At 71.9% G+C, this 113235-nt stretch carries 97 protein-coding genes, 4 tRNA genes and 1 other RNA gene (1 of these 102 running past the window's edge); 39 read left to right on the plus strand and 63 right to left on the minus strand.

Annotation, left to right across the window (positions count from 1 at the left end; all coding sequences use genetic code 11):
- Positions 1-201 precede the first annotated feature (201 nt).
- A complete protein-coding gene (locus tag ACFVTH_RS00200) occupies positions 202-777 on the plus strand; it encodes a TetR/AcrR family transcriptional regulator (RefSeq protein WP_387085357.1) in 576 nt (191 codons plus the stop codon).
- A 204-nt stretch (positions 778-981) separates the two neighbouring features.
- Here the strand turns inward: ACFVTH_RS00200 and serA are convergent, their stop codons facing one another.
- The 4 genes from serA to ACFVTH_RS00220 form a co-directional block, all read right to left on the minus strand.
- Positions 982-2580 (minus strand): phosphoglycerate dehydrogenase, encoded by a 1599-nt coding sequence (serA, locus tag ACFVTH_RS00205; RefSeq protein ID WP_387085360.1) that lies wholly within the window; start codon positions 2578-2580, stop codon positions 982-984.
- A 150-nt stretch (positions 2581-2730) separates the two neighbouring features.
- A complete protein-coding gene (locus ACFVTH_RS00210; RefSeq protein ID WP_387085363.1) occupies positions 2731-3102 on the minus strand; it encodes a hypothetical protein in 372 nt (123 codons plus the stop codon).
- A complete protein-coding gene (locus tag ACFVTH_RS00215) occupies positions 3099-3623 on the minus strand; it encodes a DNA polymerase III subunit gamma/tau (protein ID WP_387085366.1) in 525 nt (174 codons plus the stop codon). Before ACFVTH_RS00215 ends, ACFVTH_RS00210 begins: the two co-directional genes overlap by 4 nt.
- Before the next feature lie 9 nt (positions 3624-3632).
- Entirely contained in the window at positions 3633-4394 is a 762-nt protein-coding gene (locus ACFVTH_RS00220; RefSeq protein WP_387085369.1) for a copper homeostasis protein CutC, read from the minus strand.
- 137 nt (positions 4395-4531) lie between these two features.
- Here ACFVTH_RS00220 and ACFVTH_RS00225 point away from each other — a divergent pair, with 137 nt between their 5' ends.
- From ACFVTH_RS00225 to ACFVTH_RS00235, 3 genes are all read left to right on the plus strand, one after another.
- The gene (locus ACFVTH_RS00225; protein WP_387085372.1) at positions 4532-7096 is read left to right on the plus strand and encodes a S8 family serine peptidase; all 2565 of its coding nucleotides are present in this window, start codon (positions 4532-4534) and stop codon (positions 7094-7096) included.
- Entirely contained in the window at positions 7096-10038 is a 2943-nt protein-coding gene (locus tag ACFVTH_RS00230; protein WP_387085375.1) for a hypothetical protein, read from the plus strand. The genes ACFVTH_RS00225 and ACFVTH_RS00230 overlap by 1 nt, the downstream gene beginning before the upstream one ends.
- A gap of 97 nt (positions 10039-10135) precedes the next feature.
- Positions 10136-13477, plus strand: coding sequence for an AAA family ATPase (locus tag ACFVTH_RS00235; RefSeq protein ID WP_387085378.1), 3342 nt, complete (start codon positions 10136-10138; stop codon positions 13475-13477).
- A 70-nt stretch (positions 13478-13547) separates the two neighbouring features.
- On the opposite strand, the gene ACFVTH_RS00240 is transcribed toward ACFVTH_RS00235, so the two are convergent.
- The 6 genes from ACFVTH_RS00240 to ACFVTH_RS00265 form a co-directional block, all read right to left on the minus strand.
- The gene (locus tag ACFVTH_RS00240) at positions 13548-15440 is read right to left on the minus strand and encodes a bifunctional metallophosphatase/5'-nucleotidase (protein WP_387085381.1); all 1893 of its coding nucleotides are present in this window, start codon (positions 15438-15440) and stop codon (positions 13548-13550) included.
- A gap of 198 nt (positions 15441-15638) precedes the next feature.
- Positions 15639-16724 carry a ketol-acid reductoisomerase gene (ilvC, locus tag ACFVTH_RS00245; protein ID WP_386940554.1) on the minus strand — a complete coding sequence of 362 codons (1086 nt, stop codon included), beginning with the start codon at positions 16722-16724 and terminating at the stop codon, positions 15639-15641.
- 5 nt (positions 16725-16729) lie between these two features.
- Complete coding sequence (gene ilvN / locus ACFVTH_RS00250; RefSeq protein ID WP_386940552.1) at positions 16730-17239, minus strand: acetolactate synthase small subunit; 510 nt, start codon at positions 17237-17239, stop codon at positions 16730-16732.
- Positions 17240-17241: 2 nt separating this feature from the next.
- Entirely contained in the window at positions 17242-19044 is a 1803-nt protein-coding gene (locus tag ACFVTH_RS00255) for an acetolactate synthase large subunit (protein ID WP_387085384.1), read from the minus strand.
- 44 nt (positions 19045-19088) lie between these two features.
- Entirely contained in the window at positions 19089-20783 is a 1695-nt protein-coding gene (gene ilvD / locus ACFVTH_RS00260) for a dihydroxy-acid dehydratase (protein WP_376947712.1), read from the minus strand.
- Between the two features lie 9 nt (positions 20784-20792).
- The gene (locus ACFVTH_RS00265) at positions 20793-23042 is read right to left on the minus strand and encodes a bifunctional alpha,alpha-trehalose-phosphate synthase (UDP-forming)/trehalose-phosphatase (RefSeq protein ID WP_387085386.1); all 2250 of its coding nucleotides are present in this window, start codon (positions 23040-23042) and stop codon (positions 20793-20795) included.
- A gap of 75 nt (positions 23043-23117) precedes the next feature.
- On the opposite strand from ACFVTH_RS00265, the gene ACFVTH_RS00270 reads away from it, so the two are divergent.
- On the plus strand, positions 23118-23522 hold the full coding sequence (locus ACFVTH_RS00270; RefSeq protein ID WP_387085389.1) for a RidA family protein: 405 nt from the start codon (positions 23118-23120) through the stop codon (positions 23520-23522).
- Positions 23523-23632: 110 nt separating this feature from the next.
- Here ACFVTH_RS00270 and ACFVTH_RS00275 read toward each other — a convergent pair whose 3' ends face one another.
- From ACFVTH_RS00275 to ACFVTH_RS00285, 3 genes are read right to left on the minus strand one after another with little or no spacing between them, the layout of a single operon-like run.
- Positions 23633-25705 carry a YhgE/Pip family protein gene (locus ACFVTH_RS00275; RefSeq protein WP_387085392.1) on the minus strand — a complete coding sequence of 691 codons (2073 nt, stop codon included), beginning with the start codon at positions 25703-25705 and terminating at the stop codon, positions 23633-23635.
- On the minus strand, positions 25702-28626 hold the full coding sequence (locus tag ACFVTH_RS00280) for an MMPL family transporter (RefSeq protein ID WP_387085395.1): 2925 nt from the start codon (positions 28624-28626) through the stop codon (positions 25702-25704). Before ACFVTH_RS00280 ends, ACFVTH_RS00275 begins: the two co-directional genes overlap by 4 nt.
- A gap of 9 nt (positions 28627-28635) precedes the next feature.
- A complete protein-coding gene (locus ACFVTH_RS00285; RefSeq protein ID WP_387085398.1) occupies positions 28636-29253 on the minus strand; it encodes a TetR/AcrR family transcriptional regulator in 618 nt (205 codons plus the stop codon).
- A gap of 98 nt (positions 29254-29351) precedes the next feature.
- Between ACFVTH_RS00285 and ACFVTH_RS00290 the strand changes: the two genes are divergently transcribed.
- The 7 genes from ACFVTH_RS00290 to ACFVTH_RS00320 all read left to right on the plus strand — a co-directional run bounded on the left by ACFVTH_RS00290 (position 29352) and on the right by ACFVTH_RS00320 (position 34674).
- Positions 29352-29540, plus strand: a complete 189-nt coding sequence (locus ACFVTH_RS00290; protein ID WP_387085401.1) for a hypothetical protein — start codon at positions 29352-29354, stop codon at positions 29538-29540.
- A 120-nt stretch (positions 29541-29660) separates the two neighbouring features.
- The gene (locus ACFVTH_RS00295) at positions 29661-30131 is read left to right on the plus strand and encodes a hypothetical protein (protein ID WP_387085404.1); all 471 of its coding nucleotides are present in this window, start codon (positions 29661-29663) and stop codon (positions 30129-30131) included.
- 129 nt (positions 30132-30260) lie between these two features.
- Positions 30261-30953: a biotin transporter BioY gene (locus tag ACFVTH_RS00300; protein ID WP_387085407.1), complete on the plus strand. Its 693-nt coding sequence runs from the start codon at positions 30261-30263 to the stop codon at positions 30951-30953.
- Positions 30950-32239, plus strand: a complete 1290-nt coding sequence (locus ACFVTH_RS00305; protein WP_387085410.1) for a hypothetical protein — start codon at positions 30950-30952, stop codon at positions 32237-32239. Before ACFVTH_RS00300 ends, ACFVTH_RS00305 begins: the two co-directional genes overlap by 4 nt.
- A complete protein-coding gene (locus ACFVTH_RS00310) occupies positions 32236-33390 on the plus strand; it encodes a thiolase family protein (RefSeq protein WP_387085412.1) in 1155 nt (384 codons plus the stop codon). Before ACFVTH_RS00305 ends, ACFVTH_RS00310 begins: the two co-directional genes overlap by 4 nt.
- Positions 33387-34070, plus strand: a complete 684-nt coding sequence (locus ACFVTH_RS00315; protein ID WP_387085415.1) for an energy-coupling factor ABC transporter ATP-binding protein — start codon at positions 33387-33389, stop codon at positions 34068-34070. Before ACFVTH_RS00310 ends, ACFVTH_RS00315 begins: the two co-directional genes overlap by 4 nt.
- Positions 34071-34080: 10 nt before the next feature.
- Positions 34081-34674, plus strand: a complete 594-nt coding sequence (locus ACFVTH_RS00320; RefSeq protein ID WP_387085418.1) for an energy-coupling factor transporter transmembrane component T family protein — start codon at positions 34081-34083, stop codon at positions 34672-34674.
- Between the two features lie 135 nt (positions 34675-34809).
- Here ACFVTH_RS00320 and ACFVTH_RS00325 read toward each other — a convergent pair.
- A tRNA-Lys gene (locus ACFVTH_RS00325) sits at positions 34810-34882 on the minus strand.
- A 119-nt stretch (positions 34883-35001) separates the two neighbouring features.
- Between ACFVTH_RS00325 and ACFVTH_RS00330 the strand changes: the two genes are divergently transcribed.
- The 3 genes from ACFVTH_RS00330 (at position 35002) to ACFVTH_RS00340 (ending at position 37428) form a co-directional block, all read left to right on the plus strand.
- Positions 35002-35793 carry an inositol monophosphatase family protein gene (locus ACFVTH_RS00330; protein WP_387085422.1) on the plus strand — a complete coding sequence of 264 codons (792 nt, stop codon included), beginning with the start codon at positions 35002-35004 and terminating at the stop codon, positions 35791-35793.
- Positions 35794-35798: 5 nt separating this feature from the next.
- A complete protein-coding gene (locus ACFVTH_RS00335) occupies positions 35799-36731 on the plus strand; it encodes an LLM class F420-dependent oxidoreductase (RefSeq protein WP_387088654.1) in 933 nt (310 codons plus the stop codon).
- 172 nt (positions 36732-36903) lie between these two features.
- Positions 36904-37428, plus strand: coding sequence for a septum formation family protein (locus ACFVTH_RS00340; RefSeq protein WP_387085425.1), 525 nt, complete (start codon positions 36904-36906; stop codon positions 37426-37428).
- A gap of 70 nt (positions 37429-37498) precedes the next feature.
- On the opposite strand, the gene ACFVTH_RS00345 is transcribed toward ACFVTH_RS00340, so the two are convergent.
- Positions 37499-38461: a DMT family transporter gene (locus ACFVTH_RS00345; protein ID WP_387085427.1), complete on the minus strand. Its 963-nt coding sequence runs from the start codon at positions 38459-38461 to the stop codon at positions 37499-37501.
- An 81-nt stretch (positions 38462-38542) separates the two neighbouring features.
- Between ACFVTH_RS00345 and ACFVTH_RS00350 the strand changes: the two genes are divergently transcribed.
- Positions 38543-39457 carry a LysR family transcriptional regulator gene (locus ACFVTH_RS00350; protein ID WP_387085430.1) on the plus strand — a complete coding sequence of 305 codons (915 nt, stop codon included), beginning with the start codon at positions 38543-38545 and terminating at the stop codon, positions 39455-39457.
- Between the two features lie 33 nt (positions 39458-39490).
- On the opposite strand, the gene mgrA is transcribed toward ACFVTH_RS00350, so the two are convergent.
- Positions 39491-40543: an L-glyceraldehyde 3-phosphate reductase gene (gene mgrA, locus ACFVTH_RS00355; protein ID WP_387085433.1), complete on the minus strand. Its 1053-nt coding sequence runs from the start codon at positions 40541-40543 to the stop codon at positions 39491-39493.
- Positions 40544-40672: 129 nt separating this feature from the next.
- Here mgrA and ACFVTH_RS00360 point away from each other — a divergent pair, with 129 nt between their 5' ends.
- Positions 40673-40807 carry a hypothetical protein gene (locus ACFVTH_RS00360; RefSeq protein WP_386940518.1) on the plus strand — a complete coding sequence of 45 codons (135 nt, stop codon included), beginning with the start codon at positions 40673-40675 and terminating at the stop codon, positions 40805-40807.
- 153 nt (positions 40808-40960) lie between these two features.
- On the opposite strand, the gene ssrA is transcribed toward ACFVTH_RS00360, so the two are convergent.
- Positions 40961-41329, minus strand: a transfer-messenger RNA (tmRNA) gene (gene ssrA / locus ACFVTH_RS00365).
- A gap of 167 nt (positions 41330-41496) precedes the next feature.
- On the opposite strand from ssrA, the gene ACFVTH_RS00370 reads away from it, so the two are divergent.
- Positions 41497-42165 carry an SIMPL domain-containing protein gene (locus ACFVTH_RS00370; RefSeq protein WP_387085436.1) on the plus strand — a complete coding sequence of 223 codons (669 nt, stop codon included), beginning with the start codon at positions 41497-41499 and terminating at the stop codon, positions 42163-42165.
- Between the two features lie 128 nt (positions 42166-42293).
- Here ACFVTH_RS00370 and ACFVTH_RS00375 read toward each other — a convergent pair whose 3' ends face one another.
- The 6 genes from ACFVTH_RS00375 to ACFVTH_RS00400 all read right to left on the minus strand — a co-directional run bounded on the left by ACFVTH_RS00375 (position 42294) and on the right by ACFVTH_RS00400 (position 48911).
- A complete protein-coding gene (locus ACFVTH_RS00375) occupies positions 42294-43031 on the minus strand; it encodes a tyrosine-protein phosphatase (RefSeq protein ID WP_387085439.1) in 738 nt (245 codons plus the stop codon).
- 58 nt (positions 43032-43089) lie between these two features.
- Positions 43090-43566, minus strand: coding sequence for an SsrA-binding protein SmpB (gene smpB / locus ACFVTH_RS00380; protein WP_386940513.1), 477 nt, complete (start codon positions 43564-43566; stop codon positions 43090-43092).
- A gap of 72 nt (positions 43567-43638) precedes the next feature.
- On the minus strand, positions 43639-44550 hold the full coding sequence (gene ftsX / locus ACFVTH_RS00385) for a permease-like cell division protein FtsX (RefSeq protein ID WP_386940511.1): 912 nt from the start codon (positions 44548-44550) through the stop codon (positions 43639-43641).
- A complete protein-coding gene (gene ftsE, locus ACFVTH_RS00390) occupies positions 44547-45644 on the minus strand; it encodes a cell division ATP-binding protein FtsE (RefSeq protein WP_387085442.1) in 1098 nt (365 codons plus the stop codon). The genes ftsX and ftsE overlap by 4 nt, the downstream gene beginning before the upstream one ends.
- A gap of 91 nt (positions 45645-45735) precedes the next feature.
- The gene (locus tag ACFVTH_RS00395; protein WP_387085445.1) at positions 45736-47232 is read right to left on the minus strand and encodes a Na+/H+ antiporter NhaC family protein; all 1497 of its coding nucleotides are present in this window, start codon (positions 47230-47232) and stop codon (positions 45736-45738) included.
- Between the two features lie 23 nt (positions 47233-47255).
- Positions 47256-48911, minus strand: coding sequence for an amidohydrolase (locus tag ACFVTH_RS00400; protein ID WP_387085448.1), 1656 nt, complete (start codon positions 48909-48911; stop codon positions 47256-47258).
- A gap of 148 nt (positions 48912-49059) precedes the next feature.
- Between ACFVTH_RS00400 and ACFVTH_RS00405 the strand changes: the two genes are divergently transcribed.
- Complete coding sequence (locus tag ACFVTH_RS00405; protein WP_387085451.1) at positions 49060-49752, plus strand: TetR/AcrR family transcriptional regulator; 693 nt, start codon at positions 49060-49062, stop codon at positions 49750-49752.
- Positions 49753-49780: 28 nt separating this feature from the next.
- Here the strand turns inward: ACFVTH_RS00405 and prfB are convergent, their stop codons facing one another.
- A complete protein-coding gene (gene prfB / locus ACFVTH_RS00410) occupies positions 49781-50887 on the minus strand; it encodes a peptide chain release factor 2 (protein WP_387085454.1) in 1107 nt (368 codons plus the stop codon).
- A gap of 52 nt (positions 50888-50939) precedes the next feature.
- Between prfB and ACFVTH_RS00415 the strand changes: the two genes are divergently transcribed.
- Entirely contained in the window at positions 50940-52229 is a 1290-nt protein-coding gene (locus ACFVTH_RS00415; protein WP_387085457.1) for an MFS transporter, read from the plus strand.
- Positions 52230-52296: 67 nt separating this feature from the next.
- On the opposite strand, the gene ACFVTH_RS00420 is transcribed toward ACFVTH_RS00415, so the two are convergent.
- The 9 genes from ACFVTH_RS00420 to ACFVTH_RS00460 form a co-directional block, all read right to left on the minus strand.
- The gene (locus tag ACFVTH_RS00420; protein WP_387085460.1) at positions 52297-52620 is read right to left on the minus strand and encodes a hypothetical protein; all 324 of its coding nucleotides are present in this window, start codon (positions 52618-52620) and stop codon (positions 52297-52299) included.
- A 59-nt stretch (positions 52621-52679) separates the two neighbouring features.
- Positions 52680-53078, minus strand: coding sequence for a PPOX class F420-dependent oxidoreductase (locus tag ACFVTH_RS00425; protein WP_387085463.1), 399 nt, complete (start codon positions 53076-53078; stop codon positions 52680-52682).
- Between the two features lie 80 nt (positions 53079-53158).
- Positions 53159-53557 carry a pilus assembly protein TadG-related protein gene (locus ACFVTH_RS00430; protein ID WP_387085466.1) on the minus strand — a complete coding sequence of 133 codons (399 nt, stop codon included), beginning with the start codon at positions 53555-53557 and terminating at the stop codon, positions 53159-53161.
- A gap of 59 nt (positions 53558-53616) precedes the next feature.
- Positions 53617-54000 carry a hypothetical protein gene (locus ACFVTH_RS00435; protein ID WP_387085469.1) on the minus strand — a complete coding sequence of 128 codons (384 nt, stop codon included), beginning with the start codon at positions 53998-54000 and terminating at the stop codon, positions 53617-53619.
- Positions 54001-54076: 76 nt separating this feature from the next.
- A complete protein-coding gene (locus ACFVTH_RS00440) occupies positions 54077-54466 on the minus strand; it encodes a TadE/TadG family type IV pilus assembly protein (protein WP_387085472.1) in 390 nt (129 codons plus the stop codon).
- Between the two features lie 23 nt (positions 54467-54489).
- Positions 54490-54666, minus strand: a complete 177-nt coding sequence (locus ACFVTH_RS00445) for a hypothetical protein (RefSeq protein WP_386940487.1) — start codon at positions 54664-54666, stop codon at positions 54490-54492.
- Positions 54667-54690: 24 nt separating this feature from the next.
- The gene (locus ACFVTH_RS00450; RefSeq protein WP_387085475.1) at positions 54691-55635 is read right to left on the minus strand and encodes a type II secretion system F family protein; all 945 of its coding nucleotides are present in this window, start codon (positions 55633-55635) and stop codon (positions 54691-54693) included.
- Complete coding sequence (locus tag ACFVTH_RS00455) at positions 55623-56483, minus strand: type II secretion system F family protein (protein ID WP_387085478.1); 861 nt, start codon at positions 56481-56483, stop codon at positions 55623-55625. Before ACFVTH_RS00455 ends, ACFVTH_RS00450 begins: the two co-directional genes overlap by 13 nt.
- A complete protein-coding gene (locus tag ACFVTH_RS00460) occupies positions 56480-57709 on the minus strand; it encodes a CpaF family protein (protein WP_387085481.1) in 1230 nt (409 codons plus the stop codon). Before ACFVTH_RS00460 ends, ACFVTH_RS00455 begins: the two co-directional genes overlap by 4 nt.
- 104 nt (positions 57710-57813) lie before the next feature.
- Here ACFVTH_RS00460 and ACFVTH_RS00465 point away from each other — a divergent pair, with 104 nt between their 5' ends.
- The 4 genes from ACFVTH_RS00465 (at position 57814) to ACFVTH_RS00480 (ending at position 60707) form a co-directional block, all read left to right on the plus strand.
- On the plus strand, positions 57814-58203 hold the full coding sequence (locus ACFVTH_RS00465; RefSeq protein WP_157424851.1) for a PadR family transcriptional regulator: 390 nt from the start codon (positions 57814-57816) through the stop codon (positions 58201-58203).
- On the plus strand, positions 58200-59165 hold the full coding sequence (locus ACFVTH_RS00470) for a permease prefix domain 1-containing protein (protein WP_387085484.1): 966 nt from the start codon (positions 58200-58202) through the stop codon (positions 59163-59165). Before ACFVTH_RS00465 ends, ACFVTH_RS00470 begins: the two co-directional genes overlap by 4 nt.
- A 101-nt stretch (positions 59166-59266) precedes the next feature.
- On the plus strand, positions 59267-60610 hold the full coding sequence (locus tag ACFVTH_RS00475; RefSeq protein ID WP_387085487.1) for an acyltransferase: 1344 nt from the start codon (positions 59267-59269) through the stop codon (positions 60608-60610).
- 15 nt (positions 60611-60625) lie between these two features.
- Positions 60626-60707: transfer RNA gene (locus ACFVTH_RS00480), tRNA-Leu, on the plus strand.
- A gap of 99 nt (positions 60708-60806) precedes the next feature.
- Here the strand turns inward: ACFVTH_RS00480 and ACFVTH_RS00485 are convergent.
- Together ACFVTH_RS00485 and ACFVTH_RS00490 are read right to left on the minus strand one after the other, a co-directional pair.
- A complete protein-coding gene (locus ACFVTH_RS00485; protein WP_387085490.1) occupies positions 60807-60998 on the minus strand; it encodes a hypothetical protein in 192 nt (63 codons plus the stop codon).
- A gap of 249 nt (positions 60999-61247) precedes the next feature.
- A complete protein-coding gene (locus ACFVTH_RS00490) occupies positions 61248-62117 on the minus strand; it encodes an LLM class flavin-dependent oxidoreductase (protein WP_387085493.1) in 870 nt (289 codons plus the stop codon).
- A 111-nt stretch (positions 62118-62228) separates the two neighbouring features.
- Between ACFVTH_RS00490 and ACFVTH_RS00495 the strand changes: the two genes are divergently transcribed.
- Together ACFVTH_RS00495 and ACFVTH_RS00500 are read left to right on the plus strand one after the other, a co-directional pair.
- Complete coding sequence (locus tag ACFVTH_RS00495; protein ID WP_387085496.1) at positions 62229-62903, plus strand: heme oxygenase (biliverdin-producing); 675 nt, start codon at positions 62229-62231, stop codon at positions 62901-62903.
- A gap of 177 nt (positions 62904-63080) precedes the next feature.
- Positions 63081-63845 carry a DedA family protein gene (locus ACFVTH_RS00500; RefSeq protein ID WP_387085499.1) on the plus strand — a complete coding sequence of 255 codons (765 nt, stop codon included), beginning with the start codon at positions 63081-63083 and terminating at the stop codon, positions 63843-63845.
- Between the two features lie 499 nt (positions 63846-64344).
- Here the strand turns inward: ACFVTH_RS00500 and ACFVTH_RS00505 are convergent, their stop codons facing one another.
- Positions 64345-65178, minus strand: coding sequence for an oxidoreductase (locus tag ACFVTH_RS00505; protein ID WP_387085502.1), 834 nt, complete (start codon positions 65176-65178; stop codon positions 64345-64347).
- 85 nt (positions 65179-65263) lie between these two features.
- On the opposite strand from ACFVTH_RS00505, the gene ACFVTH_RS00510 reads away from it, so the two are divergent.
- Complete coding sequence (locus tag ACFVTH_RS00510; RefSeq protein WP_387085505.1) at positions 65264-65854, plus strand: TetR/AcrR family transcriptional regulator; 591 nt, start codon at positions 65264-65266, stop codon at positions 65852-65854.
- A 65-nt stretch (positions 65855-65919) separates the two neighbouring features.
- Here ACFVTH_RS00510 and ACFVTH_RS00515 read toward each other — a convergent pair whose 3' ends face one another.
- Positions 65920-66846 (minus strand): cation diffusion facilitator family transporter, encoded by a 927-nt coding sequence (locus tag ACFVTH_RS00515; RefSeq protein WP_387085508.1) that lies wholly within the window; start codon positions 66844-66846, stop codon positions 65920-65922.
- A gap of 157 nt (positions 66847-67003) precedes the next feature.
- Here ACFVTH_RS00515 and ACFVTH_RS00520 point away from each other — a divergent pair, with 157 nt between their 5' ends.
- Positions 67004-67834 carry an alpha/beta hydrolase family protein gene (locus tag ACFVTH_RS00520; protein ID WP_387085511.1) on the plus strand — a complete coding sequence of 277 codons (831 nt, stop codon included), beginning with the start codon at positions 67004-67006 and terminating at the stop codon, positions 67832-67834.
- Between the two features lie 78 nt (positions 67835-67912).
- Here the strand turns inward: ACFVTH_RS00520 and rdgB are convergent, their stop codons facing one another.
- The 3 genes from rdgB to murI are packed head-to-tail and all read right to left on the minus strand — an operon-like array spanning position 67913 to position 70166.
- Entirely contained in the window at positions 67913-68551 is a 639-nt protein-coding gene (rdgB, locus tag ACFVTH_RS00525) for an RdgB/HAM1 family non-canonical purine NTP pyrophosphatase (RefSeq protein ID WP_387085514.1), read from the minus strand.
- 2 nt (positions 68552-68553) lie between these two features.
- Positions 68554-69321: a ribonuclease PH gene (gene rph / locus ACFVTH_RS00530; protein WP_386940450.1), complete on the minus strand. Its 768-nt coding sequence runs from the start codon at positions 69319-69321 to the stop codon at positions 68554-68556.
- Positions 69318-70166, minus strand: coding sequence for a glutamate racemase (gene murI, locus ACFVTH_RS00535; RefSeq protein ID WP_387085517.1), 849 nt, complete (start codon positions 70164-70166; stop codon positions 69318-69320). Before murI ends, rph begins: the two co-directional genes overlap by 4 nt.
- An 82-nt stretch (positions 70167-70248) precedes the next feature.
- Here murI and ACFVTH_RS00540 point away from each other — a divergent pair, with 82 nt between their 5' ends.
- Positions 70249-71568, plus strand: a complete 1320-nt coding sequence (locus ACFVTH_RS00540; protein ID WP_387085520.1) for a nicotinate phosphoribosyltransferase — start codon at positions 70249-70251, stop codon at positions 71566-71568.
- Positions 71569-71586: 18 nt separating this feature from the next.
- Here ACFVTH_RS00540 and dctP read toward each other — a convergent pair whose 3' ends face one another.
- From dctP to ACFVTH_RS00560, 4 genes are all read right to left on the minus strand, one after another.
- On the minus strand, positions 71587-72666 hold the full coding sequence (gene dctP / locus ACFVTH_RS00545) for a TRAP transporter substrate-binding protein DctP (RefSeq protein ID WP_387085523.1): 1080 nt from the start codon (positions 72664-72666) through the stop codon (positions 71587-71589).
- 117 nt (positions 72667-72783) lie between these two features.
- A complete protein-coding gene (locus ACFVTH_RS00550; RefSeq protein ID WP_386940440.1) occupies positions 72784-73071 on the minus strand; it encodes a DUF3039 domain-containing protein in 288 nt (95 codons plus the stop codon).
- A 59-nt stretch (positions 73072-73130) separates the two neighbouring features.
- A complete protein-coding gene (locus tag ACFVTH_RS00555; RefSeq protein ID WP_387085526.1) occupies positions 73131-74705 on the minus strand; it encodes a hypothetical protein in 1575 nt (524 codons plus the stop codon).
- On the minus strand, positions 74681-76300 hold the full coding sequence (locus ACFVTH_RS00560) for an ABC transporter ATP-binding protein (RefSeq protein ID WP_387085528.1): 1620 nt from the start codon (positions 76298-76300) through the stop codon (positions 74681-74683). The genes ACFVTH_RS00555 and ACFVTH_RS00560 overlap by 25 nt, the downstream gene beginning before the upstream one ends.
- Positions 76301-76701: 401 nt before the next feature.
- Between ACFVTH_RS00560 and ACFVTH_RS00565 the strand changes: the two genes are divergently transcribed.
- Entirely contained in the window at positions 76702-77394 is a 693-nt protein-coding gene (locus ACFVTH_RS00565; protein WP_386940434.1) for an NTP transferase domain-containing protein, read from the plus strand.
- An 87-nt stretch (positions 77395-77481) separates the two neighbouring features.
- Here ACFVTH_RS00565 and ACFVTH_RS00570 read toward each other — a convergent pair whose 3' ends face one another.
- A complete protein-coding gene (locus ACFVTH_RS00570) occupies positions 77482-78021 on the minus strand; it encodes an ECF transporter S component (RefSeq protein ID WP_386940432.1) in 540 nt (179 codons plus the stop codon).
- A gap of 91 nt (positions 78022-78112) precedes the next feature.
- On the opposite strand from ACFVTH_RS00570, the gene ACFVTH_RS00575 reads away from it, so the two are divergent.
- Positions 78113-78925: an ABC transporter permease gene (locus tag ACFVTH_RS00575; protein WP_387085531.1), complete on the plus strand. Its 813-nt coding sequence runs from the start codon at positions 78113-78115 to the stop codon at positions 78923-78925.
- Complete coding sequence (locus ACFVTH_RS00580; protein ID WP_387085534.1) at positions 78925-79710, plus strand: ABC transporter ATP-binding protein; 786 nt, start codon at positions 78925-78927, stop codon at positions 79708-79710. The genes ACFVTH_RS00575 and ACFVTH_RS00580 overlap by 1 nt, the downstream gene beginning before the upstream one ends.
- An 83-nt stretch (positions 79711-79793) precedes the next feature.
- On the opposite strand, the gene ACFVTH_RS00585 is transcribed toward ACFVTH_RS00580, so the two are convergent.
- Positions 79794-89726, minus strand: coding sequence for a hypothetical protein (locus ACFVTH_RS00585; RefSeq protein ID WP_387085537.1), 9933 nt, complete (start codon positions 89724-89726; stop codon positions 79794-79796).
- A 145-nt stretch (positions 89727-89871) separates the two neighbouring features.
- Between ACFVTH_RS00585 and ACFVTH_RS00590 the strand changes: the two genes are divergently transcribed.
- Positions 89872-90849, plus strand: a complete 978-nt coding sequence (locus tag ACFVTH_RS00590; RefSeq protein ID WP_387085540.1) for a hypothetical protein — start codon at positions 89872-89874, stop codon at positions 90847-90849.
- 59 nt (positions 90850-90908) lie between these two features.
- Here ACFVTH_RS00590 and ACFVTH_RS00595 read toward each other — a convergent pair whose 3' ends face one another.
- From ACFVTH_RS00595 to ACFVTH_RS00615, 5 genes are all read right to left on the minus strand, one after another.
- Positions 90909-92201 carry a CDP-glycerol glycerophosphotransferase family protein gene (locus ACFVTH_RS00595; RefSeq protein WP_387085543.1) on the minus strand — a complete coding sequence of 431 codons (1293 nt, stop codon included), beginning with the start codon at positions 92199-92201 and terminating at the stop codon, positions 90909-90911.
- A gap of 86 nt (positions 92202-92287) precedes the next feature.
- Positions 92288-93133, minus strand: coding sequence for a glycosyltransferase family 2 protein (locus tag ACFVTH_RS00600; RefSeq protein ID WP_387088657.1), 846 nt, complete (start codon positions 93131-93133; stop codon positions 92288-92290).
- A 40-nt stretch (positions 93134-93173) separates the two neighbouring features.
- Positions 93174-93986 (minus strand): CDP-alcohol phosphatidyltransferase family protein, encoded by an 813-nt coding sequence (locus ACFVTH_RS00605; RefSeq protein WP_387085546.1) that lies wholly within the window; start codon positions 93984-93986, stop codon positions 93174-93176.
- Positions 93987-93992: 6 nt separating this feature from the next.
- A complete protein-coding gene (locus ACFVTH_RS00610; protein ID WP_387085549.1) occupies positions 93993-95048 on the minus strand; it encodes a glycosyltransferase family 2 protein in 1056 nt (351 codons plus the stop codon).
- 130 nt (positions 95049-95178) lie between these two features.
- Complete coding sequence (locus ACFVTH_RS00615) at positions 95179-96978, minus strand: S1C family serine protease (RefSeq protein ID WP_387085552.1); 1800 nt, start codon at positions 96976-96978, stop codon at positions 95179-95181.
- 166 nt (positions 96979-97144) lie between these two features.
- Here ACFVTH_RS00615 and ACFVTH_RS00620 point away from each other — a divergent pair, with 166 nt between their 5' ends.
- The gene (locus ACFVTH_RS00620) at positions 97145-98392 is read left to right on the plus strand and encodes an aminotransferase class I/II-fold pyridoxal phosphate-dependent enzyme (RefSeq protein WP_387085555.1); all 1248 of its coding nucleotides are present in this window, start codon (positions 97145-97147) and stop codon (positions 98390-98392) included.
- A 34-nt stretch (positions 98393-98426) separates the two neighbouring features.
- On the opposite strand, the gene ACFVTH_RS00625 is transcribed toward ACFVTH_RS00620, so the two are convergent.
- From ACFVTH_RS00625 to ACFVTH_RS00640, 4 genes are all read right to left on the minus strand, one after another.
- The gene (locus tag ACFVTH_RS00625) at positions 98427-99305 is read right to left on the minus strand and encodes a carbon-nitrogen hydrolase family protein (RefSeq protein ID WP_387085558.1); all 879 of its coding nucleotides are present in this window, start codon (positions 99303-99305) and stop codon (positions 98427-98429) included.
- Positions 99306-99333: 28 nt separating this feature from the next.
- On the minus strand, positions 99334-100302 hold the full coding sequence (locus tag ACFVTH_RS00630) for a hypothetical protein (protein ID WP_387085561.1): 969 nt from the start codon (positions 100300-100302) through the stop codon (positions 99334-99336).
- 134 nt (positions 100303-100436) lie between these two features.
- Positions 100437-100946: a MarR family winged helix-turn-helix transcriptional regulator gene (locus ACFVTH_RS00635; protein WP_387085564.1), complete on the minus strand. Its 510-nt coding sequence runs from the start codon at positions 100944-100946 to the stop codon at positions 100437-100439.
- A 4-nt stretch (positions 100947-100950) separates the two neighbouring features.
- Entirely contained in the window at positions 100951-102282 is a 1332-nt protein-coding gene (locus tag ACFVTH_RS00640; RefSeq protein ID WP_387085567.1) for a flavin-dependent oxidoreductase, read from the minus strand.
- A gap of 118 nt (positions 102283-102400) precedes the next feature.
- Between ACFVTH_RS00640 and ACFVTH_RS00645 the strand changes: the two genes are divergently transcribed.
- Complete coding sequence (locus ACFVTH_RS00645; RefSeq protein WP_387085570.1) at positions 102401-102862, plus strand: hypothetical protein; 462 nt, start codon at positions 102401-102403, stop codon at positions 102860-102862.
- Positions 102863-103105: 243 nt separating this feature from the next.
- Here the strand turns inward: ACFVTH_RS00645 and ACFVTH_RS00650 are convergent, their stop codons facing one another.
- The 3 genes from ACFVTH_RS00650 to ACFVTH_RS00660 form a co-directional block, all read right to left on the minus strand.
- On the minus strand, positions 103106-103507 hold the full coding sequence (locus ACFVTH_RS00650; protein WP_387085573.1) for a hypothetical protein: 402 nt from the start codon (positions 103505-103507) through the stop codon (positions 103106-103108).
- Between the two features lie 14 nt (positions 103508-103521).
- Positions 103522-103656 (minus strand): hypothetical protein, encoded by a 135-nt coding sequence (locus ACFVTH_RS00655; RefSeq protein WP_387085578.1) that lies wholly within the window; start codon positions 103654-103656, stop codon positions 103522-103524.
- Between the two features lie 223 nt (positions 103657-103879).
- Positions 103880-104305 carry an Hsp20/alpha crystallin family protein gene (locus ACFVTH_RS00660; protein ID WP_387088659.1) on the minus strand — a complete coding sequence of 142 codons (426 nt, stop codon included), beginning with the start codon at positions 104303-104305 and terminating at the stop codon, positions 103880-103882.
- A gap of 213 nt (positions 104306-104518) precedes the next feature.
- Here ACFVTH_RS00660 and ACFVTH_RS00665 point away from each other — a divergent pair, with 213 nt between their 5' ends.
- From ACFVTH_RS00665 to ACFVTH_RS00675, 3 genes are all read left to right on the plus strand, one after another.
- Positions 104519-105457 carry a CPBP family intramembrane glutamic endopeptidase gene (locus ACFVTH_RS00665; RefSeq protein ID WP_387085581.1) on the plus strand — a complete coding sequence of 313 codons (939 nt, stop codon included), beginning with the start codon at positions 104519-104521 and terminating at the stop codon, positions 105455-105457.
- 87 nt (positions 105458-105544) lie between these two features.
- Positions 105545-106483 carry a CPBP family intramembrane glutamic endopeptidase gene (locus ACFVTH_RS00670; RefSeq protein WP_387085584.1) on the plus strand — a complete coding sequence of 313 codons (939 nt, stop codon included), beginning with the start codon at positions 105545-105547 and terminating at the stop codon, positions 106481-106483.
- Between the two features lie 3 nt (positions 106484-106486).
- Complete coding sequence (locus tag ACFVTH_RS00675; protein ID WP_387085587.1) at positions 106487-107260, plus strand: CPBP family intramembrane glutamic endopeptidase; 774 nt, start codon at positions 106487-106489, stop codon at positions 107258-107260.
- A 58-nt stretch (positions 107261-107318) separates the two neighbouring features.
- Here ACFVTH_RS00675 and ACFVTH_RS00680 read toward each other — a convergent pair whose 3' ends face one another.
- From ACFVTH_RS00680 to ACFVTH_RS00690, 3 genes are all read right to left on the minus strand, one after another.
- Positions 107319-108035: a TIGR00266 family protein gene (locus tag ACFVTH_RS00680; RefSeq protein ID WP_387085590.1), complete on the minus strand. Its 717-nt coding sequence runs from the start codon at positions 108033-108035 to the stop codon at positions 107319-107321.
- Between the two features lie 175 nt (positions 108036-108210).
- Positions 108211-108284, minus strand: a tRNA-Met gene (locus tag ACFVTH_RS00685).
- A gap of 206 nt (positions 108285-108490) precedes the next feature.
- A tRNA-Met gene (locus tag ACFVTH_RS00690) sits at positions 108491-108564 on the minus strand.
- 306 nt (positions 108565-108870) lie between these two features.
- Here ACFVTH_RS00690 and ACFVTH_RS00695 point away from each other — a divergent pair.
- Positions 108871-110223, plus strand: coding sequence for a glycoside hydrolase family 18 protein (locus tag ACFVTH_RS00695; RefSeq protein ID WP_387085593.1), 1353 nt, complete (start codon positions 108871-108873; stop codon positions 110221-110223).
- Positions 110224-110331: 108 nt separating this feature from the next.
- Here ACFVTH_RS00695 and ACFVTH_RS00700 read toward each other — a convergent pair whose 3' ends face one another.
- Positions 110332-111192 (minus strand): class I SAM-dependent methyltransferase, encoded by an 861-nt coding sequence (locus ACFVTH_RS00700; RefSeq protein WP_387085596.1) that lies wholly within the window; start codon positions 111190-111192, stop codon positions 110332-110334.
- A protein-coding gene (locus tag ACFVTH_RS00705; RefSeq protein WP_387085599.1) for a UPF0182 family protein crosses the window boundary here: on the minus strand, positions 111189-113235 show its 3' portion. Its footprint extends 887 nt past the window's final position; the window shows 2047 of its 2934 coding nt (coding positions 888-2934); its start codon lies off the right edge, out of view; its stop codon occupies positions 111189-111191. The genes ACFVTH_RS00700 and ACFVTH_RS00705 overlap by 4 nt, the downstream gene beginning before the upstream one ends.

The raw sequence follows: 113235 nt of genomic DNA on the forward strand, positions 1-113235 counted from the left end.
AGTCGCCGCAGCTCGGTGCGACGCGACGCGTCGGTCGTGGGCGTGGTCGACGAATCGGTCGTCGGGGTCGTGGTGGCCGTGTGATCGGTCATGTTCTCACTCAGTTTCTATACCGTCCGGCTGGTATAGTAACAGAATCCAGTCCGCTTCGTCGATGCGATGTTCCGCACGCGACCGCCGTACCTCTGGGAGAATCACGCCATGCCCCGCCCGCCCGCCGCCCGCGAAGCCGTGCTCGACGCCTTCGAGCGGCTCATCATCGCCGACGGCGAGCGCACGGCGACGCTCGACGCGACGGCGCGCGACGCCGGCGTCTCGAAGGGCGGGCTGCTCTACCACTTCGGCTCGAAGCAGGCGCTCGTCGCCGGGCTCGTCGAGCGGCTGCTGCGGCTCGTCGACGACGATCTCCACCGCATCGACGAAGCGCCCGACGGGGCGATCGCCTACTTCCTGCGGTCGTCGCTCGACATCGAGACCCCGCTCGACCACACCTTCGTCGCGATCCTGCGGCTCGCGCAGGGCGGCGACCGCGAGGCCGGCCGTGCGCTCGACGAGGCCGAGACCCGCTGGCTCGCCGCCCTCACCGGTCACGTCGGCGATCCGACGCTCGCCCTCGCCGTCACGCTCATGGGCGACGGGCTCTACCATCGTGCCGCGCTGCGCGCCGAGGCCGCCGACGTCGGCGACGTCGACCTCTCGACGGCGACCACGGGCGAGGTCTCCCCCGAACGCCTGAACGCCCTGGTCGCCCTCCTCGAGCGCCTCGTCACCCGCTGAGCGGGCACCGAACAGGCGCTGGGCGGACGTCGAGCAGGATGAGCGGCCGGCACCCGGCACTGCGGCTCCGCCGACCGGCTCACGCTGCTGAACTCACCCTGCAGAGGCCGGCGCGGCCCGGCCTGGCGAAGCGCTCCGAGAACGCGGATGCCCCGGCGCGCACCCGCGAAGGGCGTCGCGCCGGGGCGTCCGACCGACCGACTGCTACTCGGTGATGTCGATCTCGACGAAGACCTTCGCGTCGATCGCCGTGCGAACCCGCTCGAGCACCTCGGCGGGCACCGGCGAGTCGACCGTGAGCACGCTGAGCGCCGTGCCGCCGGCCTCGCGTCGGGCGATCTGCATGCCGGCGATGTTGATGCCGGCCTCGCCGAACTCCCGGCCGTAGACCGCGACGATGCCGGGGCGGTCGGTGTAGCTCATGACGATGTGGTGCTTCGCGATCGGCACCTCGAGGTCGTAGCCGTCGATGCCGACGAGCTTCTCGGCCTGCTTGGGGCCGGTGAGGGTGCCCGACACCGACACCTGGGTGCCGTCGGCGAGCGCGCCGCTGAGGGTGATGACGTTGCGGTACTCGGGGCTGTCGGCCTCGGTGATGAGGCGCACCTGCACCCCCCGCTGCTCGGCGAGGAGCGGCGCGTTGACGTACGACACCGACTCGGAGACGACGTTCGTGAAGACGCCCTTCAGCGCCGCGAGCTTCAGCACGCTGACGTCGTAGTCGACGAGCTCGCCGCGCACCTCGACGTCGAGGCTCGTGAGGCCGCCGTGCTCGCCGTGGGCGAGTCCAGAGAACAGCTGTCCGAGCTTCTCGACGAGCGGGATGCCGGGGCGCACGTACGGGTCGATGACGCCACCGGCGACGTTCACCGCGTCGGGCACGAGCTCGCCGGCGAGCGCGAGGCGCACCGACTTCGCGACCGAGATGCCCGCCTTCTCCTGCGCGTCGTCGGTCGAGGCGCCGAGGTGCGGGGTGACGATGAGGTTCGGCAGGCCGATGAGCGGCGACTCCTTCGGCGGCTCCTGCACGAAGACGTCGAGGGCGGCACCCGCGATCTCGCCCGAGACGAGCGCGTCGTGCAGCGCCTGCTCGTCGATGAGGCCGCCGCGGGCGACGTTCACGACGTACGCGGTCTTCTTCATCCTCGCGAGCTGCTCGGCGCCGATCATTCCGAGCGTCTCGGGCGTGCGCGGCATGTGGATCGTCACGAAGTCGCTGCGCTCGAGCAGTTCGTCGAGCGAGACCGTCTGCACGCCGAGCTGCTGCGCACGCGCCGCCGTGATGTAGGGGTCGTAGGCGATGACCTCCATGCCGAACGCCTGCAGGCGCGCGGTGATGAGGGCGCCGATGCGGCCGAGGCCGATGATGCCGACGGTCTTCTCGTACAGCTCGGTGCCGGTGTACGACGAGCGCTTCCACTGGCCGGCCGAGAGCGAGACGTGCCCGGCGGGGATGTGGCGGGCGAGGCTCAGGATGTGGCCGATCGTGAGCTCGGCGGCCGAGATGATGTTCGACGTCGGCGCGTTGACGACCATGACGCCGGCGGTCGTCGCCGACTTCACGTCGACGTTGTCGAGGCCGACGCCGGCACGGGCGACGACCTTGAGCTTGGGGGCCGCGGCGATCGCCTCGGCGTCGACCTGCGTCGCCGAGCGGATGAGGATGGCGTCGGCGTCGGCGAGCGACGACAGGAGCGCCGGTCGATCGGTGCCGTCGACCTGACGGATCTCGAAGTCGGGCCCGAGGGCGTCGACGGTGGCGGGCGAGAGTTCTTCGGCGATCAGCACGACCGGCTTTGACACGAACGGTTCCTTCGGAGCGGTGCGCGCGGAAAGGCGCGCGAGGGGAAGCGCCTACGCCAGTGGGGGCGCCGTTACCCCGCCCACCCTACTGGAGTGTTGCGCGCCATCACGTACTGTGACGGCTCGCGACGTCGCCGAGCGGGCGAACGCTCAGACGACGACGCCGCCGAGCTGCCCCAGCAGCACGGTCAGGCTCAGGAACAGCGCGGCCGAGACGCAGAGGCCGGCGAAGTACAGCGCGACGCGCGCGAGGATGCCCCGGCGCCGCCCCAGCGCGAACGCCGCCGCGAAGCAGCCGAGCGGGGCGATGAGCGCGACGATCATGACGGCCCAGCCGGCCGCCGTGAACGAGAGGCCGACGCCGAGCAACTGCACGATGCTCTCGACGACCTCCCACACGTCGTAGGCGTAGAAGAGCCCGAACGCGACCGCGAGCGCGGCGTCGAGCCAGAGCGGCAGCCTCGGCGACGGGTCGGATGCCTCGGGCTCGGCGCCTGCGGGGACGGCGGATGCGGCGGTCATGCGGTCACTCCGAAGATGAAGGGCAGCGGGGCCAGCACGACGGCGCCGACGACGAGCCAGACGAGTCGAGAGCGGCCGGTTCGGGCGCCCCGCAGTGCGAGCACGAACCAGGTCGGGGCGGCGAGCACAGCGAGCCAGAGGCCGAGGCTGTACATGAAGTCGCCGACGATGCTCGTGCCGGGCGTCGCCGTGCGCAGGGCGGTGATGATCCAGCCGATCGTGTAGAGCAGGTAGACCCCGCCGAGCACGCCGAGGACCACGAGCTCGACCGAGCCGGTCTGCGCGGCCGCCTCTGCGGCATCGTCATCGCGGTCGGCCGCCGCGGCCGCGTCGCCGGGGCCGGTGTCCGAGTCGGTGTCGGAGTCGACGTCGGCTCCACCGATGCCCGTCGCGGGTGCCGTCGTCGCTCCGCGCTTCAGCGGAACCGGGTTGCCGACGGCCTTCCAGCCGGGGGCGAGGGTGGCGTCGTCGTCGCCCTCCCAGCGCAGAGCGTCATCGTCGGCATCGGGGTCGGGGCGCATGGCTCCAGCCTAGCCACGCGGGGGCGCGGCGGGCACCGCCGAGGCGGCCGCGACCGCCGAGACGACGAGCGCGGCATCCGTCTCGTCGAAGCCGTCGACGCCGCCGCCGGGACCGCTCGCCCCGCCCCGCAGCGCACGACCGCGCGCCGAGAGGTGCACCGCGTCGACGCCGGCCGCGGCGAGCGCGGCGATGTCGTCGAGCTTGACCCCGCCGCCCGCCATGATCTCGACGCGGCCGGCCGCGGCCGACGCCATCTCGGCGAGCGCGCCGAGCCCGGTGCGGCAGTCGGCTGCGCCGCCCGAGGTGAGCACGCGGCGCACGCCGCGCCCCGCGAGCGCGGCGACCGAGCCGAGGGGGTCCGCCGAGGCATCCACCGCACGATGCACCGTGACGTCGGCCTCGCCCGCCGCCTCGACGAACCGCGCGATCGCGTCGAGGTCGAGTTCGCCCGCCTCGGTGAGCGCACCGACGACGACGCCGTCGGCGCCCGCCGCGACGATCGCCCGGATCTCGCGGAGGATGGTGCGCTGCTCGTCGGCGTCGTACACGAACCCGCCGCCGCGCGGGCGCACGAGCACGTGCACGAAGCCCGTCGCCGCGACGTCGCGCGCCGCGTCGACCGCGGCCTCGACGAGGCCGGCCGACGGCGTCAGTCCGCCGAGGCCGAGGGCCTGGCAGAGCTCGATGCGTGCGGCACCGGCCTCGAGGGCGATGCGCGTGCCCGCGGCATCCTGGACGGCGATCTCGATGGGGAGTGCGGGGGCGGCCATTCACGACAGCGTAGCGGTGGCGCAGCTCGGTAATTCGCCAGTAAGGGCGCGTCGATAGCGTGCTGCCAGCCCGCGGCCGTCGAAGTCCTCGCCAGCTCGCGGATCAGAGCCGTCAACCGTTGTGAAGGAACACGACAATGCACAAGCCCAGAACCGCCCGCACGTGGGTGGCCTCGCTCGCGGCCGCCGCCGCGGCCGCGGCACTCGTCGTCGCGGCACCGCCGGCCGTCGCCGCGCCCGTCGACGGCGCCGACAAGATCGACCCGGCCGTGCTCGCCACGGCGACCGCCGGCGACGACGCCACGTTCTACATCCTGCTCACCGAGAAGGCCGACCTCGCGGGCGCGCGCAAGGCCAAAGGCCACGAGAGGAAGGCGGCGCTCGCGTACGAGGCGCTGACGACGACGGCCGCGAACACCCAGCGGCCGCTGCGCAACCATCTCGACAAGCACGACGTCGACTACGAGCCGTTCTGGATCGCGAACGCGATCCGGGCGACCTCATCCGACGTCGCGCTCATCGAAGACCTCGCTGCACGCAAGGACGTCGCGCAAATCGTCCCCGAACGCGCCTACGACCTCGACGCCACCGTCGTCGAGGGCTCGACCGAGGACGCCGTCGACGCAGCAGCCGTGGCCGCCGACGCGACGGTCGAGTGGGGCATCGCCGACATCGAGGCCGACCAGGTCTGGTCGCAGTACGACGAGGCCGGTGAGGGCATCGTGATCGCCAACATCGACAGCGGCGTGCAGTACGACCACCCCGCCCTCGTCGCGAACTACCGCGGCAACCTCGGCAACGGCACGTTCTCGCACGACTACAACTGGTACGACCCGACCGGCGTCTGCACCGGCGGCGTTCCCTGCGACAACAACAACCACGGCACCCACACCATGGGCACGATGGTGGGTGCCGGCGGCATCGGCGTCGCCCCCGGCGCGACCTGGATCGCGGCCAAGGGCTGCGAGGGCCGCTCGTGCTCCGACTCCTACCTGCTCCTCTCGGGGCAGTGGATGCTCGCCCCCACCGACCGCAACGGTCAGAACCCTCGCCCCGACCTCTCCCCCGACATCGTGAACAACTCCTGGGGCGGCAGCGACGACGTGCTGTTCTACCAGGACCTCATCGAGGCGTGGAACGCCGCGGGCATCTACGAGGCGTTCGCCGCGGGCAACGACGGCGACGGCGCCACCTGCTCGACGACCCACGCACCCGGCGGGCGCGGTGACGTCTACGGTGTCGGCGCGTACGACGCGAACGGCAAGATCGCGAACTTCTCGGGCTTCGGGCCCTCGCCCGTCGACGGATCGCTCCGCCCCGACATCACGGCGCCCGGCGTGAACGTGCGCTCGACCGTGCCGGGCAACCGCTACCAGGCCATGAACGGCACCTCGATGGCGACGCCGCACCTCGCCGGCGCGGTCGCGCTGCTGTGGGCCGAGGCGCCGACGCTGATCGGCGACATCGCCGGCACGCAGGCGCTCCTGAACGACGCGGCCCGCGACGTCGACGACACGCACTGCGGCGGCACCGCCGACCGCAACAACGTGTGGGGCGACGGCAAGCTCGACATCCTCGCGGCGGTCGACGCGGCGCCGCACACCCGCTCGATCATCACCGGCACCGCCACCGACGCGGCCACGGGAGCGGAGCTCGCCAACCTCACCGTGCACGTCACGGGCGACGGGTTCGATCGCACGACCACGACCGACGCGAACGGCGACTACCGCGTCGTGCTGCCGGCCGGCACCTTCTCGTTCGAGCTGAGCGGCTACGGCTACGAAGCCCTCGTCGACGCGGGGTACGTGGTGACCGCCGGCACCGACGCCGTGCACGACCTCGCCCTCGACGCGGTCGCGCACCACCGGGTGTCCGGCGTCGTGCGCGACGTCGTCGGCGCCCCGCTCGCGGGCGTCACGGTCACCGTCGAGAACACGCCCGTGCCCCCCGTGACGACCGACGCGTCGGGCCGTTACACGCTGCCCGACGTCGCAGAGGGCTCGTTCTCGCTCGCGGCGTCGCCCGCCCAGCCCGTGCGCTGCAACGGCATCTCCCGCACGCCGCTCGTGGTCGGCGCCGACGTGGTCGATGACATCGACCTGCCCGCCCGCACCGACGCGGCGGGCACCTCGTGCGTGCCCGCCGCCTACTCGTGGATCAAGGGCGCCTCGAAGGTCGCGATCTCGGGCGACGAGGACGCGACGACGGTCGCGCTGCCGTTCCCCGTCACCCACTACGGCACGACCTACACCTCCGCAGCGGTGACCACGAACGGCCTCGTCAACTTCGTCGCACCGCGTGTCGGCGACTACGCGAACGCCGCACTGCCGACCGCGACCGCGCCGAACGGCGTCATCGCCGCGTTCTGGGACGACCTCGTGATCGACAAGAAGGCGAGCGTGCAGACGGCGACGACCGGCTCGGCCGGCTCGGCCGGCTCGCGCAAGTTCGCGATCGTCTGGAACAACGCCGCAGTGGCCGACGACCCGAACGCCCGCCTCTCCTTCGAGGTCGTGTTCGACGAGAAGAGCGGCACCGTCACCCTGCAGTACCGGGACGTCTCGGGCGCCGCACTCGAGCGCGGCTCGTCGGCGACGATCGGCCTCGAGAACGCCACGGGTACCGACGCCCTGCAGTACTCCTTCAACCAGGCCGTCGTGACCGACGGCCAGGCGATCAGCTTCGTCCGAAAGGGAGCATGATGTTCACCCGGAACCCACGCCGAGGCGTCGGCCTCGTCGCCGCCTGCGCGGCGGTCGCGATGACCGTCGGCCTGTCCACACCCGCATTCGCGGCCTCCGGCACCGACGAGCCCCTCGTGCTCACGCCGGAGCAGGTCGACGAGCTCAGCGCTCGAGCCCAAGCCGACGTCTACCGCGATGGCGGCACCGGCGAGGCCTCCATCGACGCCGTCACCGGCGCGGAGATCGCGGAGAATCCGGCGACGGACGCGGAAGCCGCGGACCCTGCGGCCGAAGACCAGGCCGACGGCGGCAACGAACTGCAGGCCGAGACCGATGCGACCACCTGGAAGCACACCGTTCGAAGCTCGGTCGAGGGCACCTACGGCCTGGTGCAGACGGTGCCGGTCGCGGGTGGCGCCGACGACTATTTCGCGATCGATTCGCTCGGTCTCGTGCAGCGCCGCACTGCAGCGGGTGCCGAGGTCTGGCGCCGCGACAACGCCTCGTGGTACGCCGACTGGGGTGTGAAGAACGCCCGCCCGTGGCAGACGGAGCCGTATCCGGCCCGCATCGTGGTCGGCTACAACGCCGTGTCGCCGTTCACCCCGGCGTCCGAGGACGGCATCGCGACGGGCGACCTCACCGGCGACGGCGTCGACGACCTCGTCTTCACGGCGAGCGTCGGCGCGAACCCGTACCGCCCGATGGTCGGGACGCCATCGACCGGCACCTTCGTCACGATCGTCGACGGCGGCGACGGACACACGCTGTGGTCGAAGCTGTACTCGGCCGTCTACTCGCTCGAGCTCGTCGACGACACGCTCGTGATCGCCGATTCACCCTACTTCAACGTCAACGCGCCGGCCGGCTCCACGATGGTGATGCGCGGGCTCACGTTCACGGCCTCGGGTGATCGCCTCGAGGCGTCCGAGGCGTGGTCATACGCCCCCACCGCCCCGAAGGCCTCGGGGTGGGCCGACCTCGAGCCGATCGGCGACGGCCTGCTCGCGGCGTCGTGGAACCGCCGCAAGGACGCCATCGCCACCGTGCCGAGCGGCAACACGATCGTCATCGACGCCGCCGACGGCGAAGTCGAGTGGACGGCGACCGATCGGCCGTACTCGCGTCAGCTGCGACTGGATGCCTCCGGCGACCGTCTGATCGCGCTCGAGCAGTCCGACCCGAACGAGGGCGTGCAGTACCGGGTGGTCTCGTACGGCCTCGCCGACGGCGCCCGCACGGTGCTCGACACCCGCGTGAACGCGCTGCCCCTGGCCTCGGCCGTCGGAGACCTCGGCGGAAGCGACGCCGACGACATCGTGGTGAGCGAGGCGACGCTCGACGCGAGCCTCTTCCTCAACGCGTCGACCGTGCGCGCCATCGACGGTGCCTCGTCGGCCCAGATGTGGTCGCGCACCCTCAAGCGCGACGCGTCGAACGCGAAGGACGGCATCCTCGGCTGGGGCGTCATGATCGCCGACGGCCGGGTCGTCGTGAACTACCGCGACGACCAGGGCTACGCGACCGGCGAGAACCGCTACGGCGCCTGGTACGGCCGCATCTCGGCGCTCGCGGGCCCCAACGGTGCGGTGAAGTGGGAGCACACGGGCACCGCGGCCTCCCCACTGTGGTCGCAGCTCGTCATGAGCGGCAAGGACACGCGCATCCGCACCGTCGACACGCTCGAGAACGTTCGCACGTACAACCTGGGCTCGGGCAAGCAAGTCGGCGTGACCCCCCTGCCCGCCGACTCGTCGTCGGCGACGGCGACCGACATCACCGGCGACGGCGCCGACGACCTGATCGTCGGCGGCAACTCGCAGGGCGTGTTCGCCTACGACGGCAAGGCGCTCGTGAACGGGCAGCGCGTCCCCCTCTGGTCCGCGACCGTTCCCGGATCGGTGCACAAGTTCGTGCAGGCCGACGTGACCGGTGACGCGCGCGACGAGATCGTCGTCGCCGCCGACAGCGCCGCCGCGGTGATCGACGCCGAGACCGGCAAGGTGCTCCGCACGATCGACGGCGGCGGCCAGTTCGTGCGCACGGTCGCGGCATCCGACCTCGACGGCGACGGCAAGGCCGAGGTCGTGCTCCCGACCGACGCGGTGCGTGCGTACCACGGCGACGGCAAGCTCGCCTGGACGTATGCTCCGTCCGACGGCATCGTGTTCGGCGATGTGTCGTTCGGCGACGGCAAGGTGTATGCCGAGTACGAGACGCGCGGCTCGGTCGCGCTGCCGGAGGCCGGCCCCGTCGGCGGCGTCGCCCTCGACGGCGCAACGGGTTCGGTCGTCTGGCGGGTGACCCCGTCGGCGCCGACCGACCTCGGGTTCCACGAGGCGGTCTGGGGCAGCGGCATGCGCGCGGCGACCTTCGCCTCCCCCGAGATCCCCTACGCCGACGGCCACGCGGTGGTCTACACCTGGCTCGGCCGCACCGACCTCCCGGGCGCGCCGCCGCAGATGTTCATGGAGATCCGCGACGGGCGCACCGGCGAGGTGCTGCACACCGCCGCCATGGGCGGCCTGCACGGCCTCAACACCTGGTTCACCGCGCCGGAGGGCCTGATCGCCTCGTCGACCGCCGTCGTGCGCACGTTCGGCACGAACGGGCAGGACTCCGAGATGCACGCGATCGCGACGATCCAGGACGCCGGCATCGCGACGACGCCCGGCGGCGAGCGGATCCTCGTCACGTCGTTCGACGGCGGCTTCGGTTCGTTCCCCGTGTCGACGCTCCAGAGCTCGCAGGGATTCGAGAGCGCGTCGGCCTCGGTCGGCGTGATGGCCGGCCGCGAGCTGGAGCTCGCGGATCTCGACGGCGACGGGCGTGACGAGATCATCTCGCTCAACCCGGATGTCCGCGGCGCGGACCGCACCGCCGCACTCCACGGTTCGGAGATCTCGACGCCCTTCACGGCGATGCGGCAGTTCGTCGTCGCGACGATCGACGCACTCTGAACGGCAGGAGCTGACCGGCACCGCTGGTCGTGCGGCCCCGGCCCCCCGTCCCCCGGACGGGGGGCCGAGCCGTTCTCCGGCGACTACCCTCTGATACATGGCCAGCGCGAGGGATGCCGCTGCGGATGCACCGGCTCCGCCGCGCCTTCGGCTGCACCTGCTCGGCGGATTCCGGGCCACTCGCGACGGCGGTGTGCCGCCGCTCGAGCAGTGGCCGCGACCGAGCGCCCGCACGCTCGTGAAGCTGCTCGCCGTGGCCCCCGACCATCGCCTGCACCGCGACGAGATCATCGCGGAGTGCTGGCCCGATGCGACCCCCGAAGCTGCGACCCGGAGCCTCGGCGTCGCCCTGCACGCGGCACGGCGGGCGCTCGAGCCCGAGCTCGCCGCACGGCGGCCGTCGAGGTACCTGACGACCGACGGCGCCATGCTGCGGCTCGAGCCCGAGACCGTCTGGATCGACGCGGATCACGCCGAGCAGCTCGCCGCCACCGCCCTCGAGGGCGGCGGGGTCGCCGAGCTCGCCGTCGCCGCCGAGGCGTTCGCGGGCGAACTCCTTCCCGAGGATCGGTACGCGACCTGGCTGCACGCGCGGCGCGACCGGCTTGCGGTCGCACGCACCCGCGTGCTCCTGCAGCTCGCGGACGCGCTCGTCGACGCGGACCGCGCGGAGGACGCGATCGCCGTCGCGCGCGACGCACTCGCCGAACATCCGGCCGAAGAGCGCGCGCACCGAACGATCATGCGGGCGTACCTCTCGCTCGGGCTCCGCCGCCAGGCGATCCACCAGTACCACGCCTGCCGCGCCGCGCTCGACGACGAGCTCGGCGTACGGCCCGGCGAGCAGACCGAACGGCTCCATCTCCAGGCACTCGACGCGCACGCCGGCTCGACGCGACCCGTCGACGGCGCACCGCTGCCGCCGCCGACCCTGCGGGTGCACCCCGCGACCCCGCTGCGCGGCCGGGCCGACGCGATCGCGAGCCTCGTCGCGACCGACCGACCGGGCCTCGTGCTCGTGACCGGCGAGGCCGGCATCGGAAAGACGCGCGTGGTCACCGAGGCGGCGCGCATCGCATTCGACGAGGGCGCCGTCGTCGTCTGGGGCGCCGGGCGCGACGCCGAGGGGCAGACGCCCTACGGCCCGATCGTCGAGGCGCTCGACGGGTGGCTGTCGGGTCGCTCGACGTTCGAGCGCGCACGCGTCGGCGGTGAGTATCCCGAGCTCGCGGGTCTCCTGCCGAGCCTCGGCAACACCGCCCTCGAGCTGCAGCGCAGTCCCGACGACGAGCGTCGCCGCCTCTTCCAGGCCGTGGCCGCACTGCTGGAAGACCTCGCCGCGGCCTCGCCCGTGCTGCTCGTCGTCGACGACCTGCACGCGGCCGACCTCGGCACGTTGCAGCTCGTCAGCAACCTCGCGCGCCGAGCAGCGTCGACCTCCACACCGTGGCGTACCATCGCGACGCTGCGCGACGACGAGCTCGCCGTCGACGATCCCCGGCGCCTCGTACTCGACGGATTGCGCCGCGACGGCATCGCGACGGACGTGCCGCTCGGGCGACTCGCGAAAGCCGACTGCCTCGCGCTCGCCACCGACATCGCCGGCGGCGCGGTGCCCGACCGCGTGTGGGAGCTGTCGCTCGGACATCCCCTCTTCGCCGTCGAACTGGCTCGCCGCGATGACGTCTCGGGCGACCGCTCGCCGAACTCGCCCGAGGTCCGGCAGCTCGTCGCGGCCCGGCTCGCACGCCTCCCGGCGACCGCACGGCGCATCGCGGAGGTCGTCGCCGCTGCGGGCGGCGAAGCGGCCACCGCGGAGGTCGTGGATGTCGCGACCCGCGCCCTCCACCCGCCCATGTCGAACGGCGAGGCCGCCGAATCGGTCGATGCCGCGCTGCGCGCCGCGGTGCTCTTCGAGCGCGATGTCGTGATCGACGGGCGCCCGGTCCCGGGGCTCGTGTTCCAGCATCCGCTCGTGCGACTGACGACCTACGACGAGCTCACCGCCGCCCGCCGGCAGGTGCTGCACAGCGCGTACGCCGACGTCGTGCTGCGACGCAGACCGCACGCCGTCGACGCCCTCGCGTCGCACCTCGTGCGTGCCGACGACCCGCGCGCCGTCACCTACCTGCGTCAGGCCGCCGAGCGGGCCGCCGCGCTCAGCGCGAACGACACCGCCGACCGCTACTACGCCGAGCTGATCAGCCGCCTCGACGCGCTGAGCGCCGAGGCGGCATGGGTGCGGCTCGACCGGAGCCTCGTGCTCCAGCGCACCGCCCGCTTCGACGAGGCCCGCAGCGTGCTCACCGAGGCGCTCGTCGATCTCCGACGCCGCGGCGACCACGACGGCGTCGTGCTCGCGACGGCCCGCCTCGCGGAGGTGCTCGTGAGCACCACCGCCACCCGCGAGGCGCTCGTGCTGCTCGACGCCGACCGTCCGACCGTCCGCACTGGCGCGCTCCCCGCCGCGACCCACCACAACAGCCGCACGCGAGCGCTGCTCGTGACCGGGCGGTACGACGAGGCGGTCGTCGCGGCCACGCTCGCCCAGGCCGCCGCCGAACGCATCACGGGCCCCGAGCGCCGGGGACTCCTCGCTCGCGCGCTCCAGTACCAGGCGGCCGCGCTCGCGCTCGACGGGCGCTTCGCCGAAGCCGGACCGGTGGCCGCCAAGGCGCTCCCCCACGCCGAGGCCTACGGCGACCCGCAGATCCTCGCATCGGTGCTCTCGGTGCAGCGCGAACAGTCCCGCCGCTCCGGACGACTGCGCGAGGCCATCGAGATCGGCAACCGGGCGCTCGAACTCGCCGATCGCTCCGGTGAGCCGATCGGTCGGGCGTTCGAGCAGGCGAATCTCGCCGAACTCCACCTGCTCGTCGAGGAGATCGACGCCGCCGCGACGCTGGCCGACGCAGCGGTCGACGCGCCCGTCGATCGCACCGCGCTCTCGACCCCCTACGCGCTCGTGGCGCTCGCGCGGGTGCGAATGCGCCGCAACGAGGATCCGCTGCCGCAGCTCGACGAGGCCGAGCGGGTGGCCGAGGAATCGTCCGACCGGCAGGGGCTCGACGAGGTCGGCCAGGCGCGGGCCGAGTGGCTCGTCGTGATCGGCGAGTACGACGAGGCACGCCGTGTGCTCGCGACACTGCCGAGACTCTCGGCGACCACCACCACGTGGGCGAATCTCGGTCTCGGCGACGCCGGGGCGGCCGAGCGGATGGCACGCGACGAGATCGAGCGGGCGGCCTCCGGTGGCGAGCGGCTCGCCGAGATCGACGCCCGCATCGCGCACGCAGCCGCGCTCGCGGCGCTCGGCCTGGGCGATCGGGCCGACGACGAGTTCGCGGCCGTCGACGAGCTCGCCCGGAACCTGCCCTACCCCGCCGGCCTCACGCGTCTCGCGCACGCCCGCGGCTCGCATCACCGGCCGGCGGGCTGACGTCCGCCCGCGTGACGACGGCCCGTCCCGAGTCTTCCTCGAGGCGGGCCGCCCGGCACGGCTGGAGCGCTCAGAACACCGGCACCCCGTTCCGCACGAGTCTCCAGTTCACGACGTGGAAGTCCTGCGGATCGATCGTGCCCTGCGCCGAGGCGTACGCGACGATCGCCTCGCGGATCGCGACCTGCGCGTTGTAGACGACCGGAGCCGTCGCGATGTGCGGGAACCCGCCGCCGCCCGACTGCCGGTAGTTGTTCACCGCGACGAGGAACCGCTGGTCGTCGGCGACGGGCGCACCGTCGTAGCTGAGCGGCGAGATGCGCTGCCCGACCGGCTTCGAGACGTCGATCGTGTACTCGACGCCCGAGAACTGGTCGTAGTTGTAGTCGGGGGTGAACGCCGACCTCGGGGTCGGGGCGTTCGTCCACGCGGCGGGGTCGACCGGGGCATCGGGTGCGACGGTCTTGAAGTACTCGGCCGAGAACTCGAGGTAGTCCCTGATCTGCTTCCCGGTGAGGATCGAGGCCAGGAGGGTGTTGTCGTAGATGTACAGGCCCGCGACGTCCTTGATGGTCACCGCCCCCTGCGGGAAGCTCGCAGCGCGGTTGAACGGTGCGGCGATCGAGACGATCGGCAGGGATGCCTCGGCGGTGCCCGCGACGGCGGCGCGAACGGTCTCGACCTGCACGTGGTTGACGTAGTCGAGGATCGCCGTGTCCTTCCAGCACGACTCGGCGGCGAGCATCTCCGCGGTCGAGGTCGCGACCTCGGAGTTCATGTACTCGACGACGGCGTCGTGCTGGTCGCGCACGATCGCCACGAACTCGGGGTCGTCGACGACGGTGCTGGCGTTCAGCAGGTACGCCTTGTGCTCGACGACCGACCACTTGCCGCGCGCATAGCTGAGGTCGAGGTCGAACACGCTGAGCCGCTGGCCCCAGTTCTTCGGCTCGCTCATGATGACCTCGTCGCCGGTCACGAGGTTCTTCACGAGGCGCTCGGGGATCTCCGCGTGGGCGTGCCCGAAGAGGATCACGTCGACGTCGGGCACCTGCTCGGCGACGAGCTTCGCCGCGTTCTCGATCGGCAGCTCGGAGCCGTAGGTCGACAGGCCGCTCTCGCCCGAGTGCGCGCTCACGACGATGATGTGGGCGCCCTGGGCCTTCATCACCGGGACCCACCGCTTCGCGGTCTCGACGAGGTCGAGCACCTCGACCCTGCCCGAGACGTTCGCCTTGTCCCAGATGACGACGCCCGGGTTCGTGAGGCCGAGCACGCCGACCTTGACCGGCGGGTGCCCCTTCGCGACCTTCAGCTGGGTGATCGTGTACGGCGTGAACCGCGGCACCTTCGTCTCGGCGTGCACGGCGTTCGCGGCGAGCACCGGCGCGTCCATCTGCGAGATCCAGTGGTCGAGGAAGTCGAGGCCGTAGTTGAACTCGTGGTTGCCGAGGGCGACCGCGTCGTACTCGAGCGCGTTCATCTGGGCGGCCACCGGGTGCATCGCTCCCGACTCGGTGACCGGCTCGACCGTCGCGTAGTAGAACCCGAGCGGAGTGCCCTGGATGGTGTCGCCGGCGTCGAACAGGAGTGTGTTGCCTCGGCCGCGGTCGGCGCGGACCTGCTTCACGAGGCTGGCGACGCGGGCGAGACCGACGGCGTTCGTCTCACGTGTCGGCGACCCGTCGTAGTACGCCGCGTCCTTGTAGTAGTCCCAGTTCACGACGTTCGCGTGCAGGTCGCTCGTGCCCATGATCGTGATCTTCGCCGTCGTGCCGTTCGTCGCGGCCGTCGCGGGGGCGGCCGACCAGCCGGCCGCCGCGAGGGCGCTCGCCGCGGTGGCGCCGATGAGGACGTTGCGTCGGGTGAAGCCCGAGTGCGTGTGGCCGGCTTCGTCGTCGGACACGGCGCACGAGCACCAGCGGGGAACGGGTTCGGGTCGGTGGTTCGAGAGTTCGCTCATGGCACAGAATGCGACCACGACCGGATGCCCCGGTGCAAGGGCTTGCAGCCGATTTTCTCGTGCTCATTCGCGCACGACGACGAACGGCCCGAAAACACGACGGTGGGCGAGGAGTGAGCGCAGCGAGCGTATCGAGACCGTGTGAGGGTCTCGATACGCTCCTGCGTCGCTACTCGACCACCGAGAGTGACGCGAGCGTCAGCGAGCGACCTCGCCGTCGACGTAGTCGTCGTCGTCGGACGAGTTCCACGCGAAGAGCTTGCGGAGGTCGCGACCGGTGGTCTCGATCGGGTGCTGCTCGCCCTTGGCGCGGAGCTCGAGGAACTCCTTCTGGCCGTTGTCCTGGTCGGCGATGAAGCGCTTCGCGAAGGTGCCGTCCTGGATGTCGGCGAGCACCGCCTTCATGTTCTCCTTGACCGACGGGTCGATGACGCGCGGGCCCGAGACGTAGTCGCCGTACTCGGCCGTGTCGGAGACCGACCAGCGCTGCTTGGCGATGCCGCCCTCCCACATGAGGTCGACGATGAGCTTCAGCTCGTGGAGCACCTCGAAGTAGGCGATCTCGGGCTGGTAGCCGGCCTCGACGAGGGTCTCGAAGCCGTACTGCACGAGCTGCGAGGTGCCGCCGCAGAGCACGGCCTGCTCGCCGAACAGGTCGGTCTCGGTCTCTTCGGTGAAGGTCGTCTTGATGACGCCGGCGCGGGTGCCGCCGATGCCCTTCGCGTACGACTTCGCGAGCTCCCAGGCGGTGCCGGTCGCGTCCTGCTCGACGGCGATGATGTCGGGGATGCCGCGGCCGGCGACGAACTCGCGGCGCACCGTGTGGCCGGGCGCCTTCGGCGCGACGAGGATCACGTCGACGCCGGCGGGCGCCTCGATGTAGCCGAAGCGGATGTTGAAGCCGTGGCCGAAGACGAGCGCGTTGCCCTCGACGAGGTTGTCGCGCACCGACTCCGCGTAGATGTGGCGCTGGTACTGGTCGGGTGCGAGGATCACGACGACGTCGGCCCAGGCGGCCGCGTCGGCGACGTTCTTGACCTCGAAGCCGGCTTCTTCTGCCTTCTGGATCGACTTCGAGCCCTCCTTGAGGCCGATGACGACCTCGACGCCCGAGTCGCGCAGGTTCTGCGCGTGGGCGTGACCCTGCGAGCCGTAGCCGATGACGGCGACCTTCTTGCCCTGGACGATCGAGAGGTCGGCGTCCTGGTCGTAATACATCTCAGCCATTGCTGTTTCTCCTTGGTGTGGGTTGCGTGAGGGATGCTTCGGCGCGCGCCGCGGCATCCGTTTCAGTTCTTGAAGACGCGTTCGGTGATCGACTTGCCGCCGCGACCGATCGCGAGGAGGCCCGACTGGGCGATCTCCTTGATGCCGTACGGCTCGAGGACCTTGAGCAGCGCCTGGGTCTTGCCCGAGTCGCCCGTGACCTCGATCACGAGCGCGTCGGTGGCGACGTCGACGACGCGGGCGCGGAAGAGGTTCACGGCCTCGAGCACCTGCGAGCGGGTCGTGTTGTCGACCCGCACCTTGATCAGCAGGTGCTCGCGCTGCACCGACTGCGCGGGGTCGAGCTCGACGATCTTGATGACGTTGATCAGCTTGTTGAGCTGCTTCGTCACCTGCTCGAGGGGCAACTCCTCGACGTCGACGACCACCGTGATGCGGCTGAGGCCGTCGATCTCGGAGTGGCCGACCGCGAGCGACTCGATGTTGAAGCCGCGCCGGGCGAAGAGGCCCGCGACGCGGGTGAGCAGGCCGGGCTTGTCCTCGACGAGGAGGGAGAGCACGTGGGTCGACATGGTCAGTCCTCCTCGCTGAAGGCCGGCGAGTGGTCGCGGGCGTACTGGATGTAGCTGTTCGACACGCCCTGCGGCACCATCGGCCACACCATCGCGTCGGCCGAGACGACGAAGTCGATCACGACGGGGCGGTCGTTCGTCTCGAGCGCGAGCTTGATCGCCGCGTCGACCTCCTCCTTCTTCGTCACGCGGATGCCGAGGGCGCCGTACGCCTCGGCGAGCGTGACGAAGTCGGGGATGCGCACGGTGTCGTGACCGGTGTTCAGGTCGGTGTTCGAGTACCGGCCGTCGTAGAACAGGGTCTGCCACTGGCGCACCATGCCGAGCGAGGAGTTGTTGATGACCGCGACCTTGATGGGGATGTCGTTGAGCCGGCAGGTCGCGAGCTCCTGGTTCGTCATCTGGAAGCAGCCGTCGCCGTCGATCGCCCAGACCACGCGGTCGGGTTCGGCGACCTTCGCGCCCATGGCCGCGGGGACGGCGTAGCCCATGGTGCCGGCACCGCCCGAGTTCAGCCACGAGTTGGGGCGCTCGTACTTGATGAACTGCGCCGCCCACATCTGGTGCTGGCCGACGCCCGCGGCGTAGACGCCCTCGGGGCCGGTGAGCTGGCCGATGCGCTCGATCACGTACTGCGGGGCGAGCAGCCCGTCGCGCGGCTCGGTGAACCCGAGCGGGAACTCGCTGCGCAGGCCGTCGAGGGTCGCCCACCACTCGTCGAGGTCGGGCGTCGTCTCGCGCGTCGCGTCGCGGTAGGCCGCGGTGAGGTCGACGAGCACGTCCTTCGCGTCGCCCACGATCGGCACGTCGGCCGTGCGGATCTTGGAGATCTCGGCGGGGTCGATGTCGACGTGCACGACCTTGGCGTTCGGCGCGAAGAGCGCCGCCTTGCCGGTCACGCGGTCGTCGAAGCGCGCGCCGAGCGCGACGATGAGGTCGGACTCCTGGAGCGCCAGCACCGCGGGCACCGTGCCGTGCATGCCGGGCATGCCGAGGTGCTGCGGGTGCGAGTCGGGGAACGCGCCGCGGGCCATGAGCGTCGTCACGACCGGCGCCTTGGTCGTCTCGGCGAGCGTGCGCAGCTCCTCGGCGGCGCGGGCGCGGATCACGCCGCCGCCGACGTACAGCACGGGGCGCTTCGCCTCGGCGATCAGCTGGGCCGCGGCCGCGACCTGCTTGCCGTGCGCCTTCGTGATCGGGCGGTAGCCGGGCAGCTCGACCTTCGGCGGCCAGCGGAACGAGAACTTCGCCTGCTGGGCGTCTTTCGTGATGTCGACGAGCACGGGGCCGGGTCGTCCGGTCGTCGCGATGTGCACCGCGGCGGCGATCGTGGCAGGGATCTCCTCGGCGTCCTTCACGAGGAAGGAGTGCTTGGTGATCGGCATCGTGATGCCGACGATGTCGGCCTCCTGGAAGGCGTCGGTGCCCATGAGCGTCGAGAACACCTGGCCGGTGATCGCGAGCATCGGCACCGAGTCCATGTGCGCGTCGGCGATGGCGGTGACGAGGTTCGTCGCGCCGGGGCCGGAGGTCGCGATGGTGACGCCGAGCTTGCCGCTCGAGGCGGCGTAGCCGGTGGCCGCGTGACCGCCGCCCTGCTCGTGGCGCACGAGGATGTGCCGGAGCTTCTTGCTCTCGAAGAGCGGGTCGTAGACGGGGAGGATGGCGCCGCCCGGAAGTCCGAACACGTCGGTGATGCCGAGCATCTCGAGCGAACGGACGACCGCCTCGGCACCCGTGATCTCCACGGGTGCGCCTGGCGGCACTGCAGCGGGCGACGGCACGGGGTTCGATTCCGTGGTCATTCGATTCCTGTTCTGGTGGGCGATGGGTGCGGGAAGCGCAGCGCTCAGCCCGTCGTGGCGCCTTCGGCGGCGGAACGCACGAGCTTCGAGTACTTCGCGAGAACGCCTCGGGTGTAGCGCGGGGGAAGCGGAGCCCAGCCTTCACGGCGGGCGGCCAGCTCGGCCTCGTCGACAAGTAGGTCGATGGACCGGGCTGCGATATCGACCCGAATAAGATCACCATCGCGCACGAGAGCAATAGGACCTGCGTCTACTGCTTCGGGTGCCAGATGGCCGATGCACAGGCCGGTTGTGCCGCCTGAGAATCGACCGTCCGTCAAGAGTAGTACATCTTTTCCGAGACCTGCGCCCTTGATGGCCGCGGTGATGGCGAGCATCTCGCGCATGCCGGGCCCGCCCTTCGGTCCTTCGTAGCGGATCACGACGACGTCGCCGTGCTTGATCTCGCCGTTCGTCAGGGCGTCCATCGCGCCGCGCTCGCGCTCGAAGACCCGCGCGGGCCCCTCGAACACGGCGGCGTCGAAGCCGGCCGTCTTCACGACCGCGCCCTCGGGCGCGAGCGTGCCGTGCAGGATCGTGAGGCCGCCGGTCTCGTGGATCGGGTCGTCGAGGGTGTGCAGCACCTCGCCGTCGAGCGGCGGCAGGTTCATCTCGGCGAGGTTCTCGGCCATGGTCTTGCCGGTGACGGTCAGCACGTCGCCGTGGAGCAGGCCCGCGTCGAGCAGGGCCTTCATCAGCACCGGCACGCCGCCGCGGCGGTCGACGTCGTTCATGACGTACTTGCCGAAGGGCTTGAGGTCGCCGATGTGCGGCACCTTCGACCCGATGCGGTTGAAGTCGTCGAGCGTGAGGTCGACCTCGGCCTCGCGGGCGATCGCGAGCAGGTGCAGCACGATGTTGGTCGAGCCGCCGAGCGCCATGCCCACGGCGATCGCATTCTCGAACGCCTTCTTCGTGAGGATCTGCCGGGCCGTGATGCCCTTGTTCAGCAGGTTGACGACGGCCTCGCCCGAGCGGTGCGCGTAGTAGTCGCGACGGCGGTCGGCCGAGGCGGGCGACGCCGAGCCCGGCAGCGAGAGGCCGAGCGCCTCGGCGACGGAGGCCATGGTGTTCGCGGTGTACATGCCGCCGCAGGCGCCCTCGCCGGGTGCGAACGCGCACTCGATGCGCTTCGCGTCCTCTTCGGACATCGTGCCGGCCTTGACCGCGCCGACCGCCTCGAACGAGTCGATGATCGTGATGTCCTTCTCGGTGCCGTCGGACAGCCGCACCCAGCCGGGGGCGATCGAGCCGGCGTAGAGGAAGACGCTCGCGAGGTCGAGGCGGGCGGCCGCCATGAGCATGCCCGGGATGGACTTGTCGCAGCCGGCGAGCAGGACCGAGCCGTCGAGGCGCTCGGCCTGCATGACGACCTCGACCGAGTCGGCGATGACCTCGCGGGACACGAGCGAGAAGTGCATGCCCTCGTGGCCCATCGAGATGCCGTCGGAGACCGAGACGGTGCCGAACTGCAGCGGGTAGCCGCCACCGCCGTGCACGCCCTCCTTCGCGGCCTGCGCGAGGCGGCCGAGCGAGAGGTTGCAGGGCGTGATCTCGTTCCACGAGCTCGCGATGCCGATCTGGGGCTTGTCCCAGTCGGCATCGCCCATGCCGACGGCTCGGAGCATGCCCCGGCTCGTCATGGCCTCGATGCCATCGGTGACAGTACGACTACGCGGTTTGGGATCGAACTCCGACATGCGTCGAGTCTATGGCCAGCGCGAGGGGCCCCCGCGCTGTGTGTCACGCTCGTCCGCGAGGCGCTCGAGGAGCTCCGCGACGTCCTCGGGGCTGCGCACCCGGTGAGCCGCCAGCGACTTGCCCTGGCCCACCTTCACGCCGAGGTCCTCGTCCTGCAGTGCGGCGAAGGCGTCCTCGTCGGTGACGTCGTCGCCGACGTAGACGACCGCGCTGGCCCCCGCGTGCTGCCGCAGCCGGGTGAGCGCCTCGCCCTTGTCGCTCGGGCGCACCGAGAACTCGACGACGCCCTTGCCGGTCCGCATGGTCAGCTCGGGCAGCTCCCGTCCGACGCGCTCGCGCGCCGCGCGCTGCACCTCGCTGCCGCGCGCGGCCTGGGCGACCTTGCGGGTGTGCAGGGCGAGGCCCGCGGGCTTCTGCTCGACCCAGGCTCCGTCCTCGCTCGAGGCGATCTCGCCGAGGAGGGTTCCGAGGCGCTCGAGGTCGCCGAGCTCGCTGTCGCGCAGCTCGATCATGACCTCGCCGCCGTCGAGCTGCAGCTCGACGCCATGCGAACCGCTGAGCAGCGCCCCGTGCGGCGGCTCGGCGACCTCGCGGAGGCTCCCGAGCGCGCGGCCGGAGACGATCGCCACCCGCGTGTCGTCCGCGGCGGCGAGGCGCTCGACGGCCGCGAGCGCGCGGCGGGTCGCCCGCGCGTCCTCGGGGCGGTCGACGAGCGGTGCGAGGGTGCCGTCGAAGTCGAGCGCGACGAGCAGCCGCTCGGTGCCGGCGATGCGGCGCACCGCCGAGGTGAGCGAGTCGGGCACGCCGGGCTCGATGATGCCCGCGCCGGTGAGCGTCTTCAGGAACGTCGCCGACCAGTTCGCGACGTCGTTCTCGCGGACCCGCCTGCGCAGCGCCCGCATGCGCCGGGCCCGCTCGCGCTTGGGCATCGACGCCGCCTCGACGATCGCGTCCTTCAGGCCCTCGATGTCGTGCGGGTTCACGAGCACCGCCTGGCGCAGCTCGTCGGAGGCGCCGGTGAACTCGCTGAGCACGAGCACGCCGTCCTCGTCGAAGCGACAGGCGGCGTACTCCTTCGCCACGAGGTTCATGCCGTCGCGGAGCGCCGTGACGAGCATGACGTCGGCGGCGAGGTAGAGCGCCACCATCTCCTCGCGGGGGTAGCCGTGGTGGAGGTACGCGATCGCCTGGTGCCCGAGGGTCGAGTAGTCGCCGTTCAGCCGGCCGACCATGAGCTCGATCTCGTCGCGGAGCTGGCGGTACGTCTCGACGCGTTCGCGCGACGGGCTCGCGACCTGCACGAGCGTCGCCTGCTCGACCGAGAGCCGGCCGTCGCGCAGCAACTCGCCGAAGGCCTTGAGCCGGTGGCGGATGCCCTTCGTGTAGTCGAGCCGGTCGACGCCGAGCATGATCGTCTCGGGGTTGCCGAGGCTCTCGCGGATCTCGCGCGCACGCGCCTGCACCTCGGGGCGACGGGCGATCTCCTCGAAGCCGGCGGCGTCGATCGAGATCGGGAAGTGGCGGGCGACGACGTGCCGCACCTCCCCCGAGGCATCCGGCACGTCGATGACGCTGCCGCGCGTCGCGTAGCCGAACAGGCGCCGCACCGCGCGCGAGAAGTTGCCCGCGTCGGCGGCGCGCTGGAAGCCGATGACGTCGGCGCCGAGCAGCCCGTCGACGACCTGCCTGCGCCACGGCAGCTGCGAGTAGATGCCGTATGCGGGGAACGGAATGTGGTTGAAGAAGCCGATGACGAGGTCGGGGCGGGTCTCGCGCAGCATCCGCGGCACGAGCTGCAGCTGGTAGTCCTGCACCCAGACGACGGCGCCGGGCGACGCGGCCCGCGCGGCGGCCTCGGCGAAGCGGCGGTTGACCCTGACGTAGGCGTCCCACCACTCGCGGTGGAACGAGGGCGGCGCGATCACGTCGTGGTAGAGCGGCCAGAGGGTGTCGTTCGAGAAGCCCTCGTAGTACTCCTCGAGCTCCGCCTCGCTGAGCGGCACCGGGATGATCGAGATGCCGTCGTGCTCGAACGGGTCGAACTCGCGGTCGGCGACGCCGGCCCAGCCGATCCAGGCTCCGTCGGCGGCGCGCATGACCGGTTCGAGGGCGGTGACGAGCCCGCCGGGCGAGCTGCGCCACTGCGTCTCGCCGTCGGGGCCGGCCTGGTAGTCGACCGGCAGGCGGTTCGAGACCACGATCATGTCGTAGGCGGCATCGACGTACAGGTCGTCGCGTGATGGTTCAGGGGCGTTCATAGAGCGGATGTCCCTCCTCGCGCTGTCCTTCAGGCTAACAGTGCGATGTCGGCGGTCGGTGCGATCGTCGGAGGCATGGACATCGAACGCTTGCAACCGGCCGGACTCGTCGTGAGTCCGGCATTCAGCCATGTCGCCGTCGTGCCGCCGGGAGCGACGACGATCTACCTCGGCGGCCAGAACGGGGTCGACGAGAGCGGGGCGGTCGTCTCCGACGACGTCGCCGCGCAGTCGGTCCGCGCCGTCGACAACGCCGAGATCGCGCTCGAGGCCGCGGGCGCTCGCCTCGCCGACGTGGTGCAGTGGACGGTGCACATCGCCGAGGGCGCCGACCTCGGCGCCGCGTACGGCGCGATCGCACCGCGACTCGCCGGGCCCGGCGCGCCGCCGCTCGTGACGGCCGCCGTCGTGCGCGCGCTCGGCGTGCCCGGCGCGCTCATCGAGGTGAGCGCGATCGCGGCGCTTCCGCCGTCCGAGTAGCGCAGCGGCGACGCGACGTCCGTCCCGTCGTTCGAGCGCGACCGCGCGCGTCGAGACCACCCGACGTGGTCCCGACGCGCACGGTCGTCAGGAGTGGGCCGACCCGGGGATCACCCGAGCGCGGTCGCGGCGAATCCGATCGAGCGGATGCCTCGGCGCCGGCCCACGACGAACGCGGTGCCCGCGATCCCCAGCAGCCCGAAGAGCACGAGCACTCCTGCGGCTCCGGCGATGGCGCCGGCGCCGGCCCCGGCGATGATCGACTGCATGCCCTGCACGGCCCAGGTGAGCGGCAGGAACGGGCTGATCGCCTGGTACGGCCCGGCGAGCACCTCGATCGGCACGAGCCCGCCGGCCGCGGTGAGCTGCAGCGCCACGAGCACGAGCGAGACCAGCAGCCCCGCGCGCCCGAGCCACACGGTGAGGAACGCGTGCAGCGCCGTGAAGACGAGCGCGAGCAGGGCGGCGAATGCGAGCGTCTGAGGCAGCAGGCTCCACGCCACGCCCATCGCGCCGTGCAGCAGCAGCACGACCGCGACGGCCTGCGCCAGGGCCAGCAGGCCGGCGCGCGCAAGTGCGCGCCAGACGAGACCGCCCGTCGAGGCGGTGCTCCGCAGCGCCTCGCGCCCGAAGGGCCGGAAGACGAGGAACATCGCCATCGCGCCGAGCCAGAGCCCGACGGGCACGAAGAGCATGCCGATGACCTCGCCGGTCGAGCTGATCTCGTGGTCGCGGGTCGCCTCCACCGTGACGGGCTCGGCGACGACGTCGGCCGTCTGCTCGGCGTCGATGTCGCCGAGCTGCTGCGCGGCCTCCGCACCCTCGGTGAGGCCGGCCGCGAGGTCGTCGGCGCCGCTCGCGAGCTGCGTGGCGCCCGAGGCCGCACCGTCGGCGCCGGCCTGCAGCTCGCCGAGGCCGCCGGCGAGCTCGCCGATGCCCGAGGCGAGTCCGGTCGCACCGTCGCTGAGTCCCGAGGAGCCGGCCGAGAGCTGCTGCGCACCCGAGGCGAGGCCCGCGGCGCCGTCGCGGAGTCCGGCGGAGCCCGCGGAGAGCAGCTGCGCGCCTGAGGAGAGCTTCGCGAGCCCGCCGAGCACCCCGTCGACGGCGGCGCGGTTGCCCTGCTCGAGCGCGGTGCCCTGCTGCTGGAAGCCCGTGAGCTGCCCCTGGGCCTCCTCCAGCCGGGTGATCGCCTCGTCGATGGTCGGCTTCAGCTCGGGGTTCGTCTCGGCGAGCGCCTCGAGCTGCTCGATCAGCGGCACGATGCCCCCCTCGATCTGCCCGATCACGTCGTTCACTCCCCCGACGTAGCCAGTGACCCCGGTCGCGAGCTCGTCGAGCGACTGCGCGCCCGAGTTGAGCCCGGCGAGCCCGCTCGCGATCCCGTCGACGCCCGTCGTGTACTGGTTGACGCCGGCCGAGTACGAGCCGAGCCCGCTCGCGATGCCGTCGACGCCGTCGGTGTACTGGGCGACGCCGTCGGCGTAGGCCGAGGCGCCGGTCGCGGCATCCGATGCGCCCGAGGCCGCCTGCCCGACGCCGTCGGAGAGCTTGCCGAGCCCGCCCGACAGCGTGCCGATGCCGCTCGAGAGCTGGGTCGCGCCGTCGGCGGCGTCGCCGAGCGACCCGCCCATCTCGGCGAGGTTCGCGTAGAAGCCCTCGAGGTACTGGGCCGTGAGCTCGCGGCCGAACGCGGTCGACATCGCGTCGCCGACCGACTGCGCGACCGAGCCGGCGAGGTAGCCGTGGGCGTCGTCGGTGCGGATGTCGAGGTTCGCCTGCGTCGGCGACTGGCCCGAGATGGAGGTGACCGACTCCGAGAAGTCGGACGGGATCGTGAGCACGGCGTAGGCGTCGCCCGAGGCGAGGAGGTCGGCGGCCTCCTCGTCGTTCGAGATCGTCCAGGCGAAGCCCGCGGTGTCGGGTCCGGTCAGCTCGGTGACGAGCTGCCGGCCGGCCAGCACGGGTTGCTCGGTGCCGTCGGGCAGCGTCATCGTGACCATCTCGTCGTTGTTCACGACGACCGCGGGGATCTGCTCGAGGTTGTCGGTCGCGCCGCCGAGGGCGCCCGACACGAGGCCGGCGACGGCGAGCGGCACGGCGATCACGGCGGCGACGAGCACCCCGAGGCGGGTGCGGCGCTGCGCCGGCGTCGAGCCGAACAGGCGGGAGAGTCGGGTGCTCATCGGTGTGCCTCCAGGCTGCGAGAGACGGGTTCGAGGGTGCGGATGCCACGGGCGGCGAGCTCGGGGGACGCATCGGGCGTCGACGCCGAGGAGCCGAGGCCGACGATCAGGGTCACCGACACGGGCACGATCGCGGCGAGAGCCGACCAGAGCTCGGCGCTCGCGCCGCTCGGGTCGTCGTCGAGGTCGAGCACGACGAGCCTCGGCCGTTCGGCGAGCGCGGCGGCGACGGCCACGACCGTGCGCGCCTCCGCGCCGAGCGAGGCGAGCGGGGTGTCGACGTCGAAGCGTGGCGCAGCGGCGCGCGCGGGTGCGCCGGGCGCCGCAGGGTTCGCCGGTGCTCCCGTGGCGAGCGCGCGGGCCGCGCGCTCCGTCCAGTCGCGCACCTGCGTGGCCGAGACGCCGAGGCGGTACCAGGGCCGGGTCGCGTCGAGTCGGGCGGTGATGAGCTCGCCGACCGTCGTGCCCGTCGGGGCGTTCGCGGCGACCTCGGCCATCGCGACATGGCGCATGACGCGTCCCTGCCCGGTCGGCAGGGGGGTGCCCTCGACGGCGACGCGACCCGAGACGGGCGCGAGCCGGCCGGCGAGGGTGGCCGCGACGACCCGTCGTTCGACGGCCTCGCCGCGCACGACGAGCACGCCGCCCGCCGGCACCTCGACCGAGAGCGGGCCGATGGGGCGCTCGGCGAGGCCGAACACGGCGTCGTCGACGTTGATCGCGGCGGGGCGGGCGGCGGCCCACTCCTCCTGCTCGAGGTGGGTGCGCAGGCCCTCCCCCTCGATGTCGACGTCGGGCAGTCGCTTCGCGAGCCACGCCGGAAGCCACCATGCGGCCTTGCCCGCGAGGGCCATCGCGGCCGGCACGAGCGTCATGCGCACGAGGAAGGCGTCGAAGGCGACGCCGATCGCGAGCGCGAAGGCGATGCCCTTGATCACCCCCGAACCTTCGGGCACGAAGGCGAAGAACACGAAGAACATGATGAGCGCGGCGGCGGTGACGACGCGCGCGGCGTGCTGGAAGCCGTGCACGATCGAGGTGCGCGGTTCCTTCGTCTTCACGTACTCCTCCCGCATGCCGGAGACGAGGAACACCTCGTAGTCCATGGCGAGGCCGAAGAGGACCGCCATCAGCAGGATCGGCAGGAAGCTCAGGATCGGGCCGGGCTCGACGTGCAGGAGCTCGGCGAACCATCCCCACTGGAAGATCGCCACGGTGACGCCGATCGCGCCGAACGCCGAGAGCAGGAAGCCGAGGGCCGCCTTGATGGGCACGAAGACCGAGCGGAACACCATGAGCAGCAGCACGATGGAGAGGCCGACGACGATGAGGGCGAACGGGATGAGCGCGTCGGCGAGCCGGTTCGAGATGTCGATCGCGACGGCGGTGTACCCGGTCACCGCGATCGCGGTGCCGAACTCCTCCTCGATGGAGGGGGCGAGTTCGCGGATCTCCTCGACGAGGGCCTTCGTCTCGGGGGTGTCGGGGGCGCTCTCGGGCACGACCTGGATGATCGCGGTGTCGACGGTCTCGTTCGGCAGGCCCTCGCCGACGTAGGCGACGTCGTCGAGCTCGCCGAGCTGCGCGCCGATGGCGTCGAGGTCGTCGAAGATGTCGGTGGTCTGGGTGATGTCGACGGTGACGATGAGCGGGCCGTTGTAGCCGGGGCCGAAGCCGCTCTCGATCATCTCGTACGCCTCGCGCTGGGTGGAGCCCGGCGTGCCCGCATTGTTCGGCAGGTTGAGGTCGAGGCTCGCTGCGGGGATCGCGGCGGCGCCGAGGAGGCCCACGACGAGCACCACGAAGACGACGGGGGCCTTCAGCACGAGGTCGACCCAGCGCCGGCCCATGGTGGGCTTGCCGCCGTCGTCGGCGGCGTTCGCCCGGCGGTGCGCGCGGCTGCCCGGCTTCGGCGCGAGCCGCTTGCCGAAGACGCCGAGGAGGGCGGGCAGCAGGGTGACCGCGCCGATGACGGCGATGAGCACCGCGAAGGCGGCGCCGACGCCCATGACGCTGAGGAACGGGATGCCGACGACGAGGAGGCCGAGCAGGGCGATGATGACGGTGAGACCGGCGAACACGACGGCGCCGCCCGCGGTCGCCACGGCCTCCGCCGCGCTGTCCTCGGGGTCCTGGCCGCGCGCGAGCTGGTTGCGGTGCCGCGACAGGATGAAGAGGGCGTAGTCGATGCCGACGGCGAGGCCGATCATGACGGCGAGCATCGGCGCGGTCGACGACACGGTCGCGAAGGACGCGACGATGAGGATGCCGCCCGAGGCGGCGCCGACGCCGACGAGCGCGGTGAGCAGCGGCATCCCGGCCGAGAGCAGCGACCCGAAGGTGATGATGAGCACGACGGCGGCGAAGAGCACGCCGAACACCTCGGTGATCGTGAGGCCGAAGCTCGTCTCCTGGAACACGTCGCCGCCGAAGGCGACCTCGAGGCCGGCGTCCTTGCCGATCGCGCCCGTCGCGGTGACGGCGTCGAGCATCTCGGGCGTCACGTCGGTGACCTGCCCGTCGAAGGTGATCTGGATGTACGCGGTGCGCTCGTCGCCCGAGATCTGGTCGCCCGCGTACTCGTCGAACGGGCCGAGCACGCTCGCGACGCCGTCGACGTCCTCGAGCTCGGCCTCCATGTCCTCGATGGCGGCGCGGGCGTCGGCCGACTCGACGGTGCCGCCCTCCGGGGCTTCGACGACGGCCTTCGCCGAGGCGCCGGCGGTCTGCGGGAACACCGCGGCGAGCTGGTCGATCGCGGTCTGCGACTCGGTGCCGGGGATGGCGAAGGAGTCTTGCAGCTGGCCGCCGAGGCCGAGGCCGGCGCCGAGCAGGGCCCCGAGCGCGAGCACCCAGGTGACGATGACGAGCCAGGCGCGCCGGTATGCGAAGCGGCCGATGCGGTGCAGGAGGAGAGCCATGGGCGGGGCCTATCGGGTCTGGCGGCCGTCGGCCGGGAGCAGGAGTTCGGAGACGACCGCGACGAGGGCGTCGCGCACCTCGTCGTCGGTGTGGGCGTTCAGGTTCTCGTTCAGGGGGTCTTCCGCGTCGAAGAACGTGGCACCGGCGACGAGCGCGTACGTGGCGCCCGCGAGCGCGACGCCGAAGCGCATCTGCTCGATCAGGGTCGCGCCGCTGCAGATGGCGTCGGCGAGCACGCGGATGGCGGCGTTGCCGCGTTCGACGATCGGGATGTCGCCGAGCGAGTACCCCTGGCTGACGAAGAGGTGTACGGCGAGACGCTCGCCGAGCAGGAGGTCGACGAAGCGCCCGATGAAGACGCCGCGCGCCGCGTCGGACCGGCGCCCCTCGGCGAACTCGCCCACGAGCACCTCGAGGCGTTCGATCGCCGGGCTGATCGCCGCCTCGAGCAGCGCCTCCTTCGAGGCGTAGTGGTAGAGCACGCTCGACTTCGAGTAGCCGGCGTGGTCGGCGATCTGCTGGAGCGAGGTGCCGGCGAAGCCGACGGTCGCGAACTGCTCGAGCGCGGCGCGCAGGAGTTCGTCGCTGGCGCGGGCGCGCGAAGGGAGGGTCGCATCGGTGGGCATGTTCCGACGGTAATTGACCGATCGGTCAGATCCTGCACGATCGGTCAGATTCACGGATGACTCCCAGCCCGCGTTCACCGCACGGTAGCGTGGCCGACATGCGCAAGTACCTCTTCAGCGGAGCCGTGATCAGCGCCGTCATCAGCGGCATCGGCGTGGCGAAGGCCACGGCCGACGGACCGCGCGACTGGCGACTGCTGCTGATGTGGGTGTCGTGGGCCGCGAGCCTCGCGATCGCCATCGGCACGGTCGCCGAGGAGACGAAGCGCCCCGGACTCGGCGAATAGCAGGCCCGCGCCGCGCGAGCGCGGCGTGTCATTCGGAATCCGCGCCGCCGTGCCCGAAACTGGGACGAACGACCCGAGACGACGCAGTACCCGCTGCACCACGACCGAGAGGGGCCACCGATGTTCCGCCGCTGGCGCCGCGCACGGCTTGCCGCCCAGGCCTCCGCACACGCTGCCGCTCCTGCCACGACTCCGCCGCGCCCGACCGCGGCGGACCTGCGCGGTGAGCACATCTTCGAACTCCTGAACGCACGACTCTCCGAGTTCATCGGTCAGGGCGGCGGCTGGTCGCTCGTCCGCCGCTCCGACGGCGACACCGACCGCATCTTCCACGCGATGCTGACGCACCAGATCGCGGCAGAGCTCACCCGCGCGATCCTCGACGAGCGCGACTCGGTCGCCGTCGTCGTTCCCGCGGGCGAAGAGTCGATGGCCCTCGGCTGGGAGCCCGCACCGCTCATCGTCTGGGCCGACCCGGTCGCCGAGGAGGCGGCCGACGCCGCCCCGGTCGCCGACGCCGAGGCATCCGAGCTCGCCGCCGTGCGCATGATCGGGCCGATGACCGAGCTCGAGACGCGCGCCGCCGCCTGAGCCGGTCGACTCGGGGCCGTTCCAAAATCGGCCGTGCAATCTTGTACGGCTGAGCCGACGCGGCACTCCCCCGCCCTCCTAGCGTGAAATCACGGGCTGTTCGCCCGCCACGCCACCCGAGGGGAACCGATGAGCAACGCACCGAGCAGCACCCCGTCCTCCGAGATCGCCGACGAGGCATCCGTCACCGCGCCTGCGCCGAAGCGCCGCGGCACCGCGCGCGATCTCGCCCAGATCGCCGTGTTCACCGGCCTCATCGCCGCGCTCGGCCTGCCCGGCGCGCTCTACCTCGGCGGCGCCGCCGTGCCGATCACCTTCCAGACCCTCGGCGTCATGCTCGCCGGGGCGATCCTCGGGGCTCGCAAGGGGTTCCTCTCGGTGGCCCTCCTCCTCGTCCTCGTCGCCGCCGGACTCCCGCTCCTGTCGGGCGGCCGCGGCGGCCTCGGGGTCTTCGTCGGCCCCTCGGTCGGCTACCTGGCGGGCTGGCTCCTCGGCGTCGCCGTGATCGGCTGGGCGACCGCGCGCCTGCTCCCCCGCTACCGCGTCGTGCCCGCCCTGCTCTGGACGGCGCTCGGCGGCATCGTCGCGATCTACCTCATCGGCGTCCCCGTGTTCGCCGCGATCACGGGCACCCCGATCGGCGTCGCGCTCCTCGGCGCGACCGCGTTCCTGCCCGGCGACATCCTGAAGGTGGTCGTCACGGTGCTCGTCGCGAAGAGCGTGCACCGCGCCTGGCCCGGGCTCATCGAGCCCCGCACCTGGCCGTGGGCCCGCCGCGGCGCCGGCACCCCCGGCACGACGACGGCGGCCGACGCCGCATGAGCGAGTGGCTGCGGGGATCGCCCGGCGCGCCCGCCCTCGCGTTCGGCGGCGACGTCGTGCGCGTGGGCGAGCTCGCCGCGGCGGTCGCCGCAGCCGAGCTCCCGCCGGGTGAGGGCGTCATCGGATGCCCCGCCGGCATGCCGCCCGTCGAGCTCGTCACGACCGTGCTGGCCGCGCTCGAGCGCGGCCGGCCGGTGCTCGTCGGCGGCGGGCCCGGGGAGGCGGCCGGTCTCGACGGACGCCTGCCCGAGGGCACGGCGCTCGCACTGCGCACCTCGGGCTCCTCGGGCGGCGCCCCCACGGTGGTCGCCCGCACCGAGGCGTCGTGGCTCGCGTCCGCGGCGCCGCTCGCCGAGATCGCCGGCATCGGGGCATCCGACCACGTGGCGGTCACCGGCCCCCTGCACGTCTCGATGCACCTCTACGCGACGCTGCACGCCCTCTGGGCGGGCGCATCGGCGGGCGACGGGCTGCGCGGCGCGAGCGTCGTGCACGCGACGCCGACGAAGCTCTTCCGGCTCCTCGACGACGGGCTCGACGTACGCACCGCCGTCGTCGCCGGCGCCGCGATGAGCGACTCCCTGCGCAACGCAGCCCGGGCCCGGCTGCGCCTGGTCGAGTACTACGGCGCCGCCGAGCTCTCGTTCGTCGCCGTCGGTCGCGGCGACGGCCTCGAGCCGTTCCCGGGCGCCGAGCTCGAGCTGCGCGACGCTGCCGGCGGGCGTGAGCTCTGGGTGCGGTCGCCCTACCTCGCGCTCGCGGCGATCGGCGACGGGATGCTGCGTCGGGACGCCGCCGGGTTCGCGACGGTCGGCGACCTCGCCGAGACCGCACCCGACGGCCGGATGCACGTGCTCGGCCGCGGTGACGCCGCCATCACGACGGCGGGCGCGACCGTGCTCGCCGAGCACGTGGAGGCCGTGCTCACGGCACTGCCCGGCGTGGCCGCCGCGGCGGTCGTCGGCGAGCCGCACGAACTCCTCGGCGAGCGCGTCGTGGCCGTCGTCGAGCTCTCCGGCTTCGCGTCCGACGGTGCGCCCGGCCCCGACGCGGCGCAGCGATCCGTGATCGAGGCGGCCCGCATCGGCCTCGATCCCGCCGCGCTGCCCCGCCGGTGGTACTTCCGCGCCGTGCCGCGCACCGACTCTGGCAAGGTCGCCCGGGGCGCGGTGCGCGCGGCGCTCGAGGCGCGCGCGCTCGGCGTCCCCGTCGCCGCCCCGCACTCCGCACGCTCCGCATCCCCGGCTCCCGTCCCCGTGGCGCCCCTCGAAGGCGAGACCGCATGACCGCCGCCCCCGTGATCGTCGCCGCCCGGCGCACCCCGATCGGCACCGCCGGCCGCGGCTTCGCGGCGCACCCCGTCGACGCGCTCGCCGCGCCCGTGCTCGCCGAGGTGGCCGCGCACGTCGCCCCGGCCGGCCTCGAGATCGACGACGTCGTGCTCGGCAACTGCATGGGCCCCGGCGGCGACCTCGCCCGGGTGGCGGCGCTCGGTGCCGGGCTCGGCACGTCGGTGCCGGGGGTGACCGTCGACCGCCAGTGCGGCTCGGGTCTCGACGCGGTGATGCAGGCGGCGTCGCGCGTGCGCGCCGGCGACGCCCGCCTCGTCCTCGCGGGCGGCGCGGAGTCGGCATCGACCGCACCGCACCGCCTCTGGCCCGAGACCGGCGAGCGGTACACCCGCGCCCCGTTCACGCCGACCGGCTTCGCCGACCCCGACATGGGCCCCGCGGCCGAGCACCTCGCGGCCGTGCGCGGCATCACGCGGGACCGCCAGGACGCCTGGGCGGAGCGCTCGCACCGGCTCGCCCTCGACGCGCAGCAGGCGGGCCGCTTCGACGACGAGCTCGTGGCCGTCGACGGCGTCGCGCGCGACGACCGCCCGCGGGCGATGACCGCGGCCCTGCTCGGCCGCTTCGCTCCGGCGTTCGCGACGGAGCACGGCGAGTCGGCCGCCGGCGGCGGCACGGGCACGGTCACCGCAGGCAACTCGTGCGGGTTCTCCGACGGCGCCGCGGCGATGGCCGTGACGCTGCCCGAGCTCGCCCGCGAGCTCGGGCTTCCCGCACTGCGGGTGCGCGCCGCCGCCGTCGCGGCCGGCGACCCGGCGCTGCCCGGGCTCGGCGCCGCCCCTGCGGCCGCTGCGGCGCTCGACCGCGCAGGTCTCACCGCCCGCGACCTCGGCTTCGTCGAGATCACCGAGGCCTTCGCGGCCCAGGTGCTCGCCGTGAGCGACGCGCTCGGCCTCGACGAAGCGGTCGTCAACACCGACGGCGGCGCCATCGCCCTCGGACATCCGTGGGGGGCATCCGGCGCCGTGCTGGTGGTGCGCCTCGCCGCGCGAATGCTCGATGCCGACGACGATCGGCCGGGCCTCGCCGCCTGTTCGATCGGCGGCGGCCAGGGCATCGCCATGATCGTGGAGCGCGCAGCATGAACCACCGCATCGAGTTCGACCGCGTCTCGCACGACTTCGGCGCCGAGCCGATCGTCGACGACGTCTCGCTGACCCTCGCCGAGCACCGGGTCGGCATCGTCGGCGCGAACGGATCGGGCAAGTCGACCCTCGCCCGAATGATCAACGGGCTCGTCACCCCGAAGTCGGGCCGGGTCGAGGTCGACGGGCTCGACGTCGCCCGTCGCGGCCGCGAAGTGCGCCGCCGGGTCGGCTTCGTGTTCACGAACGCCGACAACCAGATCGTGATGCCCACCGTCCGCGAGGACGTCGCCTTCACGCTGCGACGACACCGACTGCCCGCCGAGGATGTCGCGGCGCGCGTCGAGGCGACCCTCGAGCGCTTCGGGCTGACGGGGCTCGCCGATCGGCCGGCGCACCGCCTCTCGGGCGGGCAGAAGCAACTGCTCGCGCTCGCCTCGGTGCTCGTCGCCGCCCCCGCCATCGTGGTCGCCGACGAGCCGACGACGCTCCTCGACGCGCGCAACGCACGGTTCGTCGCCGAGCACTTCGCCGCGCTCGAGCAGCGGCTCGTCGTCGTGAGCCACCAGCTCGAGCTCCTCGAGGACTTCGACCGGGTGATCGTGATGGAGGCGGGTCGCGTCGTCGCCGACGACGCCCCCCGCCCCGCCCTCGCCGCCTACCGGGCCCTGATCGGCTGAGCGTGCTCCGATGATCGGCGTCTACCACCCCGGCGACTCGCTCGTGCACCGCACTCCGGCGCTCGTGAAGCTCGGGCTGCTCGCGGTGTTCGTCACGGTCGCCGCCCTGCAGAGCTCGCTCCTCGCGCTCGGCGTCGCCGCGGCGGCGACGGCGCTCCTGTTCCTGCCCGCCCGGCTGCCTGCACGGGCCGTCTGGGGCCAGATCGCGCCGATCCTGTGGCTGCTCGCGTTCGCCGTGCCCGTGCAGTGGCTGTTCGCCGGCTGGGAGGCCGCGGCGACGATGTCACTGCGACTCGTGATCGCCGTCGCCCTCGCGGCGCTCTACACGCTCACGACCCCCGTGACCGAGACCCTCGACGCGATGCAGACGCTGCTGCGGCCCTTCCGCCGCTGGATCGACGCCGACCGGGTCGGCCTCGCGCTCGCGCTCGCGATCCGCTGCGTGCCGCTGCTCGCCGAGATCGTGCGCGAGGTGCTCGAGGCGCGCAAGGCGCGCGGCGCCGAGGGGTCGGTCGTCGCCCTCGCCGTTCCCGTGATCGTGCGCGCCCTGCAGACGGCCGACCACCTCGGCGAGGCGCTCATCGCCCGCGGCTTCGACGACTGAGACGTCGGGCGCGAGAAGGCGATGAGGCAGGCGCGCGGCACCATGTTGCCGTGAGGCCCGACGCGCGCCGCGCAGGCCGACGGCATGAGCGCACGAAAAAAGCCCCGACCCTGGCGAGAGGATCGGGGCTTTCAGTGCACCCCCAGGGACTTGAACCCTGAACCCACTGATTAAGAGTCAGTTGCTCTGCCGATTGAGCTAGAGGTGCGTGATTCTCGGCTGTTTTTTCACAACCCGAACCGAGCGACAACGTTACCAGTCCTTCGAGCGCTGCGCCAATCGAGTCTCCCACGGCGTGTCGCCGACCGCCACAGATAGCCTGAACCGGTGACCGCCTACGCCGATGATCTCGCCCTCGCCCTCGAACTCGCCGACCTCGCCGACACCGTCGCGCTCGCCCGGTTCCGTGCCGCCGACCTCGCGGTGTCGACGAAGCCCGATCGCACCTTCGTGACCGAGGCCGACCTCGCCGTCGAGCGCGCCATCCGCGACCGGCTCGCCGAGGCCCGCCCCGACGACGGCGTGCTCGGCGAGGAGTTCGGCACCGAGGGCGACGCCTCGCGGCAGTGGATCATCGACCCGATCGACGGCACCTCGAACTTCATGCGCGGCGTCCCCGTCTGGGGCGCGCTCATCTCGCTCGCGGTCGACGGCGTGCCGGTCGTCGGCGTCGCCTCCTCCCCCGCGATGGGCCGGCGCTGGTGGGCCGCCGCCGGCGGCGGCTCCTTCACCACGGATGCCCCGGGCGCCGAGCCGCGGCGCATCTCCGTGTCATCCGTGGCCGAGCTCGGCGACGCCTCGCTGAGCTTCCAGAGCCTCGCGCAGTGGCGCGAGGCGGGCTACCTCGACCGCCTGCTGGGCCTCGCCGAGCAGGTCTGGCGCGACCGCGCGTACGGCGACCTGTGGTCGTACATGCTGCTCGCCGAGGGGCTCATCGACATCACCGGCGAGTTCGACGTGAAGCCGTACGACCTGGCCGCCCTCGTGCCGATCGTCGAGGAGGCCGGCGGGCGGTTCACCTCGATCACGGGCGAGCCCGGCCCGTGGCACGGCAGCGCCCTCGCGACGAACGGGCTGCTGCACTCGGCCGTGCTCGACGCCGTCGCCGATCGGGCGTGACGCGGGTGGAACTCTGCATCTTCACCGAGCCGCAGCAGGGCGCGAGCTACGACGAGCAGCTCGCCCAGGCGCGGGCGACCGAACGACTCGGCTTCGACGGTTGGTTCCGCTCCGACCACTTCCTGCGCATGGGCGACGGCGATCCCCTGCCGGGGCCGAGCGACGCGTGGACGACGCTCGCCGGCCTCGCCCGCGAGACCGACCGCATCCGCCTCGGCACGCTCGTCTCGTCGGCGACGTTCCGCCACCCCTCGCTCCTCGCGATCCAGGTCGCCCAGATCGATGCGATGTCGGGCGGGCGCGTCGAGTTCGGCCTCGGCACGGGCTGGTTCGCCGAGGAGCACACGGCCTACGGGCTGCCGTTCCCGCCGAAGCGCTTCGACCTCTTCGAGGAGCAGCTCGAGGTGATCACGGGCCTCTGGTCGACTCCGCTCGGCGAGCGGTTCGACTTCGCGGGCGAGCACTACACGCTGACGGGCGCCCCCGCGCTGCCGAAGCCGGTGCAGGAGCGCGTGCCGGTGATCATCGGCGGAGCCGGGCCTCGGCGCACCCCGCAGCTCGCCGCGCGCTTCGCGACGGAGTTCAACCTCGGGTTCCGCTCGGAGGACGAGATCATCAGCGCCTTCGACGGGGTCCGGCGCGCCTGCGACGCGATCGACCGCGACCCGGCGACGCTGCGCACCTCGGTGGCGCTGCCGACGGTCGTCGCCGAGAACGAGGCCGACTACCTGCGACGGCTCGCTGCGATCGGCGAGGAGCCCGGCGAGTTCGCCGAGGTGAACATCGCCGGCTCCCCAGAGGCCGCCGTCGAGAAGCTCCTGCGACTGCACGAGCTCGGCGCCGACCGCGTGTACCTGCAGCTCGTCGACCTCCGCGACCTCGAGCACCTCGAGCTCATCGCCGCAGAGGTGGTGCCGGCGCTGCGCGCCGCGCTGTGACCACCCGGGCGAGCCGCGACGCGCGTGTCGGTGCCGATCGATAGGCTGACCGCGATCCCACCGCGATGCCGGGCCCGACCGCCCGCGATCGCCGATGCCCGGCGGCGCACCCGAGCGCCGCGCCGGCCTGCGGATCGAACCCGAATCGACCCGAACACCGAAAGGCCACCACGTGAACTCCACCTCGCGCCGCGCGCTCACCCGCATCGCCGTCGCCGTCACCGCGATCGCCGTCGCCGTCCCGCTCACGGGCTGCAGCATCGTCCGAGACGTGCTCGGCGCGCCCGCGCCCCAGCCCGAGCGCGACGAGACCACGCAGGAGATCGTCGCGGAGGGCGACGCCGACGTCTTCGCCATCCGCGTCGGCGACTGCATGAACGAGGCGGGCTCCGAGACCGTGAGCGAGGTGCCGGTGGTGCCCTGCGACACGGCGCACGACGAAGAGGTCTACTACGACTTCACGCTCACCGGTACCGACTACCCCGGTGACGAGGCGGTGCAGACCCAGGCCGACGAGGGCTGCTACGCCCAGTTCGAGACGTTCGTGGGCCTCGCCTACGAGTCGTCCACGCTCGAGTTCTACGCCTACCGCCCCACCGAGGAGGGCTGGACCCAGCTCGACGACCGCACCGTGTCGTGCATGATCTACGACCCGGCGGGTCAGACGACGGGCACGCTCGCGAGCGCAGCGCGCTGATCGAATCGAGGATGCCGCGTGGCCGATCGCCGATCGACCACGCGGCATCCTCGTCTCGTCGAGGCCCCGATCAGCTGCGGCGCGGCCGCGACGCACGGCGGCTCAGGGCGACGCCGATGAGGCAGAGTGCTCCGCCCACCATGCCGAGCACGGTCGGCAGCTCGCCGAGCAGCATCCAGCTGAGCAGCACGACGATCGCCGGCACCGCGAGGGTCGCCGACGCGGTCACTCCGGCCGGGCTGCGCTTCAGCACGTACGCCCAGAGCAGGAACGCGACCGCCGTCGGGAAGATGCCGAGGTAGACCATCGCCCAGACCGCCGGTGCCGGCGCCGCACCCACCTCCACGATCGTCTGCGGCAGGAACGGCAGCAGCACGGCCGCCCCGATCGCGCACCCCACCCAGGTCGCGCTGAGCGCGTCGGCTTCACGCAGCGCCACCTTCTGCACGAGCACGCCGAGCGCGTACAGCACGGCCGCGAGCACGCCGAGCACGATCCCGAGCGCGTCGGCATGCGCGCCCACCCCGCCGGTCGCGATGATGACGACGCCCGCGAAGGCGACGAGGAGGCCGACGACGAGCGACCGCGGGAACCCTTCCTTGAGGAACACGCCTGCCGCGACGGCGACGAGGAGCGGCGCGATGTTCACGAGCATCGCGGCGGTGCCCGCGTCGAGATGGCGCTCGGCGAGGTTCAGCACGAGCGTGTAGCCCGCGAACCAGAGCACGCCGTAGACGGCGACGAGCGCGAGCGTGCGGCCTCGCGGCAGCGGGGGCCGACGGATGAGCGCGACTGCCACGAGCGCCGCAGCGCCGACGAGCTGGCGACCGAGTGCGAGCGGACCGGGCGAGATCGCGTCGCCGACGAAGCGGATCGCGATGAACGCCGATGCCCAGAGCACCAGGACCACGATCATCGCGGTGAGCACCTTCCAGCGCACGGTGGTCGCGGTCGCCCCGGCGGCGGGGAGCTCGGGTGAGGGGTGGATCGGGGCGGAGCGCAGCTCGTCGGTGTCGCGGGTGGTGCGTGGCATCCCCCAAGCCTGCCGCGCGAGACTCGACAGCACAAGTGAACGATCCTTGGCATTGATTCAGCTGCACTGTACGATCGAGGCATGGTCGACCCACACCGGCTTCAGATCTTCCGTGCGGTCGTGCAGACCGGCTCGATCAACGGGGCCGCCGAGCGGCTCGGCTACACCGCGTCTGCGGTGAGCCAGCACGTCAGCGCCCTTCAGCGCGAGACCGGGCTCACCCTCGTCGAACGGCGCGGCCGCGGCATCGTGCCGACCTCGGCCGGCGTGGCCGTGGCCGACCGGGCGGCCCGCGTGCTCAACCACCTGGCCGACTTCGACGGCGCCCTCGACGACCTGCGGGCCGGGCGCAGCGGCACGCTCCGCATCAGCTCGTTCATGTCGGCCAATCGCGCCTGGCTGCCCCCGATCGTGGCCGAGCTCGGGCGCGAGTTCCCGCTGCTGCGGCTCGAGCTCAGCATGATCGAGCGACGCGGCCAGCTCGCGGGCGACGCCGACCTCGAGCTCTACGTCGCCGAGTCGGTGCGCGGCGACCGCGACCCCGCGGCCGCCGACGGCTCACCCGACGGCTACGACCTCGAAGAGCTCCGCACCGAGGGCTACGTCGTGGTCATGCCGGCCGGGCACCGACTCGCCGAGCGCGAGGCGGTCGATCTGGCCGAGCTCGCCGGCGAGCCGTGGATCGACAACGACGACAGCCACGGCACCTGCCGCGAGATCGTGGTCTCGGCCTGCGCCGGCCTCGGCTTCGCGCCGCAGTTCCGCCTGCAGGCGCCCGACTACACGAGCGCCTTCGACTACGTCGAGCGCGGCGTGGGCATCACGGTGCTCCCGCGGCTCGGGGCGATCGACCTGCCGCTCGGCGTCGTGATGCGGCCGATCGCCGACGGCGCGGTGCAGCGACGCATCATGCTTCGCGTGAAGCGCTCGATGCGCACGCACCCCGCGGTCGAGCGCGCCGTCGGTCGGCTGCGCGCGGTCGCCGCGGCCGGCTGACGGCCGCCTGACGGCCGCCCGGCACGTCGTCGCTCAGGGCTTCAGCGTCGGCAGCGGGCCGCCCCCGCGCGCATCGGCCCAGAGGTCGACGCCCGCGTCACCCGCGAAGCGGTCGATCTCGGCGAGCTCGTCGGCGTCGAAGTCGAGCCCGTCGAGCGCCGCGACGTTCTCCTCGAGCTGCGCGACGCTCGAGGCGCCGATCACGAGGCTCGTGACGCGCTCGTCGCGCAGGGCCCACGCGAGGGCGAGCTGCGCGAGCGACTGGCCTCGCCGTTCGGCGATCGCCGCGAGGCCGCGGAGGCGTTCGAGCGTCGCCTCGGAGAGCATGCCCCGATCGAGCGATCCGTCGCTCGCGGCACGCGAGCCCTCGGGGATGCCGCCGAGGTACTTGCCCGTCAGGAGCCCCTGGGCGAGCGCGGTGAAGCCGATCACCCCGAACCCGTCGTCGGCGGCGGCGTCGAGCAGCCCGTCGGTCTCGATCCAGCGGTTGAGCATCGAGTACGAGGGCTGGTGGATGGTGAGGGGCGTGCCGCGCTCGGCGAGCAGGCGTGCGAGCTCGCGCGACTGCTCGGCGCCGTACGAGGAGATGCCGACGTAGAGCGCCTTGCCCGAACGCACGATGTGATCGAGCGCAGCGGCGGTCTCGTCGAGCGGCGTGCCGGGGTCGGGTCGGTGCGAGTAGAAGATGTCGACGTACTCGAGGCCGAGCCGGGCGAGCGACTGGTCGAGGCTCGAGAGCAGGTACTTGCGGCTGGCACCCACGCCGTAGGGCCCTGGCCACATGTCCCACCCGGCCTTCGTCGAGACGACGATCTCGTCGCGGTACGGCGCGAGGTCGCTCGCGAGCAGCCGCCCGAAGTTCGACTCGGACGCGCCATAGGGCGGCCCGTAGTTGTTCGCGAGGTCGAAGTGCGTGATGCCGAGGTCGAATGCCCGTCGCACGATCGCGCGCTGCGCGTCGAGCGGCCGGTCGTCGCCGAAGTTCTGCCAGAGCCCGAGCGAGAGCAGCGGCAGCTGGAGGCCGGAGCGCCCGGTGCGGCGGTAGGGCATGCGGTCGTAGCGGGAGGCGTCGGCGAGGTACGGCATGCGCCAATGCTAACGAGACGCGACGACACCCCGTCGCGACCGGCCGCGATCGACTCGACGCCGTGGACAACCGGCGTCGCAAGATTCACCGCGCCGTCCATTCCGCGACGCGCGCGGCGGCTGGCAGTATTGGCAGCCATCGCGACGCAACCCCCGTGCGACGCGGCGATCGAGAAGGATCCGATGATGGACGAGCTCCGGCCCACTCCGTGGTACTGCCCCGACGGCGACTGCGACTACTGCGGCGGCGCCTTCACCGACTGATCGGCCGCAGCCCAGGACGTACGGCGAGACCCGGCGCGGGGCGGCAGCGAGGCACGCCGAACCGCAGCGCGCCCGCACGCGCACCAGCGCGCACGCGGCGACGATCGGCCGGCGACCGGATGACGAATCCACAACGTGCGACAACGACCTGGGTGGTGGAGATGGGGGGAATTGAACCCCCGTCCATCGCTGAGTTTCCACGCCTTCTCCGGGCGCAGCCTGTGAAAGCGTTCTGCTCGGCCCCGACCTTTGCCACAGGCACCTAGGTCGACGGGCCCAGCCTGAAGAAGTCCCGCACGTCGCTCAGGCGACGACGCGCAGCAAGTTCCCTAGATGACGCCAGCGACCGGGGCGGGAACAGACCCGGGCTGACGGACTATCGGGCTCGCTTAGGCAGCGAGGGCGAAGTCGGACTGCTTCTTATTGGCAGTTATTGTTTTGCAGAGATCGTTTACGAGATAACCCTGCATCCTCGGCCCGCTTCTCGTGGGTACGCAGACGATGTCGAAACCGATCATCCCCATGTGGCGTCGAAGAGATCGACGGGCCGTTGTCGCACGCTGTGGAGTTCTCAAGATCGGGCGGACCCGATTCACGGCGAGCATTCACCTCTCGATGACTGCCCGGCCTTACAGTCTAGAACAGGCGCGGCCGCTCCGCCATTCCCGAGCGGGCATCAGGAGGACTCCGTGGCAACCGTCATCGCCGTGCGCGGCACCGCCGAAGAACGCATCGACCCCGAGCTGGGCGCCGTGGCGCTCACGGTCGGCGTCTCCGAACCCGACCGCGACACCGCGCTCGCGCGCACGACCGAGGCCCGCGAACGGCTCATCGCCGAGATCCGCGAGCTCGAGGCCGCCGGCGCCCTCGACACCTGGTCGGCGGGCCAGCTGCGCGTCTGGTCGCACCGCCCGTGGAACAACGAGGGCAAGCAGCTGCCCCTCGTGCACCAGACGAGCGCCGAGGTCGAGATCGTCTTCACCGACCTCGAGCGGCTCGGCGAGTGGGTGAGCGGCGCCGGCGTCGGCGACACGGTCGCGGTCGGCGGCATCGACTGGCGGTTGACGGATGCCTCGCGCCGACGCGTGCAGGAGCTCGCCCAGCGGGCGGCCGTCGCCGACGCCCTCGAGAAGGCCCGCGTGTACGCCTCGGCGCTGGGGCTCGGCGCACCGGCACCGGTCGAGCTGGCGGACACCGGCCTGCTCACGGCGCACCAGGCGCCGCAGCCCCGGGGCGAGCGCATGTTCGCGATGGCGGCCTCGGCCGACATGGGCGCCGGGTCGGGCGCGGAGTTCGCGCCGGCGAAGCTCGTGATCGAGGCCTCCGTGGAGGCGCGCTTCGAGGCCGCGCCGGCCTGAGCGGCGGGGTCGGCCCGAGCGGCGGGGTCGGCCCGAGCGGCGGGGTCGGCCCGAGCGGCGGGGTCAGCCCGAGCGGCGGGGTCGGCCCGAGCGGCGGGGTCACCCGTCCGCGACTCGGCAGCTCGTGGTCAGCGCACCTCGACGAGCAGCGTCTCGAGCGCGGCGAGCTCGCCGAGCTCGAGGCCCGAGGCGAGCAGGTATTCGCGCGTCGAGCCGTGCGCCCGCTCGACCGAGTCGAGCACGCCCTCGATCGCCTCGCGCGGGCTGCCGCCCATGAGCGTGCGCAGGGCGGGGGTGTCGGGCACGCCGTAGCGGCCGATCATCTCGACCATCTCCTCGAGCCATTCACCCGCGAGGTTCGCCTCGGTGCGCGCGTAGTCGTCGATGACCGACTCGCGGTCGGCGCCGACGGCCATGAGCGCGAGTGCGACGACGACGCCCGTGCGGTCTTTGCCCGCGGTGCAGTGCACGATCACGGCACGATCGCCCGCGTTCGCGATCTCGCGGAGCGCGGAGACGACGACGCTCGCGTGCTGCGTGACGATGCGCTCGTACAGCGCCTCGAGCGAGATGCCGCCCGCCCCCTGCGACGCACCCGAGCCCTCGAAGACCGGCAGCCGCAGCACCTCGACCTCGAGCCCGTCGAGGTCGTCGGGCATCATCTTCGCCTCGTTCTCGTCGCGCAGGTCGATCACGATGCCGATGCCGAGCTCGCGCAGCTCGGACTTGCCGGCCTCGCCGAGGCGGTACAGGCCGTCGGAGCGGTAGAGCACGCCGTCGCGCACCACTCCCCCGCGGGCCGGCAGCCCGCCGACATCGCGGAAGTTGAAGGTACCGGGCACGGGAATGCGGATCGAGCGGTTCATCGAGCCCGAGCCTACCTCGCACCACCGTCACCGAGGCTGTGCAGCCCCTGAGCGGACGCTACTCGCCGAGGTTCTTGCGGCTCGACATCGCCCGGTCGGCCTCGCGCTTGTCCTGGCGCTCGCGCAGCGCCTGGCGCTTGTCGTACTCGCGCTTGCCCTTCGCGATCGCGAGCTCGACCTTGGCGCGGCCGTCCTTGAAGTACAGCGACAGCGGGACGAGCGTGTAGCCGCCCTCCTTCGTCTTGTGGCTGATCTTCACGATCTCCTGCTTGTGCAGCAGCAGCTTGCGCTTGCGGCGCGGGGCGTGGTTGTTCCAGGTGCCCTCGGTGTACTCGGGGATGTGCACCGCATCGAGCCAGAGCTCTCCGCCGTCGATGAACGCGTAGCCGTCGACGAGCGAGGCCCGGCCCTGCCTGAGCGACTTCACCTCGGTGCCAGAGAGCACGATGCCGGCCTCGTAGGTGTCCTCGATCGTGTAGTCGTGGCGCGCCTTGCGGTTGGTCGCCACCACCTTCTGACCGCTTTCCCTGGGCACGGCTGGCTCCTTCGATTCGAATCACGGATGCCCCGGGGCATCCGAGGCAGCCGTTCAGTCTAGCCCGTTTCGTCAGACCTTCAGGTAGCGCGTGATCGCGATGCCCGCCGAGGCGGCCGCGAGCAGCACGCCCACGAGCACGAGCAGCGGCACCACGAGCAGCGCGTCGCTCAGGCTCACGAAGGTGAACGAGAGGTTCTGGGCGAGGTAGCCCTGCACGAACACCTGCACGATCGCGACGACCGCGCCGCCCGCGAGGAGCGAGCCGATGAGTCCGGCGAACACGCCCTCGAGCACGAACGGCGTCTGGATGAACCGGTTCGAGGCCCCGACGAGCCGCATGATGCCGAGCTCGCGGCGTCGCGAGAACGCCGAGAGCCGGATCGTCGTCGCGATGAGCAGGGCTGCGGCGACGAGCATGACGACGGCGATCGCGATCGCGGTGTAGCTCGCGGTGTTGAGCGCGTCGAAGATCGGGTCGAGGTAGCGGCGCTGGTCGACGACCTGTTCGACGCCCTCCTTGCCCGCGAGGCTCTCGACGATGACGTCGGACTGCGACGGGTCGACGAGGTTCACCCAGAACGTCTCGGGCAGCACCTCGGGCGTCACGTAGTCGGCCGACGGGGTGCCCTCGAACTGCTTCTGGAAGTTCTCGTAGGCCTGCTGGTGGTCCTCGAAGTAGTACTCGTCGATGAACGGCGAGAGCGTGTCGCTCGTGAGCTGGGCCTCGACGGCGGCCTTCTGCTCTTCACTGGCCTCGCCGTCGACGCAGGTCGCGGCGGTCGACAGGTCGGTGCAGAGGAACACGGCGACCTGGGCGCGGTCGTACCAGAAGCCCTTCATCTGCGCGATCTGCAGCTGCAGCAGCGCCGCGGTGCCGACGAAGGTGAGCGAGATGAAGGTGACGAGCACGACCGACACCACCATCGAGGCGTTGCGACGCAGGCCGTTGGCCGCCTCGCCGAGCACGAGACCGAGCCTCATTTCGTCGGCCCCACTTCCTGGTCGTCGTCGCCTTCCCGGGGGCCCCCCGGGGCCCTGAGCCCGAGGCGTTCGGCAAGCGTGAGATGTTCGGATGCCGCGGCCTTGCCGCCGCCCTTCGGCGCGAGCTTCTCGGGGTCGACCACGATCGCCCCGGTCGCCGCCTTCGTGATCTCGGCGGCGGCCTCGGTGACCTCGTCGGTCGCCTCGGGCTCGACGTAGAGCGGTTCGGCGTCGCGCATGATCTCGGGCGTCACCTTCGGGGCCGCGTGGCCCGTCGCGCTCATCGTGCCGGCGGCCGTCGCGGCGGCGGCTGCGGGCACGTCGCGGCCCGGGGCATCCGCCTCGTCGACCTCGGCGGCCGCTTCGGCGCCCTCGCCCGCCTCGGGCACGTAGTCGACGTCTCGGACCGTCTGGCCGTCGTAGCCGGCGCTGCGCTCGTCGCGCACGATGTCGCCCGCGGAGAGCTCGATCACGCGGCGGCGCATCTGGTCGACGATGCCGGCCTCGTGGGTCGCCATGACGACGGTCGTGCCGCCCGCGTTGATGCGCTCGAGCAGGGTCATGATGCCCGCGCTCGTGACGGGGTCGAGGTTGCCGGTCGGCTCGTCGGCGAGCAGGATCTGCGGCTTGTTGACGATGGCGCGCGCGATCGCGACGCGCTGCTGCTCACCACCCGAGAGCTCGTGGGGCATGCGCTTGGCCTTGCCGTCGAGCCCGACGAGCTTCAGCGTCTCGGGCACCGCCGACTGGATGAAGCCGCGCGACTTGCCGATGACCCGCAGGGTGAACGCGACGTTCTCGAAGACCGACTTGTTCGGCAGCAGGCGGAAGTCCTGGAAGACGACGCCGAGGTCGCGCCGGAAGTAGGGCACCTTGCGCGTCGAGATCTTGCCCAGGTCCTGCCCGAGCACGTGGATCTGCCCCTTGGTCGGCTTCTCCTCCTTGAGGATCAGCCGGAGGAAGCTCGACTTGCCCGAACCCGATGCGCCCACGAGGAAGACGAACTCGCCGCGCAGGATCTCGACCCCGATGTCGTTCAGGGCGGGCCTGGATTGGCCGGAGTAGGACTTGGTGACGGAGTCGAAGCGGATCATCGTGTTCGAGCCTAGGCAGGGCGAACGCAAAAGTGGGCAGCGACACCGGAATTCGGTGTCGCCGCCCACTCGATCGGGACGACCGGCCCGCTCAGAGCCCGAGGAAGCCGACCACGAGGTAGCCGATGAGGCTCAGCGCGGCCGCGATGCCCGCGTACGGCAGGATCGCGCTCATCAGGTTGAGCGGCTTGATGCCGATCGAGCGCGACGCGAGGATGATGCCGTCGCCGTAGAGGCACGTCGTCGATCCGAGCGCGGCGCCCGAGAACACGGCCGCGCCCGCGATGATCGGGTTCACGTCCATCGCGAGGGCGAGCGGGATCACGATGGGCGTGATGACGGCCGCGAGGTCCCAGAACGAGCCCGTCGCGTAGGCGTAGACGCCGCAGACGAGGAACACCATGGCGGGCAGCAGCGCGCCGATCATGACCGGCTCGGTCGAGGCGATGACGAAGTCGGCGAGCTTCAGGTCGATGTTCATGTGCTGCACCATGAAGGCGAGCGCGGTGAGCACGATGACGAAGAGCATGCTGCCGACGCCGTCGAACGCGGCCTCGAAGACGGCCTTCACCTTGAGCCGGCGCTGCGCCGTGTACATGACGATCGCGACGAGCAGCGCCGCGACGGTGCCCTTCAGCACGTCGACCTCGGTGAGGATCGTGACCGCGATCATGACGGTGATCGGCACCAGGAAGTTCCACGGGCGGGGCTTCGCGAGCTCGGGTGCGCGGGTCGCGACGGCGGTCGCGCCCGTCGCCGGGCCGGCCGCAGGTGCGTCGGCGGGTGCGGCGGCGACCGCGCGCTCGGCGCCGTCGCCCGACACGGCGAACTCGCCGACCTCGGCGTCGAGGGGCAGTGCGCCCTCGGCAGCGCGCTCGTCGGCGGTGGTGCCGACCGGGAACACGTCGCCGGTCGCCTCGGCCCGCGCGATGTCCTTCTTCAGCACGCCGAGCTTCGGGAACACGCCGAACGCGACGAGCGCCGCGATCGCGAGTGCGATCCAGCCGAAGAAGATGTACGGGATCGACTCGAGGTACGCGCCGAAGCCCGAGCCGTTCGACGTCACGCCCTGCGCCTCGAGGAGGCCGGCGAAGAACAGCGCCCACGTCGAGAACGGCACGATGACGGCGATCGGCGCGGCGGTCAGCTTCATGATCGTGCCGAGCTCGGTGCGCGGCACCGTGTAGCGGTCGGTCACGGCCTTCATCGAGGTGCCGACGGTGAGCACGTTGAGGTAGTCGTCGACGAAGAGCACGATCGCGAGCAGGAAGCTCAGCACGGTCGACTTGCGCCGCGAGTTCACGAAGCGCTCGGCCCAGGCGGCGAACTCGCGCACGGCGCCCGAACGCTCGAAGAGCGTGATCAGGATGCCGAAGAGCACGACCACGAGCATGAGCCACTGCAGCGTCTCGTCGGCCATGGAGGCGCCGAAGTAGCCGATCCAGGAGTCGAAGAAGCCCCAGCCGCCGAGCAGCACGGCACCGACGAGGGTGCCGCAGAGCATGGCGAAGAGCGTGCGTCGGGTGAGCACCGCGACGACGAGGATGGTGACGACGGGGAGGAGCGCGAGCGCGCCGACGTCTTGCATGGTTGCCTCGGATTCGAAGGGGGTCAGGCGGCGGAGGCCGCGGTCAGGGGTCGCCCGTCGACGATCGTCGTCAGGACGGGCAGGTCGAGCAGTTCGTCCGCGCCCACCTCGAGCGGGCTGTCGGCCCACACGACGAGGTCGGCGCGGTACCCCGGCGCGATGACGCCGAGGTCGCGGTCGCCCTGGGCGAGGGCCGCCCACACGGTGTAGCCCTGTAGGGCCTCGTACGGCGTGAGCACCTGGTCGGGCTCGAACACCGGGGCGTCGGGGTTGCCGGGTTCGCGGCGGAGCCTGGCCCAGGCGAGGCCGATGCGCGCATCGGCCTGGGCCACGGGCCAGTCGGAGCCGAGCGCGACGGGCGCGCCGGCGTCGATCATGTCGCGCACGCGCCAGCCGAGCGCGGCGCGCTCGGGGCCGAGGCGCTCGGCCCAGAAGTCGGAGGCGTCGGCCTTGCGCCACTGCATGTGCAGGGGCTGCACCGAGGCGGTGATGCCGGTCTGGGCGAGCCTGGCGAGGTCGCGGTCGGCGAGCAGCTCGAGGTGCTCGATGCGGTGCGGGGTGCCGTTCGCCGTGTGCACGCCGGCCTTGAGGTAGGCGTCGATGGTCGTGCCGATGGCGCGGTCGCCGATGGCGTGCGTCGCGATCTGGAAGCCGGCCTCGCTGTAGCGGCCGACGACGCGCTCGAACTCCTCGGGGTCGGCCCAGAACGAGTGCAGGCCCTCGCCGTGCGTGTCGGGCTCATAGAGCCAGCCGGTGCCGGTGTCGATGACGCCGTCGTTGAAGAGCTTCACGAGCCCGCCGCGCCAGCGCTTGCCACGGCGGTCGCGCTGGGCGAGGTAGCGCTGCGTGCGCTCCTCGTCGTAGCCGGGGTTGTGGGCGATCGCCGAGACGATGCGCAGCGGCAGCAGCGACGGGGCGTCGGGGTCGTCGGATGCCCCGCCGTCGAGCTCGTCGAGGAGGTCGAGCGTGCCGGGGTTGCCGTCCATGATGCAGCCGCCGGTGATGCCCGAGGCGCCGAGCCCGCCGAGGATCTCGCGCACGCGCTCGAGCGTCTCGTCGCGGGTGTACTCAGGCGCGCTGCGCAGCACGATGTCGAAGGCCGAGTCCTCGCGGAGCGCGCCCGTCGGGCGGCCGTCGTCGTCGACGACGATCTCGGAGGTGTCGCCGAAGCTGCGGGCACCCGTGATGCCGGCGCGGCGCAGGGCCTCGGTGTTCGCGAGCGCCGTGTGCCCGTCGAAGAACATCAGGAACGCGGGCGCACCCTCGGTCGCCTCGTCGATCGCCGCAGCGGTCATCGGCAGCGAGGTGAACACGTCGTAGTCGATGTTCCAGCCGCGCACCCAGCCGCCGGCCGCGCCGCCTCGCGCGCGCTCCGTCTCGTCGCGGAGGATCGCGAGGAAGCGCTCGGGGTCGCGCACTCCCCCGAAGTCGACGCCGACGGCGAGCTCGACGCCCTGGATGGGGTGCAGGTGCGCGTCGATGAGCCCCGGGGTGACGGATGCCCCGTGCAGGTCCTCGACCACGGTGCGCGGGCCGCGGAACTCGGCGAGGGTCGCGGCGTCGCCGACGGCGAGGACCCGGCCGGCGCGGATGGCGATGGCCTCCGCGACGGGCTGGCGCGGGTTCATCGTGATCACCCGGCCGCCCACGAGAATGGTGTCGGCGAAGCTGCGCTGCATGTTGCTCGTTTCCGCGCCGTCGCCCTCGTTGGCCGGCTGCGCAATTTAACGTGATTAAATTCGGGCACACGTTACTCCGCGCACGCCGCGCCGCCAAATCGACCGATGAACCCCGACCCCGACCCATCCCCACCACCGAAGGAGCCAGGTGAGCCCGACCCCCGCGAAGCGCACCGCCGGCCGCCCCCGCACCCCCGTGCTGAGCGCCGAGCAGATCGTCGACGCCGCATTCGCCCTCGCGAAGAGCGCGGGCCCCGACGGCTTCACCATGGCGGCCCTCGCCCGCTCGCTCTCGGTGCACCCGCCGGCGCTCTACCACTACTTCCGCGGCAAGGCCGATGTCGTGCGCGCGATGCGCGGGCGGGTCGCCGAGATGCTCGACGTCACCGGCTTCGACGACCCGGCGACCCGGCTCGACGACGCCGTGCTGCGCTGGGCGCACTCGTACCGCGCCGCCTTCGCCGCGCACCCCGCGGGCATCGCCCTGCTCGCGACGACCGCGATCGACGGGCAGGAGCGCTCGGTGCTGAACTACGAGTCGATCACCCGCCGGTTCCTGGCCGAGGGGTGGCCGTCGAGCGGCGTCGTCGACGCGATCGTCGCCCTCGAGTCGTTCATCATCGGCTCGGCGCTCGACGCCCTCGCCCCCGCCGACATCATGTCGCCCGGCGCCGCGGCCGAGCACGCCCCCGCCTTCGCCCGCGCCGAGGCGCGCCGCAGCGTCCTGGCGGCGGCGCGTGGCATCCGCGTGACCGACCGCTCGTTCGAGCGCGGGCTGCTCGCGATGCTCGCCGGGCTGCCGGCCACGCTCGCCGCGGCCGATCAGGCCGAGCGGGCCTGAGCGGGCGCGGTGCGCGCCCGCGACCGGGTCAGTCTTCCTTGCGCTTGCGCCACTTGATGCCGGCGGCGATGAGCCCGTCGAGGTCGCCGTCGAAGACGATCGCCGGGTTGCCGACCTCGTAGCCGGTGCGCAGGTCCTTCACGAGCTGCTGGCCGTAGAGGAAGTACGAGCGCATCTGGTCGCCCCAGCTCGCGGTGATGGTGCCGGCGAGCTCCTTCTTCTGGGCCGCCTCCTCCTCGCGCTTCTGCAGCAGGAGTCGGGTCTGGAGCACGCGCATGGCCGCGGCGCGGTTCTGGATCTGCGACTTCTCGTTCTGCATCGAGACGACGAGGCCGGTCGGGATGTGCGTGATGCGCACGGCGGAGTCGGTCGTGTTGACCGACTGGCCGCCCGGGCCCGAGGAGCGGAAGACGTCGACCCGGATGTCGTTCTCGGGGATCTCGACCTCCTTCGCCTCCTCCATGATCGGGATGACCTCGACCGCGGCGAAGCTCGTCTGCCGCTTGTCGGCGCCGCCGAAGGGGCTGATGCGCGCGAGGCGGTGCGTGCCGGCCTCGACCGAGAGCGTGCCGTAGATGTAGGGCGCGTCGATCTCGAAGGTCGCCGACTTGATGCCGGCGCCCTCGGCGTAGGAGGTGTCGAGCACCTTCACGGGGTAGTTGTGGCGCTCGGCCCAGCGCAGGTACATGCGCATGAGCATCTCGGCGAAGTCGGTGGCGTCGTCGCCGCCCGCGCCCGAGCGGATCGTGACGACCGCGCCGCGATCGTCGTACTCGCCGTCGAGCAGGGTCTGCACCTCGAGGTCGCCGACCGTCTTCTGCAGGGCGGCGAGCTCGGCGCGGGCCTCGTTCGCGCTGTCCTCGTCGTCCATCTCGAGCGCGAGCTCGACGAGCACGTCGAGGTCGTCGAGGCGCTGCTCGACGTCGGTGATCTTCTTGAGCTCGGCCTGGCGGTGGCTCAGCGCGCTCGTCACCTTCTGCGCGTTGGCGGTGTCGTCCCACAGGTCGGGGGCGCCGGCCTCGTCGGAGAGGCGGGCGATGTCGGCCTCGAGGGCCTCGACGTCGACGACGGCGCGGATGTCGTTGAAGGTGGCGCGGAGCGCGGAGATCTCGGGCGCAAGGTCAAGTTCGAGCATGGCGCCCTCCAGCCTAGTCGCGCGCGGGGCGGCCGGGTGTAGCGTCGAGGTGATGACCACCGCCACGCCCTCGTTCTCGTGGCGCGGCATCATCCTCCCGGCCTACCTGCCGACGCTGCTCTTCTCGCTCGGCGAGGGCGCGATCATCCCCGTCATCCCCGTGGTGGCGACCGAGCGCGGCGCCTCGCTCGCCCTCGCGGGCCTCATCGCGGCGATGCTCATGGTCGGCGAGCTCGCGGGCGACCTGCCCGCCGGATGGCTCGTGGCCCGCATCGGCGAGCGCAACGCGATGATCGGAGCGGCCCTGCTCGCCGTCATCGGGGTGCTCGTCGCGCTCGCCTCCCCCACGACGTGGGCGCTCGGCATCGGCGTGTTCCTACTGGGGCTCGCGACGGCGGTGTTCGGACTCGCCCGGCACGCCTTCCTCACGAGCTACGTGCCCGAGCGCGTGCGCGCCCGCGCCCTGTCGACGCTGGCGGGAGTGTTCCGCGCGGGCTGGGCGATCGGCCCCTTCGTCGCGGCGGCGATCATCGCCCTCGCCGGCTCGTCGGAGCCCGTGTTCTGGGTGCTCGTCGCGAGCTGCTTCGCGGTCGTCGTCGTGCTCGTGCTGCTGCCCGACCCCGAGCGGGTGTTCGGAGCGGTGCGGCTCGCGCGCGAGGCATCCGCCGCGCCCGTCCCGCCGGTCGGCGACAGCGAGGTCGCCTCGGGCGAGCCGCAGGGCGGGGCGGATGCCTCGTCGCACGGCGTGTTCCGTGCGATCGTCGTGCACCGGGCGGTGCTCGCGCGCATCGGCACCGGGGTGGGGCTGCTCGCGGCGATCCGGGCGAGCCGCACGATCATCCTGCCGCTGTGGGCGGTGTCGATCGGCGTGCCGCCCGAGCAGGCCGCACTCGTGATCGGCATCTCGGCGGCGATCGACTTCGCCCTGTTCTACGTGAGCGGCCAGGTGATGGACCGCTTCGGGCGGCTGTGGAGCGCCATTCCCGGCATCGTGGGACTCGCGGTCGGGCACCTCGTGCTCGCCGTCACGCACGACGTGCCCGCCGCGGTGGCGTGGTTCACGGGCGTCGCGGTGCTCTTCGGCGTCGCGAACGGGCTGTCGAGCGGAGTGATCCTGACGCTCGGCGCCGACCTCGCACCGAAGGCGAATCCCGCGCCGTTCCTCGGGGCGTACCGCACGATCGGCGACGCGGGGCAGGCGATCGCGCCGCTCGTCGTCGCGGGGGTGACCTCGCTCGTGTCGATCATGGCCGCGGCCGCGACGATGGGCGTCGTCGGCCTGATCGGCGCCGCGGCGCTGCTGCGCTGGGTGCCCCGGTACGTGCCGCGCCGGCGGCGGTGACGTCGCTGACGCGCTCACGCGATGACGCTGCAGGCGATGCTGAGCCGGGCGCCTCGCCGTTGCCGGGTCAGCCGGCTTCGGCGTCCGTTTCCGCGTCCTCTTCGGCCTGCAGCGTCGCGAGCACGCTGAGCAGCAGGAATCCGAGCCCGCCGACGGCGATGAGGCCGACGAGCCAGTTCGCGGCACCCGCGACCGGCCCGAGCCCATGCAGCTGCACCCCGATCACGCTGAGCGCGATCCCGATGAGCGCGCCGGCGACGATGGTGAAGGTGACCACCCTGAACCAGCGTCGGCGCCGGATGCTCAGGTGGATCGATCGCTGCTCGAGCACGACCGTGATGAGCACGAGCGGGTACACCGCACTGAGCACCGCGCACGTGGCTTCGGTCATGTGCGCGAGCCTAGCGCCGGCGATCGCCTCAAGGGGCGTTCGCCGGCGCCCGGCTGCGATCAGCGGCCGTTGACCTTCTCGATCTGCATGACGAGGATGACCCGGTCGGGGTGGTCGGCCGGAACGGCGGTGTCGGCGTCGCCGTAGCGCTGGCCGAGGTGCACGTAGAAGGCGCCCTCGGGGTCGGGCACGACCTCGGCGAGGCGGCCGCGCACCTCGACGTACTTGTGCGCGTTCTCGGGGTCGGTCATCGCGAGCGTCATCGCCGGGTTCTGCTGCAGGTTGCGGAACTTGCCGCGCTTCGTCGTGTGCGTGAAGCGGATGGTCTGCGTGTCGGCGTCGAACTCGAACCACATGGGGTTCACCTGCACCTCGCCGTTCGGTCGCGTGGTGCCGAGGAAGGCGAACACGGGCGCGTGGAGGATACGGGTGAAGTGGTCGTTGATCTCGATCGTCATGCTTCAAGTCAAGCAGCCGCGGACGACGGGCATTCCCGGCGCGGCCTCTTCGCGTGCGTCACGCTGCCCGCCGGCCGGTGTCAGTGGAACACCGAGCGCGCCGTCGCGGTGACCTCGATCGGCACCTCGACGGGAATGAACTCGGTGTCGATCGGCGCGTTCCAGACGGCACGGAGGGTGACCGTCGCCGTCCGGCCGTCGGGCGATTCGGCGGCGACGAGCTCGAGCCCGCTGAGCTCGTGGACGGCGTCGTCGAGGTAGGCGTTCGCCGCGCGCAGGGCTTCAGCGTCGTCGAGGTCGAGGGTGAACTCGCCGTCGTCGATGCGCACCTCGTCGAGCGCCCACGCCTCGGCCGCGGCGAGCGCGGCCCCGTCGGCGAGGGTGAAGAGGCGCTTGCGGTCGAGGTACAGCGAGGTCGCCGAGGCGACGACGAGGATGAGGGCGAGCCCGAGCGCACAGAAGAAGATCGTGAGCAGCATGGTCGAGCCCGACTCGTCACCACGGACGTCGCTCCGGGCTCGCTCCCTGATCTCCCCCGTCACGGTTCCACCGCCGCGAAGCGCGAGACCGTCTGCGTGGCGCTCGCCTCGAGCGGCACACTGCCGACGCGGTCGAGCGAGAGCACGTCGGGCACGAGCGGCAGCGCGACGCTCGCCTGCACCGACACGCGGATGCGGCTGCCCGGGGCATCGCAGTCGGCGGACTGGCAGTCGACGGTGACGGATGCCCCGTCCGCATCCACCCCGTAATCGGCGAGCGCCACCTGCACCGCCCGCTCGACGGCGGCTTCGGCCGATTCCCTGTCGCCGGCCTGCACCGCGACGCGCGCCGCCTGTCGTGCCGCACCCTCGACGGCGAGCGCACCGCCCTGGATCGACGCGAGCGCGAGCACGAGGTAGACGAGCGGCACGAGCAGCAGCATCCCGACGGTGAGGAACTCGAGCGATGCGGAACCGCGCTCATCGTCTCTCCACGGGTCGCGTCGACTCGGGAGACGCTCACTCGAGGTGCTCGACGGCGGCACGGCCTGTCACCTCCATCCCGTGTTCGACGCCGAGCAGTCCGACGACCGGCATGGTGGCCCGCACCGTCACGGCGACGATCGGCACCCCGTCGAGGCGCGAGCGAACGGCCGAGACGTCCTGGGCGTAGTCCGCGGAGATCGCGGCGGTGATCAGTTCGCGCGTGCGCTGCACTCCGTCGGCCTCGTCGGCGCCGGCGAGCGCGGCGTACCTGGCGCCCTCGGCGGCGGCATCGAGCACGGTGTTGCGCACGTGCAGTGCGAGCGCCAGCTGCACGACCGCGAGCGCGAGCACGGTGAGCAGCACTCCGACGAGCGTGAACTCGGCGACGGCAGAGCCTCGTTCGTCGGCCAGGAGCCGACGCACGGCGGCGGCGGCCGCCCGACGAGTCAGGCGCCGAGCACCCGTTCGATCGCCTGATTGAACACGTCGCTCAGGGCGGGTCCCGCGAGACCCCAGATGAGGATCACGAGCCCGGCAGTCATGAGGGTGATGAGCACCCAGCCCGGAACGTCGCCGCGTTCCTCGCGGAGGCGCCGTCGGATGGCGGTGAGTCGCAGTCGCATCGGGGTTCCTTTCGTGATCGGGCATCAGAAGCCCGTCTGCAGTACGAGATAGCCGGGGAACAGCGCGAACGCGATCGTCACCGGGAGGATGAGGAAGATGAGAGGAACGAGCATCGCGATCTCCTTGCGACCCGCGAGCTCGATCAGGGTGCGCTTCGCGGCCTCGCGTGCATCGCCGGCCTGCGATCGGAGCACGGCGGCGAGCGGAGCGCCGCGCTCGAGTGCCCCGAGCACCTGGTCGAGCGCCCGCGAGAGTCCCGGGTGGTCGACACCGTCTCGGAGCTCCGTCAGGGCCGAGGCGAGCGGCACCCCGGTGCCGACGTTCGCGACCACGGCGGCCAACTCGCGCGGGAGCTCGCCATTGCCCGCCGTACCGACCCGGCGAAGCGCGTCGAGCATGCCCTCGCCGGCCGTGAGGCTCAGCGTGAGGAACTCGAGCACCGTCGGGAGCTCCGAAGAGATGCGCGCGAGTCGGCACCGAGCGCTGCGCTGCAGCGACCAGTCCCTGGCGACCGCGCCGAGCGCTGCTCCGATGAATGGCGCGGCGAGCCGCACGACCGTCGGCATGCCGTCGGTTCCCGGCGCGACGAGCGCCAGCCCCGCGCCGAACGCGAAGCCGACTGCAGCCCACGCCAACTGCTCACCCCTGAACCGCTCGACCGTCTTCGACGACCCTGCCTGTCTGAGCCGCTTCGCGATGATCTCGTTGCCGCCGAGCCACGTCGAGATCAGTCCGCGCAACCACTGCAGCGCGGGTGACACGACGACGCCGAGCACGGGGCTCGGGTCGGCGGGACGCTTCGCGAGCAGCGCCCTGGCCTCGGGCGAGAGGTCGGCGATGTACGGGGCGACGCGTTCGGCGAGACGGGGACGCCCGATGCGCGGCACGGCGGAGACCATCAGCCAGAGACCGAGTCCGGCCACGATGCCGAGTGCGAGGCTCATGGCGGTCGCGTTCAGGTGAACCATCGGCGCTCCTCGGGGAGTCGACCGAGCGCGATCATGCTGCGGTAGGCGATCAGTGTGACGCCGAGCCCGACGAGGATCAGCACGGTGCCGGCAGCTGAATCGTAGGCGGCGATCGCCTCGTGCCGCGACGCGAGCACGAGGAGCAGCAACCACGGCGCCGCAACGCCGAGCCGGGCGGCATTTCGGATCCATGATTGCCGGGCGACGACCTCGGCACGCAGCGCCGCGTCTTCTCGCAGGTAGCCCGCAAGACCGCGCAGCACTGCCGTCACGTCGCTGCCGCCGACCTCGCGCGCCATTCGCAGCGTCTCGATGATCCGGTCGGCGACCGGGTCGGCCAGCTCGGCCTTCAGGCTGTCGAGGCAGGCCGAGAAGTTGCCGGTGCGCCGGAACTCGCGGGCGAACGACGAGAACGCGGTTCGCGTCGGTGCCGGACCGAGTTCGGCGAGCGCTCCGACGCTCTCGGGAAGCGACATCCCGGCGCGGACCGAGGCCACCAGGTGATCGACGACATCGGGCCAGACGGCCCGATTGGCCGCGCGCCGACGCGTGGCGCGTCCGCGCACGACGAACGGCACCAGGAGCGCGCCGAGCGCCGCCCCGGTGACCGTGAGGAAGGGGATGCCGAAGACGGCGTGCGCGATCGCCCCGCTCACCGCCGCGAGCACCACGCAGACCACGACGACCACCACGACCGGCACGCCGCCGAGCCCCGCGAGCGCGAGTTCGCCGCGCAGCTGCTCGAGCGCACGGGTGGCCGGCCGTCGCTCGTCGCGTCGCGGCCAGAGCAGCGGGGCGACGACGAGCAACAGGCCGAGCCCGAGCGCCGCGCCCAGCACGAGGCTCATCGCGCGTCTCCGAGGACGTGATCGGGGTCGAAGCCGCGAGCACGGTACTTCTCGAGCCGTGCCGGGCGGCCCCCGGTCGCGACGAGTGCCCCGCCGCGCGTTTCGAAGATCGCCTCCGTCTCGACCTCCGCCCCGGAGCATCCGCCCGTGGGAGCGCTGATCTCGGCCACGCGGCGCAGGCCGTCACGATCGATCGTGAGATGCACGACGAGATCGATGCAGCTCGCGACGGTCGGCACGACGAACGCCGAGTCGATGTTGCGGCCCGCGAGGAGCGGCAGCGTGCACAGCTTGACCAGGGCGTCGCGCGCCGAGTTGGCATGGATGGTGCACATGCCCGGCAGCCCCGAGTTGAGTGCGATCAGGAGGTCGAGGCTCTCGGCTTCGCGCACCTCGCCGACGATCAGCCGGTCGGGACGCATGCGCAGCGCCTCCTTGATGAGGCGGCGGAGGGTGATCTCGCCGCTGCCTTCGAGATTCGGTTGCCGGCACTGCAGGGCGACGAGGTCGCGCACGTCGAGGTCGAGCTCGAAGGTCTCCTCCACGGTGACGACGCGGTCGCCGATGCGGGCGCCCGACATGAGTGCGTTGAGCATCGTCGTCTTGCCGGTGTGCGTCGCGCCCGACACCAGGATGTTGGCCCCGGCGAGCACTGACATGCGGAGGAATTCGGCCGCGTGCAGCGTGAGCGAGTCGAGCTCCACGAGCGACTGCAGCGTTCGGATCCGCCGCTGGAACTTGCGCACGTTGACCGCCCAATGGGAGCGGGCGACGTCTGGGATCGCCACGTGCAGCCGCGACCCGTCGGGCAGCGACGCGTCGACGAACGGCGAGCTGAGGTCGACCCGGCGGCCGGTGTGGGCGAGCATCCGTTCGACGAGCTCGCGCACCTCACGATCGGAGAGCACGACCGTCGTGAGCTCCGACACGCCCCCGCGGGCGACGAAGACGCGGGTGGGGCCGTTGATCCAGATCTCCTCGACCTCGTCGTCGTCGAAGAACGGCTGCAGCGGGCCGTAGCCGGTGAGCGAGGCGACGACCTCGCGGGCGGTGCCGTGCTCGTCGCCGAGCCCGGCGTGCGCCCCGCCGAGTGCGCGTTCGCTGTAGCGGCGCACCTCGTCGCGCGCATAGCGGGCGGCGAGCTCGTCGTCGCCCGCGAGGTCGACCCCGTCGCGCAGCACACGCGTGCGCACCCGCTCGGCGATGGTGCGGACGGCGTCGGACATGGCACCCATCATGGAGCGGCGCGGAGAGCCCGCCCAGAAGTTATCCACAACGAGGCATCCATCGCCTGTTCACATTGAGTACTTGATCTGTTACAGTACTCAACATGATCCAAGATTCAGCGGCATCCGGCGACGCCTTCGCGGCCGACCTGCTGCGCGGGCACACCGACACGATCGTGCTCGGCGTGCTGCGCGAGCACGACAGCTACGGCTTCGAGATCTACAAGCACATCCGCGACGCGACGGGCGGCGGCTACGAGATCAAAGAGGCCACCCTCTACGCCAGCTACCGCCGGCTCGTGCGCGACGGCCTCGCCGAGGCGTACTGGGGCGACGAGTCGCAGGGCGGCCGCCGCAAGTACTACCGCATCACCGACGCGGGCCGCGCCGCCTTCCGCCAGAACGTGGCGAGCTGGGTGGCCACCCGCACCATCATCGACTCCCTGCTCGGCAGCCAACCGGCGCCGGCGAACACGAAAGGCTCCCTGCGATGAGCGAGAAGCGCAGCCCCCGCACCTCGACCGAGGTGCACCGCCTCCTCGACGAGGCCTTCGCGGGCATCGACCCCACCCCCGAGGCGCAAGACCTGAAGGAGGAGATCCGCGACAACCTGCTCTCGCGGGTCGCCGAGCTCGAGGTCGCAGGCGCCTCCCCCGCCGAGGCCGCGCGCCGTGCCGTCGACGAGCTCGGCGACGTGCGCGCCCTCGTCGCCGAGGCGACGGGCGAGAGCGTCGAGGCGGATGCCACGGGCCGGGCCCCTGCACCGCGCGGCGCGCGCCCCGGGGCATCCGCCGCCGAGCTCGCCGAACGCCACCGCGTGCGCCCGAAGCCCACCTTCGTGGTGCGCACCGTGGTGCTCGGCCTCGTCGGCGCGGCGGCGCTCGTGACGCTCGTGCTCGGACTCACGCCCGTGCTGCCGCTCGCCACCGGCGCGCTCATCGCGATCGCCGCGGTGCTCGGCCTCGCGATCGGCGTGATCACGGGCGACGCCCTCCACCAGGAGACGACGACGAACTACCCGCTGCCGACCGGCCGCGCCCTGCTCTTCGGCACCGCGACGGGCCTGCTCGTCGCCGGGCTCGGCTTCGCCGCCGTCGTCGCGGTGCGCCTCGACCTCGTGTGGCTCGTGCTCGCCGCGGTGCTCGTCATCGTCGCGATCGCCGTGCTCAGCGCGCTCGGCGCCACCCAGACCAACCGGCACAAGCCGTGGGTGGTCGCGATGCAGCGCGACGCCGCCCGGGCGGGCAACCGCTTCGAGGAGGACCCGGCCGCCGCTGCCCGCTTCGGCATCTACTCGGCCGTGATCTGGCTCACCGCCTTCGCGCTCGTGCCGGTGCTCGGGTTCACGGTGGGCTGGTGGTGGGCCCCGCTGCCCGTCGTCGGCGCCTTCATCGTCATGATGCTCGTGCTCGCGCGCATGCTCTTCGGGCACGACGCCTCGCGCTCCGCGCGCTGAGCCGCGCGACACGCGCCCGGTGCCCCTCCGTGACCGCCGCAGAGGGGCACCGTCGCGTTGCTAGGCTCGGGCTCACCCGACCCGCCCCCGCACGGAGACAGATGACCGCAGAGCCGCGATCGACGCCGTCGACGCCAGAGCCCGCCGCAGCAGCGGCGCCCGCGACGCCCGAGGCCCGCCCGGCCGGCGCCGGTGCCGCCGCCCTCGCCTCACGCGACCTCGTCGTCGACCTCGCGAGGGTCGCGTGCATCCTGCTCGTCGTCGTCATCCACCTGCTCATGATCGGCGTCGGCTACGCGCCCGACGGCTCGCTCGTCGTCTCGCGCCCCCTCGAGGCGCAGCCGTGGTTCGCGGCGGCGACCTGGGTCGGCCAGATCATGCCGCTCTTCTTCGCCGTCGGCGGCTTCACCGCGCTCGCCGCGTGGCGCAGCCTGCGCCGTCGCGGCGGCGACGCGACCGCCTTCGTGCGCGGGCGGGTGCTGCGACTCGCGGGCCCCGCCCTGCCGCTCTTCGTCTTCTTCTCGGTCGTGCTCGGCGTCGCGACCCTCGTCGGCGTCGACCCCGCCCTGCTCGACACCGTCGCGACCGGCACGGGGTCGCCGCTGTGGTACCTCGCCGCGTTCCTCATCGCGCAGTGCGCGGTGCCGTGGATGTCGCAGCTGCACGAGCGGGCCCCGCTCGGGACGCTCGTGGTGCTCGCCGCCGGCGCCGTCGCGATCGACGCGCTGCGCATCACGACGGGCATCGCCGCGATCGGCCTCGCGAACCTCTTCTTCATCTGGCTCTTCGTGCAGCAGCTCGGCTTCTGGTACTCCGACGGCTGGTTCCGCCGGCGTCGCGTCGTCACGCTCGTCGGCATCGCCGCGGCCGCGTACCTCGTCATCTGGCCGCTCGTCGCGATCGGGTGGTACTCCCCCGACATGCTCGTGAACCTCAACCCGCCGACGGTGCCGCTCGCGCTCCTCGGCATCGCGCAGCTCAGCCTGATGAGCGCCCTGCACCGCCCGCTCAGCGCGCTCATGCGACGACGGACGACGCAGGCGGTCGTCTACCTCGTCGGCAGCCGGGCCATGACCGTCTACCTCTGGCACCTGCCGGTGATCATCGTCGTCGAGGGGCTCTCGCTCCTCATCCCCGGCGCGGCGCCCGAGCCCGGCAGCGCCGCGTGGTGGGCCAGCCGCCCCATCGCGCTCGTCGTCGTGCTCGGCATCGTGTTCGCGATCGCGCCGCTGCTCGTGCGCTTCGAGCGGCTGCCGACCGCGATCCCCCAGGGCTTCCGCGCGCCCACGACGTTCGCGACGGCGACCGCGGCCGTGCTCGCGATCGTGCCGCCCTTCCTCGTGATGCAGTGGTTCCTCGACCTGCCGATCGCGCTCATCGGCACCGCGCTCCTCGTCGCCGTGCTACTGCTGCTCCGGCCGCGACGCGGGCCGCTGCGCGCATAGACTTGTCGGGCACTCGCGGGAGTGGTGAAATCGGCAGACACGCAGGATTTAGGTTCCTGTGCCTTCGGGCGTGAGGGTTCAAGTCCCTCCTTCCGCACTGAGACTGAGACTCAGCTCACGTCGGCGTGCCTCCGTCGAGCGGTGAGAGGTGTGCGAATGCTCGAGCGACCGAGAGATCGGTCGGGCCGCGGTCGCCTCAGCGCTTACCTTCCTGCTCGGCAGCAGCGTGATGTCGCAATCGCACCGGGGCCGCTCGAGCGATGAGCCCGGCGACGATCAGCGAAGCGGCGACGACGGCGAACACCGTCGCACCCCAGCCGGGGTAGGCCGTGTGCAGCTCGCCCGACGAGGTCTGGAACGTGCAGGCCAGGCCCGGATACCACGTCACGTCCCCGTGTATGGTGCCGATCTCCGCATCGTGTGTGGCCGCACGCTCGAAGCACGCGAAATCGGGATTCCTCGCGAAGTACCAGACGTGGAAGAGGTACGCACCTGCGAGCAGGATGCCCCCGATGACGACGGCGGCCCGCCCGAGGGACGCTCGTTCAACGGTTCTGTCGGCCGGCATCGCGCCCCCACTCCGCTCGACGACACTGCACCGTCAGCGTATGACGTCGACCGCCGACCGGCAATCGACTCAATCGACCCGCGGAGGCCCCGCCGCCACCCGCTCGCGCGAGTACTCGGTGATGCGCTCGGCGGGCACCGACCAGTCGGTGTCGAGCCACCACGTCGCACCCGCCTCGGCCCACGGGCGCACCGCAGCCGCATCGACCGCGGGGTCGACGCCTGCGGTCGTGCCCTCCTGCACCCAGTCGAACGGGGCGTCGGCGAGCCCGAGCCGCTCGCGCTCGGCGGTGAGCCAGGCCATCGCCTCGGCGCCGATCGCGGGCGTGAACAGCTCGCGCTGGGCGTCGGGACCGGCGGCGCCTTCACCGGGCGGCGCGAAGTTCGGCAGCCAGCCGTCGAGCCGGGCCACACGACGCATCGACTTCGTGCTCGGCCAGAGCCCGACGGCCCAGATCGGGATGCGCGCCTGCACGGGCGGCAGCGGCAGCATCGTTTCGGCGCGACGCACCGTGTAGTGCGGGCCCTCGTGCTCGAACGGCTCGCCCCGCCAGAGCTTCGGCAGCAGCTCCAGCGATTCGTCGAGCAGCTCGGCGCGCTCCCGACGACCCGGGTCGTGCTCGAAGATCCAGAAGCGGTCTTCGGCCTCCTCGGGCACGCCGAGCCCCACCGAGAGCGTCACCCGCCCATGCGAGAGCCGGTCGACGGTCATCGTCTGGCCGGCGAGCTCCCACGGGCGCCGGCGCGGCACGGGGGTGAGCATGGTGCCGAGCCGCACCCGGCTCGTGCGCATGGCCGCGGCCGCGAGCACCGACCACGGGTCGGTCGCCCAGATGCCCTCCCACACGAAGAAGCCGTGCCAGCCGTGCTGCTCGGCGAGCTCGGCGAGTTCGACCGCGACCTCGGGATCGCTGCCCGGGTAGATGAATCCGTAGCGCATGGCGGCGAGGTTACGCCCGACGTCCGACACGGGTGCTGAAATCCCGACTCCCGCACGGTAAGGTAAGCCTTACCTGTGTCCGTGCCGAACCTCTCCACCCGAAGGACCGATATGTCGAGCGTCACCACCACCGCCCCGAGCTCCCCCGCAGCCGAGCACGACGCGGCCGAACCGCTCGACGTCGCCGCACTCGTGCGCGCCGCCTCGGCCGACGACCACCGCGCCACCGAGTCGCGCGGCTTCATCACCGAGCTCATGGGCGGCGAGCTGACGCTCGACGACTACACCCGCTACCTCGCGCAGTTCGCGTGGGTCTACGAGGCGCTCGAAGCCCGGGGCATCCGCGCCGGCGACCCCGCGGTCTTCGACCCCGAGCTCGCGCGCATGGCGGCGATCGAGTCCGACCTCGCGGCGCTCGGCGCCGCCGACTGGCGCGAGACCCACCCGGCGCTGCCCGCCACCGCCGAGTACGCGGCGCACCTCCGCGCCCTCGCCGACGACGACGTGCGCTTCCTCGCGCACCACTACACGCGCTACCTCGGCGACCTCTCGGGCGGCCAGGCCATCGCACGCCTCGTGGCCCGCCACTACGGCGCCACGCCCGAGCAGCTCGCCTTCTACCGCTTCGACATCGCCGCCGAGGAGGGCGTCGTGCGCTACAAGCGCGGCTACCGCGAGGCGATGAACGCCCTCGCCCTCGAGCCCGCGCAGGTCGACGCACTCATCGACGAGGTGCGCAACTCGTTCCGCCTGAACGGCGCGATCTTCGACGCGCTCGCGGCCTGACGCGCGCCGCCCGGTCACGGCCGGGGGCGATCACTCCACGGAGGGAGGCACGGGTCATCCTGCAGTCGGATGCCGCGCTCGGCGAGCGCTCGGTAAACTGCAACGAAACCCCGCCGCCTGCTGACCACGCCGTGCCCGCAAGCACGGCGCCGGGTCCGACGACTGGAGCCACCGCACATGGTCCACACCGCACTCATCCCCTGGCTCGATCCTGAGACGATCATCGCCGGGGCCGGCCCCTGGGCGCTGCTCGTCGTGTGCGGCATCGTGTTCGCCGAGACGGGCCTGCTCGTCGGCTTCCTGCTGCCGGGCGACACCCTGCTCGTGATCTCGGGCCTGCTCTCGCATCCGCTGCCCGGTTCGCCCGAGGGCGTGTTCGGCATCAGCGTGTGGTGGGTCGCGCTGCTCATCGGCCTGGCCGCGTTCCTCGGCGGAGAGGTCGGCTACTACATCGGCCACAAGGCGGGCCCCACGATCTTCGAACGCAAGGAATCAGGACTGTTCAGCGTCAAGAACGTCGAACGCACGAACGCCTTCTTCGAGCGCTTCGGCGGCCTGACGATCATCCTCGCCCGCTTCGTGCCCATCGTGCGCACCTTCGCGCCGGTCGCCGCGGGCGTCGGCCACATGCCCAAGGGCAAGTACACGCTCTACAACTTCATCGGCGCGGTGCTCTGGGGCTTCGGCCTCACGATGTTCGGCTATGCGATCGGGTTCATCCCCTTCGTCGCCGACCTCGTGAAGGAGTACATCGACCTGATCCTCCTCGCCGCCGTCGGCGGCACGGCGCTCGTCACCCTGTGGCACTACCTCAGCGAGCGCCGCAAGGCGAAGAAGGCGGCCGCGGCCGGCGAAGACGTCGTCACCGACGAAGAGGAGGCCGAGCACCTCGTGCTCGACGCCGACGTCTTCGAGCGGGGCCCCAAGCACGACGAGCACTGAGCGTCGAGCATTCGAGGATGCCCCTGGCCGCCGCGTGCGGTCGGGGGCATTCGTCGTCTCGGCGCCGACGGTCCACCGGCGACCGCAGTGCTCAGACCGCGTCGACGTCGGACAGGTCCTCGATCCCGCACGGGCTCGTCCCGTCGAAGAGCACCCCCATTCCGTACGGGTCCGCCAAATCGAGCCGTGACTCCGCGAATCGGAGCATCCAGCCGCCGTCCGTCCAGATCACCGCTTCGGGCTGCCGAGCGGCGGTTCAGCGCCCTGCAGGTCCATGCGTTCGGCGTCGCTCAGCCCGAACTCCGGTTCGGTGAGCCGCTGCTGCAGAGCAGCGCGCCCGCTACCGCGGCCGCAACGTCGTCGAGCGATGCTTCAACAAGCTCAAGCAATGGCGCGGGATCGCGATGCGTTCAGACAAGACTGCCCGCAATTACCACGCCGGACTCTGCCTCGCCGCCACACGCCACTGGCTCACCAGCGGGTCAGCCGAACTGCGTGGTTAGGCACGGGGCATCCCGACGGCGCGGCTGATGATGAAGTCGAAGGCGCGATCCCCGAGCATCCTACGCACGGCGATGAGCGGCTTGGCGCCGAAGCCGACGGCGTAACGTGTCTTGGGCTTCGAAACGGTCACGGCCTTTCCGATGGCATTGGAGATGACCGAGGGCGGGGAGTTGCGGTTGCTGTTCGCTTCCGAGCGCAGGGATTTCGCGACTGCGGCGGCCTGGGCGGCGTACGGGCCGGAAGCCGAGAACTTCTCGAGGCCGTCCGCGGCGATGCCGCCCCATTCGGTGGCGATGCCGCCCGGCTCGATGACCACGACGTTGATACCGAAGGGCGCGACCTCCAGGCGGAGGCAGTCGCTGAGCGCCTCGATGGCGAACTTCGTGCCGTGATACCAGCCCCCGAGGGGCGTGTAAATCTTGCCGCCCATGGAGGAGATGTTCACGATCGTTCCGCTGTGCTGTGCGCGCATGTGTGGCAGGACGAGCTGGGCCAGGCGCATCGCGCCGAAAACGTTGACATCGAACTGGCGACGGGCCTCGTCCATGGCGACGTCTTCGATCGCGCCGTATGAGCCGTAGCCGGCGTTGTTCACGAGCACGTCGACCCGCCCGGTCTCGGCGATGACCTTCTCTATACCGTCAGTCATCGACGCTTCGTCGGTGACGTCCATCGCGAGCGGGCGGATGCCGTCAGCGCTGAGGCCCTGGAGCCGGTCGGCGCGTCGCGCAGCTCCGTAGACGGTGTATCCGAGGCTCTGGAGCTTCCGTGCGGTGGATTCGCCGATGCCGGAAGAGGCGCCGGTCACGAGGGCGGTCTTGGTGGTCATGTCATGCTCCTGCGGTAAGATGAATCGAGGTTCACATTTATGATGAACCATAGTTCACTTAAGTGCAAGCAGCGGCAGGAGAAGCATGAGCAGCCAGCAACGACCGATGCGTGCAGACGCGGTGCGCAACCGCGTCAAGATCCTCGACGCTGCCCGATCGCAAATCAGCGAGCACGGACCGGATGCAGGAATGGACGAGATCGCCTCGGCTGCAGGAGTGGCAGTAGGAACTCTCTATCGGCACTTCCCGACCAAGACCGACCTGGTCGCCGCGGTCATCGCCGAATACACCCAGCAGATGACCATTGCGGCCGAAGCAGCACTCGACCGCGCCAGAAACACAGGACACCCGCTACGTGAGCTCGCCGACTTCCTCCGCGAGGTCATCCGTGTCTCGGCCATGAACGAGGCCGTCAAGAGCGCCGCTCCCGCCCTCGGAGCCGCGCCCGTCGGCGACGACACGCGGGCAGCTGCAGCACTCAGCGAGCTGATCGCTCTCGGCATCGACGCCGGGACCGTTCGCCACGATCTCACCGTGGCCGACATCTACACACTCGTCCTTGCCGCACCGCTCGACCAACCCGACGCCGTCCGGGAGCGATGGGCACAGCTGGTGCTGCCGTGTCTGACGGCGTTCTCGGCCACGATCAACCTAGATACCGAATCATCTCGGTGAGTCGAGCGCCGGAGCCATGCAGCGAACCGACGCGACCCTCATATCCCACCCTTGAGCAACACGGCCTAGCAGTGCGAGCCCTGCTCCTGCTCGGCACGGCCCCCGGGCTCCAGCTGGAAGGTGGAGTGCGCGACGTCGAAGTGCTCGCTGAGGCATCCGCCGAGCTCGTCGAGCAGCGCCCCCGTGCGCCCCGTCTCGAAGACCTCGGGCTCGACCTCGACGTGCGCCGTGAACACCGGCTGACCCGAGGTGATCTGCCACACGTGCACGTCGTGCACGGCGACCACGCCGGCGGTGCGCAGGATGTGCTCGCGGATCTCCGCGACATCCGTCTCGGCCGGCGCGCCCTCGCTGAGCACCCGCACGACGTCGCGCAGCAGCGAGAGGGCGCGCGGCACGATGAGCACCGCGATGCCGAGCGAGGCGATCGGGTCGGCGGCGCTCCACCCGGTCAGCAGGATGACGATCGCGGCGACGATCACGAGCGCCGAGCCGATCGTGTCGCCGAGCACCTCGAGGTAGGCGCCGCGCAGGTTGATCGAGTCCTTCGCGCCGCCGCGCAGCACGAGCATCGCGGCGATGTTCGCGGCCAGCCCGACGATCGCGACGGCGAGCATCAGGCCGCCCTGCACCTCGTGCGCCTCGCCCTCGGCGCCCGTCACGAGGCGCCCGATCGCGCCGATCGTCACGCTCACCGCGACGACGATCAGGATCACGCCGTTGATGAGCGCCCCGAACACCTCGGCGCGGCGGAACCCGTAGGTCTGCCGGTCGGTCGCCGGCCGCGCCGCGACGAACGCGGCGACGAGCGCGACGACGAGGCCGATGAGGTCGCTCGTCATGTGCCCGGCGTCGGCGAGCAGGGCGAGCGATCCGCTCAGCAGGCCGCCGACGACCTGCACGACGACGAAGGCGCCGATGATGGCGATCGCGACCCAGAGGCGGGTGCGATTCGCGGTCGCCGCGTGGTCGTGGGAGTGATCGTGTGCCATGTCCCTTCCAGCGTAGGTCGCCCGGAGGGGCCCGCGGGCCCGTTCGGCCCAATCAGGAATGAGTCGCGTTCTCATCGGCATGGCGGCCGGCCCACGGCCAGCGGTGCATGCCCTCGGGGGTCGCGGCGCGTCGCCCGCCGGCCCTAGGCTGCGGGGCATGCCGTCGCGCCGAACGCTCGCCATCGCCCTCGTCATCGGATGCCTCGCCGCCGCGCTCTCCAGCTGCGCGGGCGCATCGGGGGCCGGCGACCCCGGCGAGACGGCCGGCGGCAGCCGATCGACGCCCGCGGCGACGGCCGACCCTGCGGCCGACGCACCGACCTCGCCGAGCGATCGGTGCGGCGACACGGGCGTCGAGTCCAGCGCGATGCGGCTGCCCGTCGGCGATGCTCGGTACGACGTGGGCGTCGCCGGCGAGGGCACGACGACGGCGATCTTCGCGCACCAGCGCAACCAGGACGAGTGCGGGTTCTGGCCCTACGCCTCGACGCTCGCCGAGCAGGGCGTGCAGGTGCTGCTCGTGAACTCGTGCGGCTACGGCGAGACCGAATGCCCGCGCAATGCGAACCACGTCGTCGACGACGGCGCCGACGCGCTCCTCGCCGCCGCCGAGTGGGCGCGCGAGCAGGGCGCCGAGCGGGTCGTCGTCGTCGGCGCGTCGATGGGCGGCACCGCGGCGATCGTCGCCGGCGGGCGCGACGGCGCCGACGGCCTGCTCGACGGGGTCGTCGACCTCTCCGGGCCGATCGCGTTCCGCGGCTACGACTCGCTCGGCGACGCGCCGGCGCTCTCGGCGCCCCTGCTGCTCGCCGTCGCCCCCGACGACACGAGCGTCGGCATCGACGAGCTGCAGCAGCTCGCCGACGCGACCGCGAGCGACGACGTCACGATCATCGGCGACGGGGTCGGCCACGGCTGGGCGATGCTCACGACGGGCACGGCGTTCAACGCCTTCGCCGAACGGGTGACGGCGTTCATCACGGGGTGAGCAGGGTGGAGGCGAGCCTGGTGAGCCGGTGGGGCGGGAGCGTCGAGCGGCTCCCGCCACCGGTGCCCCACCCGCGGGCTACTCGGCCGCGGCGCCGACCCGTTCGGCGATGCGCTCCAGCTCGGGGATGAGCGCCTCGAACGCCCGCGCCCGGTGGCTGATCGCGTTCTTCTGCTCGGGCAGCAGCTCGGCCGCCGTGACCTCGTAGCCCTCGGGCTCGAACACGGGGTCGTAGCCGAAGCCGTGCGACCCGCGCGGCTCGTAGGCGAGCGCGCCCCGCCACAGCCCCTCGGCGACGAACTCCTCATCGGTGCCGGCGCCCGTCAGCGCGGCCGGCACGACCACCGCGATCGTGCAGTGGAACGCCGCCCCGCGGTTCGGCCGGCGCACGTCGCCGAGCTGCGCGAGCAGCAGTCGCACGTTCTCGACGTCGCCGGCCGAGTGCCCCGCCCAGCGCGCCGAGAAGATGCCGGGCGCACCGCCCATCACGTCGACCCCGATGCCCGAGTCGTCGGCGAGCGCGATGCGCCCCGTGTGGGCAGCGGCGGCACGCGCCTTGATGAGGGCGTTCTCGGCGAAGCTCGTGCCGTCCTCGACGGGCGAGGGCCCGTCGTACGGCAGCACGGTGATGCCGGGCATCCGCTCGCCCAGGATGCGCTGGAACTCGGCGACCTTGTGCGCGTTGTGGGTCGCGAGCACGACCTCGAGCCCGGCCACGCTCACTCCCCCGCCGCGAGCGACGCGGCGAGCGCCGCCCGCTGCAGCTCGGTGAGCGAGGCGGTGCCGGCGAGCGCGAGGTCGAGCAGCGAGTCGAGCTCTCGGCGGTCGAACGGCGCGCCCTCGGCGGTGCCCTGCACCTCGACGAAGAGGCCGCGACCCGTGGCGACGACGTTCATGTCGGTCTCGGCGCGCACGTCCTCGACGTAGGCGAGGTCGAGCATGGGCGTGCCGTCGATGATGCCGACCGAGACCGCCGAGACGGTGTCGATGAGCGGGGTGGCACGCTGCCCGATGAACTTCTGGCCCCGGGCCCACTCGATCGCGTCGGCCATGGCCACGTACGCGCCCGTGATCGCCGCGGTGCGGGTGCCGCCGTCGGCCTGCAGCACGTCGCAGTCGATCTGGAGGGTGTTCTCGCCGAGCGCCTTCATGTCGACGACCGCGCGCAGGCTGCGGCCGATGAGGCGGCTGATCTCGTGGGTGCGGCCGCCGATGCGGCCCTTCACGCTCTCGCGGTCGTTGCGGGTGTTCGTCGCCCGCGGCAGCATCGCGTACTCGGCCGTGACCCAGCCCTTGCCCTTGCCGTTGAGCCAGCGCGGGACGCCGTTCGTGAAGCTCGCGGTGCAGAGCACCTTGGTGCCGCCGAACGAGATGAGCGCGCTCCCCTCGGCGTGGGCGCTCCAGCCGCGCTCGATGGTCACCTCGCGCAGCTGGTCGGGCGTGCGCCCGTCGGCGCGAACGATCGGGGTGGCGGATGCCTCGGTCATGCGTTGTTCTCCAGTCGAAGTCGTTCGCGGTCGGGAAGGGTGACGGCCCCCGTCTGCACGAGCTCGACGCTCGGGATCTCGGGGGCGATGAGTCGGTGGGCGAGGTCGAGGAAGGCGCTCGTCGACTGCCCGGTCGCCTCGTAGCGGTAGCTGGGGGGCGTCGGGTCGCGCCGTTCCATGCCGCCGGAGACGAGCACGCGGTAGACGTCGTTCGCGGTCTCGACGTCGCTCGAGACGAGCGTGACGCCCTCGCCCATGACGTACGAGATCGCGCCCTTGAGGAACGGGTAGTGCGTGCAGCCGAGCACGAGGGTGTCGATGTCGGCGCGGCGCAGCGGCTCGAGGTACTCCTCGGCGACGGCGAGCAGCTCGTCGCCGGTCGTGACGCCCGCCTCGACGAACTCGACGAAGCGGGGGCAGGCCTGCGAGAAGAGCTCGAGGTGCGGCGCGGCGGCGAAGGCGTCGTCGTACGCCCGCGACGAGACGGTGCCCTGGGTGCCGATGACGCCGACCCGACCGGTCTTCGTCGCGGCGACCGCTCGGCGCACGGCCGGCTGGATCACCTCGACGACCGGCACGTCGTACCGCTCGCGCGCATCGCGGAGCATCGCCGCCGAGGCGGTGTTGCACGCGATGACGAGCATCTTCACGCCCTGCGCGACGAGGTCGTCGAGCACGGCGAGGGCGTAGCCCCGCACGTCGGCGATCTTCTTCGGCCCGTAGGGCGAGTGCTCGAGGTCGCCGATGTAGAGGATCGACTCGTTCGGCAGCTGGTCCTTGACGGCGCGGGCCACGGTGAGTCCACCGACCCCCGAGTCGAAGATTCCGATCGGTGCATCCGTCACGAGGTTCAAGCTTAGGCGAGTCCCCGGCGCGCGGTGACGGCGAGCGGCCGTTTCGGCGCGATGCCCCAGTAGGCTCGGGTGCGTGACCGGCTCAGCTGCCCTCTTCACCGACCGCTACGAACTCACGATGGTCGATGCCGCCCTCCTCGACGGCACCGCCCACCGCGAGAGCCTCTTCGAGGCCTTCGCGAGACGCCTGCCCGACGGCCGCCGCTACGGCGTCGTCGCGGGCACCGGGCGCCTGCTCGAGCTCGTGCAGGGCTTCCGCTTCGAGGACGCCGAGCTCGAGTGGCTCCGCGAGCACGAGGTGGTGCGGCCCGCGACGATCGACTGGCTCGCCGACTACCGCTTCGCCGGCGACATCTGGGGCTACCGCGAGGGCGAGGCGTACTTCCCGGGGTCGCCGCTGCTGACGATCCAGGCGAGCTTCGCCGAGGCGGTCATGCTCGAGACGATCGTGCTGTCGACTCTGAACTACGACTCCTCGGTCGCGAGCGCCGCGGCCCGCATGGTCTCGGTCGCGCTCGGCCGCCCCATCTCCGAGATGGGCTCGCGCCGCACGAGCGAGCGCGCCGCGATCGCCGCGGCCCGTGCGGCCTACATCGCCGGCTTCGACGCGACCTCGAACCTCGAGGCGGGCCGCACCTGGGGCATCCCGACGATGGGCACCGCCGCGCACGCCTTCACGCTCCTGCACGACACCGAGGAGGCCGCGTTCCGCGCCCAGGTCGAGGCGTTCGGTCCGAAGACCACGTTGCTCGTCGACACCTATGACATCACCCGCGGCGTCGAGCTCGCGGTGAAGGTCGCCGGCCCTGAGCTCGGCGCCGTGCGCATCGACTCGGGCGACCTGCCCACGGTCGTCGCCGCCGTCCGCGAGCAACTCGACGCGCTCGGCGCGGTCGACACGAAGATCACCGTGACGAGCGACCTCGACGAGTTCACGATCGCCGGCCTCTCGGGGGCACCCGTCGACGCCTACGGCGTGGGCACCGCGGTCGTCACCGGATCGGGATTCCCCGCCGCCGGCATGGTCTACAAGCTCGTCGCCCGACGCGACGACGCCGGCGAGTGGATCCCCGTCGCGAAGGCCTCGACGCAGAAGGCCAGCGTCGGCGGCCGCAAGAACGCGGCCCGCCGCCTCGACGCCACCCGCACGGCGCGCGAGGAGCTCGTCTTCGTCGGCGACGGCCCCGACGGCGAGGCCGAGTTCGACGCGGGCGACCGGCTGCGCCCGCTCATGGTGCAGCTCGTCGCGAAGGGCGAGGTCGACCCCGCGTTCCTCGGCGCTGCGGGCACGACGGCGGCCCGCGCGCACCGCGCCGAGGTCATGCAGGAGCTGCCGATCGAGGCGTTCCGGCTCGGACGGGGCGAACCCGTCATTCCGACGACGTACCGCTGACCCGCTCCGCGGCACTGCTCAGCCCGAGCAGCCCGCCGGGATCTCCGGCGCGACTGCATCCACCTCGGCGACGATCTCGGTGATCCGGTCGAGGAAGCCCCGGCTCGCCGGCCACTCGGCCAGCCGCGCGTGCTCGGGCGCGACCGCCGTGCGCAGCTCGGCGACGGCATCGGGGCCGGCCTGCGCGAATGTCGCCCCCTCCGCGCACGCGGCGGCGATGACGTCGCCGTCGTCGTCGACGAGGTCGACCGACCGCTCGGCGGTCTGCTCCGCGGCGCCCGTCACTGCCTGACGGTCGGACTCGTCGAGCGAGGCGAGCGCTTCGGGGTCGGCGATCAGCACGCCCATCGACGGCCAGAGCGCGACGTCGAGGGTGAGGTACGGCGTGCCCTTGTCGGCGAACGACGAGGCGAAGTACGGCACGCTGTTCTCGAACGCAGCGATCGAGCCGTCGAGGAGCCCGCTGTCCCGCTGGGGCGGCGGGACGTCGACGGGCGCCGCCCCGAGGAGTGCGAGCGTCTCGAACGCGCCTTCGCCGTGGAAGACGTGGAAGGGCAGGCCGGCGTAGTCGGCGACCCCGAGCACCGGCGCGTCGACCGCGATGGGGTGGCGGAGGCTTCCGCCCATGACGGCGAGTCCGACCACGCCGAGCTCGTCGAGCGCCGGCAGCATCTCCGCCGCGATCCCGCTGTCGAGCACCGCCCGCTCGGCATCGAGCGAGTCGATCAGCAAGGGCGCGGTGAGCGCGTCGAGGTCGTGGACGCCGAGGCCGGCGAAGACGCGGCTGCCGATCCAGCCGAGATCGACCTCGCCCGCGGCGACCGCCGCGACGATCTCCTCCTCGATGAGGTTGGTGTCGGTCTCGTACTCCTCGGCGATCGAGATCTCGAGTGCGCCGCCCGAGCCCGTCGCCACCGCCTCCGAGAAGGCGTCGATCTGCACATCGGCGAACGATCCCGTACGGGCCAGGCGCAGGGTCGTGACGCCCGCCTCGTCGCCGCCCCGGGGCTCAGGCGCGGCGGTGCAACCCACGAGCCCGAGCAGCACGACGCACAGCACCACCGGCGTGCTGCGCCTGTCCGTGCGTACGATCGCCATCGGTCACCCCCGGTTCGACGCATCGGAACGTACCGGAAGCCGGGCGGGATGCCATCGTGGCCACCACTGAACCCCGATCGACGGGGAGCCGGCGCACGACGGCGGCGAACGCGCGGGCTACCCCGCCTTCATGCGCTCGTAGATCTCCTTGCAGCTCGGGCAGACCGGGAACTTCTCGGGGTCGCGACCCGGGGTCCACTTCTTGCCGCAGAGCGCCTTCACGGGCTTGCCCGTGATCGCCGACTCGAGGATCTTGTCTTTCTGGACGTAGTGGGAGAAGCGCTCGTGATCGCCCGGCTCGATGGCCTCTTCGTTGAGGAGCTTCTCGAGTTCGCGGTCGAGGACGTCGGTGCCGCCGCCCGGCTGACCGGGGTCGGCGATGCTCGCGCGCACGGTGTGGATCATGCGCTCGATTCTACGCGTCGATCGGGCGGCGGTGACCGGCCAGAGGCGAGGGCGACGGCTCAGGCGCGGATCGCCGCGGCGATCATCTCGGGCCCGCGCGCGTCGAACACGCGCCCGCCGAACCAGACCCCCAGCGCGAGCACCAGCAGGCCGAGCCCGACGCCGCAGGCGAAGGCGGCGGCGTGCCAGCCCGGGTCGACGAGGATGCCGAGCGCTGCGAAGAACGCGGCCGGCGCCGCCACGAGCACCGAGGCCAGCATCGTCAGCGACTGCACGAGGGCGGTGATGCCGCCCGTCGACTGCGGCTGCTGGAACGGGCTGTCGCCCGGCTTCACGGCCGGGTACGGGAACCGTGCGGAGGTGATCGACCCGACGCCGAGGCCGGCGAGCAGCAGCGCGGTGCTCACCCCGAGCAGCGACGGCAGCAGGCGCCAGTCGTTGAGGACGAACACGGTGACCGCGCTGCCGAGCCCGATCACGAGCACGCCGGCGACGAGCACCGGGATCAGGCGCCCGAGCCGGTCGGCGTTGCCGCGCACGCCCGAGGTGATGTGCAGCCAGATCGCGGTCGAGTCGTACGCGGTGTCGTTGTGCAGGCTCCAGCCGAGGAACAGGCACATGAGCGGCACCGGGATGAGGCCGAGGTACTGCAGGGGCACCCCGGCGACGCCGAGCGGCACCATGACGAGCACGGGCACGATCGGCACCATGACGATCGACACCCAGTAGCGGGCGTCGCGGAACCAGTAGGTGAAGCTGCGCGCCGCGACGGCGCCGGTCGCACCGTGCGGCATCCGATCGAACCAGCCGAGCCCGCGGTAGCTCTTCGCCGACGCCTCGCGACCGGGGGTCACGAGCATCTTCGCGACGAGCGCCTGCCAGGCGAGCCAGATCGCGCCCAGGGTGGCGGCGGCGATCAGCAGTTCGAGGATGGCGGGGCCCCACGCGCCGGCGGCCGCGTCACCCGGCACTGCGAAGACGGCGCCGAAGGGCGTCCAGCCGAGGATGTCGCCGAGGACCCCGAGGATCTCGAGCCCCGAGTTCGCCCAGTCGAGCGTGACGAGCACGACGATGATCGGCGACAGCATGACGATGAGGAGCAGGCCGATGACGCCCATCAGCTCGCGCGAGCGTCGCGTCGAGAGCAGGAACGAGGCGAGCGCCGTCGTCACGCGGGCGAGCAGGAGGCAGGTCGCGAAGGCCAGCGCCGCCGAGATGAGCGCGAGGAGCGTCTCCGCGACGCCGCGCGACCACGTCACGACGGTGCCGAGCAGCACGATCGCGAGCACGAGCGCCGGGATGCCGATGAGCCCCGCGACCGCGAGCGCGAGCGCGAGGGTGCGGTCGGGCAGGCCGAAGAAGGCGAAGCGACGGGGGTCCATCGTGTCTTCCGTGCCGAAGACCAGGGGGAACACGATGAATCCGAGGACGGTCGCCGCACCGGCCACGACGAGCACGTCGCGGATGACCGCCACGTCCTCGACGAGGCGCAGCCCCACGAGCGAGAGGAAGAGCAGCAGCGCGAGACCGAGTCCGTAGACGAGACCGAGCACGATGCCGACCACTTGCCAGGTGCTGCGGCGGAAGATGTTCGCCAGCAGGCGCAGTTTCAGTCGGAGAAACTGTGCAACCATTCCATGCCTTCCGCTGCCTTGCGCCCGCCCGCGAGCTCGACGAATCGGTCTTCGAGGGTGTGACCGGCGCGCACCTCGTCGAGGGTGCCCGCGGCGAGCACCCGCCCGGAGACGATGATCGCGGCCGAGTCGCAGACGCGCTCGATCAGGTCCATGCCGTGGCTCGAGAGCACGACCGTGCCGCCGCCGGCGACGTAGCGCTCGAGGATCTCGGTGAGGTTCGCGGCCGACACCGGGTCGACCGACTCGAACGGCTCGTCGAGCACGAGCAGCCGCGGCGAGTGGATCATGGCGCACGCGAGCGCGATCTTCTTCGTCATGCCGGCCGAGTAGTCGGCCACGAGCCGGTCGACGGCGTCGTCGAGGCCGAAGGCCGCGATCAGGTCGGCGCTGCGCTCGCGCACGGTGCGGTTGTCGAGTCCGCGGAGGATGCCCGAGTAGTAGAGCAGCTGCGCGCCCGTCAGGCGGTCGAAGAGCCGCAGGCGGTCGGGCAGCACGCCGGTCGCGCGCTTCGCGGCGTGCGGGTCGACCCAGGCGTCGATGTCGTGGATGCGGACCGTGCCGGCATCGGGCCGGAGGAGCCCGGTGATCATCGAGAGCGTCGTGGTCTTGCCCGCGCCGTTCGGCCCGACGATGCCGAAGAACGAGCCCGCACGCACGTCGAGGCTGATGCCGTCGACGGCGGTGTTCTCGCCGAAGCGCTTGACGAGCCCCGTGATCGAGAGCACGTTCGGCGTGCCCTCGGGCGGCGCCGGGCGCGCGACGCGCAGGGTGCGCTTCTTGCGGGGGGCGGCGTTCTTCTTGGCGGGGATCACGGCGACCGACTGCGCCGCGATGAGCGGTGCGGATGCCTCGGGCGCCGACCCCTCGTCGATCGCGGACTCGTCGGCCGCGGTCGCCGCGACGGCGGGCTCCGCGACGGCGGGCTCCACGACGGCGGGCTCCACGACGGTCGCCTCGTCGGCGGTCGCGACCGGCGTCTCGGCCTCGACGACGGGCCGCTCGACGGCCGTCGGCTCCGCGTCGCGCGACGCGCCCTCCTCGCGCGACGCGGCCTCCTCGCTCGCCGACTCGGCCTGCGCCGCCTCGCTCGCGGCGACGGCGGCCGCGGCGGCCCGCACCTCGGCGACCGGCGTGCGGCGTTCGGTGGTGGTCTCGTCGATCTCGTCGCGGCCGGGCTCGTGCCGCTCGGCGACCACGGGCGGCTCGCTGGCCGCCGCGGGGATCGTCTGGTCGGCGGGCTTCCTGGGGGCGCGCTCGGCCGCGGTCGTCTCGGTCGTGACCGAGGCAGCGACGCGCTGCTGCGCCTGGCGCTGCGCACTCGCCGCCGCGGTCGCCCTGCTGCGGTCGCCGGGCGTGCTCGCCGCGCTCCTGGCGGCCGAGTCTCGCGCGGTGCGCGCGTTCTTGGCCCCGGCGCCGCGTGCGGTGCGCGCGGCGGCGGAGGCGGCGTTCGACGCGCCCGTGCGCTTCGAGTCGCCCGGGTCGGTCGCGACGCCCTGCTCGGCGGCCTCCGCGGCCGCCTTGTTCGCGCGCCGGGTCGCGGCCGCCTTCTTCGCGGCGGCCGATCGCGCGGCGGCCCGTTCGGCGGGGGTCATCGTCTTCGGGGAGGATTTCCCGGCGCTCTTCCGGGCTCCCGAAGCGGCGCTGCCCGACGCTCCCGACGCGGTTCCGCCCTTTCGAGGCGCCCCCGCACCGGTGCCTTCGGCAGCTTCGTCGTCGTGATCAGAGCGCGAAACGGAAGTCACCAAGCAAACCTACCAATGACCGCCCGCCGAGCGCGCGTCGACGCCGCGATCGCCTGACTGTGGATTCCCTGTGCGTCACATCACGATCCCACTACGACCGGACGCCCCGGATGGCGACCCGGGAGGACCGCCGGATACGCTGGGTTGCGGCATAACGGCGTGTCCACATGTGAACTTCCGGATGAACTCCGGGCGAACTCCTCCGATCGAGGTCGCCCGGTGGGGGCATCCGACCCACCGAAGGAGATGCAGTGACCACCCAGATCGTGATTCTCGCGGCCGGCATGGGAAGCCGGCTCGGGCGATCCCTCCCCAAGCCCCTGACCGAGCTCAGCGACGGCCGCACCATCATGCGCCAGCAGTTCGACAACGTCGAGCACGCGTTCGGCGCGAACGCCGACGTGACGATCGTCGTCGGCTACAAGCTCGAGCACATCATCGAGGCGTTCCCGCAGGCGTCCTTCGTCTACAACGAGGAGTACGACCAGACGAACACCTCGAAGTCGCTCATGCGCGCCCTCGCGGCGTCGCAGGCGGGCGGCGTGCTGTGGATGAACGGCGACGTCGTCTTCGACCCGGCCATCCTCGACCGGGCACTCCCCCTCATCGCTCGCGACCAGTCGTTCGTGACCGTGAACACGGCGAAGGTCTCCGACGAGGAGGTCAAGTACACGACGAGCGCCGAGGGCTACATCAAGGAGCTCTCCAAGACCGTCAAGGGCGGGCTCGGCGAGGCCGTCGGCATCAACTACATCTCGAGCCGCGACAAGGCGACGTTCCTCGCCCACCTGCAGCGGGTCGGCGACCAGGACTACTTCGAGCGCGGCCTCGAGCTCGCGATCGAGAACAACGGCCTCCTCGTCGAGCCGATGGACGTCTCCGACCTCTACGCGGTCGAGATCGACTTCGCCGAAGACCTGGAGCGCGCGAACCACTTCGTGTGACCTGCTCCACACAGCGCAAGAGGCGAAGGGCGGATGCTGCGGCATCCGCCCTTCGTCGTACCCGGCGCCGTCGGGCCGGGCGGGCGCTCAGCGCAGGGTGCGGGCGACGCCGGCGCGCGACAGCGACGCGGCGATGACGCGGCCGAGCCAGGTGAACAGCACCGGGCTCAGCGCGAACATGGCGAGGTAGAGCACCCAGAACCACGGCGCGTAGTGCTCGGGGCCGAGCGCGATGAACGTGCCCACGGCGAGCACGATGCCCGAGCCGGCCGCGGCGACGTAGTACAGCCACGGCGACCAGTTCTTGTACCGGGTGAGGAAAAAGGGCAGCTCGAGCAGCGCGCCGACGAGCAGGCCGGTGCCGAGGAACCGCAGGATCCAGTGGGGCGCGAACGCCGCGCCGACGAGGCCCGCGATGAAGCCCGTGAGGATGCCGACCCCGGGACGCTTGAGGAGCGCCAGTGCCACGGCGCTCGGCAGGAAGTGCGTGCCGATCGTGATGCCGTAGAGCATGGGCGCGATGCCGGCGATGAGGCCGGCGAAGTACCCGGAGCCGGCCGCGACGAGGCCGCCGCCGACGCCGATCGCGGCGCAGCTGAGAATGACGCGGGTGCTGGTGCGGTGCACGGGGCGCTCGTTCCTTCCGAGTCGGGCTCGGCACGTCGCCACCCGTCTGCATCAAATCTACCCCGGAGAGGCATCTACGATGAGAGGCGTGATGAGCACAGCATCGGTGTCGTACCGAGACGCGCATCCGCTGCAGCGGACGCCGTTCGCGCGGTACCGGCATGCGCTCTGGCTGCTCACGACCCGCGACCTCAAGGTGCGCTACTCGACCTCCGCGCTGGGCTACGTCTGGTCGGTGCTCGATCCGCTCGTGATGGCGGGCATCTACTGGTTCGTGTTCACCCAGGTCTTCAACAAGGGCGTGGGCACCGACCCCTACATCGTCTTCCTGCTCTCGGCGCTCCTGCCGTGGATGTGGTTCAACGGCGCCGTCTCCGACTCGACCAGGGCGTTCCTGAAGGACGCGAAGCTCGTCAGGTCGACGATGATCCCGCGCACGATCTGGGTCAACCGGATCGTGCTCTCGAAGGGCATCGAGTTCGTCTTCGCGCTGCCGGTGCTCGCGCTCTTCGCCATCCTGTTCGGCGCAGAGCTCCACTGGCAGATCGTCTACTTCCCGCTCGCGATCCTCATGCAGGCCGTGCTGACCGCCGGCGTCAGCCTCATCGTCGCCCCGCTCGTGGTGTTCTTCCGCGACCTCGAGCGCGCGGTGAAGCTGGTCCTCCGGTTCCTCTTCTACGCGACGCCGATCATCTACGCCTCGACCGACCTGCCCCAGGGCATGCAGTTCTGGGCGGCGTTCAACCCGCTGTCGGGCATCTTCTCCCTCTACCGGTCCGCGTTCTTCCCCGACCAGCTGATCTGGTTCGAGGTCGCGGTCGCCGCGGTCATGTCGCTCGCCTTCCTCGCCCTCGGGCTCTGGGTCTTCCGTCGATCCGAGCGACAGGTGCTGAAGGAGATCTGATGACCGAGGCATCCGTGCGCGACGGCATCGGCCGCGAGACGAGCGAGGCGTTCGACATCCGCGTCGAAGGACTCGGGGTGCGCTTCCGGCGCAACCGGCGCGGCCGTCGCTCCTTCAAGGACCTCCTCGCCGGTCGACGGCGTCGCACACGCCCCGGCGAGTTCTGGGCGCTGCGCGACGTCTCGTTCGACGTGCGCCAGGGCGAGGCGATCGGGGTCGTGGGCCGCAACGGCCAGGGCAAGTCGACGCTGCTGAAGCTCGTCGCGGGCGTCATGCTGCCCGACGAGGGCTCGGTCACGGTCGCCGGCGGCGTCGCGCCGCTCATCGAGATCACGGGCGGCTTCGTCGACGACCTGACGGTGCGCGACAACGTGTACCTGACGGCGGGGCTGCACGGCATGGCGCGCTCGCAGATCGACGCCCGATTCGACGACATCATCGGCTTCGCCGAGATCGGCGACTTCCTCGACACCCCGTACAAGCACCTCTCGAGCGGCATGAAGGTGCGCATCGCGTTCGCCGTGATCTCGCAGCTCGAGGAGCCGATCATGCTGGTCGACGAGGTGCTCGCCGTCGGTGACAAGGCATTCCGCGAGAAGTGCTACGAGCGCATCGACGAACTGCTCGCGGGCGGCCGCACCCTGTTCTTCGTCTCGCACAACGAGCGCGACCTGCGCCGCTTCTGCACCCGCGGCCTCTACCTCGACAAGGGCGAGCTCGCACTCGACGGCCCGATCGACGAGGTGCTCACGCGGTACAACCACGACTACGGCACCGGCAAGTAACGCGGCACTGCGGCAGCGCCGCGGAGCGCGGGCGCGGCGGTCTTTCCCCGTCTCCGCCGCGCCCGCCGCCTCGCCGGCCCCGATCAGTCGCCCGTGCAGATGAAGCTCTCGAAGTGTCCCGGCGTGCCCGAGAACGCCTTGCCCGTGTTGTTCTTGAGGTCCTTCGTGTAGACGATCGCGGCCTCACGGGCGGCGGAGCCCGCCGCCTGCACGTCGCCGAGCGTCGGTGCCCCGTCGAAGTCGGCGCGGGCTCCGGTCACGTAGGCGAGCTTCTCGAGCCCCTCGACGTTGTTCGGATCGATCTTGCGCACGTCGTTCCAGCCGCCGTACGCCGAGTTGCACGCCGTGTACAGGTTGTACGCGCCGCCCCAGTCGAGCAGCTTGTCGCCGTCGTTGGGGCCGTTGGCCGAGACATCCGCCTGCAGCACGTCGCGGTCCCAGCCGCCGTACTGCCAGTCGGTGCCGTGGTGGTGCTGGCGCGTCTCGGTGCGCCCGGGCGCGCCGGTGTTCTCGGGTGCGGTGTCGGCGTACGCCTGCACCATCGTGAACCAGGAGGTGTGGTCGACCCCGGGTCGCGGCTGGTAGTCGACGATGTCGGCGCCGGCCTCGGTCGCCGAGGCGCCGTAGCCCGCGAAGAGCACGTCGATCCACTGACCGTCCTCACCGGGAGCGTTGCGCCCCGGCAGGTCGGGAGTGCCCACCGCGGGGTCGCCGCGACCGCCCCACATGACGTCGGCTCCGTCGTCGCCGTAGGCGTAGTCGCCGCCCGAGTCGCCGTTCATGAGGTCGGCGCCCTCGCCGCCGTGCATCGAGTCGTGCCCGGGTCCGCCGCGCATGCGGTCGGCGCCGCCGGCGTCGTGCCCGTTCTTCACGAGCACCGATCCGTCGCGATCGTGCGTGAGGGAGGTGCCGCGGTAGAGCGGATGCGCCTCGAACGGGTGGAGCACCGCGTCCTGTGCGCCCGAGTCGGGCCCGCCGAGGTTGATGCCGGGAGGGCCCTGGCTCGTGTGCGTCAGGATGTCGGGATCGCCCGCGTCGCTTCCGTCGGCCTCGACGAACCGCGTCTGCACGCCGCCCCGGTCGCCGACCATCGCGTCCTCGCCGGCGCCGCCCCACATCGTGTCGTCGCCGAGCTCGCCGAACTGGTCGTCGGCTCCGTCCTCGCCGAACATCCGGTCGTCGCCGTCCTGGCCCCACTGGCTGTCGTCGCCGTCGCCCGCACCGGCGGAGATGAGCGGGTTCGTGCCGTTGCCGCCGAAGATGAAGTCGGCGCCCCAGACGCCCGCCGCCGCAGAGGCGCCGACGTCGTACCGGGTGACCTCGCGCTCGATGACGGCCGAGCCGTCGTCGGGCGCCTCGTTGCCCGGGTACCGCTCCTCGTACACCGCGTAGGCCGCGTCGCCGCCGTCGCCCTCGATCGTGCGGTTGAGCTCGCCGTTGTCGCCGAGCTGGAAGTCCGCCTCGCCGTCGCCGAAGAGCCAGTCGCCCGTGTCGCGCATCCCCTGGAGGTTCGACCCGCCGAACTGGTCGTCCTGGCCGTCGGCCTGCGGAGGCCCGACGAGCTCGGCTCCGGTGCTCGGCGCACCCGGCAACCCGCCCGGCATGGCCGGGAGCGCCGGCAGCACTCCCCCGACCTCGAGCGGCAGCGCGATCCCACCGTACGACGCGACCGGCCGGTCGCCGATGACGATGTCCGCGCCGCCGTTGCCGTGCTGGACGTCGGCGCCGCCGTCGCCGAAGAGCGCGTCACCGCCGTCCTGCCCGAACTCGACATCGACGCCGGAACCGCCGTTGAGGATGTCGCGCCCGAACTCGCTCGGGAACGGCCCGTCGAGGTCGTGGTAGACGAGTCCTCGCCTCGTCTCGACGCCGAGCTGGCTCGTGACGTAGTGGAACTCCGCCGGCGCCGGGTCGTCGAGCGCGGGGCAGGAGCTCGGGTCGAACTCGACGCCCGGCACGTCGCGCACGATGCACGCGTTGTCACCGGCGACCACGTCCGCACCGCCGCCGCCCCACAGCACGTCGCCCGAATCGGGCTGGTCGGGGAAGCTCGAGCCGCCGACGAGGTCGTCCTCGTCGCCGTTGCCCTCGAGCCAGTCGCCGTCCTGGTCGCCCTCGACGAGGTCGTCGTGCGCGTTGCCCTGCACGAGGTCGTTGCCGCCCTCGCCGAACATGCGGTCGTTCTCGTCGTTGCCGAGCATGAAGTCGCCGCCGGAGACCGCGTCGAGGTCGGCGCCGGTCTTGTCGGTGTCCAGCAGCGTCACCTCGCGGAACACCCCGCCCGTGACCGGATCGGTCTGCCACGAGCCGGGGTCGTCGGGGTCGGCGCGGCGCGTCAGCACCGCGTTGTCACCCGTCATGACATCGTCGGCGCCATTGCCCTGCATCTCGACCTCGCCCTCGTCGAGCGCGTTGTCGGCACCCTCGGGGTCGGCGAGCGGGTTGACGGGCGACGAGCCGCCGATCAGGTCGTCGGCTCCGTCGGAGACGTGGTCGGAGTCCTCGTCGAAGCCGAAGATCCGGTCCTGGCCGCCGTTGCCCTCGAGGTGGTCGTCGTGGGGACCGCCGCGCAGGGTGTCGGTGCCGTGCCCGCCGAAGCCTCGGTCGTCGCCGCCGCTCGACCACGGGGCGTCCACGGTGTCGAAGTCGCCCCAGATCAGGTCGTCGCCGCCGATCGTGGGAGCGACGAGCTCGATCTCGGTATCAGGCGACCCGTTCGGCGAGCGCGCGTCCCAGCCGCCGGCCGGCGGCTCCACGTGACGCGCCTCGGGGGCGATCGTTCCCTGGTCGCCGACGAGGTCGTCGGGACCGGCGCCGCCGACGAGGCGGTCGCCGGCGAGCTCGCCGAAGAGCTGGTCGTAGTCGTCGGCGCCGTAGAGGGTGTCCGCGGCGTCCTGCCCATGCAGCTCGTCCTGTCCCGGCCCGCCGTCGCCGGTGTCGGCGCCGTAGGTGCTCGCGTCGCTCGACGGCGAGAACGTCACCGCGTCGAGCGCATCGACGCCGTTCATGCCCGGATCGATCGACACGTCGTCGCCGTAGAGCCGATCGGCCTCAGGCCCGCCCGTGACCCGGTCGCCAGCGTCGGGCGAGGCGAGTCCGTAGTGACCGCCGATGACGAGGTCGATCCCCTCCTGGCCGTCGACGGTGTCGGCGCCGGCATTGCCGTACAGCACGTCCTTGCCGGGACCGCCCTGTACGAGGTCGGCGTCGCCGTCGCCCCACGCCTCATCGTCGCCGGTCTCGCCCTGCACCGTGTCGGCGCCGCCGTTGCCGTGCAGCAGGTCGCGCCCGCCTCCGCCGGTGACGAGATCGGCGCCGCCCTCGCCGTACACCCGGTCATCGTCGTCTCCGCCGCCGAGGGCGGGATCGGCCGACCCGACGGTCTCCGACGGGTGCGCGATCCTCGCGCCGACCGTTCCGCTCACCGTGCCGTTGTCGCCGAGCACGAGGTCGCGGCCCGAGCCGCCGTCGGCGCGGTCCGCCCCGGTCGCCGGCGCAGCGCCGCTGTCGGCGCGTCCGTCGCCGACGAGCTCGTCGTCGCCGGCGTCCCCGAACAGCGAGTCGCTGCCTTCGCCGCCCCAGACGAGATCGCGGTCCTGGCCTCCGCGCAGCTCGGGGTCGTCGCCGGACTGGCCGTCGATCCGGTCGTCGCCGACGCCGCCGTCCGCCCGATCGGCGTGCCGCCCGCCCCAGAGGTCGTCGGCGCCCGCCCCGCCGAAGAGCGCATCGGCTCCGTCGTCACCCTGGATGTGGTCGGCCGAATCGTCGTCGTCCTGATCGGCGATGCGCATGCCGCCGTGGATCGCGTCGTTCTCGGCGCCGCCGAAGAGCCAGTCCGATCCCGGACCGCCCTCGATGGCGTCGGCGCCGGCACCCGGGCCGGGAGCACGGGTGCCGTTCGCCACATCCGTGTCGGCGTACGCCTCGTCGCCGTAGACGCGGTCGGCGCCCGAGCCCGCGACGATCGCGTCGGCGCCCGGGCCGCCCGAGATGACGTCGTCGCCGTCGGCCGCGTCGGTCGTCTCGGTGCCGCCCATGATGCGGTCGGCGCCGGCGTCGCCGTTCAGCGTGTCGCCGCCGAGACCGCCGTCGAGGCTGTCGACCCCGTCACCGCCCGAGATGACGTCATGGCCGGGGCCGCCGACGATCCGGTCGTCGCCCGGGCCGCCGCACGCGGTGTTCTCGCCGCCGCCGAGGTCGATGTCGTCGCCGTGCGCCTCACCGGTGCCCGCGGCGTCGCAGCCGTCGTCGCCGTTCATGGTGTCGGGTCCGTCGCCGCCGCGATAGGTGTCGCGCTCGGTTCCGAGCGAACCGGTCACCGGGGCGACGAACGGCCACGTGCCGTCCGGCGCGTCCTCGCCCTCCGGGAGGTCGTTGAGCGATCCCGGGGCCGCGCCGTTGCCGGCGCCGAGGAAGGTGAAGCTGTCGGCGCCGTTCGCCGAGGCGAGCCGGATCGAGCTGCCGAGGTACTTCTCGGTCGCGCCGAAGGCGGTCAGCTCGAACAGGAACTTGCCCACGCCGTCGGGCTCCTCCGTGAGCTGGCGCACCACGTACTGCTCGTCGGTCTCGCCGGGCTCGACGCCGCGCAGGCCCGCCAGCGCACCGACGTTCAGCACGACGACCGAGCCGTCGTAGCTCGCGAGGTTGGGCGGTTTCTGCTTGCCGTCGCACGAGAGGCTGAAGTCGAGCAGCACGATCCGCGCGAGTTCCCAGCTGTCCTCCCAGCCGAGCGGCGGCCAGCCCACCTGCACCGCGACCTCGAGGAAGGCGGCGAGGTTGCCCTCGAAGTCGAACAGGCACACCGGATTCTGGAGTTTCTCCCACAACTCGTCGAAGTACATCCGCCCGTCGGCCTGCGGGGTGTCGTTGAGGTTCAGCCCGAAGGTCGCCTCGATGCCGCCGTTGACCGAGAACTCGGCGATCAGCACCGAGAGCTTGGCGCCCGCCTTGATGCTGCCCTTGACCTCGAACTCGGCGATGTCCTTGCCCGCGCCGTCGACATCGGAGAGGAACAGGCTCTGCGCGAAGGTGTCGCCGATCGCTCCGATCATGTCGGCCGGGATGCCGCCGGCGACCACCTGCTCGCCGAGGAGCCGCACGCCACGGGTCGAGATTCCCGCGCCGAAGTGCGCGGAGGCGTTCACCTCGCCGGCGATCGTGATGTAGAGCACACCGAAGAAGGGCCCGAAGTTGGCCTCGTAGGGCATGTGCACGCTCAGGGCGTCGGGCCGCCAGACCGCGACCTCGCAGTCGGAGCCGAGCATGAGGGTCACGATGCAGCTGGGGTCGTCGAAGACCGGGAACGAGAAGTCGTCGTCGGCCGGATCGGTCACGGCCTCGTACCCCGCCTCGTCGTCGATCGAGTCCTTCATGCCGTCGCCGAGGGCCGCGCCCGCCTCCTCGAGCGTCTTGCCCGCGGGCGGCTCCACCGTGCCGACGAGTTCGCCGGCGACCTGGTCGGGGCTGCGCGGCGGGCCCTGCGCGGCGTCGCCGGAGATCGACACGTGATCGAGGATCCGGATGGGCGTCCCGGCCCCGAGCTGCTGGGCGGACTGCACGAACGAGAGCAGCTCGTCGATGTCCTTCAGGAGGCTGAGGTCGACGTCGCCGAACGTCTCGGCGAGGTCGGCCATCGTGACCGGGTCGCCGCCGAACAGCTCCGAGACGTCCGAGAGCACCGGGATCGGGCTGAAGAGGAAGTCGCGGACCGGCTGGATCGGCTCGAGCACCGGGTCGAGCGTCTTGAGGACTCCGCCGAAGAGGCGGGTGAACATCTCGCCCGGGGCGACGCCGATGTTGTCGAGGGAGATCACGGGGTCGCCGATCGCGGCCTCCGTGAACGTCCACTCGAGCGTGAAGTCCGCGACGATCGAGGGCAGCGAGGCGTTCACCGCGCTGTAGTCCCTGCCGTTGACCGTCGCAGAGACGCCCGTGTCGAGGGCGAGATGCGCGTTCGCCCCGCCCGAGACGCGCGGCGCGGTCAGCACGTCGGACACTCCGCCGCTCAGGAGGGTGGTCAGCCTGACCCGGTTCCAGCAGTAGGCGCCGCTGACGCCCTCCGTGTAGGCGGCCGGCAGCGAGCACGACGTTCCGGCCTGGAGGCCCAGTTGCGCCTTCACGTCGACGCCGGTCGTCGAGGTGTTCTCGGCCTCGAACGCCAGGAAGCCCAGGACGCCGGTGATGGTGCCGTTCGCCGGCATCTCCGCCGAGGCGTGCACCCGGATCTCCTGCGGCACCGCGGCATCGTCGTCGGTCTCCCAGCTGTTGGCCGTGTTGTCGGCGGGCACGGGGTTGTCGATCAGGTAGAAGCCGTCGTCACGGGAGATGCCGAAGCCCAGCTCGAAGCGCCAGCCCGCACGGGCCTGGATCTGCGCGTCGAGCGAGAGCGGGAGTCCGTCGAGCCCGAAGCCGAGGTCGACGAGCTCACCGTCGACGCAGGCCGCCGCCGCGCAGCTCGCGGCATCCGGATCGCCCTCGCCGAGCTCCATCTCGACGGTGACGTCGGTGAGGTCGGTGAGCGGGGCCGAACCCGAGCAGACGGCCCCGCCGCAGATCGGCACGATCCGGATGTCGGTCGCATCCGGCGTCGTGGTGCCTGCCGGGTCGCCGGTCGTGCCGGGGAAGCCGGCGAGCGCGGCGTAGTCGCTGTCGACGAGCACGCCGAGGCCGGCCGGGCCGAACCCGGCGAGCAACTGGTCGCGCAGGCCGTTCGTGCCGAACACGACCGCGTCGACATCCGCGCCCGTCAGCCCGGGCACCGGGCTCTCGAGGAAGTCGCGGACTTCGGCGAGCCCCTTGGCGAACTTGCCGAGGTCCTCGCCGATTCCCGGGAGCTCCGAACCGACGTTGCTCGCCGTGATGGCGATGTCGAGGATGCGCCCGATCGAGGCCAGCCCGTCGCCGAGGCTGTCGAACGAGAACGGCGCGGTGTCGACGAGGTCGGTGAGTCCCGTCGGGAGCTCGAACGACGGCGACGTGCCGTCGATCTCCGCGGTCAGGTAGTCCTCCGCCGTCGGCGTCGCGGCGCCCGACCCGATCCCGACGGGGGCGCCCGCGGGCCCGACCATGACCGGCATCGCGACGCAGCCGAACTCGCCGGTGATCGTCGCTCCGCCCGGCACCTGGCACGTGAAGTCGTCGCCCGGGTCTGTCGAGCCGAACTCGGCGGTCGCCGCGGCGGCCCAGGCCGCGAGGTCGACCGGGTCGTCTCCGGAGGCCGTGGGGTCGGCGATCGCGAACTGCGCGCCCAGCGCGAGGAACCCGTTCGCCCCGTCGCCGAGCGTGACGGAGACCGGACCGGCGCGGACGCCGAACTTCGCCGTGCCGTCGCCCTCCGTCCCGATCTTCGCGCGGACGGTCGCCGCCGAGTCCGCGAGCAGCTTCGGCGCCGAGGGCGCGGCGGTCAGCGGCACGACGGCACCGAGGTCGAGCTCGCCGCTCAGCGTCGCCTCGGGCCCTCCATCGGTGCCCACCGACGGATCGCCGGGGTCGTTGAGCGTGAGCGGAAGCACCACGGATCGCGAACCGCCCGCCGTCAGGCGCACGTCGAGGCCGGCGTCGCCGCCGCCGAGGTCGCGCAGTCGCAGCTCCAGCTCGCCGCCGACGTCGGCGAGCGCCGCTTCGAAGGTGCGCTCGAGCGCTCGGATGTCTCCGGCGGTCCCCGCATCGCGGACGTCGTCCACGAGCGCATCGAGGTCGTAGATGCGATCGAGCAGCTCGCTCGCTCCCAGCCCGAGGACCGGGATCTCGCTCGAGGAGAGGGTCGTGAGCGCCGCGACCGCCTGGTCCATCGCGTCGATCGTCCGGCCGCGCAGCGACTCGCTCACCACGGCGTCGAGCGGGTCGACGTCGGCGGCCGTGAGCAGGCGGCCGGCGTCGTTGTCGATGGAGGCGGTGAAGGAGTTCGCGAACGCGCTCGCCTCGACGGTGTACTCCCCAGCAACGTCGGTCAGCGCGGTGGTCTCGTCCCACGCCCCCGCCGCTGTCACGCCCGGGGCGGTGACGGCGAGCTCGACGTGCAACCTGCCGCTCGGGGTGTTCGGCTGCACGACGTACGAGCCGGATGCCTTGCCGATGGCGGAGGCGAGCTCCTTCAGCCGGGGCGTCGAGGTCGCACCGCCGCTCGCGTCGACGTCGGCGACGGTCGTCGGGGCCGAGCCGTCGGGGGTGAGCGAGTACATCCCGCCGACCTTCACCGGCACGAATCCGATCGAGCCCTTCGCGGCGATCGGCACGTCGACGCGCTGGGTGAGCGCCAGCTCGGCGTCGTCGCCGACCTCGGCGCCGAAGCGCTCGTAGACCATCGGCGACTCGAACTCGACGACTGCGTCGGTCTCCGGGTCGTCGGGCACGGCGGTCGCCTCCGAGAGGTCGATCACGATCGGCAGGTCGAGGTCGAAGCCCGTCGCCACCGCGGGGTCGGCTGCCGCGCCGGCGTGCGTGACGCCGCGCATCCGGGTGGAGCTGCGCAGCTGGTCTCCGGCGGCGAACTGGGCGACCGAGGAGTCGTCGGCGACGTCGAGCGGCGCGGTGGCGCCCGGCATGGCCCGGTGCGCCTCCACCGCGATGCGCAGGCTGGCGCCCGCACGATCGAAGGCGATCTCAGGGGCGTCGCCGATGCCGTCGAGCTCGGCGAGCTCGTCGGCGAGGTCGCCGACCGTGGCGATGCCGATGACGATCTGCTCGCCCACGGGCTTGGCGGGGTCGATGACGATGAGCTGCTCGGCGAGCTCGAAGAACGGGTCGCCCGCGTTGACGAGGTCGGAGAGCCGGCCGCCGGCCATCGGCAGCGCGCGATCGACCTCGGCCGAGAGCTGCATCGTGCGCAGCACGTTGCCGTACTGCACGAGGCCCGAGACCAGGTCGCCCGGCCCGAGGCGGGTCGCCATCTCGAGCGCCTCGAGATCGCTGTCGGTGCCGGTGAGCGTCGCCTCGAGCGGGTCGTCGGTCGCGAGGTCGACGTCGAGTTCGAGGGCGGGCGCCGGCGATCCCGAGAGTCCGAGCAGGCTCGAGCCGAAGTCGATGCCGGCGGTGGCGCTCCCGGCGCGGGAGAACTCCGCGAGCTGGTCGACCGGCGTGCCGAGTTCGCCCGGCACCGCGGGTCCGCCGTCGCTCGCGGGTTCCTCGAGCGCGAGGCGCCCGTCGTCGTTGCTGTCGGCGAGATCGCTCGACCAGTTCGCGTCGACCTCGATCATCGATCCGTCCAGGATCTCGACGTCGGCGATGCCGATCGCCGCCTCGCCGCCGGGGAACTCGAAGGCGTCGTCGCCCGCCAGATCGGCGTGCAGCACCGCTTCGGGCGCATCCTCGTCGGGCACGAGCCAGAACCGGCCGTCGCCCGGGTCGACGCGGTACTCCGCGGCGAAATCGAACGCCACGCGATATGGTGCGGGTGCGTCGCTCGCGGTGGCCAGGCGCAGCGGCTTCCCACCGGGTCCGGAGGGGTCCTCCACGGCGAGCTGCACGTCGACGGTCCTCGTCACCGAGATCGTCAGCGCGAAGCCCTCGGCGCCGTCCGCCTCGGGAAGCGCACTCGCGGCGAGATCGAGCACGATGCCCTCGAGCGCGGGATCCGCGTCGTCCACCGGTCCGTCGTACGCCGAGTCCAGCTGCCCGACGAAGACGTCGAGCGTCGGTGCCGTCTGGGCGTCGGCGGCGATCCGCGTCGCGAGCTCGTCCATCACGATCGGGAGCGCGAGCGCGAGCGCCGGCGTGACGACCGGCGCACCCGGCAACGCGTCCTCGAGCGGCAGACGCTCGCCGAAGGGACCGACCGCGCCGAACTCGCCGATCACCTCCTCGGCGACACGGCCGAGCTGCGTGCGGAACTGCTCGACGGCCGCCGGCTCGTCGACCGGCGGATCGGCCGCCTGCGCCGGCAGCACGCCGGTCACGGCCATCGCCCAGGCGGCGCCGACGGCGATGATCGCCGCGCCCGTGCGCCGCCTGCGATCTCGCTGCCGCGGGATCCCGCCGGAGCGCAGGGTCGTTCGGTTCGGGTCGTTCTGGGCGCGCATGAGAGTCCCCCCGGGTCGATGCAGCCCGGCGCGCAGCGGGTGAGCTGCGCGCTCGAGGCCCGTTCTACTCCGCGCCGCACCCCGCCGACAAGAGAAACCCTCACTTTGGGGGGCAAAATCAGCCTCGGCGTCTAGGATCATCGCCATGTCCGACCGCGTGCACACGATCACCTCGATGGGCCCGAGCGAACCGCGCGAGGGCGCGGGCTCGCAGACCGGCGCTGCCGCCGACTCCGGCCGTGCGCAGGGCGTCGAGCGTGCGATCGACCGGGCCCTCGCGATCCAGCGCCCGATCGTCGTCGCGCACCTGCGCAGCATCCGCCGCCGTGCACCGGGCGCGACCCCCGACCAGCTGGTGCGCATCCTCGAGCGCCGCTACCTCGCGGCCGTCACGACGGGCGGCGCCGCCGTCGGCGCGACCGCGGTCGTGCCCGGTATCGGCACCGGGGTCACGCTCGCGCTCTCGGGCGTCGAGACGGCCGGGTTCCTGGAGGCGACCGCGCTCTTCGCGCAGTCCGTCGCCGAGGTGCACGGCATCCACGTCGAGAACCCCGAGCGCGCCCGCGCGCTCGTCATGACGCTCATGCTCGGCCAGGAGGGCAGCGACCTCGTGCGCCAGTTCGCCGGCCAGGCGACGGGCTCGGGCATCGCGCGCAACGCCTACTGGGGCGAGCTCATCACGAACAGCCTGCCGAAGGCCGTCATGGGCACCGTCGTCGACCGCCTCCGCTCGGTCTTCATCAGGCAGTTCGCCGTCAAGGGCGGCGCGGGCATCATCGGCAAGGCGATCCCGTTCGGCATCGGCGCCGCCATCGGCGGCATCGGCAACCACGTGCTCGGCCGGCGGGTGCTCACGCAGTCGCGGCTGGCCTTCGGCGCGGCGCCCGCGCTGGTCCCTGCTGAACTCGAGCCGCGCGGCGACGACACCGTCATCGCCGCGACGGGCAAGCGGCTCGCGCGCACGGCGGGGATCGTCGGCGGCGCCGTCGGCCGAGCCGCGAAGCGGCCGTTCGCGAGGCTCGCGGCCGGACGGGAGCAGGCCGATGCGGCCGAGTCGATCGAGGGCGAAGAGGCCGGCGCCGGCTCCGTCGGGGCAGCGGCCCCTCGCCCCGAGGAGCACTGAGCGGCCCCTTCGCCCGACAGGGCGCAGCCGTCCGCCCGGCGACGGCGACCGGCGACCGGCTAGACGAGCTCCTCGTCGTCGGTCTCGCCCTCTTCGTCGTGCTCGTCGACCTCGCCGTCCTCGGCGTGCAGCGCGGCGAAGCGCTCCCACTCCGCCATGAGGTGGTCGATCGCCGCGTGGAAGCGCGCGGTCGTGACGCCCGGCGTCGTGTCGCCGAAGTAGCGCTCGACCCAGTAACCGAGCCGGGCGAGCGCCTCGGCGTCGTGCGCGACCTCGTCGACGCGGGCGACGAGCTCGTCGCCGGAGCCCGCCACGAGCCACTCGCAGGCCTGGAGGTAGCCGCCCGTGTCGATCTGCGCCGCGGGGTTCGCGGGCCGCGTGATGAGCAGGGGCTTGCCCGCGGCGAGCCGGTCGTAGACCATCGCCGAGATGTCCACGATGGCGACGTCGGCCGCGGCGAGCTGCCAGCCGAGCTTCGGCCCGTCGTCGAAGACGTGCTGCGCACCGGGGTCGGCGGCGTTGGCCTGCTCGATCGCCTGGATGATGCGCTTGTTCGCGGCCGCGTACGCCTCGTCGACGACGCCCGAGCGCGGGTGCGGCCGGTAGATCACCCGGTGCCGCCCGGTCGCGAGCAGGCCCTCGACGAGCGCGACGCCGTGCGACGCGATCGAGCCGTACGCCGCGGCCGCACGGTCGCCCTCCCACGTCGGCGCGTAGAGCACGACCTCGCGCTCGTCGGGCGTGTACGGCAGCGGGCTGCCGTCGAGGTAGTGGTCGGCCTGCGGGCGCCCGATCGGGATCGCCCGCTTGTCGAAGTCGTAGTCCCACAGCACCTTGTCGAGGCGCGCGCGTGCCGCGTCGCCGGCGATCAGGGCGTAGTCGTACGCCTTGAACTGGTTCGTGGTCATGTACATCTTGTCGGACTCGCCGTGGTTGATGAACACGTGCCAGCGGCGCCCGTAGCGCATCATCTGGAAGTTCTTCGCGTTCTGGTTCACGTAGAGGATGACGTGGAGGTCCTGCTCGTGGATGACCCGCTCGAGGTCGGCGACGCGGCGCACATAGGCGACCGGCAGCGGCGACTCGTCGAGGAGCTTCAGCGCAGCGCCCGACGCCCGCGTGAGCACGAGCACCGGGTGCGTCTCGGCGAGCTCGGCGAGCGGTGCGTACCACTGCCGCAGCTGATACAGGTTGACCTTGCCATCGGCGAAGTAGACGCCGATCTTGAAGCGGTGCGGCTCGAGCGGCGCCCGATCCGCGAGCTTCGCCCGGAGCGCGCGCTGCGCACGCCGCGACCACATGATGTCCTTGGCGAGCTTCACTGCGCGTCGCGCGTCTTTCCTCAATCCCACCGTCCAAGGGTAGCGAGGTCTGACTGGGCGGATGCCGCGTGGCGGACGCGCTGCCCGAGGCGATCGCCGATCGTGACGTTCGGCGGTCAGACGACCGGGGGGCGACCCGCACGGGTCATCCGCCAGACGGTGCGCCATCGCATCGGGCGGCGCTCGCCGGGTGACTCGCGCCAGCCGGCCCTCCAGCCGCCGAACCAGGCCTTGAGCGCAGCGGGCTGCCGCGCCCAGCGCAGCATCTGGATGCCGGTCCAGGAGCCGACGTAGAGCGGCACCAGGATCGCGGGCAGGTTGCGGCGCGCGAGCCAGACCCGGTTGCGGGCGTTGAGCCGGAAGTAGTACGAGTGCCTCGCGGGGTCGATCACGGGGTGCGCGGCCTCGAGCGAGCCCTCGTACCAGGCGACGCGACCCGCGTCCCACACGCGCCAGGCGAGCTCGATGCCTTCATGCGCGTAGAAGAACGGGTCGGCCCAGCCGCCGGTCTCGTCGAATACCGCGCGCGGCATGAGCACCGCGCCCTCCCAGCACGAGAAGACGGGGCTCGAGTGCGCGGGGTCGCCCTTGCGGATGCGCGGGATCCAGCGGCGCGGCGAGACGAGGCCGGTCGGATCGACGACTCGCGGCTGGACGAGTCCGAGCTCGGGCCGCTCGGCGAGCAGCCGCACACCGTCGGCGAGGAACGAGTCGCTCGGCAGGAATGCGTCGTCGTCGAGGAAGAAGAGCACCTCGCCCGACACGTCGGGCACGCCCGCGTTGCGGCCGGCCGGGATGCCGAGGTTCTCGGGCAGGTGCCGGGTGCGCACGCTCTCGGGCAGCGGCGGCTCGGCCGTGGCCGGATCCCAGCCGTTGCCGACCACCACCACGTCGGTCTCGACGCCCCGCTGCGCGAGCACGCTGCGGAGGCCGCGCAGGAGCTCGTCGGAGCGCTTGCCCATCGTGAGCACCACGACGCCGACGCGCGGAACGGGATGCAGCTCAGGAACGGACACGACGGGACGCCATGATCGCGACGAAGTGCCCGATCACGGCCAGCACGGCGAGCGGGAGGATGACGGCGACGACCACGCGGTCGACGAGGGGCTGCCCCGCGACGAGCCCCACGAGCGCGGCCGCGAGGGCGATGAGGGTGAGCTCGACCGAGTGGTACAGCCGGTGGAAGGGCAGGAACCTGGCCGCCTTGCGCAGCTTCGCGATGAGCCCGCCGCGCGGCGCGGTCTCGCCGTGGGTGTCGGCGAGCTTCGCGAGCCCGGCGTTGGCACGGGCGACGTGGACCATGTCGTTGAGCGCCTTGTTGAGCACGATCACGAGGGCGAGGAGCGCGCCGATCGTGGTCCAGAGGAAGTCGGCGGGGAACTCGAGCGGATACGCGGCGGCGCGGAGGCCGAGCGCGAGCGGGATGAGCGCCTCGGTCGTGTAGTGGCCGACCTTGTCGAGGAACACCCCGGCGGGCGAGGAGGTGCGCCGCCAGCGGGCGACCTCGCCGTCGCAGCAGTCGACCAGCATCTGCAGCTGGCCGAGCACGACCGCGAGCAACGCGCCCCAGATGCCCGGGATGAGCAGCGCCGCCGCCGTCGACCACCCGACGAGGATCATGAGCCCCGTGACGCCGTTCGCCGAGATCGGCGTCTTGAGCAGCAGCCACGTGAGGTAGATCGAGAAGCGGCGGAGGTAGAGCGACGCCGTCCAGTGCTCGGCATTGCGGCGCCCGCGCACCTCGGGCGGCTGCGCGACGGCACGCAGCTCGGCGATGCTCGCCGGCCGCGCCGTCACCGGTCGGGCGTCAGACATCCGCGCTCACCTTCCCGTGTGCCGTGCGATGTTGCTGGTCAGCGAGAGATAGCCGAGCACGAAGCCGATGCCCCACGTGACATGTATGCACGGCAACACTACGAGAAACCATGCGGCCGTGCTCGCACCGCGCCCGCGCGCGGCCGAGAACGTGGCGACGGCGACGAAGAGCAGGTAGACGAGCGGCGCCGCGAAGCCGACGAGCAGCCACGGGGTCGCGCCGAGCATCGCCTGCACGATGCCGCCGAGGCCGAGCAGCAGGCCGAGGGCGACGCCGACCACCATCACGGGCGGGATGAAGTAGCGGATGCCGTTCGACGCCGGGAAGCGGCGGGCGAGCTCGCCGCGCCAGAGGCCCGTCGAGAACATCTGCCGGGCGAGCCGGTCGACGCTCGAACGCGGCCGGTACGTCACGGCGAGCTCGGGCGTGAACCAGACGGTGCCGCCGGTCTCGCGGAGGCGCCGGTTGAGCTCCCAGTCCTGGCCCCGCTTGATCGACTCGTCGAAGAGGCCGACGCGTTCGAGGGCGTCTCGGCGGAACACGCCGAGGTAGACCGTCTCGGCGGGCCCCTCGGCGCCGCCGACGTGGAACGCGGAGCCGCCGAGGCCGACCTTGGTCGTGTAGGCGAGCGCGACGGCCCGCTCGAACGGCGTCTCGCCGCGGGCGTCCATGATGCCGCCGACGTTGTCGGCACCGGTGCGCTCGAGCGTCGCGACGGCGATGCGCGCGTAGTCGCTCGGCAGCATCGAGTGCGAGTCGACGCGGACGACGACGGGATACCGGGCGGCGCGGATGCCGATGTTGAGCCCGGCGGGCGTCGACCCGACCGCGTTCTCGAGCACCCGGATGCGTTCGTCGCGCGACGCGAGGTCGGCGACGAGCTCGTTCGTGCCGTCGATCGAGGGCCCGAGGGCGATGAGCACCTCGACAGGGCCGGCGTAGTCTTGCGCGAGGATCGACTCGACCGCCTGACGCACGTGCGCGACGTCGTTGAGCACGGGCATGACGTACGACACGCCGACGAGCGACGACGGGGTCGTCTCGGGGTGGTGCTCGGGCATGTTCCTCACTCGCGCTGGGGTCGATCGAGCCTAGCAGCCGTGCTCGCGCGGGCGGCATTCGGGTGGACGCCGAACGGGGCCGGATCGATGTCGATCCGGCCCCGCCCCGTGGCATCCGTGCCGTTCGGGCTCAGCCCTCGTAGGTGTCGAGGGTGACCTCGACGGTCTGGGTCTCGCCGTCGCGGATGACCGTCAGCTCGGCCTTCTCGCCGCCCGCGAGTGCACGCACCTGGGCGGTGAGGTCGGTCTGGTCGGTGATCGGCAGTCCGTTGAACTCGGTGACGACGTCGCCGTCCTCGAGCCCGGCCTTCTCGGCCGCGCCGCCGGGGGTCACGTCGGTGATGAGGGCTCCGACGGTGGTGCTCTTCTCGTCGGACTCGGCCGAGGTGACCGTCGCCCCGAGCAGGCCGTGCGAGGCCGAGCCGTCTTCGATGATCTCCTTCGCGATGCGCTCGGCGAGGTTCGACGGCACGGCGAAGCCGACGCCGATGTTGCCCGCCTCGGCGGATTCGCCGGCCGAGAGGATCGCGACGTTCACGCCGATGAGCTTGCCCTGCGCGTCGAGCAGCGCGCCGCCCGAGTTGCCAGGGTTGATCGCGGCGTCGGTCTGGATGACCGGCAGCGACACGCGACCGGCGTTCGCGGCCGGCTGCTGGGCCTCGCCGCCGCCCTGCTCGGGGATGTCGAAGAAGAAGTCGAACGGGCTGTCGCCCTCGCCGCCCTGCTGGCCGCCGTCGCCCTCGCCTGAGCCCTCGCCCGAGCCGTCGTCGCCCTGCGCGTCGTCGGGGGTGGCCGGCGCCGCCGAGGAGGCGACGTCGATCGACCGGTTGAGCGCGCTCACGATGCCGTTGGTCACGGTGCCCGAGAGCCCGAGCGGCGCGCCGATCGCGATCGCCGTGTCGCCCACGTTGAGCTGGTCGGAGTCGGCGAACTCGAGCGGGGTGAGGCCCGAGGCGTCGACGAGCTTGATGACCGCGAGGTCGGACAGCGGGTCGGTGCCGACGAGCTCGGCCTCGTAGAGGTGGCCGTCGTTCGTCTTGACCTGGATCGTCGGGTCGCCGGTCGCGCCGTCGAGGGTCACCACGTGGGTGTTCGTCAGCACGTAGCCGTCGTCGGAGAGGATGATGCCCGAACCGGTGCCGGCGCCCTCGTTGCCCGCGACCGAGATGGTCACGACGCTCGGGCTCGCCTTCGCGGCGACGGCGGTGACCGCGGTCACCTGGTCGGTGTCGTTCACGACGATGTTCTGGGCGGTGCCCGAGCTCGCGGTCGAGGTCGAGTCCTGGTTGCTCGTCACGAGGGCCGTGATGCCCGCGCCCGACGCGCCGCCGATGAGGGCTGCCGCCACGATCGCAGCGGCGACGCCGAGTCCGACGCGGCGCGGCTTCTGGGCCGGCGCGGCGGATGCCTCGGGGCCGGTGCCGTAGGGCGGGACGCCCGCGAGCGGGGCCGTCGGCTGGGTCGCGCCCTGCTGCGGGCCGCCGAACGCCGGCGGGACCTGGCCGGCGACCGGTGCGGTCGGGGCCGTCGACGGCGCAGCCGCGGCTGCGCCGGCCTGCTTGGTGTACTGCGGCGCGTGGTACGGCTGCGGGGCCTGGCCCGGCTCGTACACGGTGCCGGTCGCGACCGGCGCGGCGGGCGCCGGAGCGGCGGGAGCGGCCGGAGCCTCGGCAGCGGGCACCGGAGCGGCCGGAGCGGGCGCGGCGGGAGCCGGCGCGGCGGGAGCCTCGGCAGCCGGAGCCGCGGAGGTGGCCGGAGCGGCCGGAGCCGCAGCCTCGGGCGCCGCGGCGATGGTCTCGGTGGTGGCCGTCTCGGCTGCGGTGCGCTCGGCGGCGGTGGTCTCTGTGGTGCTGGCCTCGGGAGCCGTGAGCTCCTCGGTGACCTCGGCGTCGCGGGCCTCGCCCTGCGTGCCGTCAGTCGTGTCGGTCATGTCTGCTCCTTCCAAAGCGATGCCAGCATCCCGCGCCAAGCTGTGCCCCGGATCGGCGGTTCCTATGACCTTGCTATCACCGAGCAGGGATTCGTCCGAGCGAGCCGGACGGGCGGCGACGCCCTGCGCCAGCGTACCCGTGCGCGGCTTCGCGTACGGTGTGAACATGAGCGACTTCTCCCCCGCGTCGGGGCTCAGTCCGTGGCAGCGCACGGCCGCCGGCGCCGGCCTCCTCGGCGACGACGGCCGCGTCGCGGCGACGATCTTCGCCGAGATGAGCGCGCTCGCGACCCGCACGGGGGCGATCAACCTCGGGCAGGGGTTCCCCGACGAGGACGGCCCCGCCGAGGTGCTCGAGGCCGCCCGCGCCGCCATCGCCGACGGTGTCAACCAGTACCCGCCCGGGCTCGGTCACCCGGTGCTCCGACAGGCGATCGCCGCCCACCAGGCCCACTGGTACGGGCTCGGGTTCGACCCGGCGAGCGAGGTGCTCGTGACGGCCGGCGCGACCGAGGCCCTCGCCGCGACCGTGCTGGCCTTCGTCGATCGCGGTGACGAGGTCGTCACCTTCGAACCGTACTACGACGCCTATGCGGCGCTCATCGCCCGGGCGGGCGGCGTGCACCGCACGGTGCCGCTGCACTGGACGGCCGACGAGCCGGGCGGGCGCGGGGCATCCTGGCGCGTCGACCTCGACGAGCTGCGGCGGGCGGTCACCGACCGCACGCGGCTCATCGTCGTGAACTCGCCGCACAACCCGACCGGCGCCGTCTTCGACGACGAGGTCCTTGCGGCGATCGTCGAGCTCGCCGAGCGCCACGACGTGCTCATCGCGACCGACGAGGTCTACGAGCACCTCGCGTTCGACGCACCGCACCGCCCGATCGCGGCGCTGCCCGGCGCCCGCGAGCGCACGATCTCGATCTCCTCCGGCGGCAAGACCTTCTCGACGACCGGGTGGAAGGTGGGTTGGATCACCGCTCCCGCGCCGCTCGTGACCGCGGTGCTCGCCGTCAAGCAGTACCTCACCTACGTCAACGGGGCGCCGTTCCAGCCGGCGATCGCCACGGGCCTCGGCCTCCCCGACGCGTTCTTCGCCGGTGCCGCAGCAACGCTCGCGGCGAAGCGCGACGTGCTCACGGCGGGGCTCGAGCAGGCCGGCTTCACCGTCGCGCGCGCGCAGGCGGGCTACTTCGTCGTCGCGGATGCCACGCCGATCGGGTTCCCCGACGCGGCCGAGCTGTGCCGGCGGCTTCCCGAGCTCGCCGGCGTCGTCGGGGTGCCCGTGTCGGCGTTCGTGCACGCCGACCGGCACGACGCGTACCGCAGCCTCGTGCGCTTCGCCTTCTGCAAGCGGATGCCCGTGCTCGAGGAGGCCTCTGCGCGACTCGCCTCGCTCGGGTCGACCGCGTGACGTCGCCCGAGCGCCGGGCGGTCGCCGACGTCGCTCAGCGCCGCACGACCCCGTAGCGGCGGAGTGCGAGGGCCGGGTTCGTGCGTCGCACGGCGGCGATCCGCCCGCGCGAGATCCACGCGACCGCGATGCCCGGCTGCTCGCCGAGCGCCGCGAGCTCGACGCCCATGGGGTCGACGACGAGGCTGCGCCCGACGGCGACCGGCGGCGTCTGGTCGGCGGCGGCGAGGTAGACCGTGTTCTCGATCGCCCGAGCGAGCACGAGGGTGCGCCAGTGGTGCTCCTTCAGGGGGCCGCGCACCCACTCGGCGGGCACGAGCACGAGGTCGGCGCCGGCATCCACGATGACGCGCGTGACCTCGGGGAACCGCAGGTCGTAGCAGGTCTGCATGCCGACCTCGACTCCGTCGACCTCGAAGATCTCGGGCTCGTCGAGCGCTCCGGCGACGACTCGCTCCGACTCGAGCTGGCCGAACGCGTCGTAGAGGTGCTGCTTGCGGTACCGGGCGACGAGCTGCCCGCCGTCGTCGAGCGCGACGAGCGTGTTCGAGAATCGGGCGCCGTCGCCCGGCACCCGCTCGAGCACGCCCGCGACGAGGTGGACGCCGAGCTCGCCCGCGAGCGCCCCCAGCGCGCGTACGAACCCGCCGTCGAGCGGTTCGGCCGCGTCGGCCATCTCCTGGCCGAGCTCGGGCGTGAAGAACATCGAGTACTCGGGGAACACGACGAGCCGCGCCCCGCGCCCGACCGCGAGGCGTGCGAGGCGTTCGATCTCGCCGAGGTTCGCCGCGGCATCCGCCGTGGGGGCGAACTGCGCGATCGCGATCGCGAGCTCGCCGCCGTCGGATGCCTCGCCGCCCTGCCCGGCGTCGGGCGCCGTGTGGTCGTGGTCGGAAGCGGCAGCGGGTGTCATGACTCCAGCGTAGGCCGCGGCCGGCCGATCAGCCGAGGTCGGCGCGGTACAGCAGCTGCGACCAGACGCGGGCGGAGTCGACCGGTCGCGCGTCGGCGATGATCAGCCGGCCCGAGACCGTCACGTCGTCGACCTTGAGGAGCTCGGAGAACGGCGTGCCGTCGGCGGTCGACCCGGAGGCGAGGTTCGCTCGCACGCGCTCGGCGGAGGCCTCGACGTCGCCGTCCTCGGCGACGACCCAGACCAGGTGGTTGCGCGTCACGCCGTCCTCGTGCGAGACGCCGCCGCCGACCCAGCTGAACGACGACTCGTCCCCGAGCGACGGACGGTTGAGCATGGCCGCGAGCACGTTCCGCTCGTCGAGGGCCCGGGCCGCCTCGGCCCGTGCCTCGTCGTCGGCCGCCGTGTCGCCCTCGCGGACGCGGTCGAGCAGTTCGCCCGTGCTCGCGATCACCACGCGACCGTCGACCTCGGCGATGCGCTGCGACCACATCGCCGCCTCGCCGAGCGAGAGGTCGGCCCCGCCGTCCTCCTCGCCATACGCCCAGACGCCGTCGGCGGGCTCGCCGAGCACGGCGGTCAGCCGGTCGGCGGCGTCGTCGGGGGCGGCGAAGGCGAGCACGTCGCCCGCGTCGCCCTGCCAGTCGACGAAAGCCGTGACGTCCTCCAGCGAGACGCCGATCGTCTCCTCGACGTCGCCGGCGAGCTCGGCCCGGTTCCAGCCGAACGAGGCCGGCAGGATCATGCCGAGCTCCTCGTCGAGCACGCGTAGGCCGTCGACGCCGTCGCCTCCGTCGTCGATGCCGAGCGCGGCGCGCGCCGCGGCGTAGTCGGCGTAGGCGATGTCGGCCGGCCCGGCCGCGTCGCCCGGCACCGCGGCGAGCGCGGCCTCGAAGCCGGCGTCGGCGTTCGCTCCGCCGGAGGCGGCGCTCGCGCAGCCGGCCAGCAGGAGGACTGCCGCCCCGAGGGCGAGGGTCGCGGCGGCGCGCTGGATCACGGGAGCTCCGTTCTCGATCGGCCGCAACGGCCGAGCAGGGTTCGAGGTGGGTCGCACGCGGATGCCCCGGCGTGCGGTCGCACGCTAGCAGCCCGCCGCGGGGCGTCGCGATGGGGACCTCTCCCCCGTACGGCTCAGCGGCGGGCGCGGCGCTCGACGATGCCCCTGAGGCGCTCGAGCACCGGCAGCGCCGCCGCGAGCGCCGCGCGCTCGCCCGCGTCGAGCTCGGCGAGCGCGTCGCCGACGATGGCCGCGCTCGCCTCGTCGAAGCGGGCGAGCAGCTCGAGCGCCCGTGCGGTCGCGCGCACCTCGACCCGCCGGCCGTCGCCGGCCTGCGCGAGCCGTTCGACGAGTCCGGCCGACTCCATCGACTTCAGGAGGTTGCTCACCGTCGGCCGGCTGAGGCCGAGCTGGTCGGCCAGCGCTCCCGGCGAGGAGCGCACGCCGCCGGGGATCGCCCGCAGCACCTCGATCTGCGCGTCGGGGATGTCGGGCAGCCCCTCGGCGGCGCGCGCCGCGGAGAGCAGCGCGCGCCGCAGCGGGGAGACGACCAGGTTGAGCCGCGCGAGCGCGGGCGCGGCCGCAGCCTGCGTCGGCGCCGGTGTCACGGCGGGTACTGGGGTCTCGGGTCGGGTCACCGGCATCCGGTCAGTCTGCCACCGAGCCGCGCTCGACGGACGCCGAGAGCGACGCGCGCTCGTTGAGCGTCGAGGGGTGGAACCCCGCGGTGCGCTTGTAGTCGTCGGCGATCTGCTGGAGCTCGTCGGCCGGGATGACGTCGTGGACGTCGGCGAAGCCCTCGGGCGCCCGGTCGTACGCGAGCTGCATGACCCGCTCGGGTCCGAGTGCGCGGGTCATCTCGAGCAGGCGTGCGGTGGCGGGTCGGCGGTCGGCGTCGTACGCGTCGAGCGCGGTGCGGATCGCGGCCGTCGTGCTCGCCGCGTCGGGTCGCCCGGACGACGCGCCGAGCGCGGCGACCCCGTTCGCGAGGTGGAACGCGAGGGTACGCGCGTCGAGGATCGCCTGCGACGCCCCGTTCGACCCGTTCGGGTACATCGCGTGCGCCGCGTCGCCGAGGAGCACCGAGCTGCCGAAGCGCCAGGCGGGCAGCGCCTCGCGGTCGACCATCGGGTACTCGAGGATCTGGTCGGCCGCCGCGATCGTCGCCGGCACGTCGAGCCAGTCGAAGGTCCACTCCGAGAAGAGCTCGACGATCGGCTCGGGGTCGATGGGCAGGTTCCAGTCGGCGAGCTCGGTGGTGCCCTCGGGCGCCCGGCGCTCGGCGATGAAGTTGAGCCGGAGCGAGCCGGGGTCGTCGCCGTCGGCGGGTGCGAGCGGGTAGGCGACGAACTTCTGCTCGCCGTCGCCCGCCATGATCATGGTGCGGCCGTCGAGGTACGCCGGCACCGTGGCGGTGCCGCGCCAGAGCACGAGGCCCGACCAGACGGGGGCGCCGTCCTCGGGGTACTCCTGCGCGCGCAGGGTCGAGTGGATGCCGTCGGCTGCGATGAACACGTCGGCCGTGACCTCGAACTCCTCGCCGCTCGCGCGGGCGAAGCGCGCGTACTCGTGCTGCTCGCCGTGCTCGACGCCGACGAGGCGGCTGTCGAGACGGATCGCGTCGGCGCCGAGGCGACGGCGCACCTCGTCGACGAGCAGCATCTGGAACTCGCCGCGGTGCACCGAGAGCTGCGGCCAGCTGTAGCCCGCCTCGGTGCCGCGGGGCTCCGACCAGATCGGCTGGCCGAACCGGTTGTAGTACGAGAGCCGGCTCGGCTTCACGGCGATGCGCTCGGCGGCCTCGGCCAGGCCGAGCTCGGTGAGCTCGCGAACGGCGTGCGGCAGGAGGTTGATGCCCACCCCGAGCGGACGCAACGCGCTGACGCGCTCGTAGACCACGACGTCGGTGAACCCGGCGCGATGCAGGCTGAGCGCGGTGGCGAGTCCGCCGATGCCGGCCCCTGCGATGACGATCTTCAACATGTCCTCCTTGTCATGTTCGATCGGCACGCGATCGACATGGATAGTTTTGTCGCAAAACTATCGCTCGTCAAGGGGCCGCCGCGCCGAGCTCGCCCGCCTCGCTATGATCCACGGCATGACGACATTCCCGGTGATCACCGCGAGATCGTGGGTCGCCCCCGAGTACTTCCACGCCCGCTGGTGCGACGTGGCGACACATCCCGAGTGGGCGCCCGGAATGGAGTACATCCGACTCGACGAACCCCTGCGCATCGGCGTCCGCGGCGTGATGAAGACCCGCGACGGCGAGGAGACTCCGATGACGGTCAGCGACATCGTGCCCGGACTCGCTTTTCAGGACACCGTCTTCCTGGATGGCGGCACCCTGACGGTGCGCCACGAGTCGCACCCCGATGGCACGGGCAGCCGGCTGGAACTGCATGCCCGGATCGACGGGCCACGGGCGGAGGAGCTGGCGTCGAGTCTGGCCGGACTGGACGAAGTACTCGCCTCCGACCTGGCCGGCTTGATCGCCCTGGTGGAACGCGAACGCCGACAGCACGAGACGGGCGCCGCCACCGGCATCCAGCCGTCCTGACGCCCGCCGGCTTCACCCTCTGGGAACGCCGAAGGCCCGGAATCTCGATGATTCCGGGCCTCCATGTGCGGCGGGTGAGAATTCGACAGGGCGCGTGGCAGCTGGACGGTTTCGTAATCGGCACCACGACATCCCGAGCTCGCAGGAGATCTTCCAGCCGCATCTCAGTTCAGGGTGCACGCGCGATCCTCGGTACCGATCGGGGTCTGAGGATCGCCGTAGAAGACCGTTCCCACATCGGTATCACCGTCCGTAGATGAACTCCTCGGCGTGCGCGACTGCCTTCTTGAAGGAGTCGTTGCGCAGGGCCACGGCGTGGTCATCGGGTGGGGCCCCCGACGGAAGCGCCTCCATGTAGCCGGCGAGACCTTGTGGCCGAAGGACCCAGATTCCGCCGTGCGGCGGGAGATAGAACACGGCGAACGAGCGAGCCGCCGGGTCGTCCTCCCAGACGGGGACCACGGCGACGGCGGCCCCGGTGTCGACGTTCACCCACTGCGCGCGGGGGCGCGGTTGGTTCTCGTCATAGACACTCGGATCGAGGAACGGCGCGGTTCCCTCGCCCCAGCGTTCTTCGAAGCGCTCGTGAAAGATCGGAAAGACGGCGTAGTCGTAGCGGCGCCACGCCGATGCTGCGGTCTCCATGGCCTCCCTCTCGGTCAGTGCCCGCGAACGCTCACGGCACGCCAGCCGGGCGGGACCTTCGTCCTCGCCGCGGCCGTCGCCGCCTCAAGGTCCATCCCCTCTCCTTCGATCACCGTGGCGCCGCGGGTGAGGGGATCGGCGGCGATCATCGTCACCTTCCTGAGGTGGGACCGAACGGAGCCTTCGCCGGGCCCCGCAGGGGTTCGAGCGGAGCGGGTGGCTGCGATGTCTGTCATGTCTCCTCCATCACTGCGTCTGCCTCAGCGTTGCCGCGCCACCGGTCGCGGGCAGGGGGCACCCCCTCGCGAACGATGGTCCGCCCCGGATGAGCGCGGCGGGCGGCGAGGAGCGGACTCCTCGCCGCCGCTGCCGCTAGCTCGCGGCCACCTGCTGAGTGCCAGCCGTCGAGGTGATCGCGATCTTGCGCGGCTTCGCCTGCTCGCTGACCGGGATGATCACACTCAGCACGCCATTGTCGTAGTGCGCGCTGATGCCCGCCGTGTCGAGGCCGGCGCCGAGCGTGATCCGACGCAGGAACGCCCCGCTCGGTCGCTCGCGGACCAGCCACTTGGTGTCTTCGCTTGAACGCAGCGTTCGCTCGGCCCGAAGCGTCAGCAGTTGACCATCGACATCGACGTCCACCGATCCCGGGTCGATCCCGGGCAGGTCGGCTGCGAGCACATAGTGGTCGCCATCACGGTACAGATCGATCGGCATGACCCGCGGCCCCTGACTCGCGTCAAGCATGGACTCTGCGAGTCGGTCGATATCGCGAAACGGGTCCCAGAACATGGCCATGGTTTCGTCTCCTTCCGGTTCACCATTGACCGATGAGGATGAGCGATGTTCGCTCATCGCGGCGACAATATTAGCACTCTAGGTCAGCGAGTGCCAGATTCCGCGGGCAGCGCCGCATCTCTCGCAACGCCAGGCCGCGTGTTCGGCCGCCGAGACGCGCACCGCCCCGATAGCGTGGGAGCTGGATGTTCGTCGACCGCTTGGGGGAGCTCGATGTCAGTACGAAGCACGCCGTTCGTCCAGGACGGGGCGACCGGCCGCCGGGTGACCCCGTGGTGGCTCGCCTACCTCCTGGTGTTCCTTGTCCTGATCATCGGCGTGCAGGCGGGCGTCCTGGCGGTCTTCGCCTCCGCCTGGCCCGTCGAGCACGGCTCGCCCGAGGCGCAGCTGCAGGACATGATCTCCTTCGCCGCCGCGGGCCTCGCCCTCGTGCTCTGGGTGGTGCTGTTCGAACGCCGAAGGGTGAAGACGCTCGGATTCCGGCGGCCCGGGCGCGGCATCCTGACCCTCGTCGTCGGATTCGTCACCGGTGTCGTCCTCCTGTCGATCCCGGCCCTCTTCCTCTGGGCGATCGGCGCCTACGAGTCGGTCGGCGCTCCGGCCGGCGCGTCCTCGGGCTGGAACGCCCTCCCCCTCCTCGTGCTGCTCGCCCTCACCTTCGTCGTGCAGGGCGGCACCGAGGAGCTGCTGACCCGAGGATTCCTGCTCCAGAACGGCGGCCTGAAATTCCCGGGCTGGCTGGCGGTGCTGCTGCCCGCGCTGCTGTTCACGCTCATCCACGGCGTACTCGTGCACCCGCTGCCCTTCGCGATGATCTTCCTCTTCGCGCTCTTCGCCTCGTTCGTCGTGCTGCGCCAGGGCGCGCTCTGGATCGCGATCGGCGTGCACGCCGGCTGGAACTTCGCGATGGGCAACCTGTACGGCATCCCCGTGAGCGGCCTGCCGCCGCTGTCGACCTCGGCGGTGTACCTGCAGCCCGTCGCCGATGCGCCGGACTGGCTCACCGGAGGCGACTTCGGCACCGAGGCGAGCGTGCCCGCCGTGATCGTGCTGCTCATCGCCGCAGCCGTCGCGTTCGTCGTGTTCCGCCGCTGGGACGCCCGCCGTGACGCGAGCCTCCCCGAAGCGGCGCCTGCCGCCGAACTCGCCTGAACCGACTCGATCACCCCGACCCCGGCTCCGGGGTCCCGCGACGCCGCAGTTCCACCGCACCGTCCGTCTCGACCAGGAGGTCCGCCCGTGACGATCCGCAACACCCCCTACGTGCAGGATGCCGCGACCGGCAAGCGGGTCACCCGCTGGTGGCTGTCCTACCCCCTCGTCTTCATCGGGCTCGTCTTCGTCGTGCAGTTCGGCCTCATGGGCGTGTTCGAGCTCACCCTGCACCCGGAGCCCGGCTCGCCCGAGGCGCAGTGGCTCGAGATCCCCGCGAACCTGATCCCCGCGATCCTCCTGATCCTCTGGGTCGTGCTCTACGAGCGTCGCCACGTGAAGACCCTCGGCTTCCGCCGCCCCGGACGCGGTGTGCTCCTGCTCCTGCTCGGCATCCCGATCGGGGTGCTGATGATCTCCGTCCCGATCCTGTTCCTCTGGGCGACCGGCAACTACCGGCTCGTCGACCCGCCCGCCGGGGCGATCAGCGGCGGGTCCGCCGTGCTGCTCGTCCTCGCGCTCGTGCTCGCCCACGTCGTGCAGGGCGGCAACGAGGAGATCCTGATCCGCGGCTTCCTGATGCAGAACTCTGCCCTGCAGATGCCCGGCTGGCTCGCCGTCGTGCTGCCCGCACTCCTGTTCACGCTCATGCACGGCGTGCTCACCAAGCCGCTCGGCTTCACGACGATCATGGCCTACGCCGTCTTCGCAGCATTCGTCGTGCTGTGGCAGAACTCGCTCTGGCTCATCATCGGCATCCACGGCGGCTGGAACTGGGCCGAGGGCAACGTCTGGGGCGTGCAGGTCGACGGCATCAACGTGCAGACCACCGGCCTCATCTTCCTCGAGCCCGTCGACGGCGCACCCGTCTGGGTCACGGGCGGCGGCTTCGGCCCCGAGGGCAGCGTGGCGGGCGCCGTCGCACTGCTCCTCTTCGCGGGCGTCGCCTACCTGCTCTACCGCCGCAGCTCCCGCCGCACGCAGAGCGAGGCCGGCCTCACGGCTCCGCGCGTCGAGCAGGTCTGACGCATGGACATCGCGCTGATCTTCATCGGGATCGGCTTCGGCGTCTTCGCGATCGTCTGGTACCGGCGCCACGACCGCCCCGTCTGGCGCAGCCTCGGCATCACCGCGAACCGATGGAGCGCACTCGACGTCCTCGTCGGACTGGTGATCCCGCTCGTCGTGATCGGCCTCGTCTTCGTCGCGGAACTCGGGCTCGGGGCGATCGAGGTCTCCCCCGGCGCCTCGGACTGGTCGGGGCTCGGCGGCGCACTCGGCCAGATCATCGGCTACGCGCTGTTCGAAGAGGTGCTGTTCCGCGTGCTCCTGCTCAGCGGCCTCGTGATCCTCTTCCGCAACCTCGCCGCCGGCCGCTGGATCGCGGTCGCGATCGTCGCGGCGGCGTTCGGGGCCGTGCATCTCACGAACCCCAACGCGACGCTCATCGGGGCGTTCGGCACCGCGCTCGGCGGCGTCATCTACGGCATCGCCTTCCTTGCGACACGCGCGATCTGGCTGCCGGTCGCGCTGCACGTCTCGTGGAACCTCAGCCAGGCGCTCTGGGGCTTCCCGGTGAGCGGCACCACCGGATGGCCCGGATGGGTCACCTCGACGTCGGTCGGCGACGAGCTCCTCAACGGCGGCGCCTACGGCCCCGAGGGCGGGCTGCCCGGCATTCTCGCCCGCGTCGTGATCGCCGCGCTCGTGCTCGCCTACCTCAAGCTGCGCTGGCCGAACGGCCGCGTCGCCCCGCTCGAGTTCGCCCCCGACCCGGTGAAGCGCCCCGTCAACGTCGCGTGATCTCTCGCTCCTTCATGAGGGACAGGACGATCGAGGTGCTCAGCGGGTCGTGATCCGGTCAGGAGCCGCTGCTGGAGTTCGACGAACGGTCGGGCAGGTAGGGCTCGATCGCGGCGGCGAGCTTCGCCGGCGTCATCGACTGCAGCCAGATGCGGCCTGGGCCGTGGATCTCCGCGAGGAAGAGCGAGTCGCCGAAGAACTTGTTCTTGATGCCCTTGACCGAGGTGAACTCGAGGTTCATGCCGGCCTCGAACATCGCCAGATGGCCCGGGTGGATGAGCAGCGACTCGCCCGCAGCAAGCTCGTACTCGGTGATCTCGCCCGCGAGCTGCACCCAGGCCGTCCCGTTTCCGCTCAGCTTCTGGAAGACCACGCCCGCGCCGCCGAAGATGCCGGCGCCCAGCTTCTTCTGCAGCCCGACCGACACCTCCACGCCGGCCGTGCTCGCCGAATAGGAGCCCTGCTGCACCATGAACGAGTCGGACGCATCGATGTCGAGCTGACGGATCGTGCCCGGCAGTTGCGCGGCGAACGCGAGCAGGCCGCCCTGTGCGGGCGCGGTGTACTCGGTCAGGAACAGCTGGGCGCCGCCGAGCACCCGCTTGAGGCCGTTCATGAAGCCGCCACCGCCGCCGGTACCGTGCACCGTCGACGTGTCGAGGGCGAACCCCGGTGACATCCACGCCACGTCGCCGCCCTCGGCCACGACCCGCTCACCCCCGTCGAGGTGCAGTTCGAGGATCGGCATGGTCGTTCCCGCGATGGTCGACTTCATGCGATCCACGCGAACGGCCGGGCTCGCACCCCTGCTGTAGCGACATCCCGTCGGGGCTCGTGCCGCTCGGGCTCATCGCGGCGCCTCACGTGGTCCGCGAGCGGGGCACCGACCGACAGCGCCCCGGGAGAATGCCGAAGGCCCGGAATCTCGACGATTCCGGGCCTTCGTTTCGTTGCGGGGGCAGGATTTGAACCTACGACCTCTGGGTTATGAGCCCAGCGAGCTACCGAGCTGCTCCACCCCGCGTCACATGGACGAGTCTACACGGCTTCGAGGACCGCTCGGACCGACCGGCACCTTGGCGATCGCGGCGAGCGACGATCGCGGCGAGCGACGATCGCGGCGAGCGACGCGTCGGGAGTCCTCCGCGCTCGTCATCCGGAGCCGCCGTCTCCAGGCAAATGCAAAAGGCTCCTGATCTGGTGAAACACCTGATCAGGAGCCCTTCTTCGTTGCGGGGGCAGGATTTGAACCTACGACCTCTGGGTTATGAGCCCAGCGAGCTACCGAGCTGCTCCACCCCGCGGCACAAGAAGAAACTCTATCACCGGTTCTCGCGCTCGTCCAATCGAGGGGACCGTGGGGCGCCATCTCGCCGTGCCCGCTCGCCGCAACCGGCGCCCGGGCCCGCCGCCCCGACGTCCGACCCGCCGAACGTGCACTATCTGCACACTCCGCCGATTCCGTTGGAGATCTCCCACAGTGCGCCGCCGGGTTCGCCCGTGGCATCCGCGAACCTTTGTTAAGACTCTTTCCTTTCAGGTCGCCCACTTGGTACCGTCTCGCAACCGCCGTGATCGCGGCGGCCGGGACCACGATCGATGAGGATTCCATGTCACCACTCCCCCTGCTCCGCGGTGCGGCCGTCGCCGTCGCCGCCACCGCGCTCATCGCCACCGCCGCGACCGCGCCGGCCGCCGCCCATGGCAAGCACACCCCCGAGGGCCCGAGCGAGATCAACGGCTACCGCAGCGTCGGCTACCTGATGGCCGACACCCCGGTCACGCGCGACTTCCAGATCGCCGACCTGCTGAAGAACGGCGCCATCGAGGACGTCACGCACATCAACTACGCCTTCGGCAACGTCACCGAGAACCTCGTCTGCGAGATCACCGACGTGCCCGGGGAGGGCGACGCCTACAACGACTACCTCCGACTCGTCTCGCCGCAGGACTCGGTCGACGGCAAGCGCGACCAGAAGAACAAGCACCAGCGCCTCGCGGGCAACTTCAACCAGCTGAAGAAGCTCAAGCAGGTGAGCCCCGAGACGAAGGTGCTCGTCTCGCTCGGCGGCTGGACCTGGTCCGACCACTTCTCCGCCGCGGCCGCGACCGCCGAGAGCCGCGAGAAGCTCGTCTCCTCGTGCCTCGACATCTACCTCAAGGGCAACCTGCCGAAGGTCGGCAACCTCGGCGGCGAGGGCGTCGCCGCCGGCATCTTCGATGGCATCGACGTCGACTGGGAGTGGCCGGTCAACGGCGGCGAGACGTCGAACGCGAGCCCCGCCGACCGCGAGAACTTCCTCGCCCTGATGGAGGAGTTCCGCCGGCAGCTCGACGACTACGGCGCCGAGACCGGCGAGGACTACCTGCTCACCGCGTTCGCCCCGGCCGGCGGCTGGAACACGAACGCCGGCGGATGGACCGACCCGCGCCTGTTCGACGTCGTCGACTTCCTGAACATCCAGGGCTACGACTACGCGGGCGGATGGACCGGCAACACCGGCCACCAGGGCAACCTGCACCCCGACGGCTCGAACAACTGGGGCCTCGCGCTCGACAACGCCGTCGGCCTCTACACGGCCGCCGGAGCCCGCCCCGACCAGTTGAACATCGGCATCCCCGCCTACGGGCAGGGCTGGACGAACGTCACCGTCGGCGATCGCGCCGTCTGGACGCCCGACCCGGCCGTGACCTCGATCGGCACGAAGCCGTACTACGAGATCCGCTCGATCGGCGAGGGCTACTACGACCCCGCCATCGGCGCCTCGTGGCGCTACGACGCCGCAACCGGGCAGTGGTGGAGCCTCGACGACCCGAAGTCGGTGCAGCAGAAGGCCGAATGGCTCGCCGAGCAGGGCTTCGGCGGCGCGATGTGGTGGGACCTCTCGGGCGATTACCGCAATGAGCTCGGCTCGACCCTCGGCGACACCCTGCGCGCCGCCGAGGAGGGACCGCTCGACTGAGCCGGTCCGCGAAAGGCCGGATGCCTCGGAGCCGACGCTCCGAGGCATCCGTGCTGTTCGGGAAGGCGTGGGCTCGCGCGACGCGCGACTCTCGACCGATGGGCCTCGCTACCCGGCCGACGGAGCGCGCGCCACGAGCTCGTACGACAGCGGCAGCCAGCGCTCTGCCGGCCAGCCGTACATGCCCTCGCCGAGCTCGACCGTCGCCGGGAAGACCCGCCACGGCACCGAGTAGTGCTCGGTGAAGGCCTCGAGCTCGAGACCCGCGTCGCGGAGCGCCCCGAGCACCTCGTCGATCGGGTGCGACCACTCCCACGTGCGCGCGTGCTCGAGGCGCGCGTCGGCGTCGGCGTAGTCGCCAGGGTCGTCGAGGACCTCGGGTTCGGCGCTCTGGTACGCGTACCTGATCGAGGGGAGACCGCCGGGGCCGTCGTCGCCGTCGAAGACCATCGCGGTCGGATGCCCCTCCGCGAAGTAGAGGCGACCGCCGGGCTTCAGGTACCAGGCGACGATCCGCGCCCACTCGGCGACGTCGGGCAGCCAGTTGATGGTGCCCCACGTCACGAACACGAGGTCGAACGACTCGGGCTCGGGCAGCATGTGGCGCGCGTCGTACACGTTCGCCTCGATGAAGCGGGCCCGATCGGCGACGCCGATCTCGGCGGCCATGCGCCGCGCCTCGGCGACCGCCGCGGGCGAGAAGTCGATGCCGATGACGCTCGCGCCGCGGTTCACGAGCGAGAGCGAGTCGGAGCCGAAGTGGCACTGCAGGTGCAGCACGCGCACGCCCTCGAGTCCGTCGGGGAACAGCCGCTCGACCCCCGCCCGCGCGATGGGGTCGAGGACGCCCCCGCCCGCGCGAAGCGGCCCCTGGTCGTAGAACGTGCTCGCGAGGTGCACGCCGACGCGTTCGTCCCAGCCGGCCCGGTTGTCGTCGAGCCAGTCGCCCTCCCGCAGTCCGACGGTCATTCGCCGCTCGACTCCTCCGAGCCTCCGGTGCCGCCCTCCGCGTCGTTCGTCAGCGCGATCATCTTCGAGATCGTCTCGGCGAGCTTCGCGTCGGCGGCGCCGTACGCCACCCAGTCGCCCTCGGCGAGTGCGGCCTGCTTGTCCTTCAGGGCCTGCGCCGCCTGGTTCAGGAGCGCCTGCATCTCGTCGCTCGGCGCCTCGGGCGAGGTCGGCGTGCCGCCGTCGCCCTCGCCGGGGGTCGGGGTGGTGCCGGGCTCCACCTCGTTGTCGCCCGCCGAGGCACCCGAGTCGCCGCCGAAGAGCACGTCGAGCGCCTGGTCGAGCGTGTCCTGGAACGCGATCTGGTCGCCGAAGGCGACGAGCACCTTCTGCAGCAGCGGGTAGCTCGTGTCACCCGTCGACTTCACGTAGACCGGCTGCACGTAGAGAAGTCCGCCGCCGACCGGCACGGTCAGCAGGTTGCCGTTGATGACGTCGGACTGCCCCTGCTTCAGCAGGTTCAGCGACTGCGAGACGCTCGGGTCCGAGTTGAACTTGGCCTGCACCTGGCCGGGGCCGGGCACGTTGTCGTCCTCGGGCAGGGTGAGCAGCCGCAGCTTGCCGTAGCCCTCGGAGCGCTCGCCGTCGGTCGCGCCCGCGTCGGAGTCGACGGCGAGGTAGCCGCGCAGCACGTTGCGGCTCTCGTCGCCTCGGGCCTCGGGGATGAACGTCGAGTACAGCGAGTAGGCCGGCGCCTCCTGCCCGGGCATCTGCATCGTGAGGTAGTACGGCGGCTGCAGCAACGCGGTGTTCGCGCCCGCCGTCGGGTCCTTCGGGGTCGTCCACGCGTCTTCACGCGAGTAGAAGGGGCTCGCCTCGGTCACGTGGTAGCGGCCGAGCACGGCGCGCTGCACCTTGAACAGGTCGGAGGGGTAGCGCACGTGGCTCATCAGCTCGCCCGACATCTCGCTCATCGGCTCGATCGTCGACGGGAAGATCTTCTGCCACGTCTGGAGGATCGGGTCCTCCTCGTCCCACGCGTAGAGGGTCACGGTGCCGTCGTACGCGTCGACCGTGGCCTTCACCGAGTTGCGGATGTAGTTGATCTCGTCGAAGGCGAGCGCCGGCGAGAGCCCCTCGCTGTCGGCGATGGCCTCGCTCATGCTGACCTTGTTGGAGTACGGGTACTGGTCGGAGAGCGTGTAGCCGTCGACGATCCAGACGAGACGGTCGCCGACGATCGACGGGTACGTCTCGGAGTCGAGCGTCAGGTACGGGGCGACCTTCTGCACGCGCTGGATCGGGTCGCGGTCGTAGAGGATCTGCGAGTCGTCGGTGACCTGGTCGGAGAGGAAGATCTGCTCCGACTGGAACTTCAGCGCGTAGACGAGCTTCGTGAAGATGTTGTCGAGCTTCGGCCCGCCGTCGCCCGAGAACGTCGTCTGCGTCTGCTCCTCGTTGTCGCCGCCCGCCGGGTAGTCGAGCTCGATGGGCTCGCTGTCCTTCGGGGCGCCGACGATCGAGTACTGCGGCGAGCTCTCGCCGAAGTAGACGCGCGGCTCGAACTCGCCGAGCGAGCCCGTCTGCGGGATGCCCGACTCGAGGAACACCGGCTGCCCGTCGACCGAGCGCTGGTTGCCGGCCGCCGCGACGAGGCCGTAGCCGTGCGTGTAGACGAGGTGCGAGTTGAACCAGGTCTCGGCGTCGCCGAGGCCGGAGAGCTTGACGTCGCGCACCGCGACCACCGTGTCCTGCGTGGTGCCGTCGACCTCGTAGCGGTCGACATCGAGCTGCTTCGGGAACTGGTAGTACTGGCGGAACTGCTCGAGCTGCGAGAACGCGGGCGAGATCACCAGCGGGTCCATCAGGCGGATGTTCGCCGTGGTCTCGGCGTCCGAGCGGAGCGCGCCGGGCTCGGCGTCGGTCTCGGCCTCGAACGGGATCTCCTCGACGTCCTCGACGTTGTACGCGTCGCGCGTCAGGTCGATGTTGCGCTGGATGAAGGGGGCCTCGAGCGACTTCGCGTTCGGGTCGACCTGGAAGCGCTGCACCACCCACGGGTAG

It is taken from the genome of Agromyces sp. NPDC058104 (assembly GCF_042884835.1).
Classification (GTDB): Bacteria; Actinomycetota; Actinomycetes; order Actinomycetales; family Microbacteriaceae; genus Agromyces.

Excerpts from the sequence above, each read along its gene's own strand:
- ACFVTH_RS00210 (WP_387085363.1), bottom strand. The coding sequence starts at position 3,102 with ATGACCGCCGCATCCGCCGTCCCCGCAGGCGCCGAGCCCGAGGCATCC.
- ACFVTH_RS00395 (WP_387085445.1), bottom strand. The coding sequence starts at position 47,232 with ATGCAAGACGTCGGCGCGCTCGCGCTCCTCCCCGTCGTCACCATCCTC.
- ACFVTH_RS00215 (WP_387085366.1), bottom strand. The coding sequence starts at position 3,623 with ATGCGCCCCGACCCCGATGCCGACGATGACGCTCTGCGCTGGGAGGGC.
- ACFVTH_RS00235 (WP_387085378.1), top strand. The coding sequence starts at position 10,136 with ATGGCCAGCGCGAGGGATGCCGCTGCGGATGCACCGGCTCCGCCGCGC.
- ACFVTH_RS00290 (WP_387085401.1), top strand. The coding sequence starts at position 29,352 with ATGCGCAAGTACCTCTTCAGCGGAGCCGTGATCAGCGCCGTCATCAGC.
- ACFVTH_RS00460 (WP_387085481.1), bottom strand. The coding sequence starts at position 57,709 with ATGTCCGACGCCGTCCGCACCATCGCCGAGCGGGTGCGCACGCGTGTG.
- ACFVTH_RS00580 (WP_387085534.1), top strand. The coding sequence starts at position 78,925 with ATGACCGAGGCATCCGTGCGCGACGGCATCGGCCGCGAGACGAGCGAG.
- ACFVTH_RS00220 (WP_387085369.1), bottom strand. The coding sequence starts at position 4,394 with ATGGCCGCCCCCGCACTCCCCATCGAGATCGCCGTCCAGGATGCCGCG.
- ACFVTH_RS00465 (WP_157424851.1), top strand. The coding sequence starts at position 57,814 with ATGATCCAAGATTCAGCGGCATCCGGCGACGCCTTCGCGGCCGACCTG.
- ACFVTH_RS00420 (WP_387085460.1), bottom strand. The coding sequence starts at position 52,620 with ATGACCGAAGCCACGTGCGCGGTGCTCAGTGCGGTGTACCCGCTCGTG.
- ACFVTH_RS00575 (WP_387085531.1), top strand. The coding sequence starts at position 78,113 with ATGAGCACAGCATCGGTGTCGTACCGAGACGCGCATCCGCTGCAGCGG.
- ACFVTH_RS00490 (WP_387085493.1), bottom strand. The coding sequence starts at position 62,117 with ATGCGCTACGGATTCATCTACCCGGGCAGCGATCCCGAGGTCGCGGTC.
- ACFVTH_RS00455 (WP_387085478.1), bottom strand. The coding sequence starts at position 56,483 with ATGAGCCTCGTGCTGGGCGCGGCGCTCGGGCTCGGCCTGTTGCTCGTC.
- ACFVTH_RS00400 (WP_387085448.1), bottom strand. The coding sequence starts at position 48,911 with ATGCAGCGCAGCTTCGCCGACACCATTCTCGTGGGCGGCCGGGTGATC.
- ACFVTH_RS00645 (WP_387085570.1), top strand. The coding sequence starts at position 102,401 with ATGACGACATTCCCGGTGATCACCGCGAGATCGTGGGTCGCCCCCGAG.
- ACFVTH_RS00560 (WP_387085528.1), bottom strand. The coding sequence starts at position 76,300 with ATGACCCCCGCCGAACGGGCCGCCGCGCGATCGGCCGCCGCGAAGAAG.
- ACFVTH_RS00600 (WP_387088657.1), bottom strand. The coding sequence starts at position 93,133 with ATGGGCAAGCGCTCCGACGAGCTCCTGCGCGGCCTCCGCAGCGTGCTC.
- ACFVTH_RS00610 (WP_387085549.1), bottom strand. The coding sequence starts at position 95,048 with ATGCCCGAGCACCACCCCGAGACGACCCCGTCGTCGCTCGTCGGCGTG.
- ACFVTH_RS00470 (WP_387085484.1), top strand. The coding sequence starts at position 58,200 with ATGAGCGAGAAGCGCAGCCCCCGCACCTCGACCGAGGTGCACCGCCTC.
- ACFVTH_RS00590 (WP_387085540.1), top strand. The coding sequence starts at position 89,872 with ATGTCCGACCGCGTGCACACGATCACCTCGATGGGCCCGAGCGAACCG.
- ACFVTH_RS00310 (WP_387085412.1), top strand. The coding sequence starts at position 32,236 with ATGACCGCCGCCCCCGTGATCGTCGCCGCCCGGCGCACCCCGATCGGC.
- ACFVTH_RS00625 (WP_387085558.1), bottom strand. The coding sequence starts at position 99,305 with ATGACACCCGCTGCCGCTTCCGACCACGACCACACGGCGCCCGACGCC.
- ilvC (WP_386940554.1), bottom strand. The coding sequence starts at position 16,724 with ATGCCGCGGCGCGCGCCGAAGCATCCCTCACGCAACCCACACCAAGGA.
- ACFVTH_RS00345 (WP_387085427.1), bottom strand. The coding sequence starts at position 38,461 with ATGCCACGCACCACCCGCGACACCGACGAGCTGCGCTCCGCCCCGATC.
- ACFVTH_RS00500 (WP_387085499.1), top strand. The coding sequence starts at position 63,081 with ATGGTCCACACCGCACTCATCCCCTGGCTCGATCCTGAGACGATCATC.
- ACFVTH_RS00300 (WP_387085407.1), top strand. The coding sequence starts at position 30,261 with ATGAGCAACGCACCGAGCAGCACCCCGTCCTCCGAGATCGCCGACGAG.
- ACFVTH_RS00615 (WP_387085552.1), bottom strand. The coding sequence starts at position 96,978 with ATGACCGACACGACTGACGGCACGCAGGGCGAGGCCCGCGACGCCGAG.
- ACFVTH_RS00665 (WP_387085581.1), top strand. The coding sequence starts at position 104,519 with ATGTCAGTACGAAGCACGCCGTTCGTCCAGGACGGGGCGACCGGCCGC.
- ACFVTH_RS00280 (WP_387085395.1), bottom strand. The coding sequence starts at position 28,626 with ATGGCTCTCCTCCTGCACCGCATCGGCCGCTTCGCATACCGGCGCGCC.
- mgrA (WP_387085433.1), bottom strand. The coding sequence starts at position 40,543 with ATGCCGTACCTCGCCGACGCCTCCCGCTACGACCGCATGCCCTACCGC.
- ACFVTH_RS00415 (WP_387085457.1), top strand. The coding sequence starts at position 50,940 with ATGACCACCGCCACGCCCTCGTTCTCGTGGCGCGGCATCATCCTCCCG.
- ftsX (WP_386940511.1), bottom strand. The coding sequence starts at position 44,550 with ATGAGGCTCGGTCTCGTGCTCGGCGAGGCGGCCAACGGCCTGCGTCGC.
- ACFVTH_RS00320 (WP_387085418.1), top strand. The coding sequence starts at position 34,081 with ATGATCGGCGTCTACCACCCCGGCGACTCGCTCGTGCACCGCACTCCG.
- ACFVTH_RS00305 (WP_387085410.1), top strand. The coding sequence starts at position 30,950 with ATGAGCGAGTGGCTGCGGGGATCGCCCGGCGCGCCCGCCCTCGCGTTC.
- rph (WP_386940450.1), bottom strand. The coding sequence starts at position 69,321 with ATGACCGAGGCATCCGCCACCCCGATCGTTCGCGCCGACGGGCGCACG.
- ACFVTH_RS00700 (WP_387085596.1), bottom strand. The coding sequence starts at position 111,192 with ATGACCGTCGGACTGCGGGAGGGCGACTGGCTCGACGACAACCGGGCC.
- ACFVTH_RS00255 (WP_387085384.1), bottom strand. The coding sequence starts at position 19,044 with ATGACCACGGAATCGAACCCCGTGCCGTCGCCCGCTGCAGTGCCGCCA.
- ACFVTH_RS00225 (WP_387085372.1), top strand. The coding sequence starts at position 4,532 with ATGCACAAGCCCAGAACCGCCCGCACGTGGGTGGCCTCGCTCGCGGCC.
- ACFVTH_RS00660 (WP_387088659.1), bottom strand. The coding sequence starts at position 104,305 with ATGGCCATGTTCTGGGACCCGTTTCGCGATATCGACCGACTCGCAGAG.
- ACFVTH_RS00635 (WP_387085564.1), bottom strand. The coding sequence starts at position 100,946 with ATGCCGGTGACCCGACCCGAGACCCCAGTACCCGCCGTGACACCGGCG.
- ACFVTH_RS00200 (WP_387085357.1), top strand. The coding sequence starts at position 202 with ATGCCCCGCCCGCCCGCCGCCCGCGAAGCCGTGCTCGACGCCTTCGAG.
- ACFVTH_RS00425 (WP_387085463.1), bottom strand. The coding sequence starts at position 53,078 with ATGACGATCGAGATCAACGACCACTTCACCCGTATCCTCCACGCGCCC.
- ACFVTH_RS00475 (WP_387085487.1), top strand. The coding sequence starts at position 59,267 with ATGACCGCAGAGCCGCGATCGACGCCGTCGACGCCAGAGCCCGCCGCA.
- ACFVTH_RS00275 (WP_387085392.1), bottom strand. The coding sequence starts at position 25,705 with ATGAGCACCCGACTCTCCCGCCTGTTCGGCTCGACGCCGGCGCAGCGC.
- ACFVTH_RS00620 (WP_387085555.1), top strand. The coding sequence starts at position 97,145 with ATGAGCGACTTCTCCCCCGCGTCGGGGCTCAGTCCGTGGCAGCGCACG.
- ftsE (WP_387085442.1), bottom strand. The coding sequence starts at position 45,644 with ATGATCCGCTTCGACTCCGTCACCAAGTCCTACTCCGGCCAATCCAGG.
- ACFVTH_RS00240 (WP_387085381.1), bottom strand. The coding sequence starts at position 15,440 with ATGAGCGAACTCTCGAACCACCGACCCGAACCCGTTCCCCGCTGGTGC.
- ACFVTH_RS00675 (WP_387085587.1), top strand. The coding sequence starts at position 106,487 with ATGGACATCGCGCTGATCTTCATCGGGATCGGCTTCGGCGTCTTCGCG.
- ACFVTH_RS00270 (WP_387085389.1), top strand. The coding sequence starts at position 23,118 with ATGGACATCGAACGCTTGCAACCGGCCGGACTCGTCGTGAGTCCGGCA.
- ACFVTH_RS00520 (WP_387085511.1), top strand. The coding sequence starts at position 67,004 with ATGCCGTCGCGCCGAACGCTCGCCATCGCCCTCGTCATCGGATGCCTC.
- ACFVTH_RS00230 (WP_387085375.1), top strand. The coding sequence starts at position 7,096 with ATGTTCACCCGGAACCCACGCCGAGGCGTCGGCCTCGTCGCCGCCTGC.
- ACFVTH_RS00505 (WP_387085502.1), bottom strand. The coding sequence starts at position 65,178 with ATGACCACCAAGACCGCCCTCGTGACCGGCGCCTCTTCCGGCATCGGC.
- ACFVTH_RS00555 (WP_387085526.1), bottom strand. The coding sequence starts at position 74,705 with ATGGTTGCACAGTTTCTCCGACTGAAACTGCGCCTGCTGGCGAACATC.
- prfB (WP_387085454.1), bottom strand. The coding sequence starts at position 50,887 with ATGCTCGAACTTGACCTTGCGCCCGAGATCTCCGCGCTCCGCGCCACC.
- ilvD (WP_376947712.1), bottom strand. The coding sequence starts at position 20,783 with ATGTCGGAGTTCGATCCCAAACCGCGTAGTCGTACTGTCACCGATGGC.
- ACFVTH_RS00315 (WP_387085415.1), top strand. The coding sequence starts at position 33,387 with ATGAACCACCGCATCGAGTTCGACCGCGTCTCGCACGACTTCGGCGCC.
- ACFVTH_RS00655 (WP_387085578.1), bottom strand. The coding sequence starts at position 103,656 with ATGATCGCCGCCGATCCCCTCACCCGCGGCGCCACGGTGATCGAAGGA.
- ACFVTH_RS00435 (WP_387085469.1), bottom strand. The coding sequence starts at position 54,000 with ATGCTGCTGCTCGTGCCGCTCGTCTACCTCGTGCTCGCGCTCGCGTCG.
- ACFVTH_RS00605 (WP_387085546.1), bottom strand. The coding sequence starts at position 93,986 with ATGTCTGACGCCCGACCGGTGACGGCGCGGCCGGCGAGCATCGCCGAG.
- ACFVTH_RS00550 (WP_386940440.1), bottom strand. The coding sequence starts at position 73,071 with ATGATCCACACCGTGCGCGCGAGCATCGCCGACCCCGGTCAGCCGGGC.
- ACFVTH_RS00375 (WP_387085439.1), bottom strand. The coding sequence starts at position 43,031 with ATGAACCGCTCGATCCGCATTCCCGTGCCCGGTACCTTCAACTTCCGC.
- ACFVTH_RS00695 (WP_387085593.1), top strand. The coding sequence starts at position 108,871 with ATGTCACCACTCCCCCTGCTCCGCGGTGCGGCCGTCGCCGTCGCCGCC.
- ilvN (WP_386940552.1), bottom strand. The coding sequence starts at position 17,239 with ATGTCGACCCACGTGCTCTCCCTCCTCGTCGAGGACAAGCCCGGCCTG.
- ACFVTH_RS00585 (WP_387085537.1), bottom strand. The coding sequence starts at position 89,726 with ATGCGCGCCCAGAACGACCCGAACCGAACGACCCTGCGCTCCGGCGGG.
- ACFVTH_RS00350 (WP_387085430.1), top strand. The coding sequence starts at position 38,543 with ATGGTCGACCCACACCGGCTTCAGATCTTCCGTGCGGTCGTGCAGACC.
- dctP (WP_387085523.1), bottom strand. The coding sequence starts at position 72,666 with ATGGCGATCGTACGCACGGACAGGCGCAGCACGCCGGTGGTGCTGTGC.
- ACFVTH_RS00430 (WP_387085466.1), bottom strand. The coding sequence starts at position 53,557 with ATGCTGCTCACGATCTTCTTCTGTGCGCTCGGGCTCGCCCTCATCCTC.
- ACFVTH_RS00510 (WP_387085505.1), top strand. The coding sequence starts at position 65,264 with ATGAGCAGCCAGCAACGACCGATGCGTGCAGACGCGGTGCGCAACCGC.
- ACFVTH_RS00515 (WP_387085508.1), bottom strand. The coding sequence starts at position 66,846 with ATGGCACACGATCACTCCCACGACCACGCGGCGACCGCGAATCGCACC.
- ACFVTH_RS00650 (WP_387085573.1), bottom strand. The coding sequence starts at position 103,507 with ATGGAGACCGCAGCATCGGCGTGGCGCCGCTACGACTACGCCGTCTTT.
- ACFVTH_RS00285 (WP_387085398.1), bottom strand. The coding sequence starts at position 29,253 with ATGCCCACCGATGCGACCCTCCCTTCGCGCGCCCGCGCCAGCGACGAA.
- ACFVTH_RS00295 (WP_387085404.1), top strand. The coding sequence starts at position 29,661 with ATGTTCCGCCGCTGGCGCCGCGCACGGCTTGCCGCCCAGGCCTCCGCA.
- ACFVTH_RS00445 (WP_386940487.1), bottom strand. The coding sequence starts at position 54,666 with ATGCGACTGCGACTCACCGCCATCCGACGGCGCCTCCGCGAGGAACGC.
- ACFVTH_RS00680 (WP_387085590.1), bottom strand. The coding sequence starts at position 108,035 with ATGAAGTCGACCATCGCGGGAACGACCATGCCGATCCTCGAACTGCAC.
- ACFVTH_RS00495 (WP_387085496.1), top strand. The coding sequence starts at position 62,229 with ATGTCGAGCGTCACCACCACCGCCCCGAGCTCCCCCGCAGCCGAGCAC.
- ACFVTH_RS00265 (WP_387085386.1), bottom strand. The coding sequence starts at position 23,042 with ATGAACGCCCCTGAACCATCACGCGACGACCTGTACGTCGATGCCGCC.
- ACFVTH_RS00450 (WP_387085475.1), bottom strand. The coding sequence starts at position 55,635 with ATGGTTCACCTGAACGCGACCGCCATGAGCCTCGCACTCGGCATCGTG.